General features: G+C 71.6%; 102 protein-coding genes and 1 other RNA gene (2 of these 103 only partly in view). 51 read left to right on the top strand and 52 right to left on the bottom strand.

The window, feature by feature from the left end; translation table 11 throughout:
* Both ACVJO7_RS23505 and ACVJO7_RS23510 read right to left on the bottom strand, forming a co-directional pair.
* A protein-coding gene (locus ACVJO7_RS23505) for a Tn3 family transposase (protein ID WP_491674761.1) crosses the window boundary here: on the bottom strand, window positions 1-157 show its 5' end (the start). Its footprint begins 2,201 nt before the window's first position; the window shows 157 of its 2,358 coding nt (coding positions 1-157); it begins with the start codon at window positions 155-157; its stop codon lies off the left edge, out of view.
* A gap of 69 nt (window positions 158-226) precedes the next feature.
* Window positions 227-877: a TetR/AcrR family transcriptional regulator gene (locus ACVJO7_RS23510; protein ID WP_491674653.1), complete on the bottom strand. Its 651-nt coding sequence runs from the start codon at window positions 875-877 to the stop codon at window positions 227-229.
* A 230-nt stretch (window positions 878-1,107) separates the two neighbouring features.
* Here ACVJO7_RS23510 and ACVJO7_RS23515 point away from each other — a divergent pair, with 230 nt between their 5' ends.
* The 8 genes from ACVJO7_RS23515 to ACVJO7_RS23550 all read left to right on the top strand — a co-directional run bounded on the left by ACVJO7_RS23515 (window position 1,108) and on the right by ACVJO7_RS23550 (window position 9,893).
* Complete coding sequence (locus ACVJO7_RS23515) at window positions 1,108-1,944, top strand: alpha/beta hydrolase (RefSeq protein WP_491674654.1); 837 nt, start codon at window positions 1,108-1,110, stop codon at window positions 1,942-1,944.
* Window positions 1,945-2,015: 71 nt separating this feature from the next.
* Window positions 2,016-2,828, top strand: coding sequence for an SDR family NAD(P)-dependent oxidoreductase (locus ACVJO7_RS23520; protein ID WP_491674655.1), 813 nt, complete (start codon window positions 2,016-2,018; stop codon window positions 2,826-2,828).
* Between the two features lie 2 nt (window positions 2,829-2,830).
* The gene (locus ACVJO7_RS23525; RefSeq protein WP_491674656.1) at window positions 2,831-3,754 is read left to right on the top strand and encodes a ferritin-like domain-containing protein; all 924 of its coding nucleotides are present in this window, start codon (window positions 2,831-2,833) and stop codon (window positions 3,752-3,754) included.
* A gap of 52 nt (window positions 3,755-3,806) precedes the next feature.
* Entirely contained in the window at window positions 3,807-5,354 is a 1,548-nt protein-coding gene (locus tag ACVJO7_RS23530) for a flavin-containing monooxygenase (protein WP_491674657.1), read from the top strand.
* On the top strand, window positions 5,351-6,829 hold the full coding sequence (locus tag ACVJO7_RS23535; protein WP_491674658.1) for a cytochrome P450: 1,479 nt from the start codon (window positions 5,351-5,353) through the stop codon (window positions 6,827-6,829). The genes ACVJO7_RS23530 and ACVJO7_RS23535 overlap by 4 nt, the downstream gene beginning before the upstream one ends.
* A complete protein-coding gene (locus ACVJO7_RS23540) occupies window positions 6,826-8,076 on the top strand; it encodes a cytochrome P450 (RefSeq protein ID WP_491674659.1) in 1,251 nt (416 codons plus the stop codon). The genes ACVJO7_RS23535 and ACVJO7_RS23540 overlap by 4 nt, the downstream gene beginning before the upstream one ends.
* Before the next feature lie 43 nt (window positions 8,077-8,119).
* Complete coding sequence (locus ACVJO7_RS23545) at window positions 8,120-9,265, top strand: acyl-CoA dehydrogenase family protein (RefSeq protein ID WP_491674660.1); 1,146 nt, start codon at window positions 8,120-8,122, stop codon at window positions 9,263-9,265.
* A 382-nt stretch (window positions 9,266-9,647) separates the two neighbouring features.
* Window positions 9,648-9,893 carry a hypothetical protein gene (locus ACVJO7_RS23550; RefSeq protein WP_491674762.1) on the top strand — a complete coding sequence of 82 codons (246 nt, stop codon included), beginning with the start codon at window positions 9,648-9,650 and terminating at the stop codon, window positions 9,891-9,893.
* Between the two features lie 50 nt (window positions 9,894-9,943).
* On the opposite strand, the gene ACVJO7_RS23555 is transcribed toward ACVJO7_RS23550, so the two are convergent.
* From ACVJO7_RS23555 to ACVJO7_RS23565, 3 genes are all read right to left on the bottom strand, one after another.
* Window positions 9,944-11,167, bottom strand: a complete 1,224-nt coding sequence (locus ACVJO7_RS23555) for an NAD(P)/FAD-dependent oxidoreductase (protein WP_491674661.1) — start codon at window positions 11,165-11,167, stop codon at window positions 9,944-9,946.
* Window positions 11,152-11,718 carry a TetR/AcrR family transcriptional regulator gene (locus ACVJO7_RS23560; RefSeq protein ID WP_491674662.1) on the bottom strand — a complete coding sequence of 189 codons (567 nt, stop codon included), beginning with the start codon at window positions 11,716-11,718 and terminating at the stop codon, window positions 11,152-11,154. Before ACVJO7_RS23560 ends, ACVJO7_RS23555 begins: the two co-directional genes overlap by 16 nt.
* 82 nt (window positions 11,719-11,800) lie before the next feature.
* Window positions 11,801-12,109: a ferredoxin gene (locus ACVJO7_RS23565; RefSeq protein WP_491674663.1), complete on the bottom strand. Its 309-nt coding sequence runs from the start codon at window positions 12,107-12,109 to the stop codon at window positions 11,801-11,803.
* Window positions 12,110-14,364: 2,255 nt separating this feature from the next.
* Here ACVJO7_RS23565 and ACVJO7_RS23570 point away from each other — a divergent pair.
* On the top strand, window positions 14,365-14,574 hold the full coding sequence (locus ACVJO7_RS23570; protein ID WP_491674664.1) for a hypothetical protein: 210 nt from the start codon (window positions 14,365-14,367) through the stop codon (window positions 14,572-14,574).
* A gap of 233 nt (window positions 14,575-14,807) precedes the next feature.
* Here ACVJO7_RS23570 and ACVJO7_RS23575 read toward each other — a convergent pair whose 3' ends face one another.
* The 6 genes from ACVJO7_RS23575 to ACVJO7_RS23600 all read right to left on the bottom strand — a co-directional run bounded on the left by ACVJO7_RS23575 (window position 14,808) and on the right by ACVJO7_RS23600 (window position 19,404).
* A complete protein-coding gene (locus ACVJO7_RS23575; RefSeq protein WP_491674665.1) occupies window positions 14,808-15,419 on the bottom strand; it encodes a hypothetical protein in 612 nt (203 codons plus the stop codon).
* An 88-nt stretch (window positions 15,420-15,507) separates the two neighbouring features.
* Entirely contained in the window at window positions 15,508-15,897 is a 390-nt protein-coding gene (locus ACVJO7_RS23580; RefSeq protein ID WP_491674666.1) for a histone-like nucleoid-structuring protein Lsr2, read from the bottom strand.
* Between the two features lie 263 nt (window positions 15,898-16,160).
* Window positions 16,161-17,180, bottom strand: coding sequence for a hypothetical protein (locus ACVJO7_RS23585; RefSeq protein WP_491674667.1), 1,020 nt, complete (start codon window positions 17,178-17,180; stop codon window positions 16,161-16,163).
* Window positions 17,181-17,727: 547 nt separating this feature from the next.
* The gene (locus ACVJO7_RS23590; protein WP_491674668.1) at window positions 17,728-18,090 is read right to left on the bottom strand and encodes a hypothetical protein; all 363 of its coding nucleotides are present in this window, start codon (window positions 18,088-18,090) and stop codon (window positions 17,728-17,730) included.
* A gap of 143 nt (window positions 18,091-18,233) precedes the next feature.
* Window positions 18,234-18,620, bottom strand: a complete 387-nt coding sequence (locus tag ACVJO7_RS23595) for an RsmA family anti-sigma factor (RefSeq protein ID WP_491674669.1) — start codon at window positions 18,618-18,620, stop codon at window positions 18,234-18,236.
* A 19-nt stretch (window positions 18,621-18,639) separates the two neighbouring features.
* Complete coding sequence (locus ACVJO7_RS23600) at window positions 18,640-19,404, bottom strand: RNA polymerase sigma factor (RefSeq protein ID WP_491674670.1); 765 nt, start codon at window positions 19,402-19,404, stop codon at window positions 18,640-18,642.
* Between the two features lie 326 nt (window positions 19,405-19,730).
* Here ACVJO7_RS23600 and ACVJO7_RS23605 point away from each other — a divergent pair, with 326 nt between their 5' ends.
* Window positions 19,731-23,636, top strand: a complete 3,906-nt coding sequence (locus ACVJO7_RS23605) for an nSTAND1 domain-containing NTPase (protein WP_491674671.1) — start codon at window positions 19,731-19,733, stop codon at window positions 23,634-23,636.
* On the opposite strand, the gene ACVJO7_RS23610 is transcribed toward ACVJO7_RS23605, so the two are convergent.
* The gene (locus ACVJO7_RS23610) at window positions 23,576-24,979 is read right to left on the bottom strand and encodes a MurL-like N-terminal domain-containing (RefSeq protein WP_491674672.1); all 1,404 of its coding nucleotides are present in this window, start codon (window positions 24,977-24,979) and stop codon (window positions 23,576-23,578) included. The two genes, ACVJO7_RS23605 and ACVJO7_RS23610, sit on opposite strands and share 61 nt — an antisense overlap.
* Before the next feature lie 432 nt (window positions 24,980-25,411).
* Here ACVJO7_RS23610 and ACVJO7_RS23615 point away from each other — a divergent pair, with 432 nt between their 5' ends.
* From ACVJO7_RS23615 to ACVJO7_RS23710, 20 genes are all read left to right on the top strand, one after another.
* Window positions 25,412-26,446, top strand: coding sequence for a hypothetical protein (locus ACVJO7_RS23615; protein WP_491674673.1), 1,035 nt, complete (start codon window positions 25,412-25,414; stop codon window positions 26,444-26,446).
* A gap of 19 nt (window positions 26,447-26,465) precedes the next feature.
* A complete protein-coding gene (locus ACVJO7_RS23620) occupies window positions 26,466-27,773 on the top strand; it encodes a MinD/ParA family ATP-binding protein (RefSeq protein ID WP_491674674.1) in 1,308 nt (435 codons plus the stop codon).
* Window positions 27,773-28,897, top strand: coding sequence for a glycoside hydrolase family 16 protein (locus ACVJO7_RS23625; RefSeq protein WP_491674675.1), 1,125 nt, complete (start codon window positions 27,773-27,775; stop codon window positions 28,895-28,897). The genes ACVJO7_RS23620 and ACVJO7_RS23625 overlap by 1 nt, the downstream gene beginning before the upstream one ends.
* Window positions 28,898-29,058: 161 nt before the next feature.
* A complete protein-coding gene (locus ACVJO7_RS23630; protein ID WP_491674763.1) occupies window positions 29,059-31,590 on the top strand; it encodes a transglycosylase family protein in 2,532 nt (843 codons plus the stop codon).
* A 4-nt stretch (window positions 31,591-31,594) separates the two neighbouring features.
* Window positions 31,595-32,551 (top strand): trypsin-like serine peptidase, encoded by a 957-nt coding sequence (locus ACVJO7_RS23635; RefSeq protein ID WP_491674676.1) that lies wholly within the window; start codon window positions 31,595-31,597, stop codon window positions 32,549-32,551.
* Entirely contained in the window at window positions 32,548-33,576 is a 1,029-nt protein-coding gene (locus ACVJO7_RS23640) for a hypothetical protein (RefSeq protein ID WP_491674677.1), read from the top strand. The genes ACVJO7_RS23635 and ACVJO7_RS23640 overlap by 4 nt, the downstream gene beginning before the upstream one ends.
* 48 nt (window positions 33,577-33,624) lie before the next feature.
* Window positions 33,625-33,957 (top strand): hypothetical protein, encoded by a 333-nt coding sequence (locus ACVJO7_RS23645; protein WP_491674678.1) that lies wholly within the window; start codon window positions 33,625-33,627, stop codon window positions 33,955-33,957.
* Window positions 33,958-33,968: 11 nt separating this feature from the next.
* A complete protein-coding gene (locus tag ACVJO7_RS23650; protein ID WP_491674679.1) occupies window positions 33,969-34,793 on the top strand; it encodes a hypothetical protein in 825 nt (274 codons plus the stop codon).
* Window positions 34,790-36,595 (top strand): TrbL/VirB6 family protein, encoded by a 1,806-nt coding sequence (locus ACVJO7_RS23655; protein ID WP_491674680.1) that lies wholly within the window; start codon window positions 34,790-34,792, stop codon window positions 36,593-36,595. The genes ACVJO7_RS23650 and ACVJO7_RS23655 overlap by 4 nt, the downstream gene beginning before the upstream one ends.
* A gap of 76 nt (window positions 36,596-36,671) precedes the next feature.
* On the top strand, window positions 36,672-38,201 hold the full coding sequence (locus ACVJO7_RS23660; protein ID WP_491674681.1) for an SCO6880 family protein: 1,530 nt from the start codon (window positions 36,672-36,674) through the stop codon (window positions 38,199-38,201).
* The gene (locus tag ACVJO7_RS23665) at window positions 38,198-39,895 is read left to right on the top strand and encodes an ATP-binding protein (protein ID WP_491674682.1); all 1,698 of its coding nucleotides are present in this window, start codon (window positions 38,198-38,200) and stop codon (window positions 39,893-39,895) included. The genes ACVJO7_RS23660 and ACVJO7_RS23665 overlap by 4 nt, the downstream gene beginning before the upstream one ends.
* 8 nt (window positions 39,896-39,903) lie before the next feature.
* The gene (locus tag ACVJO7_RS23670; protein ID WP_491674683.1) at window positions 39,904-41,043 is read left to right on the top strand and encodes a C40 family peptidase; all 1,140 of its coding nucleotides are present in this window, start codon (window positions 39,904-39,906) and stop codon (window positions 41,041-41,043) included.
* A 49-nt stretch (window positions 41,044-41,092) separates the two neighbouring features.
* Window positions 41,093-41,776 (top strand): J domain-containing protein, encoded by a 684-nt coding sequence (locus tag ACVJO7_RS23675; protein WP_491674764.1) that lies wholly within the window; start codon window positions 41,093-41,095, stop codon window positions 41,774-41,776.
* Window positions 41,777-41,856: 80 nt separating this feature from the next.
* Window positions 41,857-42,549, top strand: coding sequence for a hypothetical protein (locus ACVJO7_RS23680; protein WP_491674684.1), 693 nt, complete (start codon window positions 41,857-41,859; stop codon window positions 42,547-42,549).
* A 53-nt stretch (window positions 42,550-42,602) separates the two neighbouring features.
* Window positions 42,603-44,027 carry an alkaline phosphatase PhoX gene (locus tag ACVJO7_RS23685; RefSeq protein WP_491674685.1) on the top strand — a complete coding sequence of 475 codons (1,425 nt, stop codon included), beginning with the start codon at window positions 42,603-42,605 and terminating at the stop codon, window positions 44,025-44,027.
* Window positions 44,024-45,355, top strand: coding sequence for a glycoside hydrolase family 140 protein (locus tag ACVJO7_RS23690; protein ID WP_491674686.1), 1,332 nt, complete (start codon window positions 44,024-44,026; stop codon window positions 45,353-45,355). Before ACVJO7_RS23685 ends, ACVJO7_RS23690 begins: the two co-directional genes overlap by 4 nt.
* The gene (locus ACVJO7_RS23695) at window positions 45,352-46,668 is read left to right on the top strand and encodes an alpha/beta hydrolase family protein (RefSeq protein ID WP_491674687.1); all 1,317 of its coding nucleotides are present in this window, start codon (window positions 45,352-45,354) and stop codon (window positions 46,666-46,668) included. Before ACVJO7_RS23690 ends, ACVJO7_RS23695 begins: the two co-directional genes overlap by 4 nt.
* Window positions 46,669-46,737: 69 nt before the next feature.
* On the top strand, window positions 46,738-48,657 hold the full coding sequence (locus ACVJO7_RS23700; RefSeq protein ID WP_491674688.1) for a helix-turn-helix transcriptional regulator: 1,920 nt from the start codon (window positions 46,738-46,740) through the stop codon (window positions 48,655-48,657).
* Between the two features lie 163 nt (window positions 48,658-48,820).
* Window positions 48,821-50,677 carry a type IV secretory system conjugative DNA transfer family protein gene (locus ACVJO7_RS23705; protein WP_491674689.1) on the top strand — a complete coding sequence of 619 codons (1,857 nt, stop codon included), beginning with the start codon at window positions 48,821-48,823 and terminating at the stop codon, window positions 50,675-50,677.
* Window positions 50,678-51,300: 623 nt separating this feature from the next.
* Window positions 51,301-52,290, top strand: a complete 990-nt coding sequence (locus ACVJO7_RS23710) for a ParA family protein (RefSeq protein WP_491674690.1) — start codon at window positions 51,301-51,303, stop codon at window positions 52,288-52,290.
* Window positions 52,291-53,298: 1,008 nt separating this feature from the next.
* Here the strand turns inward: ACVJO7_RS23710 and ACVJO7_RS23715 are convergent.
* Entirely contained in the window at window positions 53,299-54,093 is a 795-nt protein-coding gene (locus tag ACVJO7_RS23715) for a Scr1 family TA system antitoxin-like transcriptional regulator (protein WP_491674691.1), read from the bottom strand.
* A 46-nt stretch (window positions 54,094-54,139) separates the two neighbouring features.
* Complete coding sequence (locus ACVJO7_RS23720; protein WP_491674692.1) at window positions 54,140-55,045, bottom strand: DUF6879 family protein; 906 nt, start codon at window positions 55,043-55,045, stop codon at window positions 54,140-54,142.
* Window positions 55,046-55,591: 546 nt separating this feature from the next.
* Here ACVJO7_RS23720 and ACVJO7_RS23725 point away from each other — a divergent pair.
* The 4 genes from ACVJO7_RS23725 to ACVJO7_RS23740 all read left to right on the top strand — a co-directional run bounded on the left by ACVJO7_RS23725 (window position 55,592) and on the right by ACVJO7_RS23740 (window position 60,155).
* The gene (locus ACVJO7_RS23725) at window positions 55,592-55,819 is read left to right on the top strand and encodes a hypothetical protein (RefSeq protein WP_491674693.1); all 228 of its coding nucleotides are present in this window, start codon (window positions 55,592-55,594) and stop codon (window positions 55,817-55,819) included.
* Window positions 55,816-57,132 (top strand): DUF2637 domain-containing protein, encoded by a 1,317-nt coding sequence (locus tag ACVJO7_RS23730; protein ID WP_491674694.1) that lies wholly within the window; start codon window positions 55,816-55,818, stop codon window positions 57,130-57,132. Before ACVJO7_RS23725 ends, ACVJO7_RS23730 begins: the two co-directional genes overlap by 4 nt.
* The gene (locus tag ACVJO7_RS23735; RefSeq protein WP_491674695.1) at window positions 57,129-59,102 is read left to right on the top strand and encodes a type IV secretory system conjugative DNA transfer family protein; all 1,974 of its coding nucleotides are present in this window, start codon (window positions 57,129-57,131) and stop codon (window positions 59,100-59,102) included. The genes ACVJO7_RS23730 and ACVJO7_RS23735 overlap by 4 nt, the downstream gene beginning before the upstream one ends.
* 165 nt (window positions 59,103-59,267) lie before the next feature.
* Complete coding sequence (locus ACVJO7_RS23740) at window positions 59,268-60,155, top strand: hypothetical protein (RefSeq protein ID WP_491674696.1); 888 nt, start codon at window positions 59,268-59,270, stop codon at window positions 60,153-60,155.
* A gap of 390 nt (window positions 60,156-60,545) precedes the next feature.
* On the opposite strand, the gene ACVJO7_RS23745 is transcribed toward ACVJO7_RS23740, so the two are convergent.
* Window positions 60,546-60,842, bottom strand: a complete 297-nt coding sequence (locus tag ACVJO7_RS23745) for a hypothetical protein (RefSeq protein ID WP_491674697.1) — start codon at window positions 60,840-60,842, stop codon at window positions 60,546-60,548.
* 119 nt (window positions 60,843-60,961) lie between these two features.
* Here ACVJO7_RS23745 and ACVJO7_RS23750 point away from each other — a divergent pair, with 119 nt between their 5' ends.
* Together ACVJO7_RS23750 and ACVJO7_RS23755 are read left to right on the top strand one after the other, a co-directional pair.
* The gene (locus ACVJO7_RS23750) at window positions 60,962-61,897 is read left to right on the top strand and encodes an ATP-dependent DNA ligase (protein WP_491674698.1); all 936 of its coding nucleotides are present in this window, start codon (window positions 60,962-60,964) and stop codon (window positions 61,895-61,897) included.
* 212 nt (window positions 61,898-62,109) lie between these two features.
* Window positions 62,110-63,150, top strand: coding sequence for a DUF5710 domain-containing protein (locus ACVJO7_RS23755; protein WP_491674699.1), 1,041 nt, complete (start codon window positions 62,110-62,112; stop codon window positions 63,148-63,150).
* Between the two features lie 48 nt (window positions 63,151-63,198).
* Here the strand turns inward: ACVJO7_RS23755 and ACVJO7_RS23760 are convergent, their stop codons facing one another.
* Together ACVJO7_RS23760 and ACVJO7_RS23765 are read right to left on the bottom strand one after the other, a co-directional pair.
* Window positions 63,199-63,987 (bottom strand): hypothetical protein, encoded by a 789-nt coding sequence (locus ACVJO7_RS23760; protein ID WP_491674700.1) that lies wholly within the window; start codon window positions 63,985-63,987, stop codon window positions 63,199-63,201.
* A gap of 167 nt (window positions 63,988-64,154) precedes the next feature.
* Window positions 64,155-64,943, bottom strand: coding sequence for a hypothetical protein (locus ACVJO7_RS23765; RefSeq protein ID WP_491674701.1), 789 nt, complete (start codon window positions 64,941-64,943; stop codon window positions 64,155-64,157).
* A gap of 195 nt (window positions 64,944-65,138) precedes the next feature.
* Between ACVJO7_RS23765 and ACVJO7_RS23770 the strand changes: the two genes are divergently transcribed.
* Window positions 65,139-65,921 (top strand): hypothetical protein, encoded by a 783-nt coding sequence (locus ACVJO7_RS23770; RefSeq protein WP_491674702.1) that lies wholly within the window; start codon window positions 65,139-65,141, stop codon window positions 65,919-65,921.
* A gap of 53 nt (window positions 65,922-65,974) precedes the next feature.
* Here the strand turns inward: ACVJO7_RS23770 and mobF are convergent, their stop codons facing one another.
* The 7 genes from mobF to ACVJO7_RS23805 all read right to left on the bottom strand — a co-directional run bounded on the left by mobF (window position 65,975) and on the right by ACVJO7_RS23805 (window position 76,887).
* Complete coding sequence (gene mobF, locus ACVJO7_RS23775; protein WP_491674703.1) at window positions 65,975-70,870, bottom strand: MobF family relaxase; 4,896 nt, start codon at window positions 70,868-70,870, stop codon at window positions 65,975-65,977.
* A gap of 236 nt (window positions 70,871-71,106) precedes the next feature.
* On the bottom strand, window positions 71,107-72,402 hold the full coding sequence (locus ACVJO7_RS23780) for a hypothetical protein (RefSeq protein ID WP_491674704.1): 1,296 nt from the start codon (window positions 72,400-72,402) through the stop codon (window positions 71,107-71,109).
* Entirely contained in the window at window positions 72,399-73,172 is a 774-nt protein-coding gene (locus tag ACVJO7_RS23785) for an AAA family ATPase (protein WP_491674705.1), read from the bottom strand. Before ACVJO7_RS23785 ends, ACVJO7_RS23780 begins: the two co-directional genes overlap by 4 nt.
* Before the next feature lie 2 nt (window positions 73,173-73,174).
* On the bottom strand, window positions 73,175-74,812 hold the full coding sequence (locus tag ACVJO7_RS23790) for a TnsB C-terminal domain-containing protein (protein ID WP_491674706.1): 1,638 nt from the start codon (window positions 74,810-74,812) through the stop codon (window positions 73,175-73,177).
* A complete protein-coding gene (locus ACVJO7_RS23795) occupies window positions 74,809-75,174 on the bottom strand; it encodes a hypothetical protein (RefSeq protein WP_491674707.1) in 366 nt (121 codons plus the stop codon). The genes ACVJO7_RS23790 and ACVJO7_RS23795 overlap by 4 nt, the downstream gene beginning before the upstream one ends.
* A gap of 3 nt (window positions 75,175-75,177) precedes the next feature.
* A complete protein-coding gene (locus ACVJO7_RS23800) occupies window positions 75,178-75,801 on the bottom strand; it encodes a recombinase family protein (protein ID WP_491674708.1) in 624 nt (207 codons plus the stop codon).
* A 309-nt stretch (window positions 75,802-76,110) separates the two neighbouring features.
* Entirely contained in the window at window positions 76,111-76,887 is a 777-nt protein-coding gene (locus tag ACVJO7_RS23805) for an IclR family transcriptional regulator domain-containing protein (RefSeq protein WP_491674709.1), read from the bottom strand.
* 134 nt (window positions 76,888-77,021) lie between these two features.
* On the opposite strand from ACVJO7_RS23805, the gene ACVJO7_RS23810 reads away from it, so the two are divergent.
* The 11 genes from ACVJO7_RS23810 to ACVJO7_RS23860 all read left to right on the top strand — a co-directional run bounded on the left by ACVJO7_RS23810 (window position 77,022) and on the right by ACVJO7_RS23860 (window position 86,313).
* A complete protein-coding gene (locus tag ACVJO7_RS23810) occupies window positions 77,022-77,579 on the top strand; it encodes a flavin reductase family protein (RefSeq protein WP_491674710.1) in 558 nt (185 codons plus the stop codon).
* Between the two features lie 55 nt (window positions 77,580-77,634).
* Window positions 77,635-79,227, top strand: coding sequence for a 4-hydroxyphenylacetate 3-hydroxylase family protein (locus tag ACVJO7_RS23815; protein WP_491674711.1), 1,593 nt, complete (start codon window positions 77,635-77,637; stop codon window positions 79,225-79,227).
* 41 nt (window positions 79,228-79,268) lie between these two features.
* Window positions 79,269-80,135: a dioxygenase family protein gene (locus tag ACVJO7_RS23820; protein ID WP_491674712.1), complete on the top strand. Its 867-nt coding sequence runs from the start codon at window positions 79,269-79,271 to the stop codon at window positions 80,133-80,135.
* A 79-nt stretch (window positions 80,136-80,214) separates the two neighbouring features.
* Complete coding sequence (locus ACVJO7_RS23825; RefSeq protein ID WP_491674713.1) at window positions 80,215-81,336, top strand: muconate/chloromuconate family cycloisomerase; 1,122 nt, start codon at window positions 80,215-80,217, stop codon at window positions 81,334-81,336.
* A gap of 2 nt (window positions 81,337-81,338) precedes the next feature.
* Window positions 81,339-81,626: a muconolactone Delta-isomerase gene (gene catC, locus ACVJO7_RS23830; RefSeq protein WP_491674714.1), complete on the top strand. Its 288-nt coding sequence runs from the start codon at window positions 81,339-81,341 to the stop codon at window positions 81,624-81,626.
* The gene (locus tag ACVJO7_RS23835) at window positions 81,623-82,426 is read left to right on the top strand and encodes an adenylyltransferase/cytidyltransferase family protein (protein ID WP_491674715.1); all 804 of its coding nucleotides are present in this window, start codon (window positions 81,623-81,625) and stop codon (window positions 82,424-82,426) included. Before catC ends, ACVJO7_RS23835 begins: the two co-directional genes overlap by 4 nt.
* Window positions 82,423-82,914, top strand: coding sequence for a nuclear transport factor 2 family protein (locus ACVJO7_RS23840; RefSeq protein ID WP_491674716.1), 492 nt, complete (start codon window positions 82,423-82,425; stop codon window positions 82,912-82,914). Before ACVJO7_RS23835 ends, ACVJO7_RS23840 begins: the two co-directional genes overlap by 4 nt.
* Window positions 82,911-83,687, top strand: coding sequence for a 3-oxoadipate enol-lactonase (pcaD, locus tag ACVJO7_RS23845; RefSeq protein ID WP_491674717.1), 777 nt, complete (start codon window positions 82,911-82,913; stop codon window positions 83,685-83,687). The genes ACVJO7_RS23840 and pcaD overlap by 4 nt, the downstream gene beginning before the upstream one ends.
* A 1-nt stretch (window position 83,688) precedes the next feature.
* Window positions 83,689-84,450: a CoA transferase subunit A gene (locus ACVJO7_RS23850; RefSeq protein WP_491674718.1), complete on the top strand. Its 762-nt coding sequence runs from the start codon at window positions 83,689-83,691 to the stop codon at window positions 84,448-84,450.
* A complete protein-coding gene (locus ACVJO7_RS23855; protein ID WP_491674719.1) occupies window positions 84,450-85,106 on the top strand; it encodes a 3-oxoacid CoA-transferase subunit B in 657 nt (218 codons plus the stop codon). Before ACVJO7_RS23850 ends, ACVJO7_RS23855 begins: the two co-directional genes overlap by 1 nt.
* Window positions 85,099-86,313 carry an acetyl-CoA C-acetyltransferase gene (locus ACVJO7_RS23860; RefSeq protein WP_491674720.1) on the top strand — a complete coding sequence of 405 codons (1,215 nt, stop codon included), beginning with the start codon at window positions 85,099-85,101 and terminating at the stop codon, window positions 86,311-86,313. Before ACVJO7_RS23855 ends, ACVJO7_RS23860 begins: the two co-directional genes overlap by 8 nt.
* Window positions 86,314-86,603: 290 nt before the next feature.
* On the opposite strand, the gene ACVJO7_RS23865 is transcribed toward ACVJO7_RS23860, so the two are convergent.
* The 12 genes from ACVJO7_RS23865 to ACVJO7_RS23920 all read right to left on the bottom strand — a co-directional run bounded on the left by ACVJO7_RS23865 (window position 86,604) and on the right by ACVJO7_RS23920 (window position 99,134).
* Window positions 86,604-87,386: a helix-turn-helix domain-containing protein gene (locus ACVJO7_RS23865; protein WP_491674721.1), complete on the bottom strand. Its 783-nt coding sequence runs from the start codon at window positions 87,384-87,386 to the stop codon at window positions 86,604-86,606.
* A complete protein-coding gene (locus ACVJO7_RS23870) occupies window positions 87,383-88,744 on the bottom strand; it encodes a site-specific integrase (RefSeq protein ID WP_491674722.1) in 1,362 nt (453 codons plus the stop codon). The genes ACVJO7_RS23865 and ACVJO7_RS23870 overlap by 4 nt, the downstream gene beginning before the upstream one ends.
* Window positions 88,741-89,532 carry an AAA family ATPase gene (locus ACVJO7_RS23875; protein WP_491674723.1) on the bottom strand — a complete coding sequence of 264 codons (792 nt, stop codon included), beginning with the start codon at window positions 89,530-89,532 and terminating at the stop codon, window positions 88,741-88,743. The genes ACVJO7_RS23870 and ACVJO7_RS23875 overlap by 4 nt, the downstream gene beginning before the upstream one ends.
* Window positions 89,529-91,112 carry a transposase gene (locus ACVJO7_RS23880; protein WP_491674724.1) on the bottom strand — a complete coding sequence of 528 codons (1,584 nt, stop codon included), beginning with the start codon at window positions 91,110-91,112 and terminating at the stop codon, window positions 89,529-89,531. The genes ACVJO7_RS23875 and ACVJO7_RS23880 overlap by 4 nt, the downstream gene beginning before the upstream one ends.
* Window positions 91,109-91,360, bottom strand: coding sequence for a hypothetical protein (locus ACVJO7_RS23885; protein ID WP_491674725.1), 252 nt, complete (start codon window positions 91,358-91,360; stop codon window positions 91,109-91,111). The genes ACVJO7_RS23880 and ACVJO7_RS23885 overlap by 4 nt, the downstream gene beginning before the upstream one ends.
* 107 nt (window positions 91,361-91,467) lie before the next feature.
* Window positions 91,468-92,067, bottom strand: a complete 600-nt coding sequence (locus ACVJO7_RS23890) for a recombinase family protein (RefSeq protein ID WP_491674726.1) — start codon at window positions 92,065-92,067, stop codon at window positions 91,468-91,470.
* Between the two features lie 321 nt (window positions 92,068-92,388).
* Window positions 92,389-93,468, bottom strand: coding sequence for an alpha/beta fold hydrolase (locus ACVJO7_RS23895; protein WP_491674727.1), 1,080 nt, complete (start codon window positions 93,466-93,468; stop codon window positions 92,389-92,391).
* Window positions 93,469-93,512: 44 nt separating this feature from the next.
* Window positions 93,513-93,830 carry an EthD family reductase gene (locus tag ACVJO7_RS23900; protein WP_491674728.1) on the bottom strand — a complete coding sequence of 106 codons (318 nt, stop codon included), beginning with the start codon at window positions 93,828-93,830 and terminating at the stop codon, window positions 93,513-93,515.
* 184 nt (window positions 93,831-94,014) lie between these two features.
* Complete coding sequence (locus ACVJO7_RS23905; RefSeq protein ID WP_491674729.1) at window positions 94,015-94,869, bottom strand: dioxygenase family protein; 855 nt, start codon at window positions 94,867-94,869, stop codon at window positions 94,015-94,017.
* A gap of 29 nt (window positions 94,870-94,898) precedes the next feature.
* Window positions 94,899-96,488: a 4-hydroxyphenylacetate 3-hydroxylase N-terminal domain-containing protein gene (locus ACVJO7_RS23910; protein ID WP_491674730.1), complete on the bottom strand. Its 1,590-nt coding sequence runs from the start codon at window positions 96,486-96,488 to the stop codon at window positions 94,899-94,901.
* 69 nt (window positions 96,489-96,557) lie between these two features.
* The gene (locus tag ACVJO7_RS23915; protein ID WP_491674731.1) at window positions 96,558-97,484 is read right to left on the bottom strand and encodes an alpha/beta hydrolase; all 927 of its coding nucleotides are present in this window, start codon (window positions 97,482-97,484) and stop codon (window positions 96,558-96,560) included.
* 6 nt (window positions 97,485-97,490) lie between these two features.
* Window positions 97,491-99,134, bottom strand: a complete 1,644-nt coding sequence (locus tag ACVJO7_RS23920) for a flavin-containing monooxygenase (protein ID WP_491674732.1) — start codon at window positions 99,132-99,134, stop codon at window positions 97,491-97,493.
* Between the two features lie 284 nt (window positions 99,135-99,418).
* Between ACVJO7_RS23920 and ACVJO7_RS23925 the strand changes: the two genes are divergently transcribed.
* From ACVJO7_RS23925 to ACVJO7_RS23935, 3 genes are all read left to right on the top strand, one after another.
* Entirely contained in the window at window positions 99,419-100,618 is a 1,200-nt protein-coding gene (locus ACVJO7_RS23925; protein WP_491674733.1) for an IS701 family transposase, read from the top strand.
* A 244-nt stretch (window positions 100,619-100,862) separates the two neighbouring features.
* Window positions 100,863-103,217, top strand: a complete 2,355-nt coding sequence (locus tag ACVJO7_RS23930; protein ID WP_491674734.1) for a LuxR C-terminal-related transcriptional regulator — start codon at window positions 100,863-100,865, stop codon at window positions 103,215-103,217.
* Between the two features lie 823 nt (window positions 103,218-104,040).
* Window positions 104,041-104,556 carry a translation initiation factor IF-2 gene (locus ACVJO7_RS23935; RefSeq protein WP_491674735.1) on the top strand — a complete coding sequence of 172 codons (516 nt, stop codon included), beginning with the start codon at window positions 104,041-104,043 and terminating at the stop codon, window positions 104,554-104,556.
* Window positions 104,557-104,991: 435 nt separating this feature from the next.
* Here the strand turns inward: ACVJO7_RS23935 and ACVJO7_RS23940 are convergent, their stop codons facing one another.
* The 16 genes from ACVJO7_RS23940 to ACVJO7_RS24015 all read right to left on the bottom strand — a co-directional run.
* A complete protein-coding gene (locus ACVJO7_RS23940; RefSeq protein ID WP_491674736.1) occupies window positions 104,992-105,813 on the bottom strand; it encodes a hypothetical protein in 822 nt (273 codons plus the stop codon).
* A gap of 510 nt (window positions 105,814-106,323) precedes the next feature.
* Complete coding sequence (locus tag ACVJO7_RS23945) at window positions 106,324-106,641, bottom strand: hypothetical protein (RefSeq protein WP_491674737.1); 318 nt, start codon at window positions 106,639-106,641, stop codon at window positions 106,324-106,326.
* A 145-nt stretch (window positions 106,642-106,786) separates the two neighbouring features.
* A complete protein-coding gene (locus ACVJO7_RS23950) occupies window positions 106,787-106,978 on the bottom strand; it encodes a hypothetical protein (RefSeq protein WP_491674738.1) in 192 nt (63 codons plus the stop codon).
* Window positions 106,979-107,465: 487 nt separating this feature from the next.
* Window positions 107,466-108,392 carry a DNA-processing protein DprA gene (locus ACVJO7_RS23955; protein WP_491674739.1) on the bottom strand — a complete coding sequence of 309 codons (927 nt, stop codon included), beginning with the start codon at window positions 108,390-108,392 and terminating at the stop codon, window positions 107,466-107,468.
* 137 nt (window positions 108,393-108,529) lie between these two features.
* Window positions 108,530-109,039: a hypothetical protein gene (locus ACVJO7_RS23960; RefSeq protein ID WP_491674740.1), complete on the bottom strand. Its 510-nt coding sequence runs from the start codon at window positions 109,037-109,039 to the stop codon at window positions 108,530-108,532.
* Window positions 109,040-109,108: 69 nt separating this feature from the next.
* Window positions 109,109-109,366, bottom strand: a complete 258-nt coding sequence (locus tag ACVJO7_RS23965; protein ID WP_491674741.1) for a hypothetical protein — start codon at window positions 109,364-109,366, stop codon at window positions 109,109-109,111.
* A gap of 67 nt (window positions 109,367-109,433) precedes the next feature.
* Window positions 109,434-109,676 (bottom strand): hypothetical protein, encoded by a 243-nt coding sequence (locus ACVJO7_RS23970; protein WP_491674742.1) that lies wholly within the window; start codon window positions 109,674-109,676, stop codon window positions 109,434-109,436.
* Window positions 109,677-110,111: 435 nt separating this feature from the next.
* Window positions 110,112-110,876, bottom strand: coding sequence for a hypothetical protein (locus ACVJO7_RS23975; protein ID WP_491674743.1), 765 nt, complete (start codon window positions 110,874-110,876; stop codon window positions 110,112-110,114).
* Window positions 110,877-111,126: 250 nt separating this feature from the next.
* Window positions 111,127-111,342: a hypothetical protein gene (locus ACVJO7_RS23980; protein WP_491674744.1), complete on the bottom strand. Its 216-nt coding sequence runs from the start codon at window positions 111,340-111,342 to the stop codon at window positions 111,127-111,129.
* Entirely contained in the window at window positions 111,339-112,370 is a 1,032-nt protein-coding gene (locus tag ACVJO7_RS23985; protein WP_491674745.1) for a bifunctional DNA primase/polymerase, read from the bottom strand. Before ACVJO7_RS23985 ends, ACVJO7_RS23980 begins: the two co-directional genes overlap by 4 nt.
* 373 nt (window positions 112,371-112,743) lie before the next feature.
* Entirely contained in the window at window positions 112,744-113,400 is a 657-nt protein-coding gene (locus tag ACVJO7_RS23990; RefSeq protein WP_491674746.1) for a hypothetical protein, read from the bottom strand.
* Complete coding sequence (locus ACVJO7_RS23995) at window positions 113,397-113,882, bottom strand: hypothetical protein (protein WP_491674747.1); 486 nt, start codon at window positions 113,880-113,882, stop codon at window positions 113,397-113,399. The genes ACVJO7_RS23990 and ACVJO7_RS23995 overlap by 4 nt, the downstream gene beginning before the upstream one ends.
* A gap of 70 nt (window positions 113,883-113,952) precedes the next feature.
* Window positions 113,953-114,276, bottom strand: a complete 324-nt coding sequence (locus ACVJO7_RS24000; protein WP_491674748.1) for a hypothetical protein — start codon at window positions 114,274-114,276, stop codon at window positions 113,953-113,955.
* Window positions 114,273-114,884, bottom strand: a complete 612-nt coding sequence (locus ACVJO7_RS24005; RefSeq protein ID WP_491674749.1) for a hypothetical protein — start codon at window positions 114,882-114,884, stop codon at window positions 114,273-114,275. The genes ACVJO7_RS24000 and ACVJO7_RS24005 overlap by 4 nt, the downstream gene beginning before the upstream one ends.
* A 19-nt stretch (window positions 114,885-114,903) precedes the next feature.
* Window positions 114,904-114,971, bottom strand: an RNA gene (locus ACVJO7_RS24010) — hammerhead ribozyme type II.
* 76 nt (window positions 114,972-115,047) lie between these two features.
* Window positions 115,048-115,343 carry the 3' portion of a WhiB family transcriptional regulator gene (locus ACVJO7_RS24015; RefSeq protein ID WP_482638822.1) on the bottom strand. Its footprint extends 85 nt past the window's final position, so 296 of the gene's 381 nt are visible here — the last part of the coding sequence; its start codon lies off the right edge, out of view; it ends in the stop codon at window positions 115,048-115,050.

Genomic DNA, 115,343 nt, shown 5'->3' on the forward strand with positions numbered 1-115,343 from the left:
GCGCGGCCTGCAAGTCCGAGGGGTAGGAGCGCGTGGCGCGGGCTCGCCAGGCGTCAACGAGCTTCTCGCTCGCACCGGCGAACAACCCGCCCGGCAGCCCGAGCCCGGTCACGGCAGCGAGCTTGTCCAGAACAGGTGTCCGAGGAAGCGTGGCCAGACTCGCGGTGCGGCGGGATAGCCGGGTGGGGGACCTGAGAGGCGTGGGCGGGAAGTGACCAGTGGGTGTTCAGGTCGTGGGGGTCAGGTAGCGGCCGACCAGGGAACCGGCCACGTCGGTGACGTGGTCGATGATCTGCTCGGCGTCGGCGGTGATGGTGCCGGTGTTCCAGGCGGTGACCAGTTCGGCGAAGCCGCCGACGCCGATCAGGGTGCTCATGCGCAGCGCATTCTCGTCGGTGCTGGGGGCGAGGAGGGGTCCTGCGTAGTCGACGAGCAGGTCGGTAAAGGTCTGCAGGGTGTCGCGGCGCCGCTGCTCAAGCGCCGCGCTTCCGGCGTTGTCGCCGAGGATGATGCGGGCGTGGCCGGGATTGCGCTGCAGGTGGGCGACGATCGCGGCGATCGCGGCGCGGAGTTGGGCGATGATGTCCTGCTCGATCTCGGTGGCGAACGCGTCGAGCACGAGGGCCACCAGGTGATCGCGGCCCTGGTCCCAAACCGCGAGCAGTAACGCGTCGCGGTCGGTGAAGCTCTCGTAGAAGTAGCGGTCGGTCAGACCGGCGCGGGCGCAGACCCCGCGCATGGTGACCGCGGCCCACCCTTGCTCGCCCCAGATGTCGCCGGCGGCGGCCACGAGACGTTCGTGGCGCTCGGCCTGGCGTGCTTCGGCGCTGCGCCCGCCGTAGGTCCCGGTCCGCGTCCGTGTCTGCACGCTTCCCATCTTGACGGATGGACGCCGCACCGGTCTAATCTGACACCATGCGCCATCAGAGACGGCGGGTGCCCTCAGACCGTGTGGGCTCCTGGCGGGCACGGTGGGTCGCTCGCGCGCTGTCGGTGGGGGTCCGCCCGCTGGTCGAGGTGTTGCCCGACAGCCCGGCCGGGATCCGCACCGCTCGCCGTGTGGTGGCGGGGTTCTTGGCGGTGGTGAGTCGCCCGGACCCGCAGGCGGTGGTCACCCGGATCGACGAGCCGGCTGCGGGCGGGGCCCGGGTGCGCGGCGAGTGGGTGCGCGTACGGGAGGCAGCCGCGCCGGGCGAGGCGCCGCGATCTGTCGGCGTGGGGCCGGCGGTGTTCTACGTGCACGGCAGTGGTTTCGCGGTGGCCTCCGCGCGCACCCATCGGGGCATCACCTCGCGGTTGGCGCGGTTGACGGGACTGCCGGTGTTCGCGTGCGACTACCGCCTTGCCCCGTCGCATCGGTTCCCCGCCGCGGCCGACGACGTCGAGGCCGCGTTCGGCTGGCTACTTGAGCAGGGCGTCGACCCGGCGCGGGTGGTGCTGGCCGGCGACTCGGCCGGGGGCCACCTGGTGGTGGACCTGGCCGCCGAGCTGCGCCGCACCGGCCGACCGGGCCCGGCAGGGCTGGTGCTGTTTTCCCCGCTGATCGACCTGTCGTTCGCCCGCGCCCGCGCCCGGGAACGCCGTGCCGGGCGGGACCCGATGGTGTCGGTGGCGCGGGCGCAGAGGCTGGTGTCGCTCCACCTCCGCGCTGCCGACCCCGCCTCGCCGCGTTTGCGATTCACCCCCGACACGGTGGCGGGGCTGGCGCCGATGCTGATCCACGCCGGCGGCGCCGAGGTCCTGGCCGATGACGCCACGCACCTGACCAGCCTGGTCCGCGCCGCGGGCGGCGAGGCCCAGCTTCGGGTGTGGCCGGGACAGGTGCACGTGTTCCAGGCTTTGACCGGCGTGGTCCCCGAAGCCACCCGCGCCCTGCACGAGGCCGCCGCGTTCATCCACCGCCAGCTACTCGAGGGCCGCCCTCGGCTCGAGGAGTGCTCATGACCCTGCTTCCCCCCGGCTGCACCCCGGCCGAAACCCCCCGCACCGGGCGATCGAGGGTCCCGGCCCGGGCGGTGGTCACCGGCGCCGGCGGCGGGCTCGGGCGGGCCTTCTGCCTGGAACTGGCCGGCCGCGGCGGGCGGGTGATCTGCGCTGATGTCGACGAGGCCGCGGCCAAGGAGACCGTGCGGCTGATCGACAGCCGGAGCCCGGGCCGCGGTGAGGCGATCGCGGTGCGCTGCGACGTCACCGACCTCACCGAGGTCCGACTGCTCGGCGACGCCGCGTGGACCTGGCTGGATGGCCCACCCACGTTGGTGGTCAACAACGCGGGCATCGGTACCGGCGGTGACCCGATCGGCGATGACGACCTCGACGACTGGTACGCCGCCCATGCGGTGAACTTCTGGGGCGTGGTGCACGGCTGCCACGTCTTCACCCCGATGCTGCGCGCCGCCGGCGGGGGTGGGGTGCTGAATGTGGCCTCGGCGGCGAGTTTCGCCGCCGCCCCTCGGATGGGGGCCTACTCCACCAGCAAGGCCGCGGTCCTCGCCCTCTCCGAGACTTTGGCCGCCGAGACCGCGGGCTCGGGGGTCACGGTCAGCGTGCTGTGCCCGACGTTCATCCGCACCGGCATCGTCGAGGGCGGGCGTATCAGCAGCGAGGCGAGCGGCCTGGCCGCGCGGCTGATGAGCGCCACCGGCCGCGCTCCCGCCGATGTCGCCCGCACCGCTCTCGACGCCTACGACCGGGGCCGGCTGCACGTCCTGCCGCAGTGGGAGGCCCGCCTGCTGTGGCGGGCGAAACGCGCCCTGCCCGGCCCCTACACGCGCGTGACGGGCCTGTGTGTCCGGCTCGCGACCGCCCTGACCCGTCACGGAGGATGACCATGAGCCACGACTTCACTGCCATGCTCGCCAAAATCAAGGCTCGGCAGTGGGCGCTGGTCGACATCGACTGGGACGCCCCCGGTGCCGAGACCATCACCGACGCCCAACGCGATCAGCTCAAGGCGTTCATGGCCGACCTGGTGTGGGTGGAGAACATCGGCGCTCGCGGGTTCGCCGCGATGGCAACCAAGGCCGAGGACCCGACCCTGAAGGAGGTCTACCGGTACTTCCATGCCGAGGAGCAGCGCCACGCCAATGCCGAGCTCGCCCTGATGCGCCGCTGGGACATGCTCGAGGACGGCCAGGTGCCCGAACCCAACATCAACGTTCGACTGGCGATCGAGTGGCTCGACCGCTACAGCGACGACCTGTCGCTGTCGGTGCTGGGCACGATCATCCCGATGCTCGAGGTCGCCCTCGACGGGGCCCTGGTGAAGTTCCTGCTCGACGAGGTCGCCGACCCGGTCTGCCACGAGGTCTTCGCGAAGATCAACGCGGACGAGTCGCGCCACCTCGCGGTCGACTTCCAGGTTCTGGACATGCTGGGCAACGCGCCGCTGCGCCGGGTTGTGATCAACTCGGCGGGTTCGGTGCTCAGCCCGAAGGTTCTGCTCGGAGTCCTGATGTACATCCCGCTGCTCAACCGGGTCCGCGACAACATCGTGGGCATGGGGCTGCCCGAGAAGAACCTCTACCGGGCCATGCAGCGCTACGCCTCCAACGGCGACCGCAGCGCCGGCACCCGTCGGCTGCCGCTCTACCAGGTGTTCAAGCGCCACGCCGCCGTGGTGCCGGACCGCTCGCACCCGTATCACCACATGGCCGACCTGATGGTCCGCGCCAGCGACCGCATTCCCACCCGCCTGCTGGGGCGCACCCCGACCTGGACCAGGGAACTGACCCACGAGCCGGTGTCGCGGTGAGCGCCCGGACCACCCACCCGGCCGAGGATCAGCACGAACCCGGGGAGACCTCATGACCCAGGCACACGACCGGGACGCCGCCGGCGACCCCGATTCGGGATCACCGGCCGCGGTGCTGGTCGTCGGCGCCGGGTTCGCCGGGCTCGGCACCGCGATCCGGCTGCGTCAGGCCGGGATCACCGACATCGTGATCCTCGAGCGCAGCCGCGAGGTCGGCGGCACCTGGCGCGACAACACCTACCCGGGCGCCGCGTGCGATGTGCCGTCGTTGTTGTACTCGTTCTCCTTCGCCCAGAACCCGGACTGGTCGCGTACCTACTCGGGCAGCGCCGAGATCCTGGACTACATCCACGGGCTGGTCGAGCGCTTCGACCTCGGCAAGCTGATCCAGTTCGACACCGAGGTCACCGGCCTGGTCTGGGACGCCGAGGACGGGACCTGGACCGCGCACACCCGCGGCGGGCGCACCGTCACCGCCCGCGCCGCGGTGATGGCCGCCGGACCGCTGTCCAACGCAAGCCTGCCCGACATGCCCGGCCGCGACACCTACACCGGCACCGTGATCCACTCCGCGCGCTGGGACCACACCTTCGACCCCACAGGCAAGCGGATCGCCGTGATCGGCACCGGCGCCAGCGGCGTGCAGATCATCCCGTCGCTGGTGGAGCAGGCCGCGCAGGTCAAGGTCTTCCAACGCACCGCGGGCTGGGTGATCCCGCGCCTGGACCGGCAGCGGTCAGAGGCGTCGAAGACCCTGTTCCGGGCCGCCCCGAGCCTGCAGAAACTCGCCCGGCAGGCTTGGTTCTGGGCCCACGAGGTCTTCGCGCTCGGAGTGGTGTGGACCTCGCTGGCCACCACCGTGCTCGAGCGGCTCGCCGGCGCCTACCGGCGTCGCCAGGTGCACGACTCGTGGCTGCGCCGCCAGCTCACCCCAGACTACCGCGCCGGCTGCAAACGGATCTTGGTCTCCAGCGACTACTACCCTGCGCTGCAGCGCGACAACTGCAAGCTGATCACCTGGCCGATCGCCAGCCTCTCGCCCCGCGGCATCCGCACCGCCGATGGCATCGAGCACGAACTCGACGCCATCGTGTTCGCCACCGGGTTCGACGTGTGCAAGACCAGCGCCCCGTTCCCCGTGCACGGGGTCGACGGCGCCAGCCTCGACGACGCCTGGGCCGAGGGCGCCCACGCCTACCGCAGCGTGACCACCGCCGGGTTCCCCAACCTGTTCCTGACCTTCGGGCCGAACTCCGGACCCGGGCACAACTCCGCGCTGGTCTACATGGAATCCCAGATCGCCCACATCACCGGGGCCGTCAAGGTGCTCGTCGACCGCGACCTGCGCGCCCTCGAGGTCCGTCGCGACCGCGAGCAGGACCACAACCGCTGGCTGGCCCGCCGCCTGGCCCGTACCACCTGGAACTCCGGATGTCACAGCTGGTATCTGACCGCCGACGGCCGCAACACCACCATGTACCCCGGCTTCGCCACCCAGTTCGCCAAACACACCGCATCCATCGACCTCGCCGACTACCAGATCCAGCAGCGCTCAGTGTCCTCACTTGGCGTACAACCTGACCTTGGAGGGCGTCTGTGAGCGTCGTGATGGAGCGCGCTACCCGGGCCGCGCGAGAGCGCCTCTCGTCGGTGCTACTGGCCCCGCTGCCGACCCGGGTGGACGAGAAACTGCTCGGCCGGGCCCGCCGGGGCCGCGTCGCCGACCTGGCCCCGGCGCCGGAAGGCTCGGGCCTGCGGTCCGTTCCCGGCAACCGGGGACTTCCGCTGCTCGGACACACCCTCGACTACATCCGCTTCGGTGCCGAGTTCACCCGGGCCCGCCGGGCACGGTTCGGGCCGGTGTCCTGGACGGGGTTCCTGGGCGAGCGGATCGTGCAGGTCGCCGGGCCCGAGGCCACCCACACAGTACTGGCCAACGCGGACAAGGCCTACTCCCAGCAGGGCTGGCAGTTCCTGATCGACCGCTTCTTCCATCGCGGGTTGATGCTTCTCGACTTCACCGAGCACCGCGCCCACCGCCGGGTCATGCAGCAGGCGTTCACCGCCGAACGGCTCGCCGGCTACATCGGGCAGACGGTGCCGTGCGTACGGGACACCGTGCCTGCCTGGCCGACCGACCGGCCCGTACGGCTCTATCCGGAGCTCAAGCGACTGACCCTGGACATAGCCACCCGAGTGTTCATGGACGAACACACCGGACCGGAAACCGAGCGGATCAACAAGGCCTTCGTCGACTGCGTGCGGGCCGCCAGCTCACTCGTGCGCTGGGACGTCCCCGGCACCCGCTGGCGGGCCGGTCTACGTGGGCGGGCGATCCTGGAGCGCTATTTCGAAGCGAACCTGCCCGCCAAGCGGGCCGGCGCTGGGGAGGACTTGTTCTCGGCGCTGTGCCAGGCCCGCACCGCCGACGGCGAGGAGTTCAGCGACGCCGACGTCGTCAACCACATGATCTTCCTGATGATGGCCGCCCACGACACCTCCACCATCACCAGCGCCGCGGTCGTCTACTACCTCGGGGCGAACCCGCAGTGGCAGCAACGGGCCCGCGAGGAGTCGCTCGCATTGGGGGAGGCCCCGTTGGACATGGCTGCGCTCGAGTCCCTCGGCACGCTGAATCTGGTGATCAAGGAATCGCTGCGGCTGGTCGCGCCGGTCCCGGTGGTCATGCGCAAAACCGTGGCCCCGACCGCGCTGGAGGGCTACCACATACCGGAGAGCACGTTGGTCATGGTCGCCGGCGCGGTCAACCACTTCGACCCGACGTGCTGGAGCGCCCCCGACACCTTCGACCCCGACCGGTTCGCCGAACACCGTCGCGAGGACCGCAACCACCGCGACGCCTGGATCCCGTTCGGCGGCGGAGTCCACAAGTGCATCGGCATGGCATTCGGCACCCTCGAGGTGGCCGCGATCCTGCACGAGATGCTGCGGACCTACCGCTGGAGCGTCGACCCGGGCTATCGGCCGCGCTGGGACAACACCTCGCTGCCCGTGCCCGCCGACGGGCTCCCGCTGAGCCTGAGCCCGCTCGCCGGCCGGCCGGAGCCGTCGTGACACCCCGGGGGCTCGTGGTGGGAGACCCGGTCGCGGAGCAGGCCCTGTTCGAGGTGCTGCTCACCGACCACGGGCAGCCTGGCCCCTACGAGGGGTATCGGCGCTTGCGGGAACGGGCGGCGAGGTTGCGGACCTCGGCCGGGCTGGTGGTGCTCAGCGGGTACGGCGACTGCGAGGCCGCGCTGCGCAACCGTGAGCTGGGCAAGGTCGACGAATCGTTGGGGTTCCAGCTCGCCGGGGTCCCGGAGGAGCTGCAGCGTCGGGCGCTGCGCCGGTTCCGGCGCACCATGCTCTTTCGTAACCCGCCCGACCACACCCGGCTGCGGCGACTGGTGTCCTCGGTGTTCACTGCCCGCCACGTCGAGGCCCTGCGCCCGGCCGTGGTGCACCGCATCGACGAGCTGCTCGACGGCTTCACCGGACGCGACGTCGTCGACGTGATCAGTGATCTCGCGCTGCCACTGCCGGTGTCGGTCATCGGGGACCTGCTGGGCATCCCCGACATCGACCGCGCCGCCGCGGCGCCGTGGGTGCGCGACCTGGTGGCGCCGCTGGAACCCAGCGCCGACCTCGCTGCGGTGCAGGCGGCGGTGGACGCCGAAGACCACCTCGCCGAGTACTTCGCCGACCTGCTCGCCCACAAGCGCCGACGACCCGGCGACGACCTGCTCAGCCGGCTGGCCACCGCCCGCGGCGACGACCAGCTCGACGACGACGAGTGCGTTGGCACCGCGATCCTGCTGTTCGCCGCCGGGTTCGAGACCACCACCAACCTGGTCGGCAACGGTCTCGCCGCCTTGCTCGGCGCACCCGACCAGCGCGACCTGCTGCGTGACCGGCCCGACCTGGCCGGCCCGGCGGTGGAGGAACTGCTGCGCTTCGACGCCCCGGTACAGACAGACGGCCGGACCGCGCTCGCCGACACCACCGTCGGCGACCTCGACGTCGCCGACGGCCAGGTGGTTCTGCTGCTGCTCGGCGCCGGCAACCGCGACCCGGCGGTCTTCACCGACCCCCACGTCCTCGACATCACCCGCTCGCAGGCCACGTCGCTGTCGTTCGGCGGCGGGCTGCACTTCTGCCTCGGCGCGCCGCTGGCGCGCATGGAAGCCGAGGAGCTGTTCCCTCGCCTGCTGGCGCGCTTCCCGCGCCTCGAGTCGGCGAGCCCGTCGACGTGGCGGACCGGCCTGTCCTTCCGCGGGCAATCACACCTGCCGCTCCGTCCGGGGCCCCCGGTCGCGGCCTGACCGACCCGACTCATCGACCGCTCGATTCAGCTCGGAGGACCCCATGACCGCCACCCGACCCCCCTGGATGAACACCGACCTCGACGACTTCCGCGACATGGCCCGCACCTTCTGCGACAAAGAACTCGCCCCGCACCAGGAGCGATGGATGGACCAGAAACAGGTCGACCGCGAGCTGTGGACCAAGGCCGGTGAGGTCGGGCTGCTGTGCCTGTCGATCCCCGAGCAGTACGGCGGTGGCGGCGGGAACTTCGCGCACGAGGCGGTGCTGGTCGAGGAACAGGCCGCCAGCGGGGACAGCTGTTGGGGGGTGGCCCTGCACAACGCGATCGTCGCCCACTACGTGCTGGCCTACGGCACCGAGGAGCAGAAGAACAGCTGGCTGCCCAAGCTCGCCACCGGCGAATGGGTCGGCGCCATCGCGATGAGCGAACCCGGCACCGGATCGGACCTGCAGAACGTGCAGACCAAGGCCGTGCGCGACGGCGAGGACTACGTGCTCAACGGCGCCAAGACGTTCATCACCAACGGCGGCCAGGCCGACGTCGTCCTCGTGGTCGCCAAGACCGACCCCACTGCCGAGTCTCAGGGCATCTCGCTGCTGGTCGTGGAAGCCGAGCGCGAGGGGTTCGGCCGGGGCCGGATCCTGGACAAGGTTGGGCTCAAGGGCCAGGACACCGCGGAGTTGTCCTTCGACGACGTCCGGGTCCCCGCCGCCAATCTGCTCGGCGAGGCCGAGGGCCAGGGGTTCATCCAGCTGATGCAGCAGCTACCGCAGGAACGGCTCCTGATCGGCATCACCTCGGTCGCCGCGATGGAGATGGCGCTGCGCGAGACCCTGCGCTACACCAAGGACCGGACCGCCTTCGGCCGCGAGGTGTTCTCGTTCCAGAACACCCGCTTCACCCTGGCCGAGGCGGCCACCGAGGCACGCGTGTGCCGGGTGTTCCTCGACGACTGCATCGTCAAGCACCTGGCCGGAGAGCTCGACATCCCCACCGTGGCGATGCTCAAGTGGTGGACCAGCGAGCGCGCCATGCGTGTGATCGACGAATGTGTGCAGCTGCACGGCGGCTACGGCTACATGAGCGAATACAAGATCGCCCGGGCTTGGACCGACCAGCGCGTCCAGAAGATCTACGGCGGCACCAACGAGATCATGAAGGAGATCATCTCCCGGAGCCTGTGACGGCCCCCAGCCACCGGCGAGGGCACCCCTGATATCGACCGCTCAAGGGGACCGCCGGTCGAGAGGGCGGCGTCACGGGGCTGTCTCGCCCGTGGCGGATGAGTCGGTGCCGCCGCCGGCGACGGCGGTAGCCGCGGAGATGTGAGGGGCGATACGAGCGATGTACTCACCGAACCCGGCGTCGACGTGCCGACCGAGGGGCTCGGCTCAGCGTCCGCTCGCTGGTCGAGCTGAGCCTGGTGGCCGAGCACCGGCGTGGACATGGCGCGCTGTAGGGCGCGCTGGGGGCCGGGGTGATCAGTCCGGTGCGGCTGCCGCCGGGCACTGACCGCGCTGCCGTTGCCGCGGACCGCCGATCGGGCGGAGCGTGCTGGCGGTGGATGTGTCGCCGTGGCTGCGTTCGGATGCTCCGACCAGCGCGGACCGGCGGTTCTGTCACGTCTACGGCCGCGGCAAGGGCAACGCCCAGCTGATCCCGTACACGTTTGTCGCCGCCCTCGAACCGGGCCGCAGCTCGTGGACGGCGCTAATTGACGTGTCCGGATCGGAGCCCGCGACGACGACGCCACCGCGGTCACCGCCGCCCAGCTGCGCGCGATCGTCATCACGAAGTGCGGTTGAGTGCTAGCACTGGAGCTCGCCTCCTCACACCCCGCTGGCCGGTTCGACTTACCGGGCTCAGCGGCTGGTCGAGGCCAGCGTGTCGGCCAGCTCCTGTGCTGGCTGCCTCGTGGCTACCGGTTCACGGAGCACACGCCGGCACGTCGTCAAGGCGCGTGGCCAGTTGATGGCTACGCCGCCGCAGGTGGTGCCGTTCTGGTCGATGGCGATCTCGGCGAAGGAACGGTTGTTGCCCTGTCGTGCTACTCGCAGACAGCGTTTCGCGGCGCCAGCCTGGCCTACGACCTGAATTTTCCAGTCGTACTGGTTGGTCCAGACGTAGTCGACCGGGTCATGGGCACGGAGATCGTCAGGATGGGTGAGATTGTGAGCGACGATTCCTGCTTGTTCGACGGCGTTCGTCCAGTGTTCGGCGCGGACGCTTGTCGTGGTGTCGGGTCGCCGCCAGCGGGCGACGTCGCCGACGGCCCAGACGTGTGGTGCGCTAGCCGAGTGGCCGAACTCGTCGCATAGAACACCGTCATTGACCGCTACGTCGCTGGGGGCCAGCCACTCGTCGTTCGGTACGGCTCCGATACCGAGGACGACGGTGCGTGCGCGGCGCACCGACCCGTCGGTGAGGTGGACCTGCACTCCCGGTGGGTGGGGCATGATTCTCGTTACACCGGTTCCGAAGCGGGTCTTGACACCCCTGTCGCGGTGCAGGTCGAACACGGACCGTGCGACGTTTGCGGGCAGGATTCGGGTCAGCGGCATATCAGCGGGGTCGATGAGAGTGACGTCGGTGTGGCCGATGGACACTGCTGTGGCGGCGACCTCGGTACCGATGAAGCCGGCTCCGACGATGACCACGGGGCCGTCTTCCTGCAGGGCGTAACGGAGGGCGACGGCGTCCGAGGCGGATCGCAGGAGGTGCACGCCTGCCGGTGCGCCCCAGACCGAGGGGCGGGCTGCGGCGCCGGTGGCGACGACGAGGTCGTCATAGGTGACGGTGCGGCCGTGGGTCATGGTCACGGTGCGCTGTGCCGCGTGCAGGGTCATGGCGCGGTGGCCGAGCAGCAGTTCGAAGTCGGACTCGGCGGTTTCGCTGGCGGACAGCAGTCTGATCTCGTCCATGCGCTGGTCGCCGGCCAGGAGCGACTTGGACAGGGGCGGTTTGTCGTAGGGCGGTGTGGAATCTGCGTCGGCGATGAGGATCTCGCCGTCGTATCCGGAGGACCGCAGTGCCTGCGCAGTGCGGATCCCGCCCACCGAGGCGCCCACGATCAGAGTTGTCGGCATGCGCTCTCCTTGTCGATACGGTTTTGGGTCGAGTCGGTGCGGTAGTGGGTGCCGACGATTTGTTCGAAGTCGAGCAGGATCGCGTTGAGTTCATCGCTGTGGCGAATTGGGGCGACCAGCTGGTAGCCGGTGATCACCGAGCGACCGAGCACGGCGAGTCGTCGGGCGGTGCCAGCCTCGGCGATCAGGTCGTACAGCAGGGCGAATAGTGCAGAGTGCCATAGTTCGTCCACCCGTTGCTGGGCGTCTGCCACTGTGGCGTTGGTCGCGGCCCATAACCGCATGCCGGCATCAACGGCGTGGTCGAGTGCGAGCACGCTGGAGCGGTGGCGGAGCAGCCCGGTGCGCGATGTCCCGTCCGACAGGCCAAGGGCACGCACCTGATTTCCGTGCTGGGTCTCCCAGCGCCCGACCACGGCTTGGGTGTAGCCGTGGAAGTTGCCGAAGTGGTGATAGAAAGACCCGCTTGTCGTGCCGAGAGCCGCGCACAGTGTGGTGATCTTGAGATCAGAGGGGCCGTCGGCGGCCAGGATCTCCAGGCCTGTTTTCACGTAACAACGGCGCGACACCCCCGGGCTCGGCGTGTGGGATCGATCCGGGTCGTTCGGTGGGCCGCCGGTTCCTGACACGTTCTCAGTCGGTGAGGCGCAGAGCCCGTGTCGGGCACTGGGCGACGGCCTCCTGGACGGCCGGGCGATGATCTTCGCCGGGAGTGGCGTCGAGTAGGTCGACGTAACCGTCGTCGTTGACTTCGAAGATGTCCTCGGCGAGGGCCTCGCAGACACCGTGTCCAGTGCAGGCGTCGAGGTCGAGATGGATACGCATGGCTGACTTTTCCTGTTCGTCGTGGTAGGTGTGCGCGAGTTCAGTCAGTCGAGGCCAACCGGCAGGCCACGCACCGATCGACTCGATGCGCGGGCCCCGGGCGAGCAGCCCGGCCAACAGCGTCTGCCTAAGTGGCCCAGAACGCCCGCGAGGAGATAAAACGCCAGCAGATCCGGGATCCAGCCGCCGAGCGGGTCAAGTGCTGGTGGTCATCGTGGACGCTCCGATCCTTATCGTCGCCCGGCGCGGCGCGACCGCCGAGTCCCTACCTGCACCAACACCACCGTGGACACGAACCCACCTATTGTCAAGACAGACAGGGTCATCGCGTAAGCTTCCGAAGCGGCGTCGGCCAGCGGAGTTCGGACGGGCCGCGCGGACCTGGTGCCGGGCCTCATAACGTGTTCTCACCGCCGATGGGCGCGACGAACTGCCTACTGCTCACCATCGTCACCGCGCGGTCATCAGTGCCATTGACACACGGGGAAACTCGCCGATGCGATGATCACTGTGCGACCCGACGTCTCACCCGGGGACGCTCACGACGCCGCCGAGACCTCCACCCGCCTCGCCATCAGCCATGTCGTGCTACCTCTGCCCCGGGACGTTGCCTCGATGAACGCCGCCAACGCGGCGTCCCCGAGCGCCCGCGACGACGGCGGCCGTGCCCGGACCGCGCGGTAGTTGCTCGGGGCGATCGACACGCCGTGCTCAGCGATGCGGCCCGCGAGCGCGCCACCAGCGCCGGGATGCGGCAAAAGGAGGCGGTTGCACGGCCACTGGCGCCGAGGTCCGCGATGTCGTGCGCTGACTCGGCCCCCACGGCTGGTGTCTCAACCCACGAGAGCTCGGCCTGGTCCAGGCCGAGAACGGCTTTGGATCCGCCGTCAACCTCCCCGATCGTCATGTCGTGTGGCTGCTACGTTACGTGGTGTGACGGAGTCAGTTCCTCGGCGAGTCACCCTGCTCGCTCCCGCCCGGGCGTGACCCGGCCTGGTCGGGCTGGTCGCTGAGCCGACCCCTGCTGATCTCGATTACGCGCGGGAGATCTACACGCCCCACGGTCTGGGCCCAGCCCATGGTCAGGTGCTCGTGCGCTGGCAGCCCGACCAGCCGGAGAAAGGCACTTGGCACTGGCCCGACGAGCTGCGCGAGCTCCCCGCTCGAGTGTACACCGGCCGTGCCACTCTCCAGACCTCGCGGGACACGGCCGGTGGTGTCCAGCCTCGGCAGTGAGGTTCGTCCGCTTCCTCGGTGCCCTTCTTATTGCCCTGATCGCGTTCGTCCTCGGGGCGCTGGCGGCGAGCGCACGCGCGTTGTGGTCGGCTGGGGGCCGGTGCGGCCGCGCCCGGTGGCATGGCATGGCCGGGGCGAAGCTCTGGCCGCAACGCGGCGACGCCCTGCGCTGACCGCGCACCGTATAGTCGTTGCCCCGGTTTCGGGCCCGTCACGGGCCCGAAACCGAGACGGTGGCAGAGGACAGAGGCACCAGCGAGCGTCCCCCGGGTCCCCCCAGAGGGGCGCCCTTCCGCCCGCTCATGTCGCGACGACTTCGAATGCCTGCCCGAGGACCAGGACCCGGACCCGGACAAGGGCGAGTTGCACACCGCCGGGTAGGCATAGTGGGGGCGGGGCTACGCGGCCGGCGATAGCGCCTCGTCGCGGCTCATCAGTCTCCGTTGTGGAGCGCACTGGTCGCGCAAGGGAGCCGGTAGGTGCTCCGCCTGGTTGCCTCGCGGACGAGGTCGGCCGGCGTCAGCCGAACGGTCAATCGACGGTAGCCCGAACGGAGCTGTACCGTGGCGACCGGCCTGCTCAGCGGCAGACTCACGGCCGCGTCCCTGCCCCACCCCCCGAGGCACGGGCGCGGCCGTTCCCGTGAAGCTGAACGGCCGGGCCTGCAGGGGTACCCGCCGACCTCGCCGTCGGTCGGCGCCGCCAGGGTGGTCCAGTCCGCCGGGTCCACGGCCTGTTCGGGTTCACGGTGCTCGACGTGGTTGCGCAACCGCCAGCGCACGACGTGGCGGTCGCCCGCTCAGTGCCGCGCCCGGACCGGAGTGCCCGACACGCTGGTGCTCGGGTGCCGCGCCGGCGTCGAGCTGCTCGTGCTTGGACGCGGCCGCGGAAGAACAGCGAGACCCGCCATGACCAGCAACATCCCACCCAGACGTGGCGGCTGAGCGGGGACACGTCGTCAACCACCGTCCTCCTCGGCGAGCCGTTGGAACAGCTCTCGGCGTCCCTGCTCGCGACGGCTGTAGGTCGCCTTCCGAACCGCCTCCGGGCGCGGGTGGTGTAAGGCCTGGGCGACGTCCGATCAGCCCGAGCCGGCGGTGACCATGCGTGCGCCGGTCGCCGGTAGTCTGCACGCCATGACTGGTCCGGACCTATCACGCCGCGTCGAGCGCGCTGAGGAAGATGTCACCGCGATCTCCGACACCGTGCTGGAGATCAAGGAGACCGTGGATCGGCACACCGCGACCCTGGACGCGCACGGGCGTGAGCTGGCGGCGATCCGAGCAACCCAGGCCCAGCACGGCGAGGTGCTCGCCGAGATCCTGCGCCGCCTGGACCTTCGCTGACCGGAGTGTCCCTGCGCGATGTCCAAGACGGAGCCGGACACCGCGACCCGCGAACCACTCGCCGGTACGATTCCTCGCGGCACAACCTGGACCGGCACCCCAGCTATGCCGTATCCACCTTCTACGCCGCCGGCCAGTCCACCGACACGACAGGTCGCGGCGGCAGCTGAGTCCCCCGGATCCTTGGTGGCCGCCGACCCTCGGCCCGGCTCATTGCTCTGGTCACACCGTCTTTAGGTAAACCAGCGCCGCCACCAGCTCGGCGCGGTCCGGCGGGCAGTGGATGGCGCTTCCGGTTCGCCCGCCCAGTTCTGCTCGACGTTGCTGTTGAGCGGTCGCGGGGCGGGGTGTTCTGGAGGTGTGGTGGACAGCAGCCAGGCGACCGATACGCAACGCGGGTCGAACCGTTCGGCGCCGGAGGTATCGCTGTGCTGTTCGATGCTATCGAGTACTGCTGGGTTCAGGACAAATCGATACGATTGTATTTGCTGTTGGATCATCGCAGTGTGGGGGTCGCCGCTCGAAACGGTAGCCCCGAAATTTCCTCGACATATCCGGAAGGCGCCGATTCCGCAGAGCCGTGCTGCTGTTTCGAGTAGCAGTAATGTGACCTGGCGGTCGACTGTGTCGGTGGTTTCGGCGTTGTGGAGGTAGTCGGACGGTAGTTGGAGCGCTGGGCCGATCGCGGTGATGTCGTCGGCGGTGTAGTGGCCGTCCAGCAGGGCTACGACGCGGTGTTCCTGGGCGGGGTCGAGCGGGGTGTCCTGCGTGGCGCGCTGTGCGGCGACTGTGCGGCGGCGGGATGCGTCGCGGCTGTCGTCGAAGAGGTCGGTCACGATGTCCACACGTCTACCTCTCGCCGGTAAAGTCGTTTCTGGTGCCCGTGGCGTAGCGGGGTCAGCTGATTCGGCCACGTTGTATCCCGCGGCCCGTTTAGCCGCTGAACTGGACGGTACTCGGCGGGGAGCGGGTCGAGCCTGCGCGGGCGGTGTCGTACGCGGAGAGAACTTCGTGCGGAATGCGGCCGCGTTCGGAGACGGTGTAGCCGTTCTCGCGGGCCCATGCCCGCAGTGCTCGATTGTGTGCCCGGGCCTCGGCTCTATTGCTACGATGGGGGCCACGGGCGGTGCCGCTACGACCTGCAGTGGGGGAGGCGCGTCGGGCGGCAGCGAGGAACGGGGCGAGTGTCTGGCGGAGCTGTCCAGCGTTTCCGGCCGAGAGGTCGATCTCGAAGTGTGTTCCGTCGAGCGTGAACGAAACGGTTTCGTCGGCTTGCCCGCCCTCGAGGTCATCGACGAACCGGATGGTCTGGATCTGTACCACTGGCTCTCTTTTCGCCGTGTTCGAAGTGGTGAGCCTAGATTACAGATGTCGTTGCGCGAACAGGAACACACAAATCGGTACAGTCGGCGGGGTCCTGGGGCTGTCGGGGATCGGGCATCCCCCGAGAAGTGCGGCGCTGACCAGCACAAACCTCCGGCGGCGCCCAGCCGATCGCGCTCGGTATCACCCCGCCGTCGTCGCGGTCCTCGGTGGGCCGCGGTTCGGCTCTGAGCCCGCGGGCCTGCTCGACCGCGTCGCCGAGGTCATCGTCTGATCCGGGGTCGGCGCAGCCTACGCGGCAGCACGGTCGCTGCCGGGCGGTGGCCGTGCTGGGTGCCGCGGGCTTCGCGCAGGTGGCGCAGGTGCTCGCTGAGCGCCTCTTGTGCGGCGCGGCGGGCACCGCGGCCGGCGGGCCGGTCGAGCAGTGCAGGGTCGAGCGTAGCGGTGGGCTTGGCTGTGGGCTTCGCACCGGGGCCGGCGCGCATGCGGCCGATTTGGACGGCCCGGATCTCGCCGAGACGCCCGTGCCAGGGCCGTAGCCGTGCTCCGATGATCCGCAGGGGGTCCCGTGCCCTGGAGGCGATGTCGCCGCGGCGGTGGTCGGGCCGGTCGGGGTGATATTCGAGGGCGTGCAGCAGCCCGGCGACGGTGGCGCCTTGGTCCCACCACGGTTTGAGCAGGGCCCGGGCGCGCCAGATCTCGATCTTGCCGCCTTTTCGGCCTCCTAGGCCGAGATGTGAGAGCAGGGTGCGGGTTGCTGCGTTTCTGGCGCCGGGGGTGTCGGGGACGTCGTAGGGGTGCCACCTGGGCTCGGAGGTGAGGTAAGCCCGTCGGCCGCCCGTCAAGGGCTTAGTACCCACTGGAGTAGTGGGGAGGTCGCCACTTTCTTCCACAGTGCACTGACCTGCGGACACCGTGCCGGGCCCCTCCTCGTGCTGGGGGTCGGGGAAGCGGGGAAGCGGGGTGTGGGTGACGAGGGCGTAGGTGGGGGTGCGTCCGGTGTCGGTGCCGAGGAACTCGGCGCTGGCGCCGGGTTCGACGACGACGAGCAGACCGATCTCACGGGCCCAGGCCAGTACCCGGGACACGGTGCGCGCGGCCCGGGCTCCGGCCGCGGCGAGGTGGCCGGTGGTCAGGCCGGTGATCAGCCCGGTCTCCCAGTCCATGTGGCAGACCAGGCGGCGCAGGATCGCTGACCAGCTGGCGCGTTTGTCGGCGCGCCAGTCCTCGTCGTCGACCAGGCGGGCGAGGTGCTCGAGGGCTTCGGGCTGGGAGGTCAGCACGCGGTAGTCGTGGTCGATGAAGTTCCGCCAGCCCGGGTGCGGGGTGAACCCGCGCGCGTGCCGGGCGCGGGCGCGGGCGATCCCGCGGGCGCGTACCCGCGCGGGCGGTGGCAGTGCTCGGCTCGTCCGCCCGGGTCCGCTGGTGTGGCGGCCGGCGCGGCCGCGGGGGGTGCGCCGCGGCGCGCGGCTGGCGCGGATCCCGAAGGAGTCCGCGTGGGGCTGCTCACCGAGGGGGAGCTGGTGGAGCAGGCAAAGCTGGGAGGGGCCGGAGGCCAGGGTGACGGCGCCGTGCTCGTAGCAGAGCGTGCAGAACCCGGAGCCCGCCGCCGGCGAGCGCCCCGGATCTGGGCACGACGAACTCACCCCGTGTCTGTGGTGGTTGGCTTCCGGCCCAGGATGTATCCTGGACACGCGAAAGCGCCCCTTCTTGAGCGGTTGGGGATGGGCCCCGGTTCGCCGGGGCTACGGCGTCACCTCGGGTGCTGGACCGAGCGACGCAGAGAACGAACCGAGGCGGCCCCTGTGGCGGGGGCCGCCTCGTTCTCGTTTATGAGGCCGTCGTCAGGCGCGCCTCCGAGTGTGTGGGGTACTGCACCGGGAGTTGCCCGGTCAGGTCGGTTGCGTATCGGAGCCCGACCTGGATCAACGCCCCCGACACGATCCCAATCCCGCGGTCGAGGTCGAGAGCCAGTTCCCGCACCTGCTGATCGATCGCCGGCGGGATCCGCACGGTGAGTTCGGCGACCTCCGCGCGACGCAGCTGCAGTGGCAGCGGGTCGACCAGCGCCTCACGGCGCTGCAGTCCGATCGTGAGGAGTTCGGCACCGATTTCCGACCAGGTGATCCCGCGCTGGGCAGCGAGGTCTTTCACCGGCCGTTCAGCGGCGAGCGGGAGCCGCGAGAAGCGCACAACGCGAGGACCCTTGTATGGACGTCCTCCCCGGCCACCGGTTGATCTACGGGACATGCCAGCCATCCTCACCGATACTTCTGAAACCTGGAAGGCGACACGCGGGACCCGGCCGAGCGGAATTGGCCCGGGTCCGGGCACTCTCATTCGTCGTCCCCAGGGCTCTCGGGGCAGTGGTCCTCCGGAGCCGGGTCGGTGATCCCCACACTATCCGGCGCGTCGGGTGAGTCGGGTGGGTCGGCGCGGTACCCGTGGGCTCGGCGTTCGGCCTCGCGCGCGATCGCCGATTGCCATCGGGCGGCCACGTGGGGCGGGACGTGGAGCGGGTCGTGCGCGTTGGGCGGGTCTGGGAACTCGGTCTCGACTGCGGCGAGGTCGGCCAGCATGCGCTGGGCGAGGTCAGGGTTGTGGTCCATCAGGATGCGTAGCCGTTCCTCTTCTCCGGCGGTGAGTATGCCGGCCCGCAGGTCCGCCAGGTCCTCCCAGCTAAACGGTGCCTGGGAGTTGGGGTCCTCGGGCGGTGTGGTCACAGCCGCTCCGATGCGCTGGTCAGTAGAGGAGACTCGCGGAGGAGTCTAAAAGGTTCCCGCTATCTTGGCGTGCCTGCGCCCGGAGCTGTGCCCGGGCGGCGTTGGCCCGGTTGATGCGGCTGCGGACGGTCCCGATGGGGACGTCGAGGACCTCAGCGGCTTCGGCGTAGGAGAGCCCGTTGACCTTGACCAGCTCGAAGGTGCGGCGCCACGGGCGGGGAATCTGGGCCAGCGCCGCAGCGATGAGGGCCCGGTCTGTGACCGCCTCCGCGGGGTCGGCACCGACCTGTTCGGTACCGGCCAGGCGGCTGGCGGAGATGTCGGTGACGCGGCGTTGGTCGCGTTGCCGGTGGCGGGCGGCGGTGCGGGCGGTGTTCTCGATGATCGTGCGGAGCCAAGCTCCGACCGAACTGCGGCCGGCGTAGGTGTGGGCGCTACGGAAGGCTCGCAGGAGGCCGTCTTGCACCGCGTCGTCGGCGTCGTCGTGGTTTTCGAGGACCCGTAGGGCGACGATGCGCAGCAGGGTGCGGTGGCGTCGGATCAGCTCGTTGAACGACTGTGGGTCGCCGTCCAGATGGGCGCGCAACAGGTCGGCGTCTGCGGGCGAGTCGAGCGCTCGGACCCGCGCGCCAGTGGCACGGCTGGGGCCGGCGCTGTCGATAGTGGACGTGCCCCTGATGCCCCGGATGGCGGCCGGTGCGAGTGCGTGTCGAGTGAGCGGGATCGACCCAGCGGGGGGATCGCTGTTCTGAGTCGACGCGGTCAGATTCGCGCAGTCGGACATTCAGCTGACACCTCGGCTTATACGATGCTCCCCTCAGACGTGACTCAGCGTGGCGCGAAGGAGACACAGCGTGGGCCGGACGTGTCGGAAGTGGAGCGCTTGCCCAGGTCAGGACGGGTCGATTCGTTGATCAGTGAGCATCCCCGTGGGGTTGTCAGCGTGGGCGCACCGCAGTGGCTCGTGGGGTACTTCGACGCTGTACGCCAGCGGCGACCCAGCGTGGGCAGAACGTGTCGGAAGTGGAGCGTTTGCCCAGGTCAGTAGGGGTGAAGTCGTTGCTCAGTGAGAATTCTGTGGGGGTGTAGGTGGCTGCACCGGAGTGGTTCGTGGCGTACTTGGACGAGCTGCGCCGGGTGCCGGGCTCGCGGCCGGCATCGGCACGAGCGCTGGCTGAGTGGGCAGCACAGGTCGGCGATGACGAGGCACCGTCGCGCCCCACCATCAACCGCTGGCTGAGCGGTACCACCTTGCCCACCAGCTTCCGCCCACTGGAGCTGACGGTGCTCGGGGTCCGGGAACACAGCAGGAACCCGCCGCACCAAGTCCGGGAAACACTGCTGCGGCCGGCGTGGTGGCACGACGCTTATGAACGCGCGCTGCGCGAGTCCGGCCGCGGGAACACCGCTGACGGCCACGCACCACAGATCATCTATCAAGGCCTGGAGCCGTTCGGCCGCGCCGATGCCGAGCGGTTCTTCGGCCGCGACCGTGACATCGAGGCGATGCGTGCCCGGCTCGGCAGTCTGCACCAGTCGCCGACCGGTGGCGTCCTGATCGTTCTGGGGCAATCCGGGATCGGGAAGAGCAGCCTGCTCGCGGCGGGGTTGCTGCCCGCCCTCGAGCGGCACGGACTGGGCACGGACACCACGGTCACCGGCTGGCCTGCGGCAGTTGTCACTCCCGGACCAAACCCGCTGCGTACTCTCGCAGAGGCCCTCGACGCCGGCGGCGGTGCGACGGCGGATGCGGAGGAGGCCGGACTGCCGACGGCCCCCGGCCGCCGGATGATTCTGGTGGTCGACCAGTTCGAGGAGATCTTCCAGGTTGACCAGGCGGTCCGGCATCGGTTCGTGACCGCCCTCGTCGACGCGGCCACGCCACAGGACGCGGGCGCGGGCGCGGCGGTCGTCGTGATCGCCTGTCGCAACGAGTTCTATCCGGACCTGCGGCGGATACCGTCGTTGAAGCTGGCGCTCGACGCTCCGTTCAACTTGGATCCGCTCACCGGCGAGGCGTTGACCGACGCGGTTAAGGAACCGGCCCGGCGCGCGGGCATCACTGTCGGCCCCGGTCTCGTCGAGAGGCTGCTCGCCGATGCTGGGGTGAGCGACGGGGGGATGATCGAGGGCAAACTGCCCCTGATTTCGCACGTGCTGCGTCTGATGAATCAGTCCGGGCCGATGACTGTCCGCGCCTACGAGCGGGTCGGGGGGATCGACGGAGCCGTCGCCCATACCGCCGCAGCGGCCTGGGACGAGCTCCAGCGTGCCGGGCTCGAGGACACCGCATTGTCGTTGCTCGTACGACTGGTGCGGGTCGGGGACTATCCCGGCTATGACACTCGGCGCCACCTGGACCGGGACGAGTTGCCCGGCCCCGGGGACGGCCGCACCGGGCGGGCGCTGGAGATCCTGGCCGATGCGCGCCTGGTCACCATCGGCGAGGACACCGTCCAGATCACCCACGAGGCCCTGATCCGGGCCTGGCAACGGCTGCGCGACACGATCGACAGCGAACGCGCGGACCATGTGCTGCGCCAGAACATCGCGCTACGGGCTCGGCAATGGGACGAGGCCGGACGGTCTCCCGATCAGCTTCTGCGGGGCACGGTGCTCGCCGACGCGCACCGAGTCACGGCCGGCAGCGTCGCCCACCTCGACGACGTATCGCGCGAGTTCCTCGCCGCCGGCGACAGGCAGGAACACCTCGCCGCGACCCGCCGCCGACGCCAGTGGGCCGCAGCGATCGTGGCCGCGGTGCTGATCGTCACTGCGGGGGCCGTCGCGGTCATCGCAGCTGTGGCCGAACGCCAGGCCTCACAACGTGCCATCTTGTCCGAGGTCATCGCCCAGGCCAAGCAGCTCACGCCCACCGACACATCGCTGGCCGCCCAGCTCTGGCTCACCGCCTATCGGATGCAGCCCAGTCCCGAGCTCTACACCGCGCTGCTGAGCACCCAAAACACGGCGTTGTCGCGGCCGCTGCACGGCCACACCGACAACGTGCGGGGCGTGGGTCAGATCGACTCGACGATCATCAGCGCGGCAGAGGACGGCACCATCCGGCTGTGGTCCACCAGACCCGACGGGCCGCCGCCGTCCACGCTGACCGCGCCGGGCCCTGTGACCAGCCTGGACATCGATCCCGCCCGCCACCTCATGATCACGGGCGCGGGCGGAGAAGGGCCCGGCCAGAGCACCGTTCGCCTCTGGAACATCCGCGATGTGCGCCACCCCGTCCCACTCTCTCCGCAACTGCCGGTCGAGGCCGGCCAACGTATCGGCGGCCTGACCACCAGCGCGGATGGACGACTGCTGGCCGTCGCGGTCACCGATGGCACCACCCGGCTGTGGAACATCGCCGACCCGACCCGCCCGGTCGACTTGGGGGTGCGACTGCCCGGTACGACCGCAGATGTCTACGGGAGCCACGTGGCGATCAGCCCGGATAACCGGACTCTGGCGGTGGCCGGCGCCGATGGCAACACTCGGCTGTGGAACATCGCCGACCCGACCCGCCCGGTCGAACTGTCGCCGCTGCCCAGCGGAACAGGCATCGCCCACGCGGTCGCCTTCGCCCCGGACCGAGGGATTCTGGTCACCGGGGGCGGCAATAGCGTCCTGCGGCTGTGGGACCTCGCCGACCCGGCCCGTGCACGCCTGATCGGACAAACACGTAGCGGCCTGGATGCCTCGCCGTCGATCCTCTCAGTAGCGATCAGCCCGGATGAGCAGACGGTCGCGGTCGGTAGCGCGGATAACACGGTCACGCTGTGGAACATCAGCGATCCAACCCAGCCGAGCCCGGTCGGGCGGCCGCTGGCCGGGCACACCCGCGGCATCGGTGTACTGGCATTCGGCCCCGACGGGCACACCTTGATCACCGGTACGGCTGATGACACCGTGCGGGTGTGGTCGTTGCCCGCTACTCGCCTGTCCGGGGTGGCCGGGAACGTGACCTCCGTGGCCTTCAGCCACGACGGGGATACCCTCGCCGTCGGTGGCGGCGGCGATGACAACTCTGTGCACTTGTGGGACACCACCGACACCGCAGCTCCGGTGCGCGCGGCCGCACCGCTGCCGCTGCCGGGCAGCGGGTCCGTAGACTCGTTGGCGATTACTACCGATGACGTGCTCGCCGCCGTGAGCGGTCACACCGTCCGGATGTGGAACATCCGCGACCCTCACCACCCTCGTCAGATCGGTGCCGACGTGTCCCTGCCCGGTGTGGGCGCCGGCGTGGCCATCAGCCCCGACCGGCAGACGTTGGCTGTGGGCACCGACGAAGGCCTGACTCGGCTGTTTAGCCTCGCGGACCCGGCCCGCCCGACCGCGCTGGCCGGACCGCTGCCCTCCACTCCGGACGAGTTGGTGTCCGCTGTCGATTTCAGCCCGGATGGGCGGGTCCTGGCCACCGCGGGCAACGATCATGAGGTTCGGCTGTGGGACGTCGCCGACCCGGCGCGGCCGCGACCGATCGGTGGTCCGCTCCGTGGGCACACTGACGACATCTATCAGGTGGCGTTCAGCCCGGACGGGACGCGGTTGGCCAGTGTCGGCGCCAACCACACCACCCGAATCTGGGATCTCAGCGATCCGAGGCGGCCACGCGAAGAACAGCCACTGCTCAAACAGACCGAGTCGGTCGGGGGTGTCTCGTGGAGCCCGGACGGAACCACCTTGGCGACGGGCAGTAGCGACATGACCGTGGCGCTGTGGGACATGACCAACCCGGACGGTGGGCGCTCGATCGGCGAGCCGATCACCGGGCATACCGACAACATCTACGCCACCAGTTTCGGCACTGACGGCGTCCTCGCCAGCGGGGGCCGCGACAGAACCGCACGGTTGTGGCACCTCGACGTCGACCGCGTGATCGGGCGGGTGTGCGCGGCCACACCCGGCACGTTGACGCCCGAGGCATGGGACGCGTACGTGTCCCCGGACCGGTCCTACGAGCCGCCCTGTGTCGCCTTCGCCGAGGCCGACCACCGCTCCAACGCGTGGCGATAAGCTCGGGGCGCGCCGTGCGCCTGATCGGCCTGCCACACCTGAGCTATTGCTGCCTCCGGTACCGGCGGTAGCCGGGCCGTCAGGTCGGCGACCACAGCCGCGTCCCGCCACCGGGAATCCTCGGCCAACATGGCGACCGCGACTCGCGCCTCAGTGACCTCACCGACGCACTCGAACGGCTTGTGATCCGCCAGCCCGACCAGCTCTCGGTAACCGAGAAGCTGAGCCGGGTCGTCGAGGAGATTGTGACCGACGATCCCCACCAGTCGAGCCGTGTCCATGAACGGTGCCAAGCCCAGGAACACGAACCTGCACTTCGCGCAGTCCTGGCACCACCGCCCTTGCCAATCCTCCCGGACTCTGCGCGCCGCAACGTTGCAGCTGGTCAGTAGCGCATCGTAGGTGGTTGTCGAGGCGAACAGCCGAGAGATCGCCAGTTCGGACAGTCCGCCCAGCAGCGAGAAGCACGCAGTGCTGATACCCGCGTGCTCGCGCACGGCCTCGGCAAACAGCTTCTCGGCGGCCCGGGTCTTCGACCACTGGTGATTGATCTGCCGACCCCGCCAGGTCATGTTGACCTCATCGGCGGAGCGCTCGTTGGCCATCACCACGGGCCCGAGCCCGTGCAACACCGACAGGGCAACCCCCGCCATTGAGTTGATCGCGGTGACCGGGACGTGCCCGATGCGCAACACGTTCTCGGCCAACATGCGGGTCATCCGCGGGTCCGGGCGGCGGAGTATCGATAGTGTCGGGCCCGGCCCCTGGGCCATGATCTCAGCGATCGACGCTGTCGGGGTCTTCGTCACAGTGAACGTCGCCGGCTCCACACCACTGGCGATGAGTGTCTCCAGCGCGACGATGGAATCCCGGCCGCCCCCCATCGCGACGACGGGAACGCGCCCGCCCTCGCCGTGGTCGTGGTGCTGGCGGGCTGGCACCTTATCGTGGGTGCGCACTGGCACGTCCAGTACGTGCTCCAGCGTCCAGCGGTAGGCGAACTCGGCCAATCCGTGGTGATAGAGCTGCTCGGCCCACTGAGCAGCAGCCGGCGACAGCGGCACGGAGTCCACCGCCACCGTTTCCGGGGCCACTGCCTTGTAGTACACCGTTCCGACGGCGATGTAGAGCAGTTCGAGCACCCGTGTGAGGGGCTCGAGAACCGCTGGATCCGGGCCGCCGGCAGGCAGCGGGAACTCTATGGTCTCGGTGAAGGACAGTCGCTGGGCGCTGCCCTCGTGCGCGAAGTCGAATTCCGCAACGCCGGTTTCCGGCTCGAAGCGCATCCCGGAATAGACAAACGTGTGAATGTCGGCGAAGCGGCTCTCATCCAGCCAGTCCACAGGGTGCCCTTCTCATCGTCGCGGGACGTGTCTGTGCTCAGGGCCGCTGGCGGGGCGGTCCATCCAGAGCGGCAGGCAGGAGAACGACGCTACCGCCCGCCACCGGCTGCTCTCGATCGTCCCAACCGCGGCGCACTCCGGGGCGGTGAGTCCCCGGGGATGCCGGGCCCCGCCCGCACGGTTCCTCGAAAAAGTTCCTCCTGTCGGGAACTTTGCCCCTCCCCGGGCAGGTCTCCTCTCGAACCGCCATCGCGGGGGTGTGCTCCGGGCGACTGTGTGCCGCCTGTGGGACAGCCGCGTCGACCGGCGGGTTCCGGAGCGGTTGCGGTCGAGGAAGGGAGCTCAAGTGGTGCCAAGGCGTGGCGTGTACCACTCGGAGCGGTTGACAGCGGCAGCGCACACCGACCTCATCCGAGGGGCGGGGCGGTAGCGATGCCCAAGGCGAAGACCCGGCCGGGCCCGCAGTGGCGCACGGCGCCGGGCCTCGGCACAGGACCCGCCGGGGACGACTCTTGTGCCCCTGACTCCCCTGATGCGGCCTCCCGGCAGGAACTTTCCCCGCGGCTTCGCCCACAGTCGCGCCGTCGGCCAGAGCCGACGCACGACTCGACGACCGCGCCGGAACCAGCCCCGCCCGCCGAGGCCGCCGCGGACGCCGGCAGCGGCGAGCAGGAGCTCTACACCCACACCACGCCGAACCTCGGTGATGGAGCGCCCGGCCACGAGGCGGTGGCCACGCCCGTCACCGGGCTGGCAGATCTGCCGCCGGATGCACCAGGCTTCGGCGCCGACGCGAGCACGGCTCCGCCGGCGATGCGTGCTCTCGCCCCGGAGCCCGAGTTGGCGGCCCCGCAGGTCCCACTCAATGTGGAGTTGCCAGAGCAGCCTCCTCTCAACGGTCGGCGTCCGGTCGAGCAGGCACGCCGGCCCGAGCCGGGCCGGGCCTCGGTGACCCGGTATGTGGCGGGCGAGGACTCGTTCTCCCGGTCGGTGCGGTCGCTGGAGCCGATCTCGGATCTGGAGGCGACCGCGTTCGCCGGCCGGTTCGCGGCGGATTTCCAGTCCTACGACCAGGACCGGCCCACTCGCCGTGCGGAGGTGTTGCAGCCGCTGCTCGCCGACCCCCAGGCCTGTACCTGGGGGTGGGCGGGCGAGGGCAGGCAGCGCGCTGATTCACCACAGCCGAACCGGATCTACCGGCGCTCGGATGTCGTGGTGTTCGTCGAGGTCATTGTGCGGATCACGCCGTATGCGCTCGCCTCCCCCTCGCCTGACCCTGCTCCGGAGCCGGAGGAGACGCCGGACCCGCCGGGGCTGTTGGGTCCGTCGAGTGCTCCCTCGGCCGCGGACCCGCGGTGGGTGGCGGGGGGCTCGAGTTGGGTCCGGATGACCGTGCCGATAACCCGCGCCCCTGACGACGGCCGCCTGGTCGTCGACCCCCATCTGGTCCCCGACCCGTCCGCCTGATCCCGCGAGGTAGCCGCTCATGACATCGACCAATCACACCCGGCCCGAGACGAACAACGACACACCGTGGACCCCGGACAGCGCCAGCCTCGCGTGGATGTCCACTCCCCCTCCGTCATCGGGCAGCGGCCCCCGTGACGAGGCGCAGCAGGCGCCTCCCGCCGCCGAGGCCCGCCGGACCCGTGAACCGGCCCAGGTCTCCGCTCCCCCTGGCGAGGCTCCGCCCCGCGAGGACAGGGCCGAGCCCGGCCGCGCGACCGCGCCGAGTGCGCCCGCGGCGGCCCCGCCGGCAGCGGGCCCGCCCCGTGGCCCCGCGCACGAGGAGCCGACCGAGCACTATGGCGCGGCCCCGCCCTTTCCGGGTGGGGCCCCCGAACCGTTCGTCAACGCCGTCCGGTCGCGGGCGACGGCGCCGAAGCAGGGCTGGCGAGCCGCGCTGTACCGGACCACGGGCCTCAACCCCGGCCTGTCCCGGACCGAAGAGCTGCTGATCGGGCAACAGCGCAAGATCCGCACGCCGATGGACGGCTCGCATTCGGTGATGGTGAGCTCGTTGAAGGGCGGCGTCGGGAAGACGACGGTCTCGGCGCTGCTGGCCCTGTTCTTGGCCGAAGGGCGCGGCGAGCGGGTCGTGGCCGTGGACGCCAATCCCGACGCCGGGACGCTGGGCGACCGCCTGGTCGGTGAGACCGAAGCCGCACAGCTGACCGTGCGCAAGCTGCTCAACAACCTCGACCAGATCCGCAGCTTCAGCGACCTGTCCCGCTATGTGCACCTAATCAATCGGTTGCAGGTGGTGACCTCCGAGCAGGAACCCGAGTCCAGTGAGGCGTTCTCGCAGAAGGACTACGAGGCCATCGTGTCCGTTTTGTCTCGATTCTGCCAGGTTCTGGTGACCGACAGTGGTACTGGCATTACGCATTCGGCGATGCAGGGCGGTCTGGCCCGGTGTGACTCGCTGGTCATCGTGGGGTCACTGACCCAGGATGCGGCCTCGCGGGCGGCGAAAACGCTGAACTGGCTGGCCGCGCGCCAGTGGTCGGATCTGGCGAAGAAGGCCGTAGTTGTGCTGTCTCAGGATCGGGACAGCACGTTCATCGACAAGCAGCCGATTCTGGATCACTTCCAGCAGCGCTGCCGCGCAGTCCTCACGCTGCCCCCGGACCCGCACCTGCAGGCCGGCGGGCAGATCGACCTCGACGCACTCAAGCCGGCGACCCGCGCCGCCGCGCGCGAGATCGCCGCAACTGTGGCCGAGGGCTTCTACGGCTGCCCGACCTCGCTGGGCCGTCCCGCGGGTGAACGTCGGCCCGGCGTGGCCTGGTAATGGGTTCCCTGCTCGTGGCGCGGTTCGGGACCGCGCTGTCACTGTCGGCGTCACTGACCGCCTCGGCGCTGGCCCCGGCCGCGCCGGCCGAGGAAGACGTCGAGTGTGGGTGGCGGATCACCGCCACCCACGTACTCGCCGAGCTCGACGGGGATGACTCCGCGCGTGCCCAGGAGCTGCGCGAAGCACTGATCGACGTGGGTGCCGACGAGCCGGACTTCGTGCCGGAGTCCTGCACCGACAGCGGCTCCGGCGGCGATGACGCTGGTTCCGGGAGTGGTCCGGGTTCTGGGGCCGGTTCTGGTTCGGGTTCGGGATCCGGTAACGACTCGAGTTCGGGTGGTGGCTCGGGCTCGGGGGAGCAGGGCGCGACCGCAGCCGAGGCGTTCGGCTGGGGTGAACCCGATGTCGTCGACGACTTCGAATCCGCCGGGCTTGAGGGCTGGAACCTCTATGACGGTCCCGGTCACGCCGGTAACGGTGTCCGGTCTCCGGATGCGGCGTCGGTGTCCGACGGGATCTTGACGATCAACGGCACCGCCGATGGCACCACCGGTGGGATGGCCTGGGGCAACTCCCAGCAGTACGGCCGGTGGGAAGTACGGATGAAGGCCCCGCAGGGCGATGAGGCCTACAACGCGCTGGCGTTGTTGTGGCCGACCGCGGAGAACTTCCCGGTCGGTGGCGAGGTCGATTTCGCCGAGATCATGGACTCGAGCCGGCAGAAGGTCGAGCTGTTCCTGCACTACGGCGAGGACAACAGCCAGGTCCACGGCGAGGTCGAGGTCGACGCGACCGAGTGGCACAACTACGCCGTCGAGTGGACCCCGGACGGGATCACCGCATTCCTCGACGGCGAACAGTGGTGGAAGACCACCGACACCTCGATCCTCCCGCCGGGGCCGATGCACCTGTGCCTGCAGCTGGACTGGTTCCCCGACAACGGCGGCGGTGGTGGCGAAGGCGAAGTCCACTACGACTGGGTCAAGCAGTGGTCGGTCGGTGAAGGCGAGCAGTCCTCGACCGATTCCGAGGGCAGCGACGGGTCCACCGACTCCGATTCGAGCACCTCGCTGACCGAGGAAGAAAACAGCAAGGGCGGGCGTATGGCCGCAGCCCGGTGAGCCGCGCTGCGCGGCCCGTTCGACCCCTTTTCGGTTTCTGGTGAGTCCCCCCGACACGTCGGAGTCCTGTTATGCCTCGTCCCCGCACACGCCGGCCCTCCTGGGCCGCTCATGTCCCGCGCCGCTCGCACGCCCCGGCGCTGCGCCGCTCGACCGTGGCCATGCTCACCGCCGGGGCGATGCTCGGGCTGACCGCGTTCTCGATCAGCCCCCTGCCGGCGCAGCTGGGCCTGACCGCCGAGTCCTGCAACACCGGCAAAGCGATGCGCCAGCTCGACGCCGCCCGCGAAACCCGCTCCCAGACCCGGGCGCTGTTGACCGATCTGGCGGTGAGTACCGACCCGCGCGCCCACGGCCTGGCCCGCGAGATCAGCGGCCTGGGGTTCACCCCGGCCACCCACGAACCGGGCTGGCGGCAGAAGGCCGTGGACGTCTCCGACCAGCTCAACGGCACCACCGACCCGCAGCTGCGCCAGGTCGCGATCCGGCTGGCCAAGGCCGGCTACGGCCCGACCCCGGCCGATCTGCTGCCCAAACAGGCCCCACCCCCCGACGATGGCGGGGGCCCGCTGGAGGGGATCGGCCAGTCCCTCGGTGGCGCCGCGGACAGCGCGGTCGGCGCGGTCGAATCCGCGGGCGAGGCCGCCAAGAACGCGGTCGCGCCACCCCCGGCGGTGAGCAGCTCCGGCGAGGGCGCCGCGGCGGCGGCGAACCCGGACCGCCAGGCCGAACCGCCGTTGCCGCAGACCTGCATGGACCAGGCCGAAGCCACCACCGCCCCGGCCGTCAACGCCCCCGCCGCAGCACCTGCACCCGCTGCACCCGCTGCACCCGCTGCACCCGCTCAGGATCCCCCCGAGGACGAGGACGAGGGCGACGGCGCGTCGGAGTCCGCCGGCAGCGAACCGGCGGGTGGCGGCGAGGACAGCAGCGCAGGTGAGGAGGCGTCGGGCCCTGGCGGCAACGGTGAGGACTCCGCCAGCTCTGGCGGCGAGGGGTCCTCGGCCGGGGACGGCGATGACTCGGCCGGTGCGGGTTCCAACGATTCCACCGGCCCGGGCGGTGAGGACTCCCCAAGCACGGGTTCCGAGGACGTGTCCCGCTCCGATGCCGGTTCGTCGTCGGAGACCGACCGCGAATCGAGCAGCGATTCCCCGTCGTCCGGCGCGGACGACGAGGCCTCGGATGAGGGCGGTTCATCCGGGTCGCGCGACTCCGGCAGCACCAGCAGCTCCCCGGACGACGGAGAGTCCGGCGAGTCCGATGCGGGTGGTTCGGGGTCGGGGGGCTCCGGGTCGGGTGAGCGCGACTCCGACGGCGGATCGGCGCCGGACTCGTCGAGCTCGGAGAGCGACTCGGGCAGTGACTCCAGCTCGTCGAGCTCCTCGACCTCGTCGAGTGGCTCGGGCTCGGGGCAGGACATGGAGAAGGCACGCGCCGCGATGGACCTGCTCGGCGAGCTGATGCAGACCCTGGGCGCCAGCCAGGACGCCGAGGCCGGCACTGTGCGGGACTCGGTCTTGCAGGTGATGGATCGCGACCAGCTCGAGAAGCTCGGCGCCGACCCAGCGGATCTGGACAAGCTCGACGACCTCAACCTCGGCGACGCCGGCTCCGCGGGCTCGCCGGAGAGCTCCTCGAGCCCGGCTGAGACCGGCTCGTCGACCTCGGATCGGCCCGACTCGGGCTCGTCGAGCACCAGCAGCTCCGACGGGGAGGCGCCCAGCTCGGATGCCCCCGGTTCCGGCGGTTCGGACTCGATCAGCCGCGATTCCGACAGCAGCGACTCCCCGGCCGCGGGCGAGTCCGGTTCGCCCGACTCCGGCGGGTCCGCGGCACAGGACTCCGACATCAGCACGTCCACCACCCGCGACTCGGGCTCCGGCGCCGGCTCGGGCGGTTCGAGTGAGGGCTGGGAGGCCGGGGCGGAGAAGCTCGCCGAGCAGGTCAAGCAGGCCGCTGACGTCGACCCGGTGGCCGAGCAGCTCTCGGAGAAGCTCGACGCGATCGACCTGGTCGTGGACTCCGGCTCCGGCCCCGACAACAGCAGCACCGACAGCACCGGGTCCGACAGTTCTGGTAGCGACTCCGGGTCGGGTTCCTCCTCGGACGAGTCGGGCTCCCCCGATGAGGGCGCTAGCCCGGACGAGAGCACCAGCGCCGGTAGCGACTCCGGCATCAGCCGTGAGAGCAGCTCGACCGGTGCCGGTCCGGGTGCCAGCGGTGGCCCCGGTGCCGAGGAGGAGTCGTCCGGGGGCGAGCAGGGTGGTTCCGGTGACCAGCCCGGCGACTCCTCGTCGGGTGATGAGGCCGGACCGGGCGAGGAACGCCCGGAGCAGGCCGCGCCGGAGCAGAACGCGGAGCCGGTGCAGGGCGGCGAGGGTGAGCAGCCACGCGACCCCGAGGGGGCCCAGGCGGGCCCGGCTGCCACGGGCGGTGAGACCGCGGGTACCGACACGGCCACCTGGGACAAGCTCGCGCAGTGCGAGAGCGGCGGCGACTGGAGCACCAACACCGGCAACGGGTACGAGGGCGGTCTCCAGTTCAGCCCGTCCACCTGGCAGGCCTACGGCGGGCAAGGCTCGGCGTCCGAGGCGAGCAAGGAAGAGCAGATCGCCGTGGCCGAGAAGGTCCAGGCCGAGCAGGGCTGGGGTGCATGGCCGGCCTGCACCAAGAAGCTGGGCATCGCCTGAGCCGATGCGTATGTCCAGGTGGAGCACGGTGTCGGTGGCCGCGGTGATGACCGTGGCCCTGGCAGTCGTGCTGTGGTCCTCCGGCGCCCCAGTAGGGGGCCGGATGGTGGGGCTCGGGTCGGTCGTGCCGTGGGGGTCGGCCGACCCGAGGTCCCCGCTGCAGGACCCACCGCCGGTGCGGGGGCAGGCCGGACCGATCGTCGGCGGCCTGTCAGCCTCCTCGGTCGGGGTGCTGGTCGTCGATGGTGGCCGCCACCAGTGCTCGGCCACCGTGGTCGCCTCCACGTCGCGGCGGCTGTTGGCCACTGCGGCGCACTGTGTGTGGCTCGACGGCGACTGGCGTGTGGACGGCGCGACGTTCATCCCCGGTTACGCCGGCGGTGAGGAGCCCCATGGCCGCTGGGCGGTCGACACCGCCTACGTCCCCCCGGCCTGGCAGGACGCCAACTCCCCGATCGAGGATGTCGCCGCGGACACCGACTTCGCGTTCGTGTCCCTGCTGCCCCGCGACGGGGTGCTGCCCGAGCAGACCCTCGGCGCGCAGGGCATTCGCTGGTCGGTGCCCGACACCGTCGAGGTGGCCGCGTTGGGCTATCCCTCGCTGGGCGCCTACGACGGCCAGTCGCTGCGCGGCTGCACCGGCTCCGCGGTGGTCGAGCCGTTCGCCCGGGCCACCGCCCCGGCTCCGGGTGAGGTCCTGGCCCTGGACTGCGACATGACCGAGGGCGCCTCCGGCGGCCCGTGGCTGGCCGGGCCGGACGCCGCCGCCGGTCGGGGCCAGGTCGTCGGGGTGGTCTCCGGCGGCGACGACACCGCCCTGGTCTCTCCCCGGTTCGGGCCGGTCGCGCGTGAGGTTTACGACGCCGCCGACTCGGCCTCCCAGATCACCACCCCACCCGCCCCAGCCAACACCGACTCGATGTCTGCCCAGATCGCCCCACGAGGAGGCAGCAACCGATGACCGCCGCCGAACAGAACCGGGCCGGACCGCCACACGCAGCACCGCGCAGCCCGTTCGAGCTCAACCACCGGCTCGGTGCTGCGGCGCGCTCGCGTGCCCCTCATCTGGGCGCAGTCGACAACGAGGCCATCGTCGACGCCACCTCCGCTGCCGCGGTCGCCGGCGGTCCCGGCCCGGACCCGGCTGACACGGCCGCGGATCTCGGCGCGGCGACCGAGACGGCGCAGGAGCGGGCCCGCCTCGAGTTCCCCGACACCCGCCCGGTGTCCTGGGCGGCATTCGGCGCGCTGGTCCCGGTCCTGGCCGGCTCCGCCGGTGCCGGGGCCTCCTGTGTCGCAGCGGCGATCACCGACGCGCTCCAGCTCGATCAGCGGTGTGCGCTGCTCGTCGACGCCGACGACCCTGCCCGCTCCGGTCTGGCCTGTGCCTCGTCGCAGGAAGGGCCGTGGCTGCGCCCAGTCAACGAGCACGTGTCGGTGCGCTACAGCTGGCGCGAAGACGCGCTGCTGGCCCGCCTGGAAACCCGGCTCCCGACGATCACCCCGGGGATGGTGCCGATCCCGCCGTCCTGGCTCCCGGATCCGGTACCGGACCCGCTGCACGCCACCGTGGTCGACCTCGGTCACGGCGGCTGGCGCGCCGCCGCCACCCCGATCTACGGGGCCGGAGGCTGGCTACGACGTGGCCTGCCCTCGCAGCGCCCGATCCTGGTCGTGCGCGCCACGCGGCCCTCGCTGCGCCAGGCCGAGCAGCTCCTCGCCCGCCTCGAGCCGTGGGTGCAGCGCGGCGTAGCCACCCCGGTCTATCAGTTGGTGGTCAACGGCGCCCGCAAATGGCCCGCCGGCGTCGCGGGCGCGGCCGGACCCCGGGTCGCCGCGCTGCTCGACGAGGCGTTGTTCGTCCCCCACGAACGCAGCTGGGAGATCGCCGGGGTCACCGACGACCCCAGCCCCGACCGCGCCATCGACGCTCTGCGACCCCTGCTCGCCTCATGGGGCCTGGTCACGTCCCCACGACGCCGCTGACCAGGCCCACCACCGGCCGAAACCCCCCACCGCCTGCGGAGGCACCCGATGTCTATCCCCCACCTGCTCACCGACACCCTGCTCACCCAGCTCAGCCAGGTCCACGTGCTGCCTGCCCAGGAGATTCCGAACCCCGGGCCGCAGGCCCCGCCCGGGGCGGGCGCGATCGAGGACGTCGTGAGCTACGTGCGCTGGATCGCCGGGATCTGCATCCTCGGCCTGTTCTTCGGCGGCATCGTCGCCGCCACCGCCGGGCGACTCTGGGACCACCACGGCTCCGGACGCCTCGGCGCCCGCATGATCGTCGGCAGCCTCGCCCTGGCCGTGCTGTTCGGGCTCGGCTACACCCTGGTCTCGCAGTTCGCAGGCTCCGCCGCGTGATGGCCCGCCTGATGAGCACCAACCAGGATTCTGCCGGTGGGAGTCGGGGCCGCGCGCTGCTGACCCTCGCAGGCGCCGCAGTGCTGGTGCTGGCGCTGCTGGTCGGCGTGGTCGTGTCGGTGACCAGCATGTTCACCAGCGACGGCTCGGTCTCCTCGGGGCCGGAGACGTCGACGGCGCCCGCTCCGGGCGGGGCGAGTGTCGGTAGCGGGCCGGAGGCCGAGGCAGCACTGGCCCGTCGCCCGATGCTCGATCTACCGATCGAGGCGGTCAGCCCGCGCACACTGAGCACCCGCACCGCCGGCCCCCCGATCACGCTGCCGCAGCCCTCGCAGGTCGTGGGCAGCCTGGTCGCGACCGGGTTCGACGACAGCGAGGAGGGGGCCCTCGCACAGCTGGCCGAGCTGACCAAGACCGGCCTGACCGGCGGGGACCCGCAGACCTGGGCTCGGGCCTATGCCTCGGTCGCTGAGCCGGGGGCTGTTCGGCCGGAGCAGACCCGCGTGTACCGGGACCTGGTCGACCTGCGTCGCGGCGCGAACATGCGCGAGACCGGGCCGCTGCGCTCCGGGATGACGATGTCCTGGACCCCGACCGGCGCGATGGTGAAGGGCAGCACCGACGACGGCTCCTACACCGTGGCCTGTGTGCTCGGCGAGTTCGTCGCCGACAACAACGGCCGCGTGGTCAACGCCGGGTGGGGCAACTGCCTGCCGATGCGCCGCGTCGGCGATCAATGGCGGGTCGCATCCGGGCCCACCGCGGCCCCGGCGCCCTCGGCCTGGCCGGGCAGCGACGAGGCCGTGGCCGCCGGGTGGCGGGAGATCCAGCGATGACCCCCACCCACGTCGTCGCCCCGACCCAGCCACCACCCGACGACGGCGGCGAAGGCGGGGGCGGCCCCGGGGTCGGCGACTACTTGTCGGACCCCATCGGCTCGGCCGCCGCGTCGGCGTTCAGCTCGGCGATGCAGGCGGTGTGGGATTCGGCGATCTGGCTGCTCAAGGGCGGCTTCGAGCTCGCCGACACGGTCTCGCAGGTCTCTCCGGGTGCTCTGACCGGAAACGACGCCGACAACCCCGACCCCGTCTCCGGGGCCCCTGCCCCGCCGGCCCCGCCGGCAGGCGCCGAGGGCGCGGTCGATCTGGGCTCGTTGTGGTCGACGATGGTGTGGCTGGCCGCGCTGATCGCGCTGGGCCTGTTCTTCTACCAGCTCGCCTCGGTGGCCGTGCGGGGCGGACGTGGCATGTTCCGCGCGGTGACCGGCCCGGTCCAGTTCGGGATCGCGCTGGCGGTGACCACCGGCGCGGTCGCGGTCCTGCTCACCGGCGCCGACGGGCTCACCCAGTTGTTCTTGTCCAATCTGGGTGAGCAGGGCAGCTTCACCGCGGTCCTGGACAACCCTGCGGTCGCCGACCGCTTCGGAGAGAATCCCGATCTTGGTGCGGACGTCGAGGACGGCGTCCGGTCGATGATCCTGGGCATCGCCGCGCTGTTCGGGATCATCCCGGCCGCGCTCGGCTTCGCCCTGGCGATGATCTTCCGCGCGGCGGCGATCATGGTGCTGATCGCGACCATCCCGATCGCGGCCGCGTGTCTGATCTCCGACTCGACCGCGTCGATGTTCTGGCGCGTGGTGCGCTGGCTGCTGGCCGCGGTGCTGATGAAACCCGCACTGGCGCTGGTCGTGGTCATCGGAGTGAACATCATGTCCCGCACCGAGGGTGTGGCCGGGCTGTTGGCCGGGACGGCGGTGCTGCTGATCAGTCTGTTCTGCCCGATGGTGCTCTACCGGCTGCTGGCCTTCGTCGACCCGGGCACGGGCGCGGGGATGGCCGTGCGCTCCGGCGGCGGATCCCGCAGCGGCGGTGAGCCGGGCGGCGACAACGGCGCCAGCGAAATGATCAACAACGCGCGGGCGACGCAGAAGGCCTACGACATCGGCAGCGGTAGCTCCAGCGCTGGCAGCGCCGCAGGTGGCGAGCTCGGTGGGAGCACCGCGACCGGGGGCGCGGGCACCGGTGCTGGGGCAGGTGGTTCCGCTGGTGGCGGGGCCGCGGCCGGTGGCGGCGCTGGTGGTGGCGCTGCGGGCGGTGCGGCTGCGGGTGCCGGGGTCGCCGGTGGTGCGGCCGCGGCGGCGGTGGTCGGCGGCTATCTGGCCACCAAAGCTCTCGGGCAGGCGGCGGGTGGCTACGGCTCGTCGCAGATGGCCCAGACCGGGATCGGGCATCCCGGCCCGGCCCCCGCAGCGGGGGCCAGCGGTGGACAGATCAGCTCCGCGGCCGGGGGTGCCTACAGCTCGACCTCCAATCGGATCGGGCAGTTCGCGGGCAGCAACAGCGGGCCGGTCGAAGGCGGAGACGCCGGCGAAGGCGGAGAGGGCGGCGACTCCGATGGTGGTCCGGAGCCGCCTCCGGTGGATCCCGGGCCACCCGAGCCCGGCCCACCTGACGGCGGCAACCCCGCCGCTGGCGGTGAAACGCAGGACCCTCCTGAGCCCCCTCTGGGCAACGCCGGCACGGACGGGGCCTCGACCACGCCGGCACCCGACACCCCCGGCCTGTCCTCACCCGGTCCGCCGCCCGAACCCGAGCGCCCGGCCCGGCCCGCCACCGACCGAGCCGACGGCAGCCGATGAACCACACCGTCGTCGTCGCCACGACGACCACGACACCGCACCCGTCGTCGACCCAGCAGCCCGGAGGTGACCTCTGATGACGACCAGCCCGTCTCCCGGCCCGCGGGTATATCGGGGCCTGAACCACAAGGAGGGGATCGGCTGGATCGCGGGGATGACCCCGGTCCAGGCGTTCCTGCTGATCGGGGTCTGCGCCCCGGCGCTGATCGCGATGTCGCGCAACCAGTGGTCACAGGCTCTGAGCTGGGCGGTGTTCGCCGCGATCGTCGCCGTACTGATCCTCGTCCCGATCCACGGCCGCCCCGCCTTCCGGTGGCTGGCCGACCTGGTCATGTTCCAGACAGGAGTCTTGATGCGCTGGTCTCCCTGGCAGTCCCGCGCCGCCGCCGGCCTGGCCGGTGACCGCACCGAGCCGGATCTGCCCGGTGTGCTGGCGCGGCTGGAGTTCCCCGACGGCCCGGAGTTTCACGGTTCGCGGATCTGCCTGATCCACGACACCGCCGAAGGCCGGTGGGGCGCCACGGCGAAGCTGACCCACTCCGGGGTCGGGATGCTGTCGGACGACGAGTGCGAACGCCTCGCCTCCCGACTCGGGTCGATGCTGGTCGGGCTCGGGCACCGCGAGGTCGTCGACCGCGTCTCGCTGCTGGTGCGCACCGTCCCTGATGACGGCACCGAGTACGCCGTGTGGCGTGAACGCCACCAACGCGCGGGCGCCCCCGACCTGGCCCGGCAGGTCACCGCGGAGATCGACCGCGACGTCGCCTCGGTGTCGGTGCGTACGGAGTTGTTCGTGACCGTGTCGGGCACCGAGGAAGCGCTGCGCCGCCCGGCCAAGGCCGCCGGTGGTGGGATCGCCGGGCGCGCCTATGCCCTGTACCGGCTCCTCGAGGGCGTCGCCGACGGGCTGCGCGGGCTCGGGGTGCAGTCGGTGACCTGGCTGTCCTCGACCGGGATCGCCGAGGCGATCAAGACCGGGTTCAACCCCGCCGCCGCAGCCGGGCTGTCGTTTCGGCACCTGACCAGCCCGGACCCCGACGGCACCGTCGGGCTGCCGATCTCCCAGGCCGGGCCCGCCCTGGCCCCCACCCCCGCGGCACGGGCGTATCACCACGACGGCTACTCCTCGGTGGCCTACGCCGTGCAGCCCCCGGAGTCGGGCACGATCTTCGGCTCGCTGGGCCCGCTGCTCGCGGTCCGCACAGCCGGGGAGCGGCGCACTCTGCAGATCCACTACGAAATCCTCTCCGCCGCCGCCGGCGCCCGCGTGGTCAAGTCCGACCGGTTCCGCAACAACGTCCTGGTCGACGCCAAGGCACAACGCGGGTTCAACACCACCGCGATCGACTCGCGACGTCAGCGCGGTGCCCGCGACCAAGAGGCTGCCGTGGCAGCCGGGCACGCCGTGGTCCGGTTCACCGTCGCCTCGGCCATCACCGTGCCCGCGGACTGGAACGTCGAAGACCACGCCGCCCGCCTGGAGAACGACGCCTCCGGACGGTTCCACCTGCTGCGCCTCGAGCTGGCGCAGGACTCCGCGTTCGTCGCCGCCGCCCTCCCGGTCGGGATCGGCTTGCCGCGAGAGAAGAGGGCCTTCGACTCATGAGCCGACTGTTCAACCCCTTCACCTCGGGTCGCCGCCGACGGGTCGAGCCGCGCAGCACCAACGAGCTGCTCAGCCAGTTCACCGACCTGCGCGGCATCCCACTCACCACGCCACCGGTGCCAGACACCGCCGACGACGAGACCAGTACTCACCGCGGTCGTGCGCGGGTCAACCAGACCACCGCGCCCCGTCAGGGGCCCCGTGAGCCCGGCCGCGGGTGGGCCGCGGTCGACGCCGCCCGCCGGGCCCCGGTCTACAAGGCCACGACCGCCGAGGTCGGCGGCCTGTTCCCACTCCTCGCGTCGAACGGGGTTCCTGCGATCGGGGCCCGGCTGGGCTATGACACCCAGTCCGGGGGCGCGTTCTATGTCCACCCCACCGAGTGGGTGCTACGCGGCATGGTCACCAACCCGAACCTGGTCGTGTTCGGCGAACCCGGCCGCGGCAAGTCGAGCACGGTCGTGGCGCTGATGCTGCGGATGATGCTCTTCGGTGTCCGCTCGCTGATCTCCGGTGATGTGAAGGGCGAATACACGCCGCTGTTGCGCTCGCTGGGGATCACGCCGATCGCGCTGGGGCGGGGCAGCCCGCACCGCCTCAACGCCCTCGACCTCGGGCCGCTGCGGAATCGCTGGAGCACCTGGAGCGCGGAGCGCCAAAACGAGGAGCTCACCGGGATCCTGGCCCGCTGGACCCGACTGCTCACCGCCCTCGCTGAAGCCCAGGGCTACGCGCCGACGGTCACCGACGAGCTGGTCATCTCCACCGTCCTGCGCCGCCTGGTCGGCGCCGCAGACGGCTACACCGAGCTTCGCCCGATCACGATCCCGCAGGTCGTGGCCCAGCTCTCCGACCCCGACGAGGACCTGTGGCAGGCCACCCGCTTCGCCTCGCACCGCCAGTTCGTCGACCACACCCGCCAGATCACCGACGCCCTGTCCAACCTCGTCGTCGGCCCGCTGAGTGGGTTGTTCGACGAGCCGACGAACTTCGACCTCGACTGGGACGCCCCGGTCCAGTCCATGGACCTCTCGCTGCTGCGCTCCCGCGGAGACCAGGCCATCGCGGTCGCGCTGACCTGCCTCGGGTCCTGGTCGTCGATGATCACCGACCTGCAGGACGACGGCGACGTGCGCATCGTCGTGCGCGACGAGGTCTGGCGTCAGATGCGCCTCGGCCTGCGCGCGGTGCAGGCCGTCGACTCCGACCTGCGGCTGTCCCGCGCCGAGCGCAAGATCCAGCTGCTGGTCATGCACAAGCCCTCCGACCTGCTCTCGGTCGGCGCCGCGGGCTCGCAGGAGGTCTCGATCGCCAAGGACCTATTGGCCCTGTGTTCGTCGCGGATCCTGCTCGGCCAGTCCACCCGGGTCGGTGACGAGCTCGCTACCGAGCTCGGGCTCTCTGAGCGGGAGCAGGCTGTGATCACCGGCTGGGCCATGGAAGGCCCGGGCCGGGCGCTGTGGAAGATGGAGAACGCGCCCGGAATGAAGATCCAGACCGTGCTGTCGGCAACCGAGAAGTCGATCTTCGACACCAACGCCGGACTCCGCGGAAAAGCTGGTGAGTTCAGCAATCCTGACGGCCCCGCCGCCACTGGCCGCAGGCTGCAGGCGGTTCCGACCTCGCCCCGGCCCGCATCCGACGCTGCCACCCAGAATCCGGGTCGAGGCAACGGCGTGGCTACGCACCGGTGACCTGAGTCGTGGACCAGAAGAAGGGCACCATCGCTCTCGCCGCGGCCGCGGTGGTGATGACGTTCCTGGCCGCGGTGCTCAGCATGGGCATCGCGATGTTCACCGCCGTCACCGACGGCCCACTTGCCGGCGGCTGCGGCGGGGACGGCGGGCTCGGCGGCGGGTCACAGTCGATCGGCGGGACCGACTGGAACGCCGAGCAGACCGCCAACGCCGCCACCATCGTCAACCGCGTCGTGCAACGCAGCCTGCCCCGCCGTGCCGCGGTCATCGCGATCTCCACGACCATCGTCGAGTCGCAGCTGGTCAACGTCGGCCACGGCGACCGCGACTCCCTCGGCCTCTACCAACAACGCCCCTCGCAAGGCTGGGGCACCCCAGCGCAGATCCTCAACCCGGCCGCGGCCACCGACACCTTCCTCGACCGCCTCGTCGAGCTCCCCGGCTGGGCCACCATGCCCCCCGGGCAGGCCGCCCAGGCGGTGCAGCGCTCGGCGTTTCCCGACCGCTACGCCCCCGAAGAGGCACCGGCCGCGGCGCTGGTCGACCGGTTCTGGGTCGGCCCGGACAACCCCGTCCCCGCCCCGACCACGCCGGGCGGCCCCAATGTGCAACTGGCCTCGACGGTGTTCGCCTGCCCGGATCAGGGCGGCGCCGGGGTGCCGCTGGCGCCGTCGAACATCGACCCCACGGCATTGCCGCCCGGGTTCACCCCGCCCACCGACCCGGCCCAGCGGGCCGCGGTCACCTACGCCCTGGCCCAGCTCGGCAAACCGTATGTGTGGGGCGCCAAGGGCCCCGACGCGTTCGACTGCTCCGGACTGATGCTCGCCGCCTGGGCCCACGCGGGCGTACCGATCCCCGCCGGCACAGTCAGCCAGAAGAACGCTGGCACGCCCGCCAGCCCCGCGACCATCGCCCCCGGCGATCTGGTGTTCATCCCCGGCTCACTTGGCTCTCCGTCCAACCCGCGCCACGTCGGCATGTACATCGGACACGGCATGGTGATCAACGCCTTCTCTGAACAGACCGGCGTCATCGTGCAGCCGCTTTCGGATTGGGCCGACGAGATCACCCACGTCCGCCACATCGCCGGACCGGCTGGGCAGCCTGCCCCGGATGCGGCGCTCGCCGAGGCCGCGCCATGACCCGCACAGCCTCGGATTTGTTGTCGGTGGGAGGTGCTGACCTGTGACGATGGCTCCCACGCCGGATCGTGACCTCTATGCCGCCCTCGGGCTCGGCACCGAGGCCACCACCGCCGAGCTGCGCCGGGCCTATCGCGCCCTGGCACTACAGCTGCACCCCGACCGCAACCCGGACCCAGCCGCCGCCGCCCGGTTCCGGGCCATCACCGAGGCCTATGCGGTACTGGCCGACCCGACCCGGCGTGCCGACTACGACAACGTCCGCGCTACACCGCCCACCGCGGCGGCTGCGGAACCGGGCAGCGTCGACGACTACGCCCCGGCGAGCGACCCCGTCCCCTACACCGACTACGCCCCTGCCGACGGCTACGCCCCACCACCACCACCACCACCGACACCGGCACGGGCACCCGCACCGGCGTCCGGCACGGGGGTGCAGGTTCCCGGGGGCTGGCCCACCGGCCGGATCAACACCGGGCGGCTGTTCGGACGGTTCCTGCTGGGGGTGTGGCGGCTGGCGCCGTTGCCCCGACACCGCCTCGCCGCCGTGCTCACGGTGCTGGGCACGCTCGCCGTCGCCTCCATCGCCGTGGCCTCGCGCCACACGATGCCGGTCGAGGCCATCTGTCTCGGCTCGCTCTCGACGCTGGCTCTGAGCTGCTGGGCGCTGCGCGGGCTGACCCGCGCCGTCCTGCATACCCGCGACCGTCGCACTGCGAAGGAGACATGCTGATGGGGTTCCTCGCCCGCCGCACCACCGCTCCCGCTGCCCCAGCGGGCCCTGCTGCCCCAGCGGCGCAGCCTGCGACCGCCGTGCCCGAGGGGCAGCCGCGGATCAACTGGCACCACCACGGCGCCCTCGGCTGGGACAAGCTCCCCGAGGCCGCGCGCGCCGCCCTGGCCGCCGCCGGGTGGGCCGCCACTGCGTCGTTGGCGGCGTGGGCCCACGCGGCGACGACGCGGCGTGACCCGGCCGGGCGCTACTGGCGCGACACCGATGCCTGGTGGATCGACCAGGCCACGTTCCTGACCGTCCGCGCACGCGAGGCCCTGGATCATCTCGGTACCGGACCGGACGGGCGGCCCACGCTGCGTCGCGCCCGCTCCGGCGGCGGGACCGTGCACCTGGCCGCGCACCCCCTTACCGGCGACCCCCCGACCGGGCAGCGCTGGAGCCGGCACCCACAGCCCGCCGGCGCGACCGGCTCCCCGGCCGCGGCGCGGGTCACCGAGGTCGCGATCGAGATCCTTCCCCGCGCCGTCCAGGACCTGCTCGGGCACCCCACCGGCCAAGGCGCGATCCGCCACTACCCGCCCCACGGCGGCTATCACGACCAGGTCTATGCCTACCGGCGCGTTTCTCCCACCGCGCTCGTCGTGATCGGCGCGGTCCGCGAGGGCGGTGCCTACCCCGACCCGGACACCGCGATCGACGCCGCGGACTGGCATATCACTACCTACCGACCGCACGTCGGCGCGCCGACCAAGTCGCGGCTGGCCATGTGACCGCACCTCGCCGCTGGTCACGTTCGTGAGCACGTCCCGGGAGGGGAACATCTGTGGGTATCAACCGTCGGACGCTGCTACGCCGCTGCGGGCAGCTCGGGCTCGGGGTGAGCCTGTTCGGGTCGGTGCAGGCGCTGCGCTCCGCCCCGACCGCATCCGCCGCGCCCGCGCAGAATGTCACCGGTTACGGGCCGTTGGTCGACGATCCCGACGGGATGCTCGCCCTGCCCGACGGGTTCTCCTACCGCGTGGTTACCGAAGCCGGCCAGACCAGCACCTACGAAGGTGACCCGAGCCCCGGGATCCACGATGGCGCCGCCGCATTCGCCGCCGATGACGGCAACGTCCTGATCGTGCTCAACCACGAGGTCCGCGGCGGCCCCGGCGACGACGGCGCCGTCGCCCACGCGAAGGGGCTGGTGTACCGCGATGACGCCGGCGGCGGCGCCACGATCATCAAGACCACCGGCGAGGGTGAGCTGCTCTGGGAGACGGTCGGGCTCGCCGGGACCTCCACCAACTGCGCCGGCGGTGTCACCCCGTGGGACACCTGGCTGACCTGTGAGGAGACCGAGGACGACGGTCACGGCTGGGTGTTCGAGGTCGACCCGCACGACCTGGACGCCAACCAGGACCCGCGACCAATCACGGCGCTGGGCCGGTTCCGCCATGAAGCCCTCTGTGTGGACCCCGACACCCTGGTCATCTACCTCACCGAGGACGCCGAAGGGCCGAACGGCACCGTGTACCGATGGCTGCCCCCGTCAGGGTTCCGGGGGCGTAGCGGGGAACTCAAACAGCTCGACGACACCGACGGTGAGCTCGCCGCGATGTCGTGCACCGACGAGGATGGATCACTGGTCGACGATCTCGAGCACGCCGAGCAGGTCGACACCGTCTACACGGTCGAGTGGGTCCCGGTCGAAGACCGCAGCGCCGAGAACGGATCTCTACGGTCGATGGACGGCATCAGCCGCGCCCAGAAGCTGGAGGGCGCCTGGTGGAGCGACGGCGGCGCCTACCTGGTCAGCAGCTACGCCGATTCGCACCGCGGCCAGATCTGGTTCTACGACCCGGCCGAGTCCACGCTGCGGTTGACCACCACGTTCGCAGCCGAGGCCGACGGCGAAACCGTCGAGGCCCCGGACAACATCGTCGCCGCCCCCTACGGTGGCCTGATCGTGGCCACCGACGGCGACGGCGACAACCACCTGGCCGGCGTCACCGCAGACGGCGATGCCTACCCGATCGCGCGCAGCCAGATGGGCTCGGAGTTCACCGGACCCACCTTCTCCCCCGACGGCCGAGTGCTGTTCGCCGGCATCCAGAAGCCAGGAATCCTCTTCGCCATCACCGGCCCCTGGGAGCAGGGCACCGCGGCGGGAACCGGCGCCCGCGGCTCGGGCAGCGCCGCCGATGGTCGGGGAACATCCGCGACCTCGCGGTCTGAGACCCGCAACAGGAGGAGCGGCGAATGAGCCGCGCCGGTCTGGTCCGAGCCGCGGTGGCGGTCGGTGCGGTGGTGGGCCTCGGCGCCGGCCTGCTCGTCCCCAGCAGTGAGCGGTGGATGGTGCGCGCTGCGGCCGAGTCCAGCTCCGCGGGCGACCTGCCCTACCTGCAGGTCGATGGGCGGTTCCTGACCGCCGGCGGTGAGCCGTTCTTCTGGCTGGCCGACACCGCGTGGGCGATGCTCGGCAAGCTGAGCACCGACGACATCACCGCCTACCTCGATGTCCGCGCCGAGCAGGGTTTCAACGTGGTGCAGACGGTGGCGATGTTCCCGCAGGCCGGCGCCGAGTCGCCGGGCGACACGGTGGAAGCGGCGGCGGAGAACGACGAGTACTGGGACAACGTCGAGTTCGCGATCGACGCCGCCGACGCGCGCGGCATGTACCTGGCGATCCACCCGGTGTGGGGAGACAAGCAAACCGGCTCTGTCATCACCGAGTCGAGTGCGCGCGGCTACGGCGAGTTCCTCGGCGAGCGGTTCGGCGCCAGGGACAACGTGACCTGGACCCTCGGCGGCGACCACCCCGCCGACGGCGAGAAACAGCTCTGGTCCGAGCTGGCCGAAGGGCTTGACGCGACCGGCGGCACACAGATCAAGACCTACCACCCGCGCGGCGACCAGTCCTCGGCCGACTGGTTCGCCGATGCGGACTGGCTGGATTTTCACATGATCCAGGGCGGGCACTGCCTGCGCTACGACGTGCGCGCCGGCCTCGTCGACTCGACCTACGCCGCGGATCCGGCCAAGCCGTTCCTCGACGGCGAGCCGATCTATGAGGAACACCCCTACTGCTGGGAGCCCGAGCAGGGCTTTTCCACCGCGCTGGATGTGCGCCGGGATGCCTACTGGTCGGTGTTGGGTGGGGCGGCCGGGCACACCTACGGCCACCACGCGGTGTGGCAGTTCAACGATGGCGACGAGGGTGAGCTCGGCGCGCGCGGCAGCTGGACCGAGGCACTCGAGTTCCCCGCGGCCGGGCAGATGCGGCATCTGCGGGAGCTGATGGAGTCGTTGCCGTTCACCCGAGGCGAGCCGGACCAGTCGGTGCTCACCTCGAAGGCCGGCTCCGGGGCCGAGCGCATCGTCGCCAACGTCGCCTCGGACGGCTCGTACCTGTTGGTCTACACCCCCGCCGGGCAGGGCTTCTCCGTCGACACCAGCGTCGTCACCGGCAGCCCCAAGGCCTACTGGTTCGACCCGCGCACCGGTGACTTCGACGAGGTCGACGTCGCCAACGAGTACAGCCCGCCCACCAGCGTCGAGGACTGGCTCCTGCTCGTCGAGGACACGGCATGATCGGGCGCGACCGGCACGAGGACGGGCGGCCCACGCCCGATAGCGGTGTGCGCGGTTGCGCGAGGGCTGTGGCGTGGCTGATGGCGTCGGCCGCGGCACTCATTCTCGCCGGGCCGCCGGGTACGGGCCAGGCTCCGGAGCGCTCCGCGCCGGGCGGTGCGGCGCTCGCCCTGATCGCAGCCGAGGAGCCGGCCGAGGACAGCACCACCGACGGCGATGCCACGATGACGGTGGAGGGCACCCGGGTTCCGGACCCGCTGGTGCTCGACAACGGCGACACCGTCGACAGCGTGCAGACCTGGGAACGCCAGCGGCGCCCCGAGCTGCTGGAAGCCTTCCAGGAGCACGTCTACGGCCAGAGCCTGCCCGAGCCCACCGACATCGCCTTCGACGACCAGGCGTTGGGCGAGGGCGGCAAGAAGATCACCATCGAGGTCACCGGCCCGGAGGGCTCGGCGAGCTTCACGCTGCGACTGTTCGTGCCCGCCGGCGCCGAGCCGAAGGGCACGTTCCTTCTGATTGACCACCGCGGCTCGGTTGGCGACGATCCCCACGGCTCGTCGGGCTACGCCCCGGTGTCGCAGATCCTCGATCAGGGGTACGCGTTCGCCGCGCTCGACGCCGAACAGGTCGCCCCGGACGATCCCGGCTCGTATCGGGAGGGCGTGCTCGACGCGTTCTACCCGTCGGGCCAGGAGCTGCCCGACGACGCCGGTCGCACGATCAGCGCCTGGGCCTGGGGCGCGAGTCGGGCCATGGACTACCTGCAGACTGATGCCGATATCGATCCCGCCGCGGTGGCGGTGATCGGGCATTCGCGGGGTGGGAAGGCCGCGTTGTGGGCTGGGGCGCAGGACACCCGGTTCCCGGTGGTGGTCTCGAACAACTCCGGCTCGACCGGCGCCAAGCTCGCTCGCCGCGACGAGGCCGGCGAGTCGATCGCTGCGATCACCGATGCGTTTCCGCACTGGTTTCCGAAGACCTACCAGGCCTATGCCGGCGACGCTGCCTCGCTGCCGGTCGACCAGCACGAGCTGCTGGCGCTGGTCGCGCCTGGCCGGGTCGTGGTCGGCAGCGCCACCGAGGACGGCAACGCCGACCCCCACGGCGAGTTCCTGTCCTACCTCGCCGCCACTCCGGTCTATGAGCTCTACGGCCTCGACGACACCGGCCTGCCATCGACCAACTGGCCACCGGCCACGGGCAAGAGCTTCCGCGGGTCCGGGATGAGTTACCACCTGCGCGCTGGGGAGCACGGCTTGACCGACACAGATTGGGCGACCTACTTGCAGGGCGATCTGTTCTCGCGATGACGGTCAACGTCAGGACAGGCGGTGTGCCGAGAACGAAGCAGGAGGTGTGTAGTGGCTGAGGACGGATGGATGAGCGCGGCCGCAGTGGCCAGGCGGCTGGGGGTGCGGCGGGCCCGCGTGGAGCAGATGACCCGTACCGGACAGCTTCCGTGGCCGCACACGCGCAGTGACCGTACCCGGGTGTGGGCCGCCGCCGACGTGGCGACGTTGCTGGCCCGGTTCGAGGGCCGCACGGTCAGCGGGCTGGCGTCAGCGCTCTCGCCGCCGGCGCCGCTGCCCCGGCTGGTCGATCAGGTCATCGACTACGAGCTGCCGCCGGGCCTTACATCAGGCGGAAGACGCTCGCTGGAGCTGCATCTGCGGGTCTGGGACGGCCCGGCCCCGGAGGGCCGCCGTGTGGTGGTCGTTCTGGGCGTGTTCAGCGCCATCGCCTACTCATCGTCACCCGAGCGCTGTCGACCTGCGGATTCTGCGGGGCCAGGCCCGGCGGGGCTGGTCTGCGAGGAGATCGCCCGGCGGTGGCTGCCGGTCCCGCCGATGGACTGTGTGTGGTTTCGGTACTGGCCCGGCGACACCTACCCGCTGTGCAACCTGGTGTTCTCCTGGCCCCCGCCGCCGGGCCGCTTCGAGTGGCTGACCGGCACCAAGGACGGGGTGGGCTGCCCCGCTGCGCCCGACTGGCGCCTTCGCCCGGCCGGCTACGCAGATTTGGACATGGTCGTGGGTGGCCCCGTCGAGGCCTACCCCGAACCGGTCTACACCAGCGCCACCGTCGCCCGGTTCCACCAGGCCGGCGGAGCCGGTCGCCACGGCGATTCCGGAGCCCTGGTCGATGCAGTGCACGACGACATCATGCTGGGCGAGCTGCTCGGCGCAGCCTCCGTGCTCGACGCCCGCCTCGGCGATGAGACAGGCGAGGGTCTTGGGCTCGGGCCCGATCGGCGCGCGGACGCCGTGACCGCGTGCACGCTGCTGACCAATGAGACCCGCCGCCGGCTCCCGGCCCGGCCCGCGCTCCACGACGACGGTGCCGGCCTGGCAGGGGACGAGCGTGACCGGCCACGGCGGTGGGCGGCGCGGTCGGTGCCGGTCGAGCCCTCCCCGGCCGAGCAGCGGCTTCTGCAGCGCTACCCGGACCAGTTCGCGCTCGCCCTGCACCCGCACCCGCCCGACCCGACCCAGGAGGCGCTACTGCGGCGGCTGTGGGCCTGGGCCGACACCACCGGCCCGTACGCCGACCTGCCGGACCCGCCGCTGCATGCAGCCCTGGACGTCGCCGCCGACCTGCTGGGATTTCACCTGCGCGTGCAGCAGGGCTACCGGGTCCGCGACCACTACCAGCCGCACCCGGTGCGGGAGACCGCGATACGCACGTTCACCGTCCGCGGCCCGATCGACCAGGCCTACCTGGACGGGCTCACCCCGCTCGAGCCCGTGTCCGAGCCCGGCCGCGGCGCCGGCTCGGGCAGCGGGCTGGCCCGTCGCGCACGGGTGCTGGCCGCCGCGCTGGCCGGCGCAGACGTCTCCGCCGTGCTGGTCTACGGGCTGGACCCGCACGGACACATGGTTGCCGTCGCCAACCCCGCGGCCGGGGCCGGGGCCGGGCTCCAGTGTTATGCCTGTGAGTGGCCACAGCTGCGGGACTGGGACGACCCGGCCGGGCTGGCCGAGGCGGTGTTGATCGCCGATGCCGGCCCGGATGACCGGCCGGTGTATGTCGACTGGCCCGACGGCCGACTCACCCCGCTGCCGGGGCTCCCGCGACAGCAAGCGCTCGAGCCGTGGTCGTTCGGCCCCCACGCCGCCCCGGCCGCACTGGCCCGCGACATCGCCGAGGTCTTCGTCGTGCCCGGACGGCCCGGCTCGGCGCCGCCGCGGTGGCTGCACGCCGCACTGGGCAGCCCCGCGCACACCACCCGGCTCCGGTTACCCGTCGCACAGCTAGGCGGCCGCTGGCGCCGACCCGACCCGCCGGATGGCGACCGGTAACCACAGACCACACGTCCAGCAAGCAGACCGCCGGTCCGCAGCCTGAGTGCGGGCCGGGCGAGGTCACGAAGGAGAGGCAGTTGTGAGCAGCCGCGCTGATCGCCGTACTGACGGCCGCGGAAGCATCCTTGATTGGGCGGAGGCCAGGTGGCTGGGATGGGTCGTGGTCGTGGTCGTGCTGCTGGTGGTAGTCGGGCCGGCCACGATCGCGGTATCGGGCTGGTTGGGCGGTGCCGGGTGGGGATGGCCGAGCCTGCGCGACACCGCGATCACTGCGGCCGCGCTGACCGGGGCACCCGGGGCGCAGGTCCCGCCGCGGTGGGCGGTACTCGCCGCCGCGCCATGGCTACCCGCGCTGGTCGTGGTCGCGCTGCTGGCCGCCACCGGAGCGGGCGTGGCCCTGGCCAGACGAGCGATCATGGTGCGCCGGGCCCGCACCCGGGCAGGTTCGCCCGCCCACCGAAAAGGACTACCGGATCGCACCGACATCGCCGCGGTGCTCTCGGCGCGCGCGATCCGGCCGACCGCTGCGGTGACTCGGCCGTCGCTGTCCGAGGCTGAGCGACGCTGCGCACCGCTTGAAGACCTCGCGGTGCCGATGCACCGCCTGCCAGCCCGGTCTGGCGGCGGCCCGGGCCCGAGCGGGCCCCGGTTCTCGGTCCTTGGCGGGGGCCGCTGGGGGCATCGCGACCGGCTATGGGTGCCGCTGGAGAACCCGACCGGGGCGCTGGCCCCGACCCAGTCCGGTAAGACCCGCACTGATCTAGTGCATAAAGCTCTCGACGCCCCCGGGCCACTGTTGGTCTCGACAACGAAACCGGACCTGGTCGAGTTCATCGCCGCGGCCCGGGCCCGGCGACCGCTGGCCGGCCCGGTGTGGGTACTTGACCTGACCGGGCAGTTGTACTGGCCCGCCCGCCCGCGCTGGTCTCCGGTAGCCGACTGCACCGACGTGACCACCGCGACCGCCCGAGCACACTCACTGGTGGGAGCCGCCGCCGCCCAGGTCGAGGCCGGCGGTGGTGACGGTCTGGACCGCGTCTTCCAGCAACGCGCTGAGATGGTCATGGCCGCCTACTTCGTGGCCGCCGCGCACCACGGCGGCGGGGTCGAAGACATCCTGCGGTGGGTGTTCAACCGCGCCGACAGTGCCGAAGAACAAGAACCCGTCCAGATCCTGGCGTCGATCAACCCCGAACTGTCCCGGAACCTGAAAGCCGAGCTGTCGATGAACCCGCGCACCGCCGACGGGGTGTGGATGAGCGTGCGCCGCATGATCGAGCCGTGGCTTGACCCCCAGCTGCGCTGGGTGATCACCCCGCCTGTCGGCGCCGGGCTGGACATGCGGTCCCTGATCGGGCAGGGCGGCACCTTGTGCATCGTCGCCGACCCGGATCAGACCCCGGGGGCCACTCCACTGCTGACCGCACTGGTCGGGCACTGGATCAGCACTGCGCGAGCGATGGCACCCGGCTACCCGAACCGGCGGGTCGAGCCGCCGGCTACCGCCGTCCTCGACGAGCTCACGACCGCCACCCCGCTACCCACCCTGCCCAAGAACATCGCCAAGTCCGCTGGCGAAGGTGTCCTGATCCACTGGGCCGCCCAGTCTCTGGGCCAGCTCGAAGAGACCTACGGGCGGCCCGGCATGATCGCCCTGCGCGACAACACCACCTGTCTCAGCGTGTGGGGCGGGATCAAAGACCCCGCTACCTTGGAATGGGTCTCGACCCTGTCCGGGCACTACAGCCGCGAGCGCCGCCAATCCCATACCGACGGCGGTGCCCTCGGCACAAGCCGCGCCAGCTGGAGCACCGAAGACGCTCCCGTACTGCGGCCCGCCGACGTCCGCGAACTCCCCCGCGGCAACACCTGGGTCATCTACCGCGACCTGCCCGTATTCGCCGCACGCACCATCGACGTCTCCAACCGCCCCGACTGGCCAACCCTCCAACACGACCGAGACAGCATCCGCAACCACCACCCCGACATCACCCCCCACGGTTACCGGCAGCGTTGAATCTTCACGACCGAAGCAGGTCACATCTCTCACGGGGAGGTCGGCTGTGGGCCCGGCAGGTCCGCCCTAGCGGGCAGTGTGCTCGCTCTAGGCCGGAAGGACTCCTTCACTCGGCGACCGTCGCTCGCCGACTTAGAAGTGACCCCATGCCAGTTAGACACCCAGGTCATAATCTCATACAGACACACATATGAGGTCCCATACGCTGTCACCGCAGCTTCTACAGGTCCGTGCGTCTGTGTTGCCTCCCGTGCGGATCGCGGTGAACATCGACACGCCCTAAGATCATTGGACTATTCTGCTCCTTACCATGTGCTAATTGCTGCTTATACAGCCGTATTGGCATGCGAGGCATGTGCGTCATACTCAGCGGACCAGCAAGAGGAAGGAGTACAGCGACACTCTTCTGAGGGCAGTCAGCCGTTGCCCGCAGCTACATCTGATTACTCTCCGGCTGTAGCCAGTGGCTATGGTCTGCCTGTGGCCAGTGATACATCCAGCGGCGTGTCGCCAGACGGGCCTGTGTCGTTACCCCAGTGGGAGGCCGGGCGCGAGAGACACTGCAGAAGCCTATGCCGTTCCCACCGACGCTGGCCCACACGAGACGACTACGGAGGTCCGAGATGAGCGCGGCAGAGCACCCGCAGATGGGTCAGTCGATGGCCGACCCGCATGACTCTGAGCTCGACGACCTTCGTCGGACCGTGCTTGTGGCTAACCGCAAGGGCGGGGTGGGCAAGACCTCGGTCGTGACCACTGTCGCTAGCATGATCGCCAGACCCGACCGCAGGGTCCTCGTGATCGACTCGGACTCGCAGGGCAACGCGACGAAGTCAGACCTGGGCGTCTCAGGTGACGAGGGCCGTAGCTTCATGAACGCACTGCAGTACGGCGACCGGATGGAGGTTTTGCCCGATGTCCGCCCTGGCCTGGATCTAGTAGCTGGTGGAGCGCACCTGGCCTCGGTCGGTGCCATCATCGCCTCGGCCGGGCAGTCTGGTGCTGACATCAGCGGCAATCTGCGTCGGGCGCTCGCATCGGTTTGCCGACGGGGGGGCTACACTCTCGTCCTGATCGATACTGGGCCGGGAGACGTCCCGTTGCTCGACGCATTCTTGCAGTCGGTGCGTTACCTGCTGGTGCCCACTAAAGAAGACGACGCTGGGCTGGACGGTGTCGAGCAGCTCGCCGCACGGTTCATGGCCGCCCGCCGCAATGGTGCTCTGGTCCGTCTGCTTGGCGTCGTGTTATTCGATGCCAATCCGCGTGCCACTGCCCGCAACGGCGAGGTGCTTGGCGACATCGATGCCATGCTCGGTGGTTCAGGGACGTCTGCCTTTCAGTCGGTGATCCGCAACGACAAGGCTGCGGCGAAGGATCTTCGGGCCGCGCACATGACGATCACTGAGCTGGTTTCCGCGAGCCAGGAACAGCAGCGGGTTCGACTGACGAAGTTGCGAGGCGGCAATCACCGGCGCCGCGATCCGGCCGAGGAGGCCGAGCTGCGGCTCTATAGTCGTGACCCGAGTGCTCTGGCCACCGACTACCAGGCGTTGACCCGTGAGGTTCTCGAGAGAGTAGCGGCCGCAGAACAGACAGGAGTAGGGCGATGACCGGGCCGGCCTCCCCTCGCCGGAAGGCTGTCTTTGACCCCACGGCGCTCGACGATCTCGATGCGACGCTCGCTCCACCCGAGGCCGCGCCAGCGCCGGCTGACAGCCGGCCAGAGGGTGACCCGGCGACCGAGGTCGGTGAGCCGGAGGAGCCGACGCGTGCCGGGCCGCCGGCGACGAGTCCTCCCTCTGCTGCGGTCACCGCGCGTTCAGGTCCCCCTGCCCACTCCCCGGCGGCCACTGGCTCGGAGCGCGGGGGGCCCGGTGGGCGATCGCGCCCACCAGCGACCAACGGAGTCCGCACCACTCCGACCATGAGGCAACAGCGCTCCGCTCGTGGACGGATTCCGACGGCGGTGCGCCTACCCGTGGATCTCTATCGTCAAGTCAACGACGTACTGCTGTCTGGGTCGGAACGTCCGTCCTATGGCCAGCTCGTAATGTGGACCGTGGAGGATCACCGCCAAGCGGTTGCCGCACAGGTGGAGGCCAGCCTGCCCAACCCCACGGACCGTATCCCTCGCGGCCGCAAGCTTGCACAAGACCGGACTCCTGTCACTCTGCAGTTGCTTCACTCTGAGCGCGAGCACCTCGACGATCTGGCCGCCGGGGTAGCTGAGCGCTACGAGGGCGCTCGCGTTACGAGAACCGATGTCGCAATCGCCGCTCTGACCGTCGCCTTGCGGGTTCGCACGAGCCGCGCACTTTGACCATGTTGAGGAACAAGAGTCGGGTCGGGAGGAGATCTCCCGCGGCGGGCCGAAGCCTGCAGTACAAGGAGATCGCGTTCGCGTTGGGCGTCGCCCTCGGTGATCTCTCGCGAGGTCCGCCGACAACATGGTGGCCGTGCCGACTATCGTGCCGCGGCGGTCGACGAGCAGGTCCAGGCCAAGCGGGAGCGACCGAAGAAGCTCGCGGTCGAGCCGTCACCGCTGCGCGAGGTCGTGCTCTCCCTGCCACGCCAGGGCTGGTGGTCCCCGGCCTCGGTCGCCGGGCCGGTGCCGATACTCAGTGACGGATGGCCCGTCCGATGCGTGCGAGTAAGGTTCGCGCGTCGTCACCTCGCTGCCCGTGCGCCCACAGCTGTTCGAACCGGCCCCGCAGATAGCTGAGGTCGTCGCCGTGTGTCGTGAATGCTGCTCCGAGGTCCGACGCGACTTCGGCGGCCTGGTCACCGTAGAGGTGAAACCCGTAGCTAGCGATGAAGGGCTTTGGGGTAGCCAGGTCGACGACCCCTATCTCGACGTGTTCGAGCAGACTGACATCTGCGATGTGCTCGATCAGGTCTGCTTGTACTCGTCGTGACCCAACGATCCAGCGGAGTGCTCCTTCGGCGAGCAGCAGCCGCCACGGACGGGACCTGTCATCAAGCAGGGCCACGTGCTCGTTGCGGGCGGCCCACCAGTCCGGTCCGGGGTCTCCATCGCCGTCGCTCTCCAGCATCACGGTGGTCCACTCGCGTGTCTGGAGCACCGCTGGAACTGCATCACTCGTCCATGACCATACGTAGGACGAGGCCCGTACATAGTCACGAACGCGGCCTTGAACTACATGGGCGTTCCGCAGCATGACAGCGCGCGGGACCTGGTGGATTGCAGTGTTGACCTCGGCTAGCTCGATAAGACGCGCGGCCTGGCCTGGAGAGGCACCAGCGGCAGCCGCATAGGCGGCTGCCGCGTCCGCATCTAGTGGTGGTCCAACACCCTTTTCTAGGCGCGATAGCTTCGACTGGGTGACTCCGACCAGGCGGGCGAAGTCAACTTGGCGCCGGTCACCACGGATCTCGACGAGCAGGCGCGGCATCTCACCGCGCCTGCTCACCTCCTCGTCTGACCGACGCACCACCTGTCTAGGCCACCGAGCTCTGGTGCAGGTCGGGATGCGTTGCCCACCACTCGGCGTAGTCAACGCTGGTCCGCCAGCCAAGTGCCCTCTCTTCCAGATAGGGACCGTGCCGATGGGGCGGCACGACCTCCGCCCCGAGGAAGGCGCCACTATCGCTGTAGCGCATCGCTGCCACTACGGGCGCTCCGTCCGCGGGGAACATGATCCAGTAGTCGTGGTCGACTAGGTCTGGAACGGCGTGCTCGCCTCGGTGGAGAATCCGCACCTCCTCCTCGCGGGCGAGAATTGGCAGTGCGGCTTCTAGGGACATCCGTTCATCGTCGGTCAACGGGCCCGAGACGATCCGCAGCCGTTGAGACCGCATGCCGCGTCGGCGCTCCTCAGCGAGGTGCTCGGCCCAGGCGATGACCTGGGCGGGGTCAAATAGGTCGTTGAGCCAGGCGGCGCGATCCATATTCTGGGACGCGACGTCGTACCAAGGCAGGCCCTCCTTATGGAAGAGAACGTCGCCTGGCCTGCTGTGGTGTGCATCGATCAGGTCCCCGAGCTCCGCCTCTGTGAGCAAGATCGGCGCGCGCTCGGCCGCGGGAACGGTACCGAGCTGTTCGTCCGGAGCCATAAGGTCTGCGAACAGGGCCAGATCCTCTGGGTCGTGGACGAGGGTTGATATGAGGTAGCCGTCGGCGCTCATCCGCTCAGGCACCGCTCCAACCGCGTCCCCAGCACGGAGCTCGATCCCCCTGGCCGCGAGATACGAGGTTACGACGTCCGGGTCGTCGATCCTACGACTGATCACGTAGTGGCGATCGGGCTTCTGCGGCAGCAGATGCTCACCAGGACACGTGCGCTTGACGTTGCTCTCCCTCCAGGCGGCGGTCCACAGCGTGACGATCGGCAGCTTCCTAGACATCGGGCTTCCCCTCCCGCAGCCGGCAAGAAGTCCAGTGTCCGGTTCAGCTCGGACTGTAGTCAATCCCGCTTCGGGTATCGCCGCCGGGGAGGCTCGGCAAGCGTGCCACGCCCGCTCGACCTCAATACCCAAACCGACATTGCATATAGAGGGTCGAGCGTCCATACTTGTCCATGCAGCACAGTCATGTGCACAGCGGCTAAGGCGGTGAAGCGCGCCGTATGCGCAGCCAGCCGCATGAGTCGAGTGCTGAGGAAGAAGCGGGCCCCGGCAGGTGATGGCACACCTGCCGGGGCGGAGTGGATCGCACGACCAGGGTTTCGAGGACCGGGAGGTACGACCCATGACGAGTCTGCCGCAAGTGCGCCAGGAGCGAGCGAGCGGGGCGTTGCTGACGTCGTTGGCTGGGTGGCTGTCGTGAGGCGGGCACGGCCCGCGGTGGCGGAGTTGCGTCGCCGGGCGTGGGTGGCGGGGTCGACGTCGCCGATGACTGACCGGGCAGGCCGGGAGCACGACGTCAGTGATGACGAGATCAGTGCCGGGCGCGTGGCAGGTGTCTATCGCAGCGTGTGCGGGGCGCTGATCACCCCGGCCGCGCTGGCGTCGGCGGCAGGGGTGCCGTGCGCAGCGTGTGTGCTGGAGCTGGACCCGGGCCCGGAGACCGCGGCCGGTGACCCGCACGTGCAGCGCCGCGCGGTGTCGACGTGGCTACGGCGCCTGCCTGGGCGCATCGGCGGGGCGCCGGCGCTGACGACGGTTGGGGGCCTGGGATGAGCCCGGCCGAGCGGGCCGAGACCGCCGTGCCGCAGGCCGGTGCGACCGCCGATAGGCGGGCGACGCGGATCCTGGCCACAGCAGAGGCCGACCGGATCCGGGCCCACACCGAGCAGGTACGTACCGACACCGCCGAGCGGTGGCGACACCAGCATGCCGAGGCGCGGGAGCAGCGCGCGAGCGCGCGCCGCGCCGCGCGCGCTCGGACGTGGACGCGACGCTGGTCGGGGGTCCGAGCCGCGGCGGGAGTGGTTGTTCGCTCGGCCCCGGCGCTGGCGGGGGTGGCGGCGTGTGTCGCACCGACCGCGATCGCGACGCGGGGTCAGTACGAGTTCGGGGTGGAGGTGATGCGGCTCGGGGCGATGGCGGTTCTGGTCCCGGTGATGCTGGAGGGCGCGGCGTGGATGCTGGCCTGGCAGCGGTATCAGGCGGTCGCCGCGGGTGACCCGGCGACCCGGCTGACCGTCGGGGTGTGGGCCCTGGCCGGTGCTGCGGCGGGCCTGAACTTCTGGCACGGCGCGACCGGTCTAGGTGGCTCGGTGCAGGTCGGGGTCACCTACGGCGTCGCGAGCGTGGTCGGGTTCGGCCTGGTCGAGTTGCTGGCCCGCCACCGTGCGGGCGCCACGCCGCGGGCGCAGCAGCGGCGCGCTCGGCGCCGGCTGGCTCTGGCCCGCGCGGTGCGGTTCCCGCGGGTGTCCTGGGCGGCCTGGTCGAGGCGGGTCGCCCACGGCGCAGCCACGGACCCGGAGCAGGTCTGGCGCCAGGTGTGGGAGTCGTCGACACAGGCCAGCGACGGCCCGGTCGCCCCGGGGCCGGTGGAGCCGGTCCGGACGGCCGCCGCGGCCGCGGTGCTCCCGCCGGCGCCCGCATCGACAGACGAGCCCAGCGAGCGGTCTGAGCGTCCCGAGGGGCACGACACCTGCTCGGTCACCGCCCAGGGTGATCAGCTGCCCGAGGCGGCGGAACCGTCCCGCCCCGGCGGCGGGGTGGGGGAGCGGGCCGGCCGCGCCGATCGGCGTCGCCGCGCCGACGACGTGCGGGTGCAGGACCTGGCCGAGCTGCTGTGCGCCGGGGCTGCGGTGACCGGCGAGCAGGCCGGAGTGATCTTCGGGGTGTCCGAGCGCACCGGACGCCGCCTGGTGGCCGAGGCGAAAACAACCTGTGCCCAGCCCCCAGCCGCGGCGGCCGGCGCGGCCGGCGCGGCCGGCGACGACGACACCCGCGCCGCGAGCGTCTCGGGAGCGGGGGAGCAGCACCGGTTGTTGCAGTTCCCGGGCGCGGAACCCACCCCGCAGGCGGGGGTGAGCGCATGAGTACCCCGACGCTGCACCCGGTGGCCGACCCGGACCCGGAACCCGGCTCGCCGCCGCAGGGCCGGGATGGTCGGGCGCGGCGGGCCCGCGCGGGTGTGGAGCGCGGACTGTCGGCGGTGTGGTGGCGCGCGGTGTGGCCGGTGGCCAAGTCGGTGGCCGCCTCCCCGGGGTGGGCCCGCGCGGCGGGGCTGGCCGCGGCGCTGGTGTGTCGCTGGCAGGTCCAGCTGGCCGCGGCCGCCGCGCTGCTGCTGGGAATGGCGCTGTGCTGGGCCGCGACACCGTCCGCACCGCCCACGGCCGCCTCCGCCGCGGCGCTGCTGACGGCGATGTGGTGGCTGGGCGCGCTGCTGGTCACCGCCGGTGTGGCGATGGTGTCGGTACCGGTGGCGCGCGCGGCCTACGCGCACACGATCCGGGGTCGGGTGCGGGCCCGGTACGGCCTGGACGGGTGGGCGTCGTGGTGGGACCTGCACCGGTATGTGTCCGCCGCCGCGGTCCGCCAGATCGCGGTCGGTACCCGCCCCAGCCTGGCCGAGCGGGTCCGCGGCGGCGATGGCGGCGACGATCGGGTTCATCCCGGGCGGGTGGCGCGGCTGCCGGTCGGTGAGTGCGGCACCTGGCTGGGCCGGTCGGTGGTCGGCCCGATCTGGGGCACCGAGTGTTACGCGGCCAAGCGGGACGTGGTGGGGCTGTTGGCGCCCCCGCAGACCGGTAAGACCGCGACCCTGGGCCACCACGTGCTCGACCACCGCGGCCCAGCCGTGGTGACCTCGACCAAGACCGACCTGTTCGAGAACTGCGCCGGCACCCGCGCCGAACAGGGCCCGGTATCGCTGTTCAACCCGGAGAACCTCGGCGAGTGGGGTTCGACGATGTCCTGGTCCCCGGTGACCGGCTGCACCGATGCCCAGATCGCCCAGCAGCGGGCCGGCTACCTGGTCGGTGCCACCGCCGGAGACCCGGACAAGGGCGAGGACCGCTGGGACGAGTGGGCCACCGCGGTGCTGCGGGCGCTGCTGCTGGCCGCGGCGATCTCGGGCCACGAGATGGACACCGTGGCCCGCTGGGTGCTGCGCCCCAGCCGCGACCCGGCCGCGGGCGGGGCGGGGGAGGCCCTGGAGATCCTGCGCGCCGCCCCGGCCGGGACAGTGCCGGCCGGCGCGGTGGACTCGTTGTGGCAGGTGCTGGCCAGCGGCGCCCACAAGACCACCGAGTCGATCTTTTTGACGTTGTCGCGGTCGGTGCAGTTCATGACCGACCCCACCGTGGCCAGGCTCGCCCTGCCCCAAGCCGGGGTGCCCGAGTTCGACGTGGACACCTTCCTGAGCAGCAACGCCACGGTGTTCCTGGTCGGATCCGAACGCCAGCACGGATCGGTCGCGCCGCTGCTGGCGGCGTTCACCGGGTATGTGTTCGAGTCGGCCAAGACCGCGGCCGCCCGACGCGAGAAGGGCCGATTGGACCCGCCGCTGGGGCTGTTCCTCGACGAGGTCGCCCTGATCAGCCCGGTCGCGTTGGACCGCTGGATCCCCGACTCCGGCGGGCGCGGGATCCACCTGGTGTGGGCGGTGCAGTCCCCCTCACAGCTCGTGGCGCGCTGGGGCCGCTCGGGTGCGGACACGATCTGGAATGCCACCAACGCCAAACTCATCTACGGCGGGTTCACCCTCGACGAGGACCTGGAACCGATCTCGACACTGTGCGGCTACCGCCACGAGACCGTCCGCGACCCGGACGGGCGTGAACGCTACGAACGGGTCCGGACCTGCCCGCCGGACCGGCTGCGCGTGCTACCCGAATGGCACGCCGTGCTGATCCACCGCGCCACCCCGGCCACGATCGTGCGCACCAGCCCGGTGTGGACGCGCAAGGACCTGCGCCCACCCCCGCAGGTGGCCGCGACCGCGGTAGCGCCCCCGCACGAGCAACCCCACACGCCGCTCCCCGACGACGACGCCGCGGCCGCCTAACCCATCCGGCAGCCCTGCCCGGCCCCGGGCGGCGCCCCGAGTGGATCCTGAACCTGCCGGGGCGCCAGGGTCGGTCGGCGGGGCTACCGCCACCGATCGGGCAGCACCGACAGCTTTCGTTCCCGAGCCGGGGGCGGAGAAGACGAAGGGTTGGAGGACTACGACGTGACCAGTGACGGGCCGGCGGGCCCACCGGAACCGAACCCGGGCTCGGGGCGGGCCCGCCCCAGCGAGACCGCCCGCTGGGCGGCCGTCGGCGACGAACTACGCGCGCTGCGCCGAACCGGCGACGACACCGCGGCCCGGGTCCGCGAACTCACCGATGAACTGTCCCGGCTGCTGCCCCGCGTGGACGAGCTCGACACCGGCCTGGCCGAACTGGCCGGCATGGCCGCCGCGGCCGAGCGGGCCGGGGCCGACTCGGCGCAGGTGCCCGGCCGCGACCTCACCCCGGCCATCGGCTGGTCCGAACTCGCACCGCAGGCCCGCCAAGCCGCGTGGGATGCACTCGGCGGCTGGGTCGCCGACGTGCTCAACTACGAGTACCGGCTCTCCCGCGCCCAACTGCCCGACTGCTGGGCGCTGCACCCCCGCGCGGTCCGCGAACTGGCTTGGCTGCGCACCCTGCACCGCGACGCCGCCGCCGCCGACACCCACCCCGCCCAGGTCGCCGAATGGCACACCCGCTGGCTCCCCGCGGCGATCACGAACCTGGCCGCGGCGATCGATGACCGCGAATGCGTGCCGGGCCGCCACCGGCTCACCGAGGACGAACAACGCGCCCACGAGACCGCGCTCGAGGCCGCCGCCCGGAATGGGGACCCGGCCCCGGCGCTGACCGCCGAGACCGGGCCGGACCGTCCCCGCTACCGCCCCGATCGCTTTCCCCCGCGCCGCAGCGGCGACCACAGCTACCAGTCAGCGACCCAGCGCCCCCGCGGCCTGGATGCCGCCACCCCGCCACCGGCCTCGACCCGCGACGACTGGTGGGAACTGTTCCTCGACGCCCGCCTGGCCGACCTCGGCCAGCAACAGAGCCACCCGCAGCCCTGAGCTGTAGGCCGGGCCTGGCTCGAAGGCGATCCGGGCTCGCTCAGCTCGTCGGCGACGTCGAAACCGGAGTCGTTCTGGCACCGGCCGTCAATGACGTCGACGTCGCCCAGACCTGGCTCGCACGACCCCGCCACTTGCCGGTCAGGCAGACTGGCCGAGTGGCCGCTGAGAACTCGACCGAGGACCCCCCCGGATCCCCCCCGACCGTGCGGAGTCGAGCACGCAGCATCGGCATCCCAGAAGAGCGGCTCCTAGCCCAAATCGAGCGCGGCACACTCGTCCTCGACGGCGAGCCCGTCACCAACCTCGACACGCCGGCCCCTCCCGGAACTCGGATCCAAGTCGCGGCTCAGTAGCCGCGACCCACTCCAGATGGCGGAGCGCATCGCGCTAGAACCCGTCACCTCGTGACAGCGGCTCCACCGCTCCGGGCTTCACCGGGGCATCGTCGAGCAACTCCCCGACCGTGGCCAGCACCGCCCGACCCGTCGGTGCCGGAAGATCACTGAGGTCGAACGCGCATGCTTCCAGCAGCGCAGCGATGACGTACCCCTCGTCGGGCCCCCGCAACCCGGCGTAACGCCCCTGATTGACCCGGTGCCGCAACACCGCAGCAGCCTCGTGGCACCGCGCCTTGTTCTCGCGCATCAGCCGCGCCCGGCGCTGGGAAGCAGACTCGTTCGGCACCAGCAAAGTGTCGCACAAACATTCGACTTCGTCGGGCCGTAGCGAAGTCTTGAGCGCGCAGGTCGGCACGCTCAGCTCAATGACCGTGTTCGCCGCGTAGCCGCCTACCGTCGCCGGGCGTGGACGTGCAGTTCCCGGTGGCGCCGATGATCGCCTACCCCGCCGCCGAACTGCCCCGTCGCAGCCGGCATTCCTACGAGCCGAAGCTCGACGGCTGGCGGTGCCTAGCGTTTCGCGGACCCCGTGTGCAGCTACAGTCCCGCCAGCAGCGCAGCCTCACCGCGCGCTTCCCCGGTGTCGCCGAGACCGTAGCCACGCAGCTCCCCGCCGGCACGGTAATCGACGGCGAGCTGGTAGCGATGCGCCACGACCGCATCGACTTCACCGCCCTAGGCCTCCCCGGCGCCTCGCACTGGCTGGTCGCGTTCGACATCCTGGCCCAAGACGGCCTGGACATTCGCCCGGAGCCGTACTGGTCGAGGCGAGACAGGCTCGCCCAACTCGTCGGCGACGCCGATACCGGAGTCGTCCTGGCGCCGGCCGTCGATGACGTCGACGCCGCTCAGAGCTGGCTCGACCGCCACGCAGAGCTCGGCCTCGAGGGGGTCATCGCCAAGCCCCTCGACCACGCCTACCGGCCCCCTCGACTTCGTTGGCTCAAGACCCGAGCCACCCACACAGGCGAAGCCGTCGTCGGCGGAGTGATCGGTCCCATCGACCAGCCCCAAGCCCTGATCCTGGGCCGGTTCGACCGACGCGGGCGACTCCGCATCGTGGGCCGTACCCACCGACTGCACCGGACGGCCGCGGCCGAACTCAGCGCAGTGCTCACGCCCCCACAGGGCTTACACCCGTGGCCGGCAGTCATCCCCGGCAGTCGACTCGGCCTCCCCGGCGCAACCGCCGACGTCACGCACACGCCGGTCGAACCCAGCCTCGTCGTGGAACTCGACATTGACTCCGCGGCCGAGCACGGCCGCATGCGGCACGGCGCCCGATACCGGCGCCTCCGCACGGACTTGGAACCGACAGACCTCCTAGCTGTCGGCTCGTAGCGGTCGTCGCGGCCGCGGTGGCAGCGGTGGCAGCGGTGGCAGCGGTGGCAGCGGTGGCTATGAGTGTTAGTTGGCCCCGGGAGGACGGCGCCGGGTCACCCTCGGGCCAGTTTGGGTTGACACAGCCACGGCGGGCAGCGTCCCGCCGCCGCCACCCGGTCCGGCGGGGATCGCGGTTCACAGTGTCTGCACTTTGCTCGCATACTCGCCGCATGGCAGCGCAGCACCGTGGTGACCGGGTGTGGCTGGACGTCGCCTACTCGGACAAGGAGCAGGCCAAGGCACTCGGCGGGCGCTGGGATCCGGTCGAGCGCCGCTGGTATGCCGGGCCGCGTGCCCACCCGGATCTGCTCGCCCGGTGGGCGGCGCGCCCGGAGCTCCCGATCACCCTGCCCGGCGAGGACCGCTCGTTCGGCACCGGCCTGTACATCGATCTCATCCCCTCGACCGCCTGGTTCACCAACATACGATCCGCGATCTCCGGGGCGGATTGGGAACGGCTCCGGCGGCTGCTCTACCGGCGCGCGGACCAGCGCTGCGAGCTGTGCGGCCGCGGTGCGAACCCGCAGCAGCGACGCTATCTCGAAGCCCACGAACGGTTCGCCTACCACGAGGACAGCGGCACCCAGGTGTTGAAACGGCTCCTGCTGGTCTGCTCGGACTGTCACGAGGTCACCCACTACGGGCTGGCCGAACTCCGCGGCCGCGGCCCGGCCGCGTTCGCACATCTCCGGGCGATCACCCGCATGACCGAAACCGACGCCACCGCGCATGTCGAGGTCGCGTTCGCCCGCTGGCAGCAGCGCAGCACCCGCACCTGGGCGCTGGACCTGTCCCCACTGACCAAGGCGGGGATCACCGTGACCCCGCCACCGGCCCCGGCCACCCGCGCCCGGGTCGCCGAGCAGCAACTACGCCACCGCACCACCACCGGCACCACGCCCGCGACCACGCCCGCCGCGATCGGGTCGACGCCCGCGATCACCAGGGGCACGGCCGGAGGCACCGCCTGGGCCGTCGTCCCCGCCGAGCGTCCCGACTCCCGGCCCAGCACCAGCGCCGCGGCCGACCCCGAGATCGCCATCCGCGCGCGGCCCCCCGGCCCGCCCGGCTCGTGCGACTGCTCCGATCACGATCCGGACCCGCTGCCGCAGCTGACGCGCCCGGCGACGCCACCCGCCCCACCGGACCAGCAGGACGCCCCAGAGCCCGCCCCCGGTGGGGGCACGCCGCCGTGGTGGCGGCGGTGGTGACCGCCCCGCTGACCACCGAGCCTGCGCCTGTGCCGGGCGGAGCCGCGGCTAGACCGTGCTGTGCTGGTCGCGGTTGGTCGCGCCGGCGGCTTGCGTCGTGGCAGCGGCTGCTGCGGCCGGGGCGAGGCGGGCCAGCTCGGCCAGGTCGGTGCGCACCCGGTCCAGTACCCCGCTGTCGAGGTCGGCCTGGCCGTGCTCGTCGCCGCACGGGCAGTGGCTCCACCGTCCGGCCGCCACCGCGTGGGCGAACCCGGTGAGCACCTGGTAGGTCCAGGTCAGCACGTCGCCGCCGACCACCACCACTCCCGGCAGCGCCTCCGGACCGCCGCCGGCCGCGCCGATGCCGGCCGCGCCGGGAGCGGGCCGGTGCGGGTGCCCGGCGTGCTGTAGTGCCAGCCCGAGGCCGGTGACCGCGTCCCCGGCCCGGCCGGAGTCGAACTCGACCAGCTGGTCGGCGGCGCCACCGAACGGTCCGGCCGCTGGGGCCAAGGGTGCGGGGTTCGCGGCGGCGTAACTCTGGGCCTGCCCGAGCCCGGCCGTGAGTCGGGCGAGCAGCCCGATCGGGAGCCCGACCGCGCCCACGTCGTCCCCGACGCTTTGGTAGGCGGCCAGGGTCTTCCAGCTGCGCAGCGCCATCTGGCGGCCCCAGTCGTCGGGAATGTAGCGGCGAAACGCCCACGCTGGGCTGACCCCGACCGTCGCGGCGGTGGCGGCCACCCGCTCGGCCAGGGTGTCGGCGACGACCCCGCGCTCGACCCGCCGCCCGCCCAGCTCGGCGACGGTGACACAGAAGTCGGTGACCATCGCCTCGAACCGGGCCGTGTTCTGCACTCCCACTGCGCCACCTCCGCCTCGCCCGTGCACCGCGACCTCCCGGACCGGGCCGCCGCCGGGGGCGGGCCAGTATGACCGCCGGCACCAGGCCGGCGCGGTAGCGGCACGCTTCTAACGGGCGAGCCCCCTTTCCCTACCCAGCCGCAGCCGCATTCCTGTCGGTGCCCCGGTCAGGGTCGGTGCAGCGCGTATCCGCCCCACAGCGCGCCTGGCTCGGTCACGCCACGCAACACCGCCGGCGGATCGCCGGCGAACCACTGCGCCGGCAGCCGGTGCCGGGTGGCGCGCGCGAAACCCGCCGCCGCGGCGACGGCCACGATGGCCTGGTCGGTGAGCTGGAGGAACACCGCAAGCACGGTGCGTGCCCACCCCGCCTGGATGGTGTGGCTGTTCGCGGCGTCGGACTCGAAGTAGGGACCTGCAGCCTCGTCTTGGGCCAGAGCGCGATGAGCGACGGCGTTGCGCAGGCGAATCCAAGCATCGACCTGGTCGGCGAGCTCGACCGGCGCCGTACCGGACAGTTCGCGCGCCACCTGCGGTCGGGTGCCGGCCCAGCCGTCGAAGCTGCGCACCATCCAGGACCCGGGCAGCTGATGGCCGGTCAGCTCGGCGATCAGCTGTTGGGCGTGACCGGGCCTAGCTGGATTGTTGGGGTGCCCCAGCCAGGCCACCCGGCTGGCCCGCCGGTCGGGCCGGGCCAGCCCTGGCTTGCCCCACTCGCCGAGCGCGAGGGCACGCAGGTCGACCACGAACCGTTCCCACGCCGACACCGCGAGCAGCACCGTCAACGGATTCAACGTCGTCCTGGGCTGGTTGCCCCGCACGGTCCGCTCGTTGTGAATCAGGACCAGGTCGATCGCGTTGCGGAACCCGGTCCGCGCATCAGCACACACCTCGGTGAAGTGTCGTTCCTGCTCGGTGCTGAGCGGGCCGCTGGGCATGACCACCGTGTTGACCATCCGGTGATGGTGCCCCGACGAGCGGGGTCGACCAGGGACGACGTCGTTGTCGCGGTGTGTCGCGGTTGACCGACGTCGCGTGTGCCGTGGCCGGTGGTGTCGGCTGCCGGCCCTACACTGTCCGGACCGCTCCGGCGACTGAGCTGGGGGAGCGGTGACACGGTGACGGGCGCTGTTGAGACAGGGGTGGGTGTGATGGCGACGTTGGGCCGCTATGGCGATACCCATGTCGAGCCGGTGGCGTTGTTCGATGTCACCGACCGCGATGCCGCCCCGCCGGCGGGTTCGATGGATGTGCAGTTCCGGGTGCCGGTGTCGTTGTCGGTGCTGCTGGATGGGATGGCCGAGGCCGGGCTGGATGACGAGGTCGCGGCGTGGGGTCAGGCCTACAGCGAGCTGGTGTCGGGGTTGTTGACCCAGGTCCAACACGCGGGCGGCTACGCGCTGGCCGTCCCGGACCGGCCGGATACGGCCACGCCGGCACGGCTGGAGGTGGCCGGCATCATCGAGGCTGTGGTGCCGGGGTTCGAGCAGGCCCGCTGGCACTGCCACGTCTACATCGGCCCGACCGCGACCGTGCTGGCCACCGGTGACCGGCGGCCCGTCGCCCGCGAGCGTTCGTGGCGCGGTATCCGCTCGGTGGCCTACCCGTGGTATGCGGACCGCCTGGAAGAGCTGGCCGAGCGCCGGCTGGAGGTGGAGTGGGGCGAGCCGCGCCCGGGCGCCGAGCGGGAGATCGTGCGCCCGCCGTGGCACGAGTACACAGGCGCCAACGACCGGGGTGTGTGCCCCGGGCCGTGGCCGCTCGACGATCTGCGCCTGACCGATGAGCTGTCGCTGCGGCTCGCGGCCGAGCAGGAAGCCCAGATCGCGCGCGATCGGGCTGCGGGGATCACGGCCGAGCCCGACTGGCGCGCGATTCGGGTCGCTGAGGGCTGGGCCGGCTACGAAACCCCCTCACCGGCTACCCGCCAGTAACAACCACCCCTGATCGCCGGAGCCAGACCTCGCGGCCCTGGCGGGTGTCGGGCTCACCAGTCGTTGTCGAGTTCATAGCCCTGTTCGTAGTCGACGGCGGCCTCGGTGCCGCGGTCGAGGGTGGCCTCGTGACGCTCGGCCTCGAGCTGGTGCTGGTCGAGCTCGGCGCGACGTTCGGCGGCCGCCTGACCGCGGTGCTGTGGGTCGCGCTCGGGGTCGTGGTGGCCGGCGCGTAGGGCCTGGTGGTAGGCGCGGTGGCGGTCGCTGTTCTGGACCGCGTCGCGCAGCGCGTGGGTGGCCGCCCGGTCGGCGGCCCGCTCGTCGGGCTCCGGCGCGCGGTCGGCTTCCGGAGCTGCTGTTTCCGGCGCCGCGCCTCGACCCCGGCCGTCGCCGTTGCCAGTGTCGTCGGCCTCGGGTTCGCTACCCGACCCGATCTCGGGGTCGTGGCCTGCTTCGAGCGCGGTGCCCGGCTGGTCGTGTACCGCTGGCTCGGCCGCGGGTTCCTCACCCGGCCCGGCCGTGGCCGCCGGTTCGGTGTCGAGCACCGGCCCTGCCCCGACCTCGCGCTCGGCGCTGGCCTGCTCCGGTGTCGGGTCAACCTCGCGGGTGCTGGTCTCGCGTTCCGGCATGTCGGCCTCGGCGGGTGCACGGGCGGCCACAGGCTCGGCGGCGGGCTCGGCGGGTCCCGGCTCGGTGCCGGGTCCGGTGGTGTGGAGCAGGGCGAGTTGTTCCGCGCCCGGGTGCGGTTCGGTCTGGCGGTGTGCCGGGAGCTGGCGGCGGGCGAGTTCGACGGCGGCGGCGTGGTCGGCCTCGCGCAGGCCTGCGGTCTGTTCCCACCACTGTTGCCGGTCGGCGTGCGCGGTCTCCAGGTCGGCGGCGTCGGCCTGGTATTGCTCGGCCAGCGCGTGGTACCGGGCGGCCGTCTCGGTCCGCTCGTCGTGCTCGGGGGAGTCGACGGGATGGGTGGCGGCTTCGGCGGCAGCGAGCACGGCGTCGTCGCGGATCTCGGCGGCGAGCCGGTGGGTGGCGGCCAGTTCCTCGGCCACCGAGCGCGGCCCGTGTTCCTCGGCGTGATACAGCGCCAGCGACCAGGCTTCGCGGGCCTGATACAGCTCGGCGTCGCTGCGGTGGCGCAGCGCGGCGGTGGTGGGGTCGTCGTCGAGCTGTTCGACTGCGGCCATCCAGTACGCGCGGGCGAACTGCTGGGCCTGCGGTGGTGCCTGGCCGAGCGAGAGCTGCTCATCGCTGATGCCGCGGTACTCGCGGTAGCCGGCCACCAGCCCGGCGCGCTGTTCCCACGCTTGGCGCCCGGCCGGGTCCTGCTCGGCGTCCGGGACGACCGGCAGCCGCTGCTGCGCCCACTCGGGCGGGTCTGCAGCGACCTGCGCTCCGAGTTCGGTCTGCCGGGCCGCGGCCCGCTCGGTGAGCGCGTCGAGGTAGCCGCGCACCGGCCCCTCGGGCACGGTCTCGCCGAGCGCGGCCCACTCCATACCCACCGCCGCCCGCTCGGGCTGGTGGTGTTCGGGGGCCCGCGCCGCGGCCCGGGCCCCGACCCGCCAGTGCAGCACCTCGGAGACCGCGCGGGCAGAGTCGAGCTCGCGCATCTGCACGGCTTCGGTGAGCAACGCGCGCGGGTCGTGCCCGTCGAGCTCCGCGGCGTACACCGCGGCGAGCATCCGCCCGTAGGCGCCCTCGGAGCGCACCCCGGCCGCGGCATCCGGCCCGAGCTGCTCGGCCAGCAGCTCGTCGACGATGCCCGCGTTGTGCTCGTGCGCGTACTCCGACGACACCTGGTTGATCAACGCGCCGAGCATGCCCATCGACACTTCCTCGGCCGCGGCGGCTTCCTGGGTGGCCAGCGCGGCCTGGTCGATACCGCTGCGGCCGATGATGTCGGCCAGCCGCTGCACCGGGGTGTCCTCGACCCGCTGCGGGTCGTGGGCATCAGGGGCCTGTTCGGTGACCAAATACAGCAGGTTCTGCCTCGTGCCGCGGGTCAGGGCCGTGTAGACCTGCTCACGGGTCGCATCGCGCCCGGCCAGGGCCCGCCCGTTGCCGTGCACGGTCACGCCTTCGGCGGCGTGCCCGGTCACCGCATACGCCAACCCCACATGCTTAGCGACGTACTCCGGAGGCAGATGCGCGGTGGCGCCGTGCTCGTCCCGAGCCAGCAGCTGCCCGGCCCGGTCCCGGCCAAGCACGGTGTAGACCTCCTTGTTCGTGACCGGCCGCAGCACCCCGTCCGGGCCCGGGTCGACCCGCAACCGCCGGTCGTTGTGCCCGGCCAGGATCCGGTCCCCGACCCCGATCTCGGTGCGGTCAGGAAGCCGGAACAGCACCTGCGACTCGACCCGGCCCAGCTCGACGAGCTCGTCGTGGATCTGCTTGGACAGCTCCGCGGCCAGCCGGTTGGAGTCGACCACCAGCAACGCCTCGGTACCGGCGACCAGGTCGGCGACATGCCCACGCACGGTGTGGGTCTTCATCTCCTCCAGGGTGCCGGTACGCACCCGCCCGTGGTCGACATACGCACCCGCCGCGACCGGGTCCCCGACGCGTAGCTGCAGCGACGCCTCGGCCTCCCACTCGTGGTCGAAGCGGTGCACCGTGTCGAGCTCGAGCGCCCCGGGCTGGGCGGCGAGGTAGGCGAACATGCCCCCGGCCCCGACTCCTTGCAGCTGGTGATGATCACCGGTGTAGAGCACCTTCGCCCCGGCGGCCTCGGCGATCGCGGCGATCGCGGCCATGTCGGTGGTGGTGCTCATGCTGGCCTCGTCGAGCACCAGCAGGTCGCGGGCACCGAGCTGGTCCCGGGCTGCACCGGTGTCGGGGTCGGGCTCGAACCGGTCCCGGAACCGGGTCGTGTTGAGCGCTTCGAGTCCGAGCCCGGCCAGGTTGCGGGCGGCGATCTCGGCGGTGGCCACCCCGACCACCCGGCCCCCGATCGTGTCGGCCCACTCGCGGGCCAGCGCCCCGACGGTGTGCGACTTCCCCGTCCCGGCCGGCCCGACCAGCACATCCGCGCGGCGCCCGGAGGTGAGCACTCCGGTCACCACCGCGGCCTGATCCGGCGACAACCCGCGCCGGTCGAGCCGCCCGGCCACCGCGGCCGCCGCGGCGTCGTCGAGCCGCGGCGCGCCGGGGGTCTGGACCCCGGCCAGCAGCCGCTGCTCGGTGCTGATGTGGGCGGTGGTGGCGTAGCGCTCGTCGCTGTGCGGCCGGAACTTCGACCGCCCGTCACTGGCCCGGCGCAGCTCGTCGGGCACCGGCACCGGGTCCCCGGCCGAGACCTGCACGATGCCGTACTGACCGGGCTGGGCCAGCACCGCCTCGGTCACGGTCTTCAAAAACGCTGGCCGGGCCTCGGCGGCCACACCGACCGCGCTGGCCGCGTCGCCGAGCTGGTGGTCGATCGCCCGGGCGAGGCTGGCCGTGGTCCAGGTCGGATAGGCCGCTTGCACGTCCCCGATCCCGGCGGTGATGGCCGCGGCCACCCGACCGGCCACGGTGCCCGCCCCGGCCACCCCGGGTGCGTGGGCACCGGCCACCCCGCCGGCCTGGCCGGTCACGCCCGACTCGTCCACGGCCGCCGCGGCCGCGATCTCGGCCAACACCTCCAGCGCGGCCTGGCGGCCATCGGTGGCCAACACCGGCCAGCGCTCCTGTCCGGCCTCGTGGCCGGGCGCGTGTCCGGTCCCGGGGCCGGGATGGTTGGGGTGGACACCGGCCAGCGCCGCGGCCGCGGCCGCCGCGTCGACCGCGTCCAGGGCGGCCTCGAGCCGCTGGCCACGCCCGGCCGCGCGCCCGACCCACTGACCGGCCCACGCCTTGACCGCGGCCGGACCGGCCAACCCCGTCTTCGGGGACCGGGTGTCTTTGACCGCCTGCTGCGCCAACGCCCGCCGCGCGGCCGGGCCGGGTTCGCGGCCATGCCGAGCCACATAGGCTTCGACTAGTTCGGCCACCCGCGGCCGGACATGCTCGGCGGTACGGGTCGAGGCCTCATCGAGCAGCTCCGCCTCGATCCCGACGATCTCGCGGGCCTTCCCGTCGGCCCGCAGCCCCCACACCACATCGAGGCGCTCGGTCAAAAGCTGCTGATACGCCCGCGTGTAGTCCGCGCTGAGCTGGTTGGTGATGGTCTTGAACCCGTACCCGTCGATCGCATAGATCGCCCCGTCCGCGGCCGCCGCCCGGGCCAGCACCGCCGCGTGCGCATGCAGCTGCGGCTCCCCATCCCGGTTCGTGTGGTGCTCGAACACCGCCACCGACAACCCGCCGGCCTGCGCATACGTGCCGACACTGCGCCCACCCGGACCCTTGCCCTCATGCCGCCCGGTCCGCACATACGCCAGGTCCGACTCCGCGGCCTCGACCGCGATCCGGATCGCGTCGAAATGCGCCGACCGCACCGCCTCCGCACCCCGCTCGTCCCCGGCCGCCAGCAGCGCCGTGTAGTACACCGACACGCTCTTGACCGGGCTGAACGTCACGTCGTACCAGGCGTGTGTGGTCCGGGCCCGCTTGGTCGCCGACCACTCGATCTGATCGCGGCGTTCCCGCGTGGCCTCCGGCTCCGCCTTGAGCGCATCGGCCACGATCTGCGCCGCCGTGCGGTACTTCCGCGGCGCCGAACCCAGATACACCGGCGTCTTCTCCGTCGACCCCGCGACCTCGTGTTCGGGGTAGCGCAGCTGGCCGAAAATCGCCCGCACATCCACCGACTCCGCGGTGTCCCCGGCCCGGGCCGACAGCCCCAGCCCGGCCATCCCACGACCCAGCCACACCCCCTGCGGCTCGCCGTGTTCGATCCCCGCCTCGAGGTAGGCGGCCGCGCCGCCCCGCTCCAGGCCGGGGTTCTCCTGGCCCTGTTCGGGCGTCGAATCGCAGCCGTGCAGCAGGTATTCGACAGACCCCGGCCCCATCGCGGTGACCCGGACGACGCCCACGTCCGGGACGCTACCCGAGGCGACCACCAGCCGGCAAGATCATTTGATGATAGCGTGTGAGGCGTTGGAGAAGTCAGCAGCAGCTCAAGACAAGAAAAGCAGACACCTGTGGAGCGCGGCGAAAAGTGCAGTGGGATACGCGGGCGAAGTTGCAGTAGGCGCGGCGAAAAGTGCAGTGGCCACGTAGGGGAGCGGGGTGCCGGTGAGCTGTCGGCGGCGAGGACCTTCGGGGCAGCTCAGGGTCGCCAACGGCGGCGGCGACGAGGTGGCGAGTCGTGGTCGGGCTGAAGTTGTGGTCGAGGCGGGGCTCCTTCAAGTCGGACCCGTCCGGAGTTGAGCAGTTCGGCGGCGAAGGGTCGTTCGGGGCCGAAATCGTTGCGCTCGAACGAAGGCGGCAGGGGCACCTCAGCGCGCCCGGCCACGCGGGTGATGAGGTTGGCCATCGCTTGGGCGCAGTACCACGTGTCGTCCGGTCGCGTGAGGAACGTGTAGGGCGGGAGCCCGCGCAGGCGGTGCTCGATCAGGGCAGCCCGCAGGATGACCTGGACGGATCCGGGGATGCGGTAGCGGCCCGGCAACAGGTTCACGTGCCCGCCGTCGGGGCTGACGCTGCGCTGCATGCACGCCGAGATGCGGCCGGGCCGGGCGTCGGTGGCCCACGCGAGCAGCAACGCGACGGCGCTGGTCGGGCACACGATCCGGCGCAGCCGGGTCACGACCGGTGCGGGCAGGCGTGGACCGATCAGCTCCCGCAGGTGCGGCGCGTTGGGCAGCACGAGGGTGAGCCCCTCGATGGCGAACCCGGCGCGCGCGGCGTCCAGGCGCAGGTCCAGCTCGGCCCAGGTGCCGGCGTCGATGCTCAGCCGCTGCAGCAGCGCCCCGAGCTCGCAACCGGGCTGGGTATAGCGACGCTGCCGGGGCGGGGCGACCCGCCACAACCGGGCCTCGCGCCGGGCCTCGGTGACCGCCTCGCGGTGGATCGCGTCCACCGACCGCAGCCGCACCTGCGCCGACGACACCGGTACGGCGCGGCCACGGCGCAGGGTCTCGACCGCCGCGGGCCAGGACCAGAGCTCGCCGACCCCTCCCGAGGCGGCGGGTGGGTCGGTGTGGTGCCAGACCAGCCAGATCGTCGTGCCGGTCGCGGCGGACAGCTCGGCGAACCGGTCGAGCAGCAGCGGCCGCAGCAGGTGCGCACGCAGCACCACCAAGTGCTCGACGCGCTCGGCGCACATCCAGACCTGCACCAGGCGCGCGCCGTGGCGCAGGCGCCGTTCCCGGGCGAGCGCGTCGCGCGGCTTGCCCAGGGCCTCGAGCAGGTCCCGGATGAGTACCGGCCAGGTCGCGCCCGGCGTGGGATGACACACCGTCCGACCGCCGGCCACATCGTGCAGCGCGGTCAGATGCCGCACGCAGGCGTGGTCGTCATCGGGATCGTGCACCCACCGCAGCCCCGCCCCGGCCCCTGCCGCGGCTGGGATCGCCGGCGCCGGGCCCACCCGGCCGCGCAGCGCCGGGGCCAGGTCGGTCACGCGCTCACGCCGCCGCCGTGCAGGGTGAACGCGTTGCGGGCCACGGTCTCATCGACCCGGTCAGCGCCGGTGGCCGCGCACAGCGCGGCCGCGGTCCGGGTGAACGCCGCCCAGTGCCGCAGGTTGCCGTGCGCGAAGTGGTCATCGACCAGCAGGAGCAGCTCGGCGTCGACGCCCTCGTACAGCGGGTGGTAGGTCGGGATCAGCGCGCACACCTCGGCCGGGGTGAGCGGTTCCACGCTGACCCGGCGGTAGATCCGCGAGCGCAGCATCGGTTCCCGCGACAGCACCTTCCAGGTGCCGTCCCCGCCGACCAGCAGCAACGCGAACCGGGTCGCGCGGTGGTCGTGCAGGTAGCGCAGGTACTCGATGCACTCGGTGTTCAGGCTCTGCGCCTCGTCGACCACCACCACGTGCCCGCCGCCGCCCGGGGGTGGGGCGAGTTCCTCGATCAGCTGCTCGGTGAGCACGAACCGGTTCCCGCGCCCGGTCGGCACCCTCGTGAGCTCCGCGAGCAGGTCGGCCGCGACCAGGCGCATCGTGGGACGGCTGGGGAACTTCACCCAGCACGGCGCCCGCCCGGCCCGCCCGTCAACCACCGCGCGGGTCAGGGCCTGCTCGACCGCGTAGGTCTTGCCCAGCCCGGCCGGGCCGTGCACCGTGCCCATCGCCTGCACGGCGAGCAGGTCGGTCACCGCCCGCTCGACCATCAGCAACGAGTCGGTGGGCAACGTGGCCGCGCCCTCGACATCCAGGAAATGCCGCACCATCCCTATCCCTTCCCGTCCTCCACCGTGCCCCCGACCCCGGCCCTGTCCTCGCCGGGTTTGTCGTCTGCGCCGGCCGCCGGCCCAGCCTCCGGTGCAGCCGCCACCGGCCCGGCCTCGGGTGCTGCCGCCGGCTTTGGATCACGCGACGGGTTCCAGTACTCGAAGTCGCGGTGCAACCCCAGCAGGTCGGTTCGGCCCAGCCGGCGCATCTCACGCCCGTCGTCGTCGCGGCGATGGTGGCGCTCGCGCCGTTCCTGGCGGTCCTGCTCGGCGGTGATCACCGTGGTGTCCTCGCCCGGGCCGGGTGCGGTCAGCGGGGCCAGTCGGGCGCGGGCGCGTCGGCTGGCCCGGCGCTGCCGCCGCCCCAGCTCGGCGGCGTCGGCGTGGCGCCGGGCCAGTACCGCGGTCCGCTGCTCGGCGGTCAACTCGTCCTGTGGGTAGGCGGTACACAACCAGGTGTCGCCGCGGAAGATCTCGATCTGGCGCAGGTCGTGCGGGGTGTAGCGGACCTGGACCCGTTCGCCGACCAGCCCGTTGAGCTCCGGGGCGATGAACCGGACCCGCTGAAAGTGCACCCCGTCCTTGTTGATCGTCCGCTCGACGTCGGCCATCAACATCCACCGCAACTGCTCGGCGGGCACCTCACGCAGCGGGGTCGCGTCCTCCCGCCAGCGCCCGAGCGGGGTCTGCCCGGCCAGCTCGCTGTGCACCCGCCGAAGGTTGTAGTCGGTGATCCAGTCGGCGAAGTGGTGGCTGAACAGCTCCAGGCTCATCGGGTCGGCGTCCGGGCCGAACAGTCGCCCGTCCGCGCCGCGGGCGCCATGGGTGTAGAACGGCAACCCGGACAGGAACTCCTGGTCCAGGGTCCGGTTGACCCGCTCGATCTTGCCCTTGCGGTGCGGGGTGTAAGGCGGGGTCGGCAACAGCTCCACCCCCAGCGCCGCGCACGAGCGGGCCAGCGCGGTCGCGACGAACTCCAGGCCGTTGTCCGGGCGCAGCGCCTCGGGCAGCCCACCGAACGGGCCCCGCGCGGCGTCGACGACCATGCCCTGGCGCAGCGCGGCCAGCACCACCGCCGAGGTCGGGTACAGCGACAACGCCCACCCCATGATCAGCCGTGAGAAGCCGTCGATGAACAGCGTCGCCCAAGGCTTCCGCGGCCGCTGCGCCCGCGGGGCGATGACCCACACCGGCAGCTCGGTGTGGTCGCCCTCCCACAGCGCGTTGCGCCGGTTCGGCGCCCACCGCAGGTACACCTCGTGCCGCCGCCGGCCCTCGGTGCCCTCCACCACCGCGGCCCGTTCCCCAGGAGTGAGATCGCGGAGGAACGCCTCCTGCAGGCGACGCACCGACGGCGCCCCCGCCCGGCCGGCATGCAGATCCCGGTGCACCGCGGCGACGTTGCCATGCCACTGGGCGTAGGCGTCCCGGTCGGCCTCGGTGACCTCGTAGCGAGCCCGCGGCCGGCGCCTCAACTCGGCCGGATCTGCGGCCAGCCACCCCCACACGGTGCGCTCGGCTACCCCCACACCGGCCGCGGCCCGCCGGACCTTGGCGCTGGTCAACGTCCCGGCCGTGCGCTGTTCTCGCAGCCGCGCCACCAGCAGCGCCTTGACCTGCGTGTCGACGTGCGCCGTCACGACGAGCTCGCCCGATCGAACGCCTGCCGACACGCCGGACACATCACCGCTGGGTGCAGAGCCCAGCCGTGCGTCGCCAGCCACCCCACCACGACAGGATCGGTGAACGGGTCGGCGCCGGCGAGCGCCCCGCCCAACAGCGGCCCATCCCCGCAGTACCCGCACACCACCTCGGCGACCGGGCCGGACGGGACGCACTCGTGGCAGAACCCGCGGGCCACCAGCCCGTCCGCCTCGCGGATCAGCCAGCGCACCGTCAGCTCGGCGCGCAACCGCGCTGCGGCCTCGGCGCTGTTCGGCCGCTGTCCGCACCCGGGGCACGCCGCACCGGGTGAGGTGCTCGGGCGCCGGATCGCGGACATCGGCTACTCCGCCCGTTCCGGCGCACCCGGCGTGCCGGCCGCGGTCAGCGACGCCGCCGGTCGCGGCGGCAGGTGCCGATACAGCGTGGTGCGCGCGATCCCGGTTTTGGCCACGATCTCCGCGATGGTGTCCCCGGCCTCGCGCAGGTGCACCGCGTAGTTCAGCTTGTGCGGGTCCACCACCGACGGCCGACCGGTCCGGCGTCCCTTCGCCGTGGCGACCGCGCGGGCATGCGCAGCCCGTTCCAGGGTGTAGGTGCGCTCCATCTGCCCGAACAACGCCAACAGGACCACGGCCAGCTGCGCCATCGGGTCTTCCGGACGGGAGGAGTCCACCCGGATCGGGTCGGCCAGGTTGCGCACCCCGACCCCGCGCTCGGTCAGGTCGTGGATCATGTTCAGGGTGTCGCGGACCGTCCGGCCGAGCCGGTCCAGGGTGTGCACCACGATCACGTCGCCGTCGCGGGCGTACCCGAGCAGCGCGCGCAGCCCGGGCCGGTCGGTGGTCGACCCGGACTTCTTGTCCACGAAGGTCCGCTCGGCCGCGATCCCGACCTCGGCGAGCGCGTGCAGCTGCCGGTCGAGATCCTGCTTCGCGGTCGAGACCCGCGCGTAGCCCAGATCCACACCGGAGACCGTACCGATGATCAGCGTCGTAGCCGCGCCGCGACACGCGGCGGCGGACCTGACATTCGGGACGGCGTCACCAGCACCGTTGCCGACGGGGGAGCGGAGCGGACGGGGGTGTCCCACAACCAAAAGAAACCGGGACAACCGCGCTGGGCCGCGATCACGGAACTGCCAAGCTCCGTTCACGTCTGCCTCGCAACGACGACGACGTCGGCCCCAAGCCCCGCTCGGCTCGCGCCGTCAGCCCTCCGAGGACACCTCGACGATGTCCGGCGACCCGAAGCCAATCGAGCGCCTACATGTCGATCAACTGGCCCCCAGTTCGGCGCTGATCTGTGCGGCGATCTGTGTGAGTACGGGGACGACGTGGCGCTCGATGTGTCCCGGGCTCGTCCGGCCGGTCGAACTCGACGACGACAGCGCGGCGACGACCTTCCCGGTGTGGTCTCGGATCGGCGCGGACACGGCGATGAGGCCGCGTTCGCGCTCCTCCGAGACCAGTGACCAGCCCTGCCGTCGGGCCCGTTCCAGCGCCTCGCGGAACTGGCCTGGATCGGTGATCGTGTGCGGGGTCAACGGCTGCAGCCCGGGGTCGTCGAGATAGCGCTCCACGAACTCGGGTGGCGCTGCCGCGAGCAGTACCCGCCCCATCGACGTGACGTGGGCGGGGACGCGGGTGCCCGCCGCGGCCGTGACGTTGAGCACCCGTTTAGCGGGGACACGGGCGAGGTAGACGACCTCGTTGCCGTCGAGGGTCGCGAGCGAGGCCGTCTCGTGGGTCTCCTCGACGAGCCTGCCCATATGCGGTTCGGCGACCGCGACCAGCGCACTCGACGTGATGTAGTGCTGGCCGATCGTCAGCACGCGTGGGGTCAGCCGCCAGTGGCTGCCTCGGGTCGGCTCGACGTACCCCAGGTGCCGCAGGGTCAGCAGGATCCGGCGCACGGCCGGCCGGGACAGACCGGTGGCGTGGGCGATCTCGATCAGGCTGGGGTCGGTGCGTTCGGCGTCGAAGGCCAGCAGTACCGCGAATCCGCGTTCGATGCTCTGGATGCGGTCGTTGCTGCCGTCCTCCTCGCCCACCCGCCCAGTATCCCGCAGTCCCCGGCCGAGCTCGAACGCGCGCAGGGGTTGACGGATCGGGTGAGGCACGGCACTCTCAGCCTTGCACGGATAACGTGCATAATGCACGCACAGCGTGCATGGAGGTGAGGTCAATGTCGATCGACCCGAAAGAGCTGCGGCGATGCCTGGGGCACTTCGCCACCGGCGTCACGGTGATCACGTGCTACGGCCCGGACGGGGCGCCGCACGGCGCCACGGTCAACGCGTTCACGGCCGTGTCGCTGGATCCGCCGCTGGTCCTGGTGTCGCTGGACCGCCGGTCCAAGGTGTGCGGTCTGGTCGAGTCGCGGCCGTTCACGGTCAACGTGCTCGAGAGCGAGCAGAAGGACCTGGCGCTGCACTTCGCGGGCCGACCGAACCAACAGGTGCGGTGGGCGCCCGACAGCGACTGCGGCGCCCCGCGCCTCGACGGCACCCTCGCGCACATCTCGTGCACGCCGTGGCAGTCCTACGACGGCGGTGACCACGTCCTGTTCCTGGGCGAGGTCCAGCAGTTCCACATCCACACAGGCCGACCGCTGCTGTTCCACAGCGGGCAGTTCCACCACCTGGGCGGGGACCACAACCCACTGCTCTGGGACGGCTCGGCCGACGGGCCGGACGGCGGCATCACGTTCTTCTCGGCCCAGTCCACCGCCCAGCGGCCCTGAGCACCCACCGGTCCCCGGCCACTTCCCGCAAGCCATCCAGACGAAGGAGTCGACAATGACGTTGCAGCAGGACCACACGAGCGTGCCGACCGACGCGAACGGCAAGGTCAGCCGGCCGCTGACCGGTGACGAGTACATCGAGAGCCTGCGCGACGGCCGCGAGGTCTACCTGTACGGGGAGAAGGTCGACGACGTCACCACCCACCCCGCGTTCCGCAACGCGGTGCGGATGACCGCCCGGCTCTACGACTCGCTGCACGACCCGGCCAAGGCCGACGTGCTCACCACCCCCACCGACACCGGCAGCACCGGTGTCACCCACCCGTTCTTCCGGACCCCGCACTCGGTCGAGGACCTGAAGAAGGACCGGGACGCGATCGCCGAGTGGGCGCGCATGACCTACGGGTTCATGGGCCGCAGCCCCGACTACAAGGCCGCGTTCCTCGGCACGCTGGGCGCGAACTCCGAGTTCTACGACCCGTACGCGGCCAACGCCAAGCGCTGGTACCAGGAGTCGCAGGAGAAGGTCCTCTACTGGAACCACGCCATCATCAACCCGCCGGTGGACCGCCACCGCGACCCCGACGAGGTCTCCGACGTGTTCATGCACGTCGAGGAGGAGAACGACAACGGCGTCGTCGTGTCCGGCGCCAAGGTCGTCGCGACCGGGTCGGCGATCACCCACTACAACTTCCTGGCCCACTACGGGCTACCGATCAAGAAGCGCGAGTACTCGCTGGTCTGCACCGTGCCGATGGGCGCACCCGGCATGAAGCTGATCTGCCGCCCGTCCTACGCCCAGCAGGCCAACACGATGGGCAGCCCGTTCGACTACCCGCTCTCGTCGCGGATGGACGAGAACGACACGATCTTCGTGCTGGACAAGGTCCTGATCCCGTGGGAGAACGTGTTCATCTACGGCGACGCCGAGAAGGCCTCCACGTTCTTCCCCGGCTCCGGGTTCCTGCACCGCTTCACCTTCCACGGCACCACCCGGCTCGCGGTCAAGCTCGACTTCCTCGCCGGGCTGCTGATGAAGGGCCTCGAGGTCACCGGCACCAAGGACTTCCGCGGCGTACAGACCCGCGCCGGTGAGGTCATCGCCTGGCGGAACATGTTCTGGGCGCTCTCGGACGCGATGTGCACCAACCCCGACGAATGGGTCAACGGCGCGAAGCTGCCCAATCTCGACTACGGGCTGGCCTACCGCTGGTTCATGACCATCGGCTACCCGCGCGTCCGCGAGATCATCATGCAGGACCTCGGCGCCTCACTGATCTACCTGCCCAGCCACAGCGCCGACTTCCTGTCCCCGGAGGTCCGCCCCTACCTGGACAAGTACGTGCGCGGCTCGAACGGCTACGACGCCGTGGACCGGGTCAAGCTGATGAAGCTGATCTGGGACTCGATCGGCTCCGAGTTCGGCGGCCGCCACGAGCTCTACGAGCGCAACTACTCCGGCAACCACGAGGGCGTGCGTGCGGAGCTGCTCTTCGCCGCCGAGCAGTCCGGCACCGCCGCGGCGATGAAGGGCTTCGCCGAGACGTGCATGGCCGAGTACGACCTGAACGGCTGGACGGTGCCGGACCTGATCAACCCGGGCGACAGCCAGGTCGTCGGGCTTCGTGGCGGCAGCCGCAAGTACTGAGCAATCGCACCGCTGTCTCGACGACGAGGAGAACCACCACCATGTCCACCACAGAGACCTCACCCACCGCGACCTCACCCACCGCAGCAGGCTCCGGCGCCAGCGCCACCGAGGCCTTCCGCGCCAGCACCGCGGGCCGCGAAGTCGCCCAGGTCGACCAGGAGCGCGTCAGCACCGTAGTCGGTGCCGTGCTCAAGGGCATCCACCAGGCGATCCGCGACGAGGCGGTGACCTACCCGGAGTTCCTGGCCGCCAAGCAATGGCTGATCGAGGTCGGGGAGGGCGGCGAGTGGCCGCTGGTGCTCGACGTCCTCGTCGAGCACGCCGTCGAGGAGGTCGCGGCCCGGACCCAGACCTGCACCAAGGGCTCCATCCTCGGCCCGTACTACCTGCCCGACCAGGCCCGCCTGGACACCCCGGCCACCCTGCCGCAGCGCCCCGACGAGAAGGGCATCCCGCTGGTGCTCTCCGGTGAGGTCCGGAGCACCGACGGCACCCCGCTGGCCGGGGCCGAGCTCGACATGTGGCAGGCCGACGAGCAGGGCTACTACTCCGGGTTCGCGCCGCACCTGCCGGACGGGAACCTGCGGGGCGTCGTGGTCACCGACGACCAGGGACGGTTCGAGATCTCCACGATCCAGCCCGCCCCGTACCAGATCCCGACCGACGGCCCGACCGGCAAGCTGCTCGAGGCCGCCGGCTGGCACCCGTGGCGACCGGCCCACCTGCACCTGATGGTCCGCGCGGGCGGGCACCGGACGATCACCACCCAGCTCTACTTCACCGGTGGCGACTGGCTGGACAGCGACGTCGCGTCGGCGACGAAGCCCGAGCTCGTCATCGACCCGGTCGACCGGGGCGACGGCACCACCGCGGTCCGCTACGACTTCACGCTCGACCCGGCGTGACCCCAGGCGCCGGGGCCCGGCCGGGCTCCACAGCCCCGGCCGGGCCCCGGCGCCCCCAGCGAGAACGGAGAACCTCCCGATGAGCGAGATGCGCATCGAACGGGTCGAGACCGTCGTGGTCGACATCCCCCTGCGCCGTGCCCACCGGTTCGCCCGGGCGAGCATGGACGCCCAACCCGTGCTCTACGTCTTCGTCCGCACCGCGGGCGGGGTCACCGGCGTCGGTGAGGGCGTCGTACCCGGGGGGCCGTGGTGGGGCGGCGAGTCCGTCGAGACCATGCAGGTGATCGTCGAGCGCTACCTGGCCCCGGTCCTGCTGGGCCGCCGGGTGGACGAGATCGCCGGGATCCTGCGCGACATCACCGACGTGGCCGCGGCGAACCTGTTCGCGAAGACCGCGGTCGAGGTGGCCCTGCACGACGCCTGGGCCCGCCACCTCGATGTCCCGGTGCACACCCTGCTCGGCGGCCTGGCGCGGACGAGCATCCCCGTCACGTGGGCACTGGGCACCGAACCCGCGCAGGTCGTCGTCGAGGAGGCACTGGCCAAGCTCGACACCGGACTGCACCGCTCGTTCAAGCTCAAGATGGGCGCACAGGACCCGGCCGACGACGTCGCCCGGATCGTGGCCGTCGCCGAGAAACTCGCAGGCGTCGCCGGGGTGCGGGTGGACATCAACGCCCGCTGGGACCGACTCACCTCGCTCACCCACCTTCCCGCTCTGGCCGAGGCGGGCGTCGAGCTGATCGAGCAGCCGGTGCCCGGCCACGACGTGGACGCGCTCGCCGCGATCGCCGCGGCACTGCCGATCCCGATCATGGCCGACGAGAGCCTGCGGACCCCGGCCGACGCCATCCGGCTCGTCGACGCACGGGCGGCCGGGGTCTTCGCGGTCAAGACGACCAAGAGCGGCGGCCTGCGCGCCAGCCGCGCGATCGCCGAGATCGCCGCCGCGGCAGGCATCCCGTGCTACGCCGCCACGTCGATCGAGAGCCCGATCGGCACCGCCGCGTCACTCCACTTCGCCTGCTCCACCCCGACACTCGGATGGGGAAGCGAGCTGTTCGGCCCGCTGCTGATGGCCGAGGAGATGCTCGTCGAACCGCTCGTCTACGACGCCGACGGCCTCCACCTGCCCGACGGCCCCGGCCTGGGCGTCGAGCTCGACCCCGCCCAGATCGCCGCGTTCAGAAGGGACTGACCATGCTGTTCCACGTCCGGATGGACGTCGCCATCCCCCACGACCTCGACCCCGACCATCGCGCCACGATCGTCGCCGAGGAGAAGGCCCGTGCCCTCGAGCTGCAGCGCTCCGGCGTGTGGCCGCACCTGTGGCGGATCGTCGGCGAGTACTCCAACATCAGCGTCTTCGACGTCGAGTCCGGCGACGAGCTGCATGCGCTGCTGTCCTCGCTGCCGCTGTTCCCCTACCTCACCTGCAAGGTCACCCCGCTGGCCACCCACCCCTCGGATCTCCAGGCGCAGCCGTGACAGCCGCACTGCGGGATGCGCCGGTCCGGACACCGCTGTGGTTCGGCCTCGACGAGGTGCCCGCCGACCTGGGCCCGAGCGTGGTGACGATCGGGGTGTTCGACGGCCTGCACCGCGGGCACCGCAGGCTGGTCGACCACGCCCGCCGGATCGCCGACGAGCGCGGCCTGCCCCTGGTCCTGCTCACCTTCGACCCGCACCCGGCCCGGGTCCTCGGCCTGGCCCGGGACACCGCGACGCTGACCACCCTCGAGTACCGGGCCGAGCTCGCCGGCGCCGCCGGGGTCGACGCGGTGTGCGTCCTGCGCTTCACCCGGGAACTGGCCGGGCTGAGCCCGGACGCCTTCGCCCGGTGTGTGCTGGCGGGCGCACTCGGCGCCCGCGCCGTGGTGGTCGGGGCGAACTTCACCTTCGGCGCCCGGGCCGCGGGCGACGTCACCGCCCTGCACGGGCTCGGTGCCGATCTGGGCTTCACCGCGCACGGGGTGCCGCTGCTGCAGGCGGTCGGCACCCCGTGCTCGTCGACCTACACCCGGCGCTGCCTGCGCGCCGGGGACCTCGACGCCGCGACCCGCGCGCTCGGCCGCCCGCACCGGGTGGACGGCAACCGCAGCGGTGACCACGTGGAACTCCCCGCGGACACCGCGCTGCCCCCGCCCGGCCGCTACCTCGCCACGGTGGACGGACACCGGGGCATCGTCGAGGTGACGGGTACGGACACCCTGCGGATCCACGGCGGTCCGGTCGGCGACGGCCCGACCACCGTGGCCTTCCACGGTCGAGAGGCAGGAAGCCGATGAGCGATCTCGAACAGCGGGTCGCCCGGCTGGAGGCGTACGAGGCGATCCGCGCCCTCGACGCCCGGTACTGCCGGGTCCTCGACGACGGCGACTGGGACAGCCTGGTCTCGCTGTTCACCGGCGACGGCGAGTTCGTCGGCCTGTCCCGGGCCCGCGGGCCCGCCGCGCTGCGCACCTTCTTCGCCGGACTCGCCGACGCCGGGCTGACCGCGTTCTGGCACCACGTCACCAACCTCGAGATCACCCTCGACGGGCCGGACGCGGCACGGGCCCGCTCGTTCCTCTGGCAGCCGTGTGTGCAGGACGGCGTCCCGCACATCGCCGCGGGCCGCTACCTCGACACGCTCCGCCGCGTCGACGGCACCTGGCGCTACGCGACCAAACAGGTGGCGTTCGACTACTTCGTCCCGCTCACCGACGGCTGGGACCACGGGCGCTTCACCGTCGCCTCGGCCGCCGCGACCTACCCCGGGAGATCCGACGCATGACCACCGCTCTGCACCACCGCATCGACGGGCCCGACGACGCACCCGTCCTCGTGCTCGGCCCGTCGCTGGGCACCGACCTGCACCTGTTCGACGCCCAGGTCGCCGGGCTGGCCGACCGCTTCCGGGTCGTCCGCTTCGACCTGCCCGGGCACGGCGGGAGCCCCGCCCCCGCCGGGCCGTACACGATGGCAGGCATGGCAGGCGACGTCGCCGCGCTGCTGGACCGGCTCGGGATCGACCGGTTCCACTACGCGGGGGTCTCGATCGGCGGGGCGATCGGCCAGCAGTTGACCCTCGACCATCCCGACCGCGTACTCAGCCTCGCCGTGATCGCGTCCGCGGCCCGCTTCGCGGACCCCGCCAGCTGGCCGCAGCGAGCGGCCGCCGTCCGGGAGAGCGGCACCGAGACCATCGTCGCGAGCAGGCCCGGCACCTGGTTCGTGCCCTCCTTCGCCGGCACCGACGAGGCGCAGCGACTGCTCGCAATGCTGCGCGCCACCACCGACGAGGGCTACGCGGGCTGCTGCGAGGCGATCGCGACGTTCGACGTGCGCGACCGGCTCGTCTCCATCGGCGTCCCGGTGCTCGCGATCGCAGGCGCCGAGGACCCGGCGACCCCGCCCGACATGGTCCGGGTGATCTCCGACGGCGTCCCGGACGGCCGGTTCGAGGTCGTCCCCGACTCCGCGCACCTGCTCAACGCCGAGAAGCCGCAGCGGGTCACCGGCCTGTTGGCCGAGCACCTGGCACCCGTCGACACCAGCCGGGGCTGAGGTGGACAAGGTGGTGGCATCGGCGGCCGAGGCGGTCGCCGACATCGGGGACGGCGCGTCGCTGGCCGTCGGCGGGTTCGGCATGTCCGGGGTGCCCACGGTCCTGATCGCCGCACTGCTGGAACAGGACGCGACCGACCTGGAGACGATCTCGAACAACCTCGGCGTCGACGGCTTCGGGCTGGGCAACCTGCTCGCCGCGGGACGGATCCGGCGCACGATCGGCTCCTACGTCGGCAACAACAAGGAGTTCGCCCGCCAGTACCTGGCCGGCGAGATCGAGCTCGAGCTGACTCCACAGGGCACGCTCGCCGAGCGGTTGCGGGCCGGCGGTGCGGGGATCCCGGCGTTCTACACCCCGGCAGGCGTCGGGACCCTCGTCGCGGAAGGAGGGCTGCCCTGGCGCTACGCCCGAGACGGCTCGGTCGACGTGGCATCCCCGGTCAAGGAGGTCCGCGAGTTCGACGGGACGTCGTATGTGCTGGAGCGGGCGCTGACCCCGGACTTCGGGCTGGTGCACGCCTGGAAGGGCGACCGGCACGGCAACCTCGTCTACCGGCGCGCCGCACGGAACTTCAACCCGGACTGCGCCGCCGCGGGCCGGATCACGATCGCCCAGGTGGAGCACCTGGTCGAGCCGGGCGAGATCGACCCGGACACGGTGCACACCCCCGGCATCCACGTGCAGCGCGTGGTGCACGTGCCCGACGTGGACAAGCCGGTCGAGTTCAGGACCCTGAGAGAAAGAGCGGTGCGTGGCTGATGGCTCTCACCCGCGAGGAGATGGCCGCCCGGGTCGCCGCCGAGCTCCCGGACGGCTCCTACGTCAACCTCGGCATCGGGATGCCCACGCTGGTCCCCGGCCACATCCCGCCGGGGCGGACGGTGGTGCTGCACTCGGAGAACGGGATCCTGGGTGTCGGCCCCTACCCGACCGACGACGAGGTCGACCCCGACCTGATCAACGCAGGCAAGGAGACCGTCACCGTCGACGACGGCGCCGCCTACTTCGGCTCCTCGGACTCGTTCGGCCAGATCCGGGCGGGCAAACTCGACGTCGCCGTCCTCGGCGGCATGGAGGTCGCGGCCAACGGCGACCTCGCCAACTGGGCCGTTCCCGGCAGGATGATCAAAGGCATGGGCGGGGCGATGGACCTCGTCCACGGCGCGAGGAAGGTCATCGTGATGATGGACCACGTCTCCAGGGACGGCACTCCGAAGATCGTCGAGCGGTGCAGCCTGCCGATCACCGGGCTGGCCTGCGTCACCCGCATCGTCACCGACCTCGCCGTCATCGACGTGACGCCGGACGGCCTCGAACTGGTCGAGACCGCCCCCGGCGTCACACCCGACGAGGTCCGCGAGAAGACCGCCGCCCGGCTGACCGGGCTCGAGCACCAGGAGGCCGCCCGTGCGTGACGCCGTGATCTGCGAACCACTCCGGACCCCGGTCGGCGGATTCGGCGGAGGGCTGCGCGACGTCCCCGCGCACACCCTGGCCGCCACCGTGATCCGCGCCCTGCTCGACCGCACCGGGCTCGACCCGTCCGTCGTCGACGACGTGCTGCTGGGCCACTGCTACCCGACGATGGACGCCCCGGCGATCGGCCGGGTCGCCGCGCTGGACGCGGGGCTGCCGGTGACGGCGTCGGGTCTGCAGATCGACCGGCGCTGCGGCTCCGGGCTGCAGGCGGTGCTCTATGCGGCCATGCAGGTGCAGACCGGGGCGAGCGAGGTCGTGCTGGCCGGCGGCGCGGAGTCGATGTCGGGCGCGCCCTTCTACTCCACCGCGATGCGCTGGGGCGTCAAGGGCGGCCCGGGGGTGACGCTGCACGACTCGCTGGCGCGGGGCCGCGTGACGGCGGGCGGCGAGCACCACCCGGTACCCGGCGGGATGATCGAGACCGCGGAGAACCTGCGCGAGGAGTACTCGATCCCGCGCGAGGAGCAGGACGAGTTCGCGGTGCGGTCGCACCAGCGGGCGGCGGCGGCGCAGGCCGAGGGCCGGTTCGCCGACGAGATCGTCCCGGTCACGGTGCAGGGCCGCAAGGGCGACGTCACCGTGGACACCGACGAGCACATCCGGCCGGACGCGACTCCCGAGACGCTGGCGAGGCTGCGCCCGATCATGGGCAGGCAGGACACCGAGGCCACCGTCACCGCGGGCAACGCCTCGGGGCAGAACGACGGCGCGGCGATCTGCGTCGTCACCAGCGCGGAGAAGGCCGCGGAGCTGGGCCTGCGCCCGCTGGTCCGGCTCGTGTCCTGGGGGGTGGGCGGCGTGGCGCCGAAGACCATGGGCATCGGCCCGGTCCCGGCCGTCGCGAAGGCGCTGAAGCAGGCCGAGATGGCCCTGTCCGACGTCGACCTGATCGAGCTGAACGAGGCGTTCGCCGCCCAGGTCCTGGCCTGCACCCGGGAATGGGGGTTCACCCCCTCCGACTTCGACCGGATGAACGTCAACGGCTCGGGCATCTCGCTGGGCCACCCGGTCGGCGCGACCGGCGGGCGGATCCTGGCCACCCTGACCCGGGAGATGGTCCGCCGCGACGCCCGATACGGCCTGGAGACGATGTGCATCGGCGGCGGCCAGGGCCTCGCCGCGCTCTTCGAACGAGTCACCTGATGGGCAGGCGGCCGCGGCCGCAGAGTGTCCCCGGCGCGGCTCCAGCGGGCAGGGGCGTGCCATCGCCTGGGGAACCGGATTTCACTGCCATCTATATTTGGCGCCGTCAGACTGTCGTTCTACCGTCGCTCCACAGAGGAAGGGGTGAAGGAGGAAGGCAAGTGTGGAACGACATGGAGATGTCAGCGGGAACGACAGGTCGTGTCAGCAGACGGCGCCACGGAAATGTCAGCAGCTGTGGGACGGCGCAACGGGAACGAAGGGGCTCGGCGACAGCCCGATGAGTCGCGCTACGGCGCCGGCGGGCCAGGGTCTGCAGCGAGGCCGTAGTGGGCGTCCTCGGTGAGTTCGAGGTAGCTGCCACCGGGGTGGCGGCGGACGAGTCCGCGTTGTTGTAGAGCGACGACCGCTGCTGGGTCGTAGGCCAGGTGCCGCTCGGTGATGGCCCGGGGGGCGTGGGCGATGGCATACAGCAGGCGAGCGATCTCGACGTCCAGGCCCGGTTCGGGATCGTGGAGCCGGTGCAGCGCGACGCGTTGGGTGTCGGTGAGGTGTCGGTCCTGGGCGCGCAGCCCCCGGATCGGGGCGGGGCTCGTCGCTGCCGGGTCGTGCTCAATGCGCAGTCCGGTGTCGTCGAGCTGGGCGTCGAGGGCGGCCAGGGCGTCGACCAGGCGGGCGAGGGTCCAGCCCAGCGCCTCGGCCAGACGGGCGGGGCTGACCGCGTCCGGGGCGCGGCCCGGTGGGCAGGTCACGGTGGCCAGTGCGGCCGCGATGACGGCGACGTCCGCCGGCTCGTCGTGAGCGAGCTGGCGTCGCCGTAGAGCGTTTCGGGTGGGTGCTCGGAACAGTTCGGTCGGGTGCAGGTCGAGGACCTGGCAGAGCCGTTCGAGCAGGCCCAGGGAGACGGTGTCGTGGTCGTTGTCGGTCCACAACCGGGCGGGGCCGGTGACCGCGCCGGCGCCGACCCGGTTGGCAAGCTCGGTGTGGGTCATCCCGGCCGCGACGCGGCGCTGCTCGACCAGCGTCCAGTCGATGACCAAACGGCGGGCCGGCCGCCGCGGACGGTCGGTCACGAGCCGCTCCGCGAGAGCGGGTGCAGGTCGGTCACGGTCGTGTGCCGGAACGACGCAGCAGGCAGCACGACCCCGGCGTGGGTCGCGCCGGTGTGGCCAAGCAGGGCCAGGGCGCGGTCATCGAGCGGGGCACTGTCGGGTCGAGCGAACAGCCAGCTCGCACCGGCCGGGGCGTCGGTGTCCGGAGAACCGGATGTGTCGCTGGGCGGGAGGGACGACCGGCGAGCCAAGGCGGCGCGCACCAGGCCGGCCGCGCGTGCGGGGATGCGGTAGCTGAGCATGCTGCTCAGGCGCACGTGCAGGCCGCCGCGGTGCGCGGTGAGGGCACCCGGTCGTAGCCGGCACAGCCGGCTCGCTGGTAGCCCCGTGGCGCGGGTGAGGACCACGGCCGCGGCCGTGATCGGGTCGTAGAGACCGCGGAGCCGGGTCACGGTCGACGGGTCGAGGCGCGGTTCGAGCTGCACGGTCGCCGCGGCCCTTGTCCGGCGCGAGGGTGGGTGTACGTCGAGGAACAGGCCCTCGGCGAGCAGCCCGGCCTGCGCGGCCCGCACTCGGGTGAGGACCTCGTCGGTACTGGTCGCGTCGATCGTGAGCTGCTGCAGCACCGCATCAGCGAGATCGGCGCGACTGATGTTGCTGAGCAGGCTCAACCGCAGCCCCTCGGCGTGGGTGCGGGCCTGCGCGAACGTGCCGCGATAGACGGCGTCGACCCGGGCGAACCCGGCCGCGGACAGCAGGCGGCGGGCCGTGGCCCGAAACTGCGGGAACTCCACATCGGGCACCGCCGGGAACCGGTCGTGGTCGTCGTCCCACCCGGCGGCGACAGCGTCCGATGGTGTCAGCGCGGTCAGTCCGGCCCGCCACGGCCGCACCAGCGGAACACGGCCACCGTGGGCCGCGGCGACCGCGGCGCGCCCATCAGTGGCGGCAGCTCCGGTCTCGACCAACCACAACCGTGTAGTGGCAGCGCTGGCCAGGACGGCGAGGTCGCCCCAGCAGACGGCGGGGAGCTGGTCAGCGCGCAGCACGACCAGGTCCGTGACGGGTTCGGCCGCGAGCCAGCACCCGGCCAGCTCCCAGGAGCGGTGGCTGGGGCGCTGCACCGGTCGCGCGGTCGGGGACTTGCCCAGCGCGACCAGCAGGGCCGCACCCAGGTGCGGGCGCGAGCCAGTGCCGGGCTGCGGCAGGCACACCACCACACCCCGACCGACGGCGTGGCATCCCGTCACCGCGGACACGCAGGCCGGCGAGTCGCCGGGGTCAGTGAGTACCGTGACCGCCGGCGCGACCGCCCCGGGCACCGCACGACCGGCCCCCGGAACGGGGTCGGCGCCGGTGCCGGCCACCGTGGTGGTCACGACGCACTGGTGGCGGCCGGTCGGGAGCGGACGCCGCCGTGGAGGGCAAACGCGTTGCGCGCGATCTGCTCGTCGAGCTGCTCGACGCCGGTGCCCTGGCACAGCTCGACCGCGGTCGCGGTGAACGCGGCCCAGTCCCGCAGGTTGCCGTGGGCGAAGTGGTCATCGACGAACAGCAACAGCTCAGCGGTGGCCCCGTCATAGATCCGGTGGTAACGCGGCAGCAGCGCACACACCTGCGCGCCCGACAGCGGCGAGCACACCACCCGGCGATAGATCCGCGAACGCAGCATCGGCTCACGAGCCAGCACCTGCCAGGCGCCGTCCCCGCCGACCAGCAGCAGCCCGAACCGGGTCAGCCGGTGATCGTGCAGGTAGCGCAGGAACTCGATGCACTCCCTGTTGAGCTGCTGGGCTTCGTCGACTACCACGAGTCGTTCCCGCCCGTCCCGGCCGCGGTGATCGGCCAGCTGCTCGAGCAGCTCGGCCGAGAGCGCGAACCGGTCCCGGCGCTCCGGCGCGACACCGCACAGCTCGGCGAACAGGGTGGCGGCCACCAGCCGCATCGTCGGCCGGCTGGGAAACGACACCCAGCAGGCATCCACCCGGTCGGTGCGCCGCGCGAGGGCCTGTTCCACGGCGAAGGTCTTACCCAGCCCCGCCTGCCCGTGCACCGCGCCCATCGCGCGGGTGGCCACCAGATCGGCCACCGCCTGATCGACCAGCGCGAGCGCCTCGGTCGGCAGCGTGGCCGCGCCGTCGAGATCCAAGAAGTGGCGCACACTCACCGGCGCTCTCCCTCGGCATCGTCGCCACCGGCTCCCGCAGACCGCCCAGTCCCGGCCGGGTCGGGCGGCTCGTCGGTGGGCTGGGGCGGGTTCCAGTAGTCGAAGTCGCGGTGCAGGTTGAGCAGGTCGGTGCGGGCCAGCCGCTGCAGGTCCCGGTCGCGGGCCTCGATGTCGCGCTCGCCGGTGTCGCGGCGCCGGTCGGTGCGGGCCTGCTCCGCGCTGATCACGGTGACCTCCTCCGGCTCGCCCGGGGCGGTGATCGGTGCCAACCGCGCCCGCGCCCGGCGGCTGGTGCGGCGCTGGCGGCGCCCGAGCTCGGCGGCATCAGCACGGCGCCGGGCCAACACCGCCTCGCGCTGCTCGGGTGAGAGCGCGCCCTGCGGATACGCGGTGCACAACCACGTGTCCCCGCGGAAGATCTCGATCTGACGGTGGTCGTGCGGGCTGTAGCGAACCTGCACCCGCTCACCGACCCGGCCGTTGAGCTCGCCGGCGATGAAGGTGTGCCCGGCGAAGTGCACCCCGTCGCGCTGCACCGTCCGTTCGGCATCGGCCAGCAGCAGCCAGCGCAGCTGCTCGGCCCCCACCTCCTGGATCGGCGTCGGGTCGGCCTGCCAGCGCTGCAGCGGGGTCTGCCCGCCCAGCCCGGAGTGCGCGCGCACGGTGTTGTACTCGATGACCCACTCGGCGAACCGGTCCACGAACAACGCCAGCGCCATCGGCGCCGCCTCCGGCCCGTACAACCGCCCATCGGCCGCGCGCGGGCCCTCGGTGTGAAACGGCAACCCGGACAGAAACTCCTGATCCACCGTCCGGTTCGCCCGCTCGACCTTGCCCTTCTGATACGGGGCGTAGCCGTCGGTCGGGTCGAACGTCGTGCCCAGCGTCGCGCACACCCGCCCCAACGCGGTCGTGGCGAACTCCAGCCCGTTATCTGGGACCAGCGCCCGCGGCACCCCGCCGAACGGGCCCCGCTGCGGGTCGACCACCAGCCCGCGGTGCAGCGCGGCCAGCACCGTCGCCGCGTCCGGGCGCAGCGACAACGCCCATCCCATGATCAGCCGCGAGTAGCAGTCCAGGAACATCGTCACCCACGGCTTCACCGGCCGCGCCCCGCGCGGCGGCGTGACCAGCACCGGCAGCTCCTTGTGATCGGCCTCCCAGCGGGCGTTGCGACACACCGGCTCCCACCGCAGATAGACCTCGTGGCGGCGCCGGCCCGCCACCCCGTCGACCACCGCGGCCCGTTCGCCCGGGGTGAGCTCGCGGGCGAAGGCGCGTTGCAGTGTGCGCAGCGGCGGCACCGGCTCGTCGTTGGCCTTGCGTGCCCGCCACAACGCGGTCACGTTCCCGGCCCAGTCGGCATAGTCGCGCCGGTCTTGCTCGGTGAGCTCGTACTGGGCCGGCGTCCGCCGCTGCGGCGTGACCTCTCCGGCCGCCCACCGCCATACCGTGCGCTCGCTGACTCCCAGTGCCGCGGCCACGACCACCGCCTCCGCCCGACCGAATCGACCCTCGGCCCGCTGCTGCTGCAGGCGCTCGACGAGCACCGCGCGGGCCCGCGGGTCGATCTGGTTCACCGCGCCAACTCGCCCACACAGTCCGGGCACACCAGCCCGGACAGCCGCCAGCCACGCCCGGCCAGCCAGCCCTGCACCACGGCCGTGGCCCCCGTGTCCCCGGCCACGAGGTCGCCGCTCAGCAGTGGACCGTCCCCGCACCGCACACAGGCGACATCGGTGACCGGGCCGGGCGGGGTGCAGCCGCGACAGAAGTGCCGCTCGAGCACCGCGCCCGCGGCGGCCGGGTCCGGCAACAGCCAGGTCATCGCCACCTCCGCACGCTCGATCGGGTTCGACGGCTCCCGCCCGCACTCGACACAACGACACTGCTCACGGCCCCGATACGCCGCTCGTGCACCCTGATCGCGGGCCATCAGCGCGCCTCCATCTCCGCACGCGCCGCCCCCGCGGTGCCGGCACTGCGGTCGAGGTAGCCATACACCGTCGGACGGGCCACCCCGAGCAGCGCAGCGATCTGGGCCACGGTGTGCGTGCCGGCGTCGTAGAGCTGCTGGGCATGCGCGGCCTGCTCCGGGGACAGTCGCGGCTTCCGCCCACCCTTACGGCCCCGCGCCCGGGCCGCGGCCAGCCCGTCACGGGTGTTGGCCACGATCAGCTCCCGCTGGAACTCGGCCAACACCGACAGCATCCCGAACATCGCCCGCCCCTCCGCGGTGGAGGTGTCGATGCCCTGCTCGAGCACCCGCAACCCGATCCCGCGCTCACGCAGCTCCGCGCCCAGGGTGACCAGGTGCAGCATCGACCGACCCAGCCGGTCCAGCCGGGTGATCACCACCGTGTCCCCGCCGCGCACCAACCGCACCACCAGATCCAGCTGCGGCCGCGACGCTTTCGCCCCGGACGCGTAGTCCACATACACGTCCGCCGCGGCCACCCCCGCCCGGGTCAGCGCGTCGACCTGATGCGCCGGGTTCTGCTCCGCGGTCGACACCCGCGCATACCCCACCAACATCTGTCGACAATAGCGCCGGAAGACCGTTCACCGACGTTGATTCACAACGCGTGTTCCCGACAGCATCGACCTGCGGGTTCGTCGGCCGGTCGACGGGCGTCGGCAAACGACCATTTCACGACAGCAGCGGACAGGAGCTTGTGTGGGAGCACAGTCGACGGAGAGCGCCGAGCCGATTAGCGGCCCTACCTGGGCGGCCGCTGTATTCGGTCGCGGTCCAGATGGTTGGCCCGACCAGACCGGGCCGGGGGTCTGTCTTCGGAATGCAGAACGGCCGCACGCCGGGCGACCTGCGGCCGTTCTTGGGTGTTCGTCTGCTGCTCAGACGGGTGATGTGAGGAGTTCGGTGAGGTGGTCGTCGACTTCCTTGAGGTAGGTCTGCTCGAAGCCGAACAGGCCGAAGTGGCCGGCGATCGAGTGCACCACCCTCAGCTCGCTGTTCGGGGTGAGCTCCTGCTCGGCTTGGGCGTCGCGGACCGGGAAGAACATGTCTTCGTCGTGGGGCATTACGAACACCTTGGCCGTGATCTGCCCTAGCGCCGCGGCGAGGTCGCCGCCGGTGTTGCGGGAGACATCACCGCGCTGCCACTTCCAACCTTGGAGCAGCAGTGAGTTCGGGTCCATCGCGCTGAACACGCCGCGGAGGAAGCGGTCCTTGAACTCGATGGCGTTGTCCCAGGTCACGTCGGGTAGCTCGATGTTGCGCCAGAACTCGGTTTTCCAGAACTCGGTGGACAGGCCCATCACCGCCCACAGGTCCGCGTGCCGTGCGAGCCCGCGTGCGACGTCGGTGTGCGTGGTGTACTCCCCGCCGTTCCAGCCGGGGTCGTCGGTGATCACGTCGAGCAGGGTCTGGGTGAACAGAAAGTCGTGCGGGGTGTTCTTGGCGGTCCCGGCGATGGGCGCTGCGCGCAGCACCTTCTCCGGGAAGCGGACGGCCCACTCCCAGGTTTGCTGGGCGCCCATCGAGCCGCCGACGACGGCGTGCAGCCGCTCGATGCCGAACTTCTCGCGGAGCAGTTGCTCCTGGGCGCGGACGTCGTCGCTGATGCGCACCTTCGGGAATTTCGACATCGCGATCGTGCTGTTGGGGCCGTCTGCGTTGTGCGGCGAGGTCGACAGCCCGTTGCCGATCTGGTTGATCACGATGATGAAGTACTTGTCCGGATCGAGTGCCCGGCCCGGCCCGATGTAGACCATTTCCCAGGTCTGATGAGTCCCGGAGAACCAGGTCGGGACGCAGATCGCGTTGTCTTTGGCGTCGTTGAGCGTGCCGTAGGTGGCGACGGCCAGCTGCAGGTCGGGGATGATCCCGCCCTCTTCCAGCCGGAACTCACCGAGGCTGTGGAGCTCGTAGGCGCCCTGGACCTCGGGGGTGTAGAAGGGGTTGGTCAGTGCCATCGAAAGCCTTTCTCAGAGCGGGTTCAGACCGACCGGAGGCCTGACTAGTTCGGGGTGTTGACCTCGCCGAACTCGATATCGACGCCAGCACCCGCGAAGTTGTCCAGGTCGGCGACTGTGGCCTCCCCCTGCGGGGAACCGAGCGCGGCCAGAGCGTCCTGCTTGGAATCCCAGCGCAGCACGGCGACGACAAAGTGCGCCGGCTTCGTGCCGTCGGGCGTCTCGCAGCGGATCCAGCCGATATCACGCACGTTGGGCAGCTTCGCTGCGAGCGGGATGTGCACGTCGCGGTAATGCTTGAGAAACGCCTCCGGGGCCTCCGGGTGCGCGTAGACGGCGGTGAGTTGGTACAAGATTTCCACCTCTCGATGCTCTCTGGCGATTCGTTGTGGTCTTCTGATAATCGGATGAGAAGGGGGCGTCGAGAGGGGCCGGCAAGAACTTCCTGGGCGCGGCGATCCGAGCGACGCGCTGGTTCTGTGCCCACGCGTTGACGGCTCTCAGGTGGTCCATGCCGGCCCCTCTTGGCCGGGTGCAGGCCGTTCGTTATTCGGGTTCGAGAACGAAGTCGTAGCGCGAGTACGTCCGACCGTCCGCCCCGGGTTGTGGGTCGAGGATGAGTTCGGTCTTGGTGGCCTGGGCGACATCGTCGTTGAGCCAGTCACCTCCGGTGAAGTAGAGCTGAGTGGTGATCGTGCGGAATCCCGGTGCACCGACCAGCAGGTGCAGGTGTGCGGGGCGCCATGGGTGCCACCCGGCGGCCTCGATCATCTTCCCGGTCGGTCCGTCGTGCGGGATTCGGTAGGGCGCCGGCTGCACGGTGGTGATCTCGAAGTGGCCCTGCGCGTCGGTCTCCACCACACCACGCAGGTTGCCTTCGGGCAGGTGCGGGGCGAACCCGGAGTAGTAGCCTTGATGATCGGCCTGCCAGATGTCGAGCTCAGCGCCGGCGACCGGGGCACCGTCGGTGCCGCGGACCTGTCCGGAGAACACCAGTGGGGTGCCGGCCTCGTCCGGTCGCATCGGTAGCGCGGTCACTGCGGGCAGGCGTTGCTGGTCGGGTAGGTAGTAGGGGCCCAGGATGCTGCCCTTGGTGCCCTGCTGGGCCGAGGCGGCCACGTCTTCGACGATGTGCTCGATGAACACGTCGAGCAGCAGTGGCCACTCGCCGGCCTCGCCGACCTCGATCAACCACTGCTTGGCGACCTGGAACTCCGGATAGCTCACCTGCTGCTCGCGGATCGCGCCGTGAATGCCGGTCAGCACCGCGGAGACGACCGCGCTGATCCGCTCCGGGCTGGTGTCACCGCCCCCCTCGATGCGCTGCAGGCTGGCGCGGAACGCCTCGGTGGCGTGGGTCCCCGCCCCCTCGGCGGTGGGCGAGTCGTGTGCGGTAGTCATGGTAGGAACTCCTCCCAGCGCATCGGCGCTCAGAACTGCGGGTGCCCGTTGCCGCGGATGACGTTGACGTCATCGTTGTTGATCAGGTCGGGGACGGTCCAGCCCTTGAGGTCGTACTCGTCGAGGCACTGCTCGGCGAAGCCCTTCATCGCCCCGGCCATGCCGGACTGCTCGGCGGCGCCGAGCAGCTCGGCGCGCACGCCCTCGTGGTTGCCGGAGTAGTTGCGCTCGTAGAGCTCGTGGCGGCCACCGAACTCGGTGCCGATCGAGTCCCAGATCAGCTTCATCAGCTTGACCCGGTCCACGGCCTCGTAGCCGTTCGAGCCGCGCACGTACTTGTCGAGGTAGGGCCGCACCTGCGGGGACAGGAAGTCCGCGGCGTGGCTGGGCAGGTAGATCAGCGAGGCGCCGAGGTCCTGCATGATGATCTCCTTGACCCGGGGGTAGCCCTGGGTCATGAACCAGCGGTAGGCCAGGCCGTAGTCGAGCTTGGGCAGCTTGGCGCCGTCGACCCACTCGTCGGGGTTGGCACACATGGCGTCCGACAGGGCCCAGAACATGCTGCGCCAGGCGATGACCTCACCGACGCGGGTCTGCACCCCACGGAAGTCCTTGGTGCCGGTGACCTCGAGGCCCTTCATCAGCAGGCCGGCGATGAAGTCGAGCTTGACCGCCAGGCGCGTGACGCCGTGGAAGGTGAAGCGGTGCAGGAACCCCGAGCCAGGGAAGAACGTCGAGGCCTTCTCCGGGTCACCGTAGATGAAGACGTTCTCCCACGGGATGAGCACCTTGTCGAGCACGAAAATCGTGTCGTTCTCGTCGAGCCGGCTCGACAGCGGGTAGTCGAACGGGCTCCCCATCACCGCGGCCTGCTGCGAGTACGACGAGCGGCAGATCAGCTTCATGCCCGGCGCGCCCATCGGCACCGTGCAGACCAGCGAGTACTCCCGCTTCTTGATCGGCAGACCGTAGTGAGCCAGGAAGTTGAAGTGGGTGATCGCCGAACCGGTCGCCACGACCTTCGCGCCGGAGACCACGACGCCCTTGTCGTTCTCCTCCTCAACGTGCATGAACACGTCGGACACCTCGTCCGGCGGCCGGTGCCGGTCCACCGGCGGATGGACGATCGCGTGGTTCCAGTAGAGGACCTTCTCCTGCGACTCGGTGTACCAGCGCTGGGCGTTGTCGGCGAACGGGTCGTAGAAGTCCGAGTTCGCACCGAGGGTGCCGAGGAAGCTGGCCTTGTAGTCCGGGGAGCGGCCCATGAAGCCGTAGGTCATCCGGGCCCACTCGGCGATCGCGGTCTGGTCGGCCTTGAGGTCCTCGACCGACCGCGGAGTGCGGAAGAACGGGTGGGTGACCCCGGAGCTGCCGGTGTCGGTGGGGACCGTCAGCTTCCCCTGCTTGTCCGGGTCGTGCAGGGCGTCGTAGAGCCGGGCGGTCATCCGGACCGCGTTGCGGAACGCCGGGTGGGTGGTGACGTCGTCGACCTTCTCGCCGTAGAGGTAGACCTCGCGGCCGTCGCGCAGGCTTTCGACGTACTCCTCACCGGTCATCGGCCGCGTCACGCGGCCGGCGTCGTCGGTGGGGGTGGGCACGGAATCCTGTTGCAGGGTCATCGTCGACTCCTTCGTCCGGGCAGGCTGGCTCGGGTCGGCACCCGCAGTGCGCGGGCTGGTGAGGGCGCGTCAGAGCGTCGTGGCCAGGTGCGCCACGACCGCGTCGTGGATCTCGGCGCTGCGCGGGACGGCACCGGAGGCCCAGTACAGGGCGTGTACCAGGCCGTCGACCCGGGTGGCCGTCACGTCGACGCCGGCCTCCCGCAATGACGTCGCGAATGCCTCGCCTTCGTCGCGCAGCGTGTCGTACTCGGTGGTCACGACGAGCGTCGACGGCAGCCCCGCGAGGTCGTTACGCGGCAACGCCAGTCGCGGGTCCGCCACGTCTTCGGGACCGTTGACATACTGCGCCCCGAACCAGGCGAGCGCGTCGAGGTGGATCAGGTAGCCCTCGGCGAACTCTGTGCGCGACGCGGTCTGCGCGGCCGGGTCAACCAGCGGGTAGACCAGCACCAGGGACCGCACCACCGGTCCGCCCTGGTCACGGGCCCCGATGACCGCCGCCGCGGCGAGGTTCGCGCCGGCGCTGTCGCCCATGACGGCGATCCGGTCGGCGTCGCCACCGTGGGCGCCGATCTCCTTGGCGCTCCACTGCAGCGCCGCGACGACGTCGTCGTGGGCGGCCGGGAACCTCGACTCCGGTGCCTTCCGGTAGGTGGTCGAGACGACCACCGACCCGGTGTCGAGGGCGAGCGCCCGGGCCCGCTCGTCGACGACGTCCAGGCCGCCGCCGACGAACCCGCCACCGTGCACGTACACCAGCACCCGGAACGGGCCGTCCCCGAACGGCGTGTAGACCCGCAGACGCTGCTCCGGCGAGGGGCCGTAGCTCGCGTCGGCGACGCCAGCGACCTCACGCGGGGGCTGCTGCAGCCCGGTCAGCGAGTCGAGGGTGGCGCGCGTGGCGTCAACCCCGATCTTCTCGAACGATTGGAAGCCCTGGGCCCCGAGGCCGTCGATCAGGGCCTTCACGTCCGGGTCGAGTGGCATGGTCATCCCCTCTCAGGCCCGCGCGAGGGCGCGGTCGGCGGAACCGGTGATCGCGAAGCCCTCGTAGCCGTTGGCCACGACCTCGTCGCACTTGGCGCGGTAGGTCGGCGCACCGGCGAGGTAGACCAGGGGTCGCCGCGGCTTGCCCGGCACGTTCCCGCCCATGTACCAGGACGTGGACGAGTCAGGTAGCAGCGTGGCCTGTGCCACCTCGTTGGTGTGCGCGACCCACTCCCGTTCGGCCTCCGGCGTCGGCTCGATGACCGCCTGGCCGTTCCGCTCGAGGTGGTTGATCGCCTCGACGGAGAAGTCGACGTGGTCCTCGATCGCCAGCGGCATGTTGTAGAGCACCGACGGGCTCTGCGGCCCGGTGATCATGAACAGGTTCGGGAAGCCGGCGGCCATCAGGCCGAGGTAGGTCTGCGGCCCGTCGGCCCAGTGCTCGTTCAGCGACACGCCGCCGCGACCACGGACGTTCATGGCCAGCAGCGGGCCGGTGCAGGCATCGAAGCCGGTGGCCAAGATCAGCATGTCGAACTCGATCTCGGTGCCGTCGGCCAGCCGGACGCCGGACGCGGTCACCTCCTCGATCGGGTTCGACCGCACGTCAACCAGATCGACGTTGGACCGGTTGTAGGCCTCGTAGTAGTCGGTCTCTAACGGCGGCCGCTTGGTGCCGTAGGGGTAGCCGCGCGGCGCGAGCAGCTCGGCCTTCGCCGGGTCCTCAACGCGCTCGTAGATCCGGTCCCGGATGTACTGGGCGACCGTGTCGTTGGCCTCGTGGTCGAACAGGATGTCGCCGTAGGCGTCGATGAACAGGCGGAAGCCGCCGCGGTTCCACCGGTCGTCGAAGACCTCCCGGCGCTCCTCCGGGGTCGCCGCGAGGGCCGAGGGCTGCACCTCGGAGTAGGGGACGCCGAGGAAGGCGTTGCGCGACGCCTCGCGGATGGCCGGGTAGTCGGCCTTCTCGGCGGCCTCCTCGGCCGGGTCGGTCGGGTAGTTGCCGATCGGGGTGGCGTAGTTCGGGGTCCGTTGCAGGACCGTGAGGTGGCCCGCGAACTTCGCGATCTCGCTGATCGCCTGGATCCCCGAGGAGCCGACGCCGATGATGCCGACCCGCTTGCCCTCGAAACTCACGTCGTGCTTCGGCCAGTTGCCGGTCATGTACAGCTCGCCGGCGAAGTTGTCGGCGCCGGTGAACTCCGGCTCCTTGGGCACCGACAGTGTTCCGGCGCCGGAGATGACGTAGCGGGCGCGGTGTGTCTCGCCGCGGTCGGTGGTCGCGGTCCACACCGAGTCCTCGTCGTTCCAGGTGAGCGAGGTGATCCGAGTACCGAATCGGATGCTGCGGCGCAGGTCGAAGCGGTCGGCGACGTGGTTGAGGTAGCGCAGGATCTCCGGCTGGGCCGGGAAGCGCTCGGTCCAGTGCCACTCCTGCTGCAGCTTCTCGTCGAACGAGTAGGAGTAGTGGACGCTCTCGATGTCCACCCGGCAGCCCGGGTAGGCGTTCCAGAACCAGGTACCGCCGACACCGTCCGCGGCGTCGAAGGCGATGACGTCCCTACCCTGCTGGTTGCGCAGCGCGTGGATGGCGTACAGACCGGCGAACCCGGCTCCGACGATGATCGCGTCGTGGCGTGCGGTGGTGGAGGACACCACAGGAACCAGCCTCCTTGCATGGTGACGTGGTGATCAGCGGTCGTCTGTGACCGTCGTTACACCGTGACGGCGGGTCCCATGGGATGGATAGCGTGGAATCACCCCATTGCCGTGACCGGAGACACCCCCGCGGTCGGAGCGTTACCCGGGTATCCACGCTCCGTAGTCAGGTATGGCCGCACTGGCTGACCCCAGCTAGGCAAGCTGGGTGGTTAGTACTGCAACGGCGGTTTCGGCGTGTCGTGAGAGGCTGACGGTCGTTCGGCGGTGATGATCGCCGTGTGGTGGATCTTGCTGGGTGGGTAGCGGCGTTGGACCAGGTCATAGCCTCGATCGGTCCTCGGTTCTTCCGTCGTGAGCCCCGCGCGCGGGCCGGAGCGTACGTGCGCGGGCTGCTGGCTGGGCTGGAGCGCAAGAACGGCTGGACCCTGGCCGAGCACGCCGGTGCGGTCTCGCCGGACGGGACGCAGCGGCTGCTGCGCACCGCGGACTGGGACGTTGACGGGGTCCGCGACGACCTCCGCGACTACGTCCTCGACACACTCGGCGACCCGGTGAGCGGGGTGTTCGTCATCGACGAGACCGGGTTCATCAAGAAGGGCACCGGCTCGGCCGGGGTGCAGCGCCAGTACACCGGCACCACCGGCAAGATCGACAACTGTCAGCTGGGTGTCTTCCTGGCCTATGCCAGCGCTCGAGGGCGGGCGTTGATCGATCGGGAGCTGTATCTGCCGACCTCGTGGACCGAGGACCGCGAACGGTGCGCGAAGGCCGATGTCCCCGACGAGGTCGGGTTCGCGACGAAACCACAGCTCGGGATCGCCATGCTCGAACGCGCCCGCTCGGCCGAAGCGCTCACAACAGGGTCGTGGGTGACCGCGGACGAGGCCTACGGTCAGAACCCCACCTTCCGCACCTGGCTGGCCGAGCGCCAGATCCCGTTCGTGCTCGCCACCCGCAACGACGACGTCCTGCGCTGCACCGACGGGCACCGCCGCCAGGCCAAGGTCCTGGCCACGATCGCCGGTGCCCGCGACCCCGGCACCGGCGCCAGCGGGTGGGAACAGCGCTCGATCGGGCCGGGAGCGCACGGGCAGCGGGTCTACGACTGGACCGCGGTGGCCCTGGAGTCCACGGGGCTGCCGGACGAGTGGGGGCACTGGCTGCTGGTGCGTCGCCAGACCGAACCCGACGAGGACAAGACGGTGCGTGAGCTGGCGTTCTACCGCTGCGCCGCACCCGCGAACACCCCACTCCGCGAGCTGGTTCGGGTTGCCGGGGCGCGGTGGGCGATCGAGGAGTGCTTCCAGACCGCGAAGAACGAAGCCGGGCTCGACCACTACCAGGTGCGCTCCTACCGAGCCTGGTATGCCCACATCACCCTGGCCATGCTCGCCGCCGCCTACCTCGCCGCCACCCGCGCCACCGAACACGAACGCGAGACCGAAAAGGGGGATCCTCAACCGGCCGTCGTCGACTGATCCCACTGTCGGGCAACGAGATCCGCCGCCTCCTCGCCACTCTCGTCTTCACCCCGCTGACCTGCGTCGACCACGTCATGCATTGGTCGACATGGCGACGCGAACGCCAGCAACAGGCCCGCGACTGCCACTATCGGCGCCGCGGTGAGCGACCACCGGGCTAATCAACTGCCGTTGCAGTATTAGAGGGAGCTGGTTATGATTTATGCCATGCTCTGGCCAGTCACGTGAGCAGGAGGGCGTCATGGTCGACGTCGCCGGTGACGCACGGCGCCAGCTACCCGCTCTGGGCAGCGGTAGGGGCCCGGTGCGTTCACTGACGAGCTTTATCGGTCGCGAGCGAACCCTCGACCGCCTGCGCTCGGAGCTGTACTCCTCCCGGTTGGTGACGCTGACAGGACCCGGCGGTGTCGGGAAGACCCGCACTGCCGTGACCGCGGCACGCGAGATGGACTTCGCCGACGGCGTCCACGTCGTGGAACTCGCGAGCGTCACCGACGCCTCCCAGATTGCACCCGCCGTCGCGACCGCGATGCGGGTGTCAGACCAGTCGAACAGGGACGCCGGGGACCGCATCGTCGATCATCTCGACGGTGCGTCGGCGCTGCTGGTCGTCGATAACTGCGAGCACCTCATCCAGGGCAGCGTGCGGCTGATCCTGCGGCTCCTGCACGCCCTTCCCCAGCTCAGGATCCTCGCCACCAGCCGTGAGCCACTGGGCATCCGAGGCGAGCAGGTCCATCGCCTCGACCCGTTGGCCGTCCCGGACGTCGAGTCCGCGCCGGACACCCTCGAGCAGGTGCCGGCAGTTCGACTGCTGCTCGATCGTGTCCACAGCGTCCTGCCCGAGTTCACAATCACCGATCACAACCGTGACGCAGTCATCACCCTCTGCCGCAGACTCGATGGGATCCCACTCGCCATCGAGCTCGCCGCCGTGCGGCTGCGTTCCCTGTCGCCCACGCAGGTCGTCGACCGGCTCGACGGGCGCCTGTACTCGCTCTCCGGCCCGGCCAACGACGCCGAACCGCGCCAGCAGTCGCTTCGCGCGTTGATCGACTGGAGTTATGCCCTGTGCGGCCCCGACGAGCAGTTGCTCTGGGACCGCATATCAGTGTTCCCGGCTCCCGTGGACCTCCCTACCCTCGAAGGGGTCTGCGGGTATGGCGACCTGCACGGTGATCGGCTCCTCGAAGCGCTCGACGGTCTCGTCGGCAAGTCGGTCGTGCTCGTCGATCGGGACGACGACGAGTCACTGCGCTACCGGCAGCTCGTGTCGCTGCGCGAGTACGGTAGCGAACGCCTCGACCGAGCCGGTGCGACCGACGAGGTCCGGCGGCGCCACCGGGACCACTTCATCACCCAGACCCAAGGCACGATCGATCGCTGGTGCGGGCCTGAGCAGGCCCGCGACCTGGCACGTCTGCGGCATGACCATCCGAATCTGATCGCCGCTCTCGCCTGGTCCGCCCAGACCCCGGGCGAGGCGCCGGCCGGTGCGCGCCTGGCGACCTTGCTTCGATACCACTGGATCGCCGGTGGCTTCCTGACCTACGGGCGGCGATGGCTCGAACATCTCCTGATCCGACTGGAGCCGGACACGGCAGAGCGCGCCGACGCACTCTGGGCCGCGTCGTGGGTGGCCTTGATCCAGGGCGACCAGGCCGCTGCACGGGAGCACCTTCCGGAGTCGATGAGGATTGCGAAGTCGCTTGGCGACGTGGCGATGCTGGGGCACGCCACGCACTGGACCGCCCTACTGAACCTGTTCGAGGGCGACCTCACCGCAGCGGTAGACCGGTACCGCCAGGCGATCGAGCTGCACCGCACCGCCGGTGACGTGCCAGCTGAGCTGACCGCCGCCTACCAACTCGGTACGGCCGAGATCTATGCCGGACGGCCGCACGACGCGATCGCCACGGCCGCAAACATCGTGGAGCGCGCCACAGCCGAGGGCGAGCAATGGAACCATGGCTACGCCAAGTGGATCGAGGCGATAGCGCGGCTACACCTGGGTGAGCTCGAGCTCGCCCAGGACGCAATTCTGACGACGATGCACATCGAGTGCGATTTCCGCGACGGAGTCTGTGCTGCACTCGGCATCGAGGTCGCCTCGTGGATTACCGCGGCGCTGGGTCGGGCAGCCGAGGCAGCGGCATTGTCCGGGCTGGCCGACTCGGTGTGGCGCAAGCTCGGAACCTCGCTGAAAGCCTTCGGCCCGCACCTCTCCGACGAGAGACGTTCCTACTCGCACCGAATCGACGAGACCCTCGGTATCGAGCGTGCAAACACCCTGCGCGAGGAGCACTCAGTCGCCACCCTCCCGGACGCCATCCGCCTGTGCATCGATATCGTGACCTCGAACGAGTGCACAACGCCGGTCGTCCCAGCCAAGTCGGGGCAGCCAGCCGCACTCACCACCCGCGAACGCGAGGTCACCGCACTCATCACTCACGGTATGAGCAACAAGGAGATCGCCAGCCGATTGTTCATCTCCCGGCGCACCGTCGACGGCCACGTCGAGCGGATCCTCAGGAAACTCGACTTCGCGTCCCGCACGCAAGTCGCCAGCTGGTTCAGCGCCCAGCCTGCGGACTGACCCCACCACCGGCGCGAACGCGCCCCATTCGGCCAGCTGCTCGCCGAAGCGGGCACGCAGGAGCAGGAACGGACCTCGTCGGCGGTGACGGCACGGGTTGGCGTACGGCACCGCGTCAACCGCCTCGACCACCCGATCAACGCCCGCCTGCGAGAGGGCCAGCTCGGCCAACGAGGTGGTCACAACACCGAGCCAGCGAAGACCGCTCCCACAGCGCCGTGGCGGGCGCGTCCGCCACAAAGGCCCACGACGGCCTCGGCACCGATGTCCTTCAAATCCCGAACATTGCCGCCGATAACGTCCTCGGCGGACCCGACGCACAGCCCCGGAGGGTCAACGCGCCCCGGCCGCCTCGAGCCCGGGGAACACACTGATTCACCAGCGCGGCAAGGACGACGTGCTCGAGCCCAACGATATCGAGGCCGCGTTCCCCGGGGCGGTGGCCGCGGCACATTTGAACCACCTGACTCCGGCTGAGCCCTCGGCCTACGCGGTCGCTCGCCGTTCCCGGCGCCCGGGGCGCGGCCCCGGATTTGGCGGCGTCATCGTCGGTGAGGATGTTTGCGATGTGAGCAGGCACCCCGTAGGCAGCCTGGAGGCGATCCAACGGCGCTGTCATCTTCGTGGCGCGCCAGTGCTGTCGTTTGACCGTCGTTCCACAGCAAGAAGGGCCGTGAAGTAGACAGGGACGGCTAGGATCTGGTGACCGGTATCGACGCTGCAGGGGACACCGGTTGGTGACCCTGTGAGGGTCCGCGGGGGCAGCACTGGGTGACCCCGGTCGGGCTCGCCATGGTCAGAGCAACCGCGGAGGTGGGGCGCGTTGGCAGGCAAGGGCAGGACGAAGACGGACCGGCAGGTTCGGGACCGGGTCGCCGAGCTGACCGCGGCCCGGGACCGGCTCGATGCCGAGGAGGCCGAACGCCGGCGGCGTGAGGACGAGGCGTTCGAGCGCTACGCGCGCGCGGACGCCGAAGCGGCTCAGGTCGTTGCCGAGCGGGACGCCGCGCTGGCTGACCTCGAGGTGCAGAGTCGGCGCGTGAGCGACGACGCCGATTCCCGGCTCGGTGAGATCGAGCAGCGCCAGCGCGAGATCCTCGCCGAGCTCCAGCGCGCCGGCCGCAAGGTCGACGACTTGGCCGCGATGTTCGGTCTCGCGGTCAAGCGGGTGCGGACCCTTCTGCGGCAGGCACGGCCCCCGGCCGGGTCTGCCGCCACAGCGGCCGCGCCGCAGGCGCGCGACGCTCACGACCCGGCCGAGCCGACGCCGACGGTGGCCGCGGTCGATACCCCCGCGGCCGGCCCGGCCACCGATCCCGCCGACCAGGCCTCCGCGTAAGCCGTGGCCGCCCTACACGGGACGGCCGACTCCGTGGCCGCGTCGGCTGGGCTGTGCCGCCGCCAGGCCGGGTCCGCCGAACGCTCGGCCCGGCGCGGCCCCTGAGCGCCTCGCGCTGGGCCGTGCTGCCGCCATGGCGGTGGTCGTCTCCTCGTCCTCCGCGTGCCGGACCGCGGTTCACCGCCCGGCCGGCTCGCTGGCCGCGCGGACCGGGCTGTGCCGCCGCCAGGCCGGGTCCGCCGAACGCTCGGCCCGGCGCGGGCCCTGAGCGCCTCGCGTCCCCGCCGGCGGCCCGGGGGAGACGCTCCGCCGGCGGACCCGTGGTGCGGCGACAGCGTGCCGCCGACCGACCGGCCCGGGGGGCTCGTTCCGCGTCGGCCGGGCACACGCCAAAGGGGCCCCGCCGTGGCGGGGCCCCTTTCTCGGTGGTGCGGGTCAGGCGGGCTGGCGGGCGTGCCAGTCGGACACGGTGAACTTGTCCTCGGTGCGCAGGCACCGCCAGTCGCGGTTGAGCCGGGCGTTGCGCTCGGCCGGGGTCGCCGACGTGGCGGCGATGTACTCGCAGCGCGCGATCAGGACCTCGGCCCGGGTCGCGGTGGCAGTCCGGATCGCCACTCCGGCCGTGCCGTCCTCGCGGCAGTCCTCGCACAGCCCGTCGTCGTGGCTGCGCTGCTGGTCGCGGGTCGACCGCTCGACCCCGCACGCCACGCACGGCAGACCCCGCATGGGCGGCACGGCGGCGAGGTCGTAGTCGAGCTGCTGGTAATCCGACTGCTCGTCGGTGTCCTCGGCCGGGTCGACCCGCTCGTCAAAGTAGCGCCGCGACGCGGTGTCGTTGTCGGTGGCGCGCTGGCCGCGCCGCGGCTGCGGGCTGCCCTGGCGGGTGACCACCGAGCCCGGGCGGCGGCGGGCGTACTCGCGCCGCTCCGCCCGGGTGGCCTGAGCCATCCGCTCGGCCTGCGTGGCAGCCTCCGCGCGGCGCTCCGCGTGCGGCACGCACGCCAGCACCAGGGCGCGGCCGTCCTCGTCGCTGACCTTCCACAGGTCCCGCAGCTTCGGAATCGTGACCGCCGGGTGGGTCTCCAGGGCGGCGAGGATCTCGCCCAGCAGCGCGCGAGTGGTCACCGTCGCCGTGTCGGCGAGCCGCGCGGTACGGCGTCGCGCCTCGCGCGTCGCACCCGCCGCAATCAGGTCGGCCACCTGGCCCATCTTCTCGGCAGCGTCGATCGTGGTGGTTTCGGCGGTCTGGGTGTTCATCGTGGCTGCACTCCTTCGCTGGCCGGTGCTCGGTAGCGGGTGGGCTTGTCGGCCCGTGATGGGTAGCGGGCGCCTTGCCCCGCTGCCGCTTCGCGGCGGTTGCACGGCCTCCGAGGCTCGACGTCAAGGGCAGCCCGAAGGGCTGTCGCCGAAGGCGACGCGGAGCGCCAGCGGAGCGCCCTTGATGTTGAGTGAGGCCGTGCTTAGCTTTAGGGCCGACAAGCCCATCCGCCCCGCCGCAGGCGGGTCCCTCGGGGTTCTCGGCCCGCCGCGGCCTTGAGCGGCCCCACGCCACCGCCGCCCGCCCGGCCTGGCCGAGATCCCGGCCTGGTCTGGCGCGCGGCCCGGTAGGGCCGATGGCCGCGCCCCGCGCGGCCGCTCTCCTCGAGCCCGGCCCCTGGCGTACCTGCCCGGGAACCGGCGGGTCGCTCCCGGCGTCACCTACCGGCCCGGCTTCGCGGCCGGGCGTGGATTGCTGGCGGGCGCCGCTGCCGGCGCGGGCTGCGGCGTCTACGGCGCCGGGTCGGTGCCCTCCAGGCGGTGATGCTCGGGCATCTCGACGATCTCGTCGCGGCGGGAGTCCCAGGCGGTGCAGTGCACCCGCGACCGCCCCGCCCGCGGGCCGGTGAGGTCGACCTCGACCAGGGCGAAATCCGAGAACGGGATCACCGCCCAGGCCGCTTCCCCGGTCAAGACTTCCTCGACCCGGTACTGGCAGTCCAGGTAGCCGCTGCGGTAGATCCCCCCGACCCGGCGGGGCCCGATCGCGGCCCGTGTCACCTGGTCCAGCTCGCCGAGCTGGTCGCTGCCCTTCGCTGCTGATGCCATCGTGGCTTCTCCTCCCGATCGTGCGTGCGGTGTCCGCGCGTCGATGACGCGCGAGCTCGGGCCCGGCAGGGCCTGTCGCCGCGCTCTACGCGGCGTTGCTACGGCGCAGGGGTCCCGCCGAGGGCGGGACCCCTGCGGGCCGCCCTCAGAAGGCCGGCTCCTCGTCGCCGTAGCTGCTGACCGCCGGCTCCAGCGCGCCGAGCAGCTCGTCCTCGACGAGATCGGCGGCGATCTCGGCCTCACGCCGGGTCAGAGCCGGCACGTCGGTCCCGGCGTAGACGTGGTGCCCCAGGACGGGGCTGAACTCGATGGCGCTGGAAGTGGTGACCGTGCTCATCTGGGCCTCCGGTGGTCGGTGCGGCTGGAACGCGGCGCAGCCTCAGCACGCCCGTGCCGGGGTCCCGAAGGGACGTCGGGGAGCCGGTGCTGGCCCGTGCGGGTGAGACCGCCTACCGGCCCCGACGAACCCGGCCCCGCTCGCCGGTTGCGGTCCCCGCTCCTGGTGAGCGGCCAGCGAGGGTGACCACCTGGCCGAGCCGGACACCGCCGGGCGGCCGGCGACGGGGAAGCCGCCGCGGTGCCCGGGGGACGCTCACAGGGCGGTATCACCCGCACGGGTCGGCGGCGGCTCATCGGCGCTTGCCCCGGCACGGGTGTGCTGACCTCCGGGCGATCCAGCCGTGCCGACCACCGGAGGCCCCACCCGCACCCCTACCGGCACCGACGGCCACCGACGGTGCCCACCAGCACCGAGCGGGCGACCACACCACCCCGACCGGCACCGACCTGGTGACCTCTCGGTGCCCACCGACACCGAGCAGGCCCTACGGCTCCAGGCCGAGCGCGTCGACCACGTCGGCGCCGCTGGTGACCAGCGTCGCCCCCAGCCGGAGCAGCTGGTGTGGCCCGGCCGACAGGACCGATGTGGCTGGACCGGGCACAGCCATCACGGCTGCGCCGAAGCCGCGCGCGGCCTCGGCGGTGTGCAGGGCCCCGGAGCGGGCGCCGGCCTCCACGACCACGGTGGCGTCTGCGAGGGCGGCCTGTAGCCGGTTACGGGCGATCACACGGCGGCGGCTCGTCGTGGCCCCGGGCGGCTCGGCGCTGACCAGCAGCCCGGTCTGCGCGATCCGCTCGAGCAGGTTCTCGTGCGCGACCGGGTAGGCCCGGTCGATACCGCACGCCAGCACGGCCACCGTGGTGCCGCGCCCGGCCAGGGCACCCCGGTGCGCAGCGGCCTCGATCCCGAAGGAGGCCCCGGCCACCACCGCGTAGCCCCGGGCGGCGAGCCCGCCGGCGAGATCAGCAGCAACGTGGGTGCCGTAGCTGCTGGCCGCACGCGCCCCTGTCACACACACCATCTCCGCGGACAGGACCGCCAGGTCGGCCTGGCCACGCACCCACAACCCCACCGTGCCGCTCAGGGCCGTGGTGGTGGGCCACTGGTCGTCCTCGGGGATCAGCAACCGTGCCCCGTACCGGGCACCGGTCTCGACGTCGGCGGCCGCCCCTGCGGCCGCGGCCCACACCTGGGCGCGGGTCACGTGCTCGGCCAGCGCCTCGGGGATCTCGCCGGTGTAGAGCTGCTCGGCCGCCGCACGGGGCCCGGCCTGCCGGATGAACTGCTCCAGGGCGGGACCCCCGGGCTCGACCAGCCGCAGCAGGACCGCCCGCGCGGTGCGGGTCTCGGCGAGCGGGTCCGGGCCCGGCATCGGGCCGGGAATCGACAGGCGGATGTGGGTGATGGACATCAGGACACCTCGCGGATCGCAGGAGAAAGGGGGGTGGAAATGGGTGTGCCCGGGGTGGGTGTCCACCCCGGGCACATGCGGGTCTCATCGACTGCCGGGCCGCCGCCCTGGCGGCCGGCGCCGCAGGCTGCGGCGGGTCAGTTGCCGGGCTCGTGGTCGGGCTCGGCTTCGCGCTCGGCCTGGTTCTGCATGGCGATGCTGTGGTGCAGCAGCTGCTCGTCATCGGCGAGTCGGAGGCGGGCATCCCCGTCAACGTCGAGCTCCCCGGCGGCCTCACGCTGCTCGGCCTCAGCGAGGGCCTGCTCGGCGCGGTGCACGGCCACGTTGGCGTGGCAGACCCGGTCCAAGGCGGCCAGTGACTGGTCCCCGAAGAAGTCGCGTTGGTCGCGGGCGGCCATCCGCTCGACACAGGCATCCTCGAGCCTGGCCGCAGCGCGGCCCACGGCCGGGGCGCGGAACGACCCGTCGGGCATCAGGCCGAGGTCACGCACCGCGTAGGCCTCGTAGTGCTCCGGCGCCATGATGTCGCCGTAGTAGAACCCCGACCCCGGGGCGATCTCGCTGCTGTCGGCCATGCCGAGCTCGACCATCCGGGCGTCGATCTGGGCCACGTGGCGGTCCCACGCGGCGCTGCGGGTGTCACTCATGCCGATCTCTCCTGTCAGTCACGGGTGCGTGGGCGTTGCCCCTGGGTGTGCGGTGCAGAAAGTCCGAGGTCAGGGCTCCGGCTCGGCTTCCGCTGCCCCCGGCTGGGGCTCGGGTGGCCCGTACTGGGCCAGGACCCGGCGCGCGGCCGCCACGGCGAGGCAGTCCTCGCCCGAGCAGACCTTTTCCGGGTCCTCGTGGTCGGCGAGTGCGTACTCGAGCCCCGTCTTGACGGCCCGGCTGATCCGGTCATCGCCGGGCTGGGACTCCAGGACGGCGGCCGCGTCGCGCAGCAGACGCTGATGTTCTGGCACAGACAGCGATGTCATGAGGTTCCTCCTGGCAGGGCTCCGCCCGGGGCCGGTGGTGGACCGGCCCCGAGCGGGCGAGGGTTGGTCAGGTGCCGGGCTCGTCGTCGTCGGCGGGCTCGGCCTTGGTGACGGTGATGTTGTGCGCGACCTCGAGCGGGAGCGCGGACGCGATGCGGTGCTCGCCGTCGCAGCCCGGGCAGGGCACGACCTCCCCGGCCTCGTGGGTGCCGGGCACGAAGGTGCCCGCGTCGGCGCACCCGTCGGCGAACTCGACCATCGTGGTGTCGCTGAGCAGCAACCCGTTCTCCATGCGGAACTTCTCGGCCATCTCGGATACCTCCGTGTGCTCGGTCGGTGCGGCTGGAACGCGGCGCAGCCTCAGCACGCCCGGGCCGGGGTCCCGGTAGGGACGGCGGGGATCCGGTGCTGGCCCGACCGGTGTGAGACCGCCCGGCGTGCCCACGGCACACCCGCCCACCCACCCCGGGTGCACACGCGCCCACGCCCGGCACCGGAGGGCAGGTGGAGCCCACGCCCACGGGGCCGCGGCCGGGCTGGTCGGGGACCGGCGTACCGGCACCGGCCGCCCACGGGAACCGATCAGGCGGTCTCACCCGGTCGGGTCGGCGGCAGATCATCGACGCTCGCCCCGGCCCGGGTGTGCTGACCTTCGGGCGGTCCAGTCGCACCGACCGAGCACACCCCAAGGGGAGACCCACCCCGGACCCACGACCCGGATCCGGGGTGGGGGTGGCTGGTCAGATCAGAACGGGGCGCGGCCCTCGGCCCGCCAGACCGCGGCCGCGTCGAGCAGCTCCGCGGCCGTCGAGTCATCCCAGCCCTGCACCACCCGCAGCGCGAACACCGCCTGCTGCTGATCCCGCACGCCGCCGCGGCCGCCGAGGAACTCGAGCAGCTCACCGACGTCGCCGTCGTCGGCTCCGGCCGCGGTCGTGATGGTGGCCGGTCCGCGGCGCAAGCCGCGGCGCAGCCGCCGGGCCTCCCGGGTGGCCTGCATCGCCGACCGCGCCGCCTCGCGGCCCCCGCGCCCGCTCGACGGGTCGAGCAGCCGGCTGGCCCAGTGCCGCCAGATCCGCGTCGTCGAGGGAACGTCGCCGAGCAGCGCGGCTGCCTGGTAGACCGCCGGCTCGCCGCCGGCCCGGTTAGGACCGGGGTGGGGGTCGAGGACGTCCTGGCCGGGGCAGAACGGTTCTCGGCAGGGTTCGCCGTGCTCGGCGCCGCAGTCGCGGCAGCCCGCGGGCAGCGGCGCCCTGCCGAGCACCACCACCGTCGCGGTCTCCGGGTCGTCGGGGTCGAGCCGCCCATAGCGGCCGCACTGACCGCAGGTCACGGTCTGGTGCTCGCCCCAGTCGGGATCGGCCACGATCCGGCCCGCGCGATCGGCCGGGTGCAGGGCCACCGACCGGGTCGAGCAGGGACACCGGTGGACCGTGACCCGGTCCGGGATGAACTCGCCCAGCGTTGCGGCGGTCTGGGCGGGTTCGATGGTGGGTTCGTGAACGGTCATGTGCTGCCTCCAGGTCGTGGCGGTGGGTGAGAGCACCTCCTCTGGGCACGACCGGGTGGGCCCGGGCGTGGGTTCGCGCTGGCCCATCCGGTGTGGGATCACCACTGCCCACCCGCGGCCGGCGATGCCTCGCCGCCGCGGTGATCCCGCCCGGATGGCGTCAGCACGCGGTCCATCGCCTCCGGGGCCCTCTCGGGCGTGCAGGGTGCGGCAGTCACCCCCGCCACGACCTCGAGGCGCACCCCGCCGGCTACCTGGTGGTCTCGCCGCCGGCGGGATCCCGGTCGCCGAGCACGGCGGGGCCGGGGAGGTACTCGATCCGGTCCGCGCGCCCGTGCGGATTCTCGGTGATCCAGTTGGCGGTCGCGGCGGCGATCGCCTCACCGGCGGTGTGGCCGCGGATCTGGTCGTCGTGGGTGCGGCCGTCGGGCCAGTGCACCCGCACTGCGTGCCAGCACCTGGTCACGACGCCTCCCCACCCTCGCCACCGTCGTCGGTGGTGGTGCTGTGGCGGCGGTCGATACGTCGCGGGGATCGAGCGCCGTAGGCCATCCCCCGCGTGACGGTGCGTTCTGCTTCGGCCTGGGTGAACTCGTCGACGCCGATGTGGACCGCCGCGGCGTCGAGCAGCAGGGCGTGGGCGTTGTCGGCGTCGAGCTCCCCGCCCCCGACGAGGCGGCCCAGGGTGCGGGCCGCGCCGAGCAGGGTGATCTGGCGCTGCCCCTTCGGCGCCTGTTCGACGGCGGCGGTCTCGCCGGCCAGGATCGCGGCCACGTAGGCATTCGCCCGCCGGGTCGGCAGGACGAGGGCCTCGCCCCGGCGCGGCTCCGGCGGCGGGGGAGGGGTCAGCAGCGCGGCCAGCCAGTCGGGCAGCTCGGCGATCCGGCCGTGCTCGGCCACGAAGTAGGCCCCCTCGGGGCGGACACTGCCGGCACCGACGACGAACCCACCGGCCGCTCGGGTGTCGATCAGCGGGCCCAGGCTGTGCCCGTGCCCGCCATGGGTGTTGCGCAGCTCCAACCCGTCAGGCATCCGGTAATAGAGGTGCTCGCCATCGGTCGGGGTGCGCGTCGAGTAGGTGTCGGGCAGCGTCTGGCCGTGCCGGGCGGTGAGCTGGTCGAGAACCTCACGGCCAGTGGTCGCCCCGCCCCAGTCGGCGAGGGGTTCGGTGCTGGTGTCGAGGTCGATGACCACGATCCCCGACGGACCACAGGCGATCCCCACATTGAACCGCGACGATTCGCCGTCGCCGGACCACCAGCGGCAGATCTGGGCCCGGTCACGGGTGGCGCGCTGCTCCCAGCCCTGATGACCCTCGGCGCAGATCCCCCGCCCGCGGCAGCGCTCGGCGCTGTGCCGCGGCACGGCCGGGAGCTTGCCCCCCGGCTGGACCGGGAACACGAACAGCCCGGCGGCGGCCGCATCGAGCGCAACCCGGCGCAGCCGCACCACCTCCGGATCCTGGCGCCGTGCGCGGGTTCGGGTGCGTGCCATGCGGTGATCCCCCTCTCGGCCGCGGGGATCAGCATCGCACCGATCAAAGCGATTGCGGGACACATCAGTGCTGGTCTGAGTGCTCATCAGAGGTGGTCTCCGTTCGTGAGATCCGCACGGTGCGCGGCGGGAAAAGGGGGTTCGGTGGCGGGCCGCCCGGTGGGGCAGGCCGTGCGCCTGCCCCTTGGGGGCGTGCCCGAAGGGCGTGTAGAGGCTCGCGGGTCCAGGGCAGCCCGCCAGGGCTGTCGCGACAGCGACGCGAACGGCGCCCTGGACGCGGGAGAAACACGCCCGCACCCTCGGCCCGACACCTCTCGAACCAGAGCCAGCGCGGCGTAGCCGCTCCCCTCGCCGCGGTGGTCGTTGCTGCAGCTCAGCTGCGGTGGAAGGGGTGCAGACCCTCCCCGTCGACCGAACCCGACGCCGGCCCGGTGGGCGGTGCGGTGTCGTCTCCTGCAGGACCAGCCGCCGCGCGGGCCTCGCCCTCGGTGCAGTGGTGGACCAAGCCCAGATCGTCGTCCTCAACCAAGTAGCCGTCCCGGGCTGCAGCCCAACACTCCTGGTCGAGCTGCCGGATGGGACGGGGGTCGTTGCCGTCCTCGTCGGCGGCCCGTTGGGCGGCCTGCGCGGCGGCGAACGAACCGGGGTAATGCGGCTGCTCCCACACGTCGTTGCCGTCGACAATCCAGCACGGGCCGGTGATTCGGGCGACCCACGACGCCGGTGCGTCTGCGGCCCGGGGCCGCTGCTCGATCGCGTCCTGCACCCGCATGTGCTCGACGGCGTCTACCGGCTCCTGGGTGGGATCGTGGTGGTCGGCGGGGGACAAGCCCACCGGGCTGTCCTGAGCCCCCTGTGCGTCGAGGAGGCGTGTCACCTCTTCTGCCACCTCGACCGCGGCGTCGTCGCGGGCGTGGTAGAGCCGATCCGGGGGGCAGCCCGCCTCGAAATCGGGGTGGGCGACCAGCGCCGCGTGCGCGGTCGCATACCGCGTGACCAGCCCAGTGAGGTCAGTCAGATCGCTGCTCACGACTGCGCCGCCGTCAACTCGTCCTCGGCCGCGCTCCAGGACCGCACCGGTCGATCCGGCCGGGCCAGCAGCACTACCAGGGCGGCCGGGTCGACCGTGCCGGTGGCGAGCCGGTCGAGCGTGGTCGTGGTGGCTGGGAAGGTCTCGCGCAGCGCGTGCTCCTCGGCGGGCAGCGCGTCGTGCAGCGCCTGGCGCAGGACGGTGACGATCGAGCCCTCCCCGGCCAGCAGCAGGGCGTAGTCGCGCAGCGCGGCCGTGGACAAGCCCCAGTGGGTGTCGTCCTCCTCGTTGTCGGCGGCCGCGTGTCCACGCAGCCACACCGCCGCGTCGTCGATGTGTCCACCTGCGGCGATGGCTGCGGCGAGCGCATCAGCTTCCATGCAGGCCATCGTCGGACCGGCCTCGGCTGCGGTCCAGCCGTTGCCGAACACCCACGCCAGGTGCGCGATCACGGCCTGATCGGTGCTGCTCTGCTGGTTCATGACAGTTCCCTTTCGCATGGGACGGTTCAACGGGTTGCCCCGCACGCGGGGCGGCACGGTCGGCGGCGTTTCAGCGGGTGGCCAGGCCGGTCGCGGTCAGGTCGTAGGCGCTGAGGCAGCCGATGCGTTCACCGTTCGCGGCGGTGACCACGTAGCCATCGGCGGCCGGGGCAACCCCGTAGGGCTGCGCGCGTTGACGGGCGCGGTGGCAGCCGTCCGGGCACACGCCCTCGATGAGGGCCAGGCGGCCATCGGCGAGGCGGACCGGGGCCCGTCGCAGCACACCCTGCTCTGCGGCGGTGAGCCGGGCGGTGCGGGCCGTGACCAGCAGGTCGTGCACGATCAACGCGCGCGGGTGGCAGCGGCGCCGGTTGAGGGTGGCGACGCTGCTCACGAGGCCACCGCCCGGCCGCGCAGGTCGTCGAGGGCACAGCGCCAGGTTGCGGGCCGGGCGGTCGCGGCGGCGGCGTGCAGCGTCTGCTCGTCGACCGGTTCCGGGTCGAGCACCTCGACGCTGCCGGCGGGCAGGAACCGCAACCCGTCCTCGCCGGCGGGCGCGATCCCGACGCGTTCGCTCGTGCCGCGGGCGTAGCGGTCCGGGCCGATCCACCGGACCTCACCGGTGACGCCGACGTTCTTGCCGCGCTGGGTCAGCGATCGCACCCGGCGACCCACCCGCGGTGCGCTGGCGCGCGCCCGCGCGCGCTCGATCAGCTGGGGCGCCAGCTGGCGCCGGTACCAGGCCAGGGCGGCCTCGCGGACCTGCGGCGTCGCGTCGACCGAGGCGGTGTTGTGGTAGGTCCAGCCCCGCGTACTGGCGTACTCGCGAGTGGTGACCTGCTCGCCGTCCCAGACCACGGCGAACAAGTCGCTGTCGTCGTAGCCGTTGTGCTCGTAGGTCTCGAGCACCGCCCCCACAGCGGAGGTCTGGGGGTCCCCGCAGGGCCGGCCACTGTTCTTGATCTCGGTGGTGCAGGCGGGCCCGCACACGGTGATCGACATCGGATACCTCCCGAGTGAAGTGGATCTGCCTCGTCAGCGCCGGGGAGATCAACCCCGGCGGACGCCGCCGGCGGCGGCGTTTCGGCTCACGTGTCGTCCTGCGCGCACGTGCCCCGGCCGGGGGCTCGGGGCGCAGCGCCACGTCCGGTGTCGCCACCGACGATCAGGCGCTGGCGGCGGCGAGCCAGCGCTGCAGCGTGCGCGGACTGACGCCGTACTGCTCGGCCACAACGACGCGCGCAGTGCCCTGGCGGACACACGCCACCGCGGCGGCCCGCCGCGCCTGCCGCGGGCTACGCTCCGCAGCAGCCCGGCACGGGGTGCGGGGCCGCGACCGGCGGCGCTCGTCGTCGGTCGTTGCGCCCCACACCCCGACCTCGCCGGCCCGAACCGCCCAATCGAGGCAGGCCGCGGTCACCGGGCAGCGCCGGCACACGGCCTTGGCCCGCTCCACCTGGC

The sequence above is a fragment of the Pseudonocardia sp. DxW genome (genome assembly GCF_058448985.1).

Excerpts from the sequence above, each read along its gene's own strand:
- ACVJO7_RS23510 (WP_491674653.1), bottom strand. The coding sequence starts at position 877 with ATGGGAAGCGTGCAGACACGGACGCGGACCGGGACCTACGGCGGGCGC.
- ACVJO7_RS23525 (WP_491674656.1), top strand. The coding sequence starts at position 2,831 with ATGAGCCACGACTTCACTGCCATGCTCGCCAAAATCAAGGCTCGGCAG.
- ACVJO7_RS23530 (WP_491674657.1), top strand. The coding sequence starts at position 3,807 with ATGACCCAGGCACACGACCGGGACGCCGCCGGCGACCCCGATTCGGGA.
- ACVJO7_RS23545 (WP_491674660.1), top strand. The coding sequence starts at position 8,120 with ATGACCGCCACCCGACCCCCCTGGATGAACACCGACCTCGACGACTTC.
- ACVJO7_RS23555 (WP_491674661.1), bottom strand. The coding sequence starts at position 11,167 with ATGCCGACAACTCTGATCGTGGGCGCCTCGGTGGGCGGGATCCGCACT.
- ACVJO7_RS23570 (WP_491674664.1), top strand. The coding sequence starts at position 14,365 with ATGACTGGTCCGGACCTATCACGCCGCGTCGAGCGCGCTGAGGAAGAT.
- ACVJO7_RS23600 (WP_491674670.1), bottom strand. The coding sequence starts at position 19,404 with ATGTCCGACTGCGCGAATCTGACCGCGTCGACTCAGAACAGCGATCCC.
- ACVJO7_RS23615 (WP_491674673.1), top strand. The coding sequence starts at position 25,412 with ATGCCCAAGGCGAAGACCCGGCCGGGCCCGCAGTGGCGCACGGCGCCG.
- ACVJO7_RS23620 (WP_491674674.1), top strand. The coding sequence starts at position 26,466 with ATGACATCGACCAATCACACCCGGCCCGAGACGAACAACGACACACCG.
- ACVJO7_RS23625 (WP_491674675.1), top strand. The coding sequence starts at position 27,773 with ATGGGTTCCCTGCTCGTGGCGCGGTTCGGGACCGCGCTGTCACTGTCG.
- ACVJO7_RS23630 (WP_491674763.1), top strand. The coding sequence starts at position 29,059 with ATGCTCACCGCCGGGGCGATGCTCGGGCTGACCGCGTTCTCGATCAGC.
- ACVJO7_RS23635 (WP_491674676.1), top strand. The coding sequence starts at position 31,595 with ATGCGTATGTCCAGGTGGAGCACGGTGTCGGTGGCCGCGGTGATGACC.
- ACVJO7_RS23640 (WP_491674677.1), top strand. The coding sequence starts at position 32,548 with ATGACCGCCGCCGAACAGAACCGGGCCGGACCGCCACACGCAGCACCG.
- ACVJO7_RS23645 (WP_491674678.1), top strand. The coding sequence starts at position 33,625 with ATGTCTATCCCCCACCTGCTCACCGACACCCTGCTCACCCAGCTCAGC.
- ACVJO7_RS23650 (WP_491674679.1), top strand. The coding sequence starts at position 33,969 with ATGAGCACCAACCAGGATTCTGCCGGTGGGAGTCGGGGCCGCGCGCTG.
- ACVJO7_RS23655 (WP_491674680.1), top strand. The coding sequence starts at position 34,790 with ATGACCCCCACCCACGTCGTCGCCCCGACCCAGCCACCACCCGACGAC.
- ACVJO7_RS23660 (WP_491674681.1), top strand. The coding sequence starts at position 36,672 with ATGACGACCAGCCCGTCTCCCGGCCCGCGGGTATATCGGGGCCTGAAC.
- ACVJO7_RS23665 (WP_491674682.1), top strand. The coding sequence starts at position 38,198 with ATGAGCCGACTGTTCAACCCCTTCACCTCGGGTCGCCGCCGACGGGTC.
- ACVJO7_RS23675 (WP_491674764.1), top strand. The coding sequence starts at position 41,093 with ATGGCTCCCACGCCGGATCGTGACCTCTATGCCGCCCTCGGGCTCGGC.
- ACVJO7_RS23690 (WP_491674686.1), top strand. The coding sequence starts at position 44,024 with ATGAGCCGCGCCGGTCTGGTCCGAGCCGCGGTGGCGGTCGGTGCGGTG.
- ACVJO7_RS23695 (WP_491674687.1), top strand. The coding sequence starts at position 45,352 with ATGATCGGGCGCGACCGGCACGAGGACGGGCGGCCCACGCCCGATAGC.
- ACVJO7_RS23700 (WP_491674688.1), top strand. The coding sequence starts at position 46,738 with ATGAGCGCGGCCGCAGTGGCCAGGCGGCTGGGGGTGCGGCGGGCCCGC.
- ACVJO7_RS23710 (WP_491674690.1), top strand. The coding sequence starts at position 51,301 with ATGAGCGCGGCAGAGCACCCGCAGATGGGTCAGTCGATGGCCGACCCG.
- ACVJO7_RS23715 (WP_491674691.1), bottom strand. The coding sequence starts at position 54,093 with ATGCCGCGCCTGCTCGTCGAGATCCGTGGTGACCGGCGCCAAGTTGAC.
- ACVJO7_RS23720 (WP_491674692.1), bottom strand. The coding sequence starts at position 55,045 with ATGTCTAGGAAGCTGCCGATCGTCACGCTGTGGACCGCCGCCTGGAGG.
- ACVJO7_RS23730 (WP_491674694.1), top strand. The coding sequence starts at position 55,816 with ATGAGCCCGGCCGAGCGGGCCGAGACCGCCGTGCCGCAGGCCGGTGCG.
- ACVJO7_RS23735 (WP_491674695.1), top strand. The coding sequence starts at position 57,129 with ATGAGTACCCCGACGCTGCACCCGGTGGCCGACCCGGACCCGGAACCC.
- ACVJO7_RS23755 (WP_491674699.1), top strand. The coding sequence starts at position 62,110 with ATGGCAGCGCAGCACCGTGGTGACCGGGTGTGGCTGGACGTCGCCTAC.
- ACVJO7_RS23765 (WP_491674701.1), bottom strand. The coding sequence starts at position 64,943 with ATGGTCAACACGGTGGTCATGCCCAGCGGCCCGCTCAGCACCGAGCAG.
- ACVJO7_RS23770 (WP_491674702.1), top strand. The coding sequence starts at position 65,139 with ATGGCGACGTTGGGCCGCTATGGCGATACCCATGTCGAGCCGGTGGCG.
- ACVJO7_RS23785 (WP_491674705.1), bottom strand. The coding sequence starts at position 73,172 with ATGGTGCGGCATTTCCTGGATGTCGAGGGCGCGGCCACGTTGCCCACC.
- ACVJO7_RS23795 (WP_491674707.1), bottom strand. The coding sequence starts at position 75,174 with ATGTCCGCGATCCGGCGCCCGAGCACCTCACCCGGTGCGGCGTGCCCC.
- ACVJO7_RS23810 (WP_491674710.1), top strand. The coding sequence starts at position 77,022 with ATGTCGATCGACCCGAAAGAGCTGCGGCGATGCCTGGGGCACTTCGCC.
- ACVJO7_RS23815 (WP_491674711.1), top strand. The coding sequence starts at position 77,635 with ATGACGTTGCAGCAGGACCACACGAGCGTGCCGACCGACGCGAACGGC.
- ACVJO7_RS23820 (WP_491674712.1), top strand. The coding sequence starts at position 79,269 with ATGTCCACCACAGAGACCTCACCCACCGCGACCTCACCCACCGCAGCA.
- ACVJO7_RS23825 (WP_491674713.1), top strand. The coding sequence starts at position 80,215 with ATGAGCGAGATGCGCATCGAACGGGTCGAGACCGTCGTGGTCGACATC.
- catC (WP_491674714.1), top strand. The coding sequence starts at position 81,339 with ATGCTGTTCCACGTCCGGATGGACGTCGCCATCCCCCACGACCTCGAC.
- ACVJO7_RS23840 (WP_491674716.1), top strand. The coding sequence starts at position 82,423 with ATGAGCGATCTCGAACAGCGGGTCGCCCGGCTGGAGGCGTACGAGGCG.
- pcaD (WP_491674717.1), top strand. The coding sequence starts at position 82,911 with ATGACCACCGCTCTGCACCACCGCATCGACGGGCCCGACGACGCACCC.
- ACVJO7_RS23855 (WP_491674719.1), top strand. The coding sequence starts at position 84,450 with ATGGCTCTCACCCGCGAGGAGATGGCCGCCCGGGTCGCCGCCGAGCTC.
- ACVJO7_RS23885 (WP_491674725.1), bottom strand. The coding sequence starts at position 91,360 with ATGACCTGGCTGTTGCCGGACCCGGCCGCCGCGGGCGCGGTGCTCGAG.
- ACVJO7_RS23890 (WP_491674726.1), bottom strand. The coding sequence starts at position 92,067 with ATGTTGGTGGGGTATGCGCGGGTGTCGACCGCGGAGCAGAACCCGGCG.
- ACVJO7_RS23895 (WP_491674727.1), bottom strand. The coding sequence starts at position 93,468 with ATGGCACTGACCAACCCCTTCTACACCCCCGAGGTCCAGGGCGCCTAC.
- ACVJO7_RS23905 (WP_491674729.1), bottom strand. The coding sequence starts at position 94,869 with ATGACTACCGCACACGACTCGCCCACCGCCGAGGGGGCGGGGACCCAC.
- ACVJO7_RS23910 (WP_491674730.1), bottom strand. The coding sequence starts at position 96,488 with ATGACCCTGCAACAGGATTCCGTGCCCACCCCCACCGACGACGCCGGC.
- ACVJO7_RS23915 (WP_491674731.1), bottom strand. The coding sequence starts at position 97,484 with ATGACCATGCCACTCGACCCGGACGTGAAGGCCCTGATCGACGGCCTC.
- ACVJO7_RS23930 (WP_491674734.1), top strand. The coding sequence starts at position 100,863 with ATGGTCGACGTCGCCGGTGACGCACGGCGCCAGCTACCCGCTCTGGGC.
- ACVJO7_RS23940 (WP_491674736.1), bottom strand. The coding sequence starts at position 105,813 with ATGAACACCCAGACCGCCGAAACCACCACGATCGACGCTGCCGAGAAG.
- ACVJO7_RS23945 (WP_491674737.1), bottom strand. The coding sequence starts at position 106,641 with ATGGCATCAGCAGCGAAGGGCAGCGACCAGCTCGGCGAGCTGGACCAG.
- ACVJO7_RS23950 (WP_491674738.1), bottom strand. The coding sequence starts at position 106,978 with ATGAGCACGGTCACCACTTCCAGCGCCATCGAGTTCAGCCCCGTCCTG.
- ACVJO7_RS23955 (WP_491674739.1), bottom strand. The coding sequence starts at position 108,392 with ATGTCCATCACCCACATCCGCCTGTCGATTCCCGGCCCGATGCCGGGC.
- ACVJO7_RS23960 (WP_491674740.1), bottom strand. The coding sequence starts at position 109,039 with ATGAGTGACACCCGCAGCGCCGCGTGGGACCGCCACGTGGCCCAGATC.
- ACVJO7_RS23965 (WP_491674741.1), bottom strand. The coding sequence starts at position 109,366 with ATGACATCGCTGTCTGTGCCAGAACATCAGCGTCTGCTGCGCGACGCG.
- ACVJO7_RS23970 (WP_491674742.1), bottom strand. The coding sequence starts at position 109,676 with ATGGCCGAGAAGTTCCGCATGGAGAACGGGTTGCTGCTCAGCGACACC.
- ACVJO7_RS23975 (WP_491674743.1), bottom strand. The coding sequence starts at position 110,876 with ATGACCGTTCACGAACCCACCATCGAACCCGCCCAGACCGCCGCAACG.
- ACVJO7_RS23985 (WP_491674745.1), bottom strand. The coding sequence starts at position 112,370 with ATGGCACGCACCCGAACCCGCGCACGGCGCCAGGATCCGGAGGTGGTG.
- ACVJO7_RS23995 (WP_491674747.1), bottom strand. The coding sequence starts at position 113,882 with ATGAACCAGCAGAGCAGCACCGATCAGGCCGTGATCGCGCACCTGGCG.
- ACVJO7_RS24005 (WP_491674749.1), bottom strand. The coding sequence starts at position 114,884 with ATGTCGATCACCGTGTGCGGGCCCGCCTGCACCACCGAGATCAAGAAC.